This is a genomic window from Bacillus sp. 196mf (assembly GCF_003217275.1).
Classification (GTDB): Bacteria; Bacillota; Bacilli; order Bacillales; family Bacillaceae_G; genus Bacillus_A; species Bacillus_A thuringiensis_S.
On the sequence record NZ_QJTG01000001.1, the window covers coordinates 227,525 to 342,867 of the forward strand.

Genomic DNA, 115,343 nt, shown 5'->3' on the forward strand with positions numbered 1-115,343 from the left:
TAGCCGTTATTGGGAAGACATGATAAATGAAAAAGGTCTAAAAAATGTTTCAGAAAAGGTTGCAAAGCTTCAAAAGAGCAGAGAAAAAACGCTTAGAAATAAAATAAGAGACGATTTATATGAACAACTTGGCACAAACGGTATCATACACGCTCATTTTATGGATTTAGTAGAAGACTATATGTCATTTTGGGATATAAAAAATAAATTGATAGCTGATGTGAAAGATCGAGGTGTTTCAGTTTTAGGTGCTAATGGATTTATGAAGAAAAACGATAGTATTAACGAGTTGAATAAGACTAATACGCAAATGCTAAAGATTCTTAACGAGTTAGGCCTTAAAGCGGTAAGTGAAGAGGTGGATGACGATGACATCGATTTGTAACGTCTATAGATACCATCCTTATATCAATGAGTATATGGAACTTGTGGAAAGCGGAAAAATACGATCATGTAAAGAACAGAAACAATTAATGAAGCTCGTTAGGGAAACTTTAGATGACCCAAATGTTTATTTAGATGTACAAGCAATTGAGGATAGTGTAAACGTTCCGGCTCCTTACTTTCCATTTGAATTATTTACATGGCAAAAATTTGTTAATGCTTGTGTATTTGGTGTCAGATTTAAAGATACTGATAGGTTAGTGTGGAATCAAATATTAATCCTTATGGGACGTGGTGGCGGTAAAAATGGTTTTGCTGGTTATCAAAACTTCTATATGGAATCTAAACCGTTCGGTGTTAATAACTACAATATAGAATGGGTTGCGACATCGGAAAAACAGGCTAAAATAACATTTGAAGATGTAAAAAATGTATTGGAAGACCCGAAACATGAAAAGAAACTGAGAAAAGCCTTCTATAAACCCACTAAGATTTTAATACAAAACAAAAGCACAAAGTCGAAGATTCAATACCACACCTCGAATGCTCGTACAAAGGATGGTTTAAGACCAGGAGCTGTATGTTTCGATGAAATACACGAATACGAAGACTACGCTTCTATCAAGGTTTTTCGTTCTGCTCTTGGTAAGGTAAAAGACGGTCGCACATTCTATTTAACTACTGACGGTTATGTTCGTGGCGGTGTTTTGGACGATATGAAAGAGAAAGCTCGAATGGTTTTGAGTGGCGAAGTTGAGAAAAGTAAATTATTCCCCTTCATCTGCAAATTAGATTCTGAAGATGAAGTTGAAGATATTGCAAACTGGGAAAAAGCTAATCCTTCTATTCGAGATAACACGGAATTATTCGAAACGATGAAAGAAGAATGGGCGGAATGTCAAACTAACATTCCGATGCATGTTGAATTCATGACAAAGCGTATGAACATTCCCAAACAACTGTTTCAACATAAAATCGCTACTTATGAGGATATTCTTGCAACAGATCAACCTTTACCTGATGATTTACACAAATATGAATGTATTGGTGGTGTGGACTACGCAGAATTACGCGACTTTTGCAGCGTCGGTTTGTTATTCAAACGACAAGGCAAGCGCTATTGGATTCATCACACTTTTATATGGCATCAGGCGTTGAAAATGCAGGATATTAATCAAGATATTATTGATATTGGTGTGGAAAAAGGACTCTTCACCATCGTCCGCGATAAAGAAATCGAGCCCAAACGTGTTATCAATTGGTTTTTAGAAAAAGCGAAAACATACGACATTAAGCGTATCGCGATTGATAAATTCCGTTCAGTAGTCTTGAAACCTTTATTAGAAGAAGCTGGTTTTAATGAAAGAGTTGAGATAGTGCGGCGCGGTCCGTATATTCACGCTATGTTAGATCCGTTAATCCAACATCTATTCATCAATCATAATATTGTTTTCCACGATGATCCTGTTATGCGGTGGTATTGTGGGAATATCTATGTGGACGAATTAGGAAATGGCTCAAAAGAATATAAAAAAATCGACCCTGTCAAAAGAAAAACTGACGGGTTTTTTGCATTCACACACGCCCTCAATTTCGATGGTGATCTTGAAGACTATGCAGTCGATTTAAACGATATGCAAGTATGGTCATTCTAAGGAAGGGGGTGAAAAAATGGGGATTCGTAATGTTTTTAAAACTTTTTTAGGTAAAAGTGATAATGGAACGACTCCGGATGTTGATTGTAGCGTAATGACACTTAAAGCTGAAATTGCTTATAAGAAATTGTATGTGAACGCTGCTATTAATTTAATTGCTCGTAGTTTAGCGGCTTGTGATTTTGAATCTTATCGAAGCGGTAAGTTAAAAAGAAGTCTGAACTACTATCAATTGAATGTAGCGCCTAATAAAAATGAAAATGCGCATGAGTTTTGGTGTAAGATTGTCCATCAATTAATTTATAACAATGAAGCGTTAATTTTACCTATAGGAGAAGAACTGTGGGTAGCCGAATCGTTTTATCGTGAAACTACGAATGGTTTTCATGAGTACGTTTACAAAAGTGTTTCGGTTAACAACGAATTATTAACTAAAACATTTAGAGAGCAAGACGTTCTATACCTGAGGCTTTCCGAAGAATCCATAAACAGTGTTATTGACAGTCTTTATAACTCGTATGGGCTATTGCTTGCAAAAGCGATGAAAGATTACAAAGGTAACGGAAGAATACGTTATTTGTTCAGAGGTCGTTTCATGAGTTCATTAACTGATGAAGACGGAAAGGCTGCACAAAAGCTTTTTGAAGAGAAAGCAAAAGATTATATGAATCTTGAACAGTTAGTGTCCATTATGTTCTTACCTGAAAACGTACAAATGGAAGATCAAAGTAAAGAACCTCGTAATCTAGATACTAGAGACATTAAAAATCTCGCTAAAGATATGCTTGATTTCGTCGCTACTGCTTTTCACATACCACCTTCATTATTAAGTGGAATAAGTGAGGGGGGTATTTCAACTACAGCCAATCCTACTGGAGATTTAGATAACTTTATCGTATTTGCAGTAAGACCGATAGGAGAAATGATTGCTAACGAATATAACAAAAAAATGTTCTCTAGAAATCAATTTTTAAGTAAAACGTACATTAAATTCAACATGGACAACTTCAAATTGTTCGATCTTACTAAGTTTGCTAATGCGGTTGACAAGCTATTCGCAGTCGGTGGCATGAGCATAAATGATGTACTAGAACGATTAGGAAAAGAACAAATAGAAGAAGAGTGGGCTGATGAACGTTATGTCACTAAGAACTACGAGAGAGCAAGGATAAGTGGAACGATGGAAGGAGGTGACGAAATTGGAAATGGAAAAGATTCAACCAAAGTTCCTAATGATGGAGAACAACGATAGTAATAACGAAAGTAAAAAAGTTACCGCTTATATGCATGGAACAGTTGGTTCTGGTTGGTGGGGCGATATTACCGCAAAGAAAACTCGTGAAATGTTTGACAAAATCGATGCAGATGAAATCGAATTACACATTCATTCTGGAGGCGGTGATGCGTTTGAAGGAGTTGCTATTTGTAACTATTTACGTAATCACTCGTCGAAGATTACGGTTGTTGTTGATGGGTTGTGTGCGAGTGCCGCTTCCGTAATCGCGATGGGAGCGGATACAGTTATCATGCCTTCTAACACTACAATGATGGTTCATCGTGCTGCAACTTACGCGTTTGGAAATGCTGATTCTTTAGAAAAACAAGCAAAAATGTTACGAGATGTTGATGCGTCTTTAATTCAATCATATAAAAACCGTTTTAATGGTGAATTCTTTGAATTAGAAGAACTATTAGACAATGAAACGTATATGTCTGCGGAAGTTGCTAAATCTTACGGTTTCTGCGACGAAATTATTGATGCAGTAGCAAACCGTGTGGACGTCGAGTCTAATGAAGATGTGATGGAAGAACCTGAACAAACTGATTCTGCTGACGTAGTTGTCGAAAACGAAGCTAACAAACGAGCACAAAACGCAGAACGTTCCATGCAATTTATGAATTCCTTATTAAAATCTATCAAAAAATCGGAGGTAATACAAAATGGGTAAAGATTTAGAAACACAAATTGAAAATCGTCAACATTTAAGTGCAGTTTTAGCAAGCGGAACACCTGAACAGGTAGATGACGCTTTAGTACAATTCGCGCAAGGTATTCAAAATGAAATTTTAGCACAAGCATCTGTTCAATCTAGCGACCAAGCTATTTTAGCAGCACGAGGTGGACGTGCTTTAACTAGCCAAGAAACAAAATATTACAACCAAGTAATTGCTGGTAATTCATTTGCTGGTACAGAAGCATTAGTACCGCCAACAGTTATCGAACGAGTATTCGAAGACTTAGTTCAAAATCATGAATTATTATCACAAATCAACTTTGTGAACGTTGGTGCTCTAACAGAATGGATTCTTAAAAAGGGAGATATTCAAACGGCGTTCTGGGGGAAATTATGCGCAGCTCATAAGGAACTCTTAGATGAAGGTTTTGAAACGATTAAAATTGAGCAATACAAATTATCAGCATTCATGCCAGTATGTAAAGCAATGCTTGATCTTGGTCCGGTTTGGTTAGATCGTTATGTTCGTACCGTGTTAGTTGAATCTTTAAAAATTGCTTTGGAGCTAGCTATTGTCGCTGGTACTGGTAAGGACCAACCAATTGGTATGATGAAAGATCTCGATACGGTTTCTGGTGGCGTACACGCTGATAAAGCTGTAACTGGAAGCCTTGAAAATCTTTCTCCTTACACTTTAGGGAATATCATGGCTTCCCTTACTCGTGATGGGAAACGCAATCCAGATAACGTAATGTTGGTCGTAAATCCTGTGGATTATTGGGCTAAAATTTACGGTTACACGACTCGTCCAAACGCTGATGGAACATATGCGTATAATGTTCTTCCGATTCCAGGTAAAATCGTTAAGTCTAACGCTGTTCCGAAAGGTAAATTAATTGCAGGTATGGCAAAAGATTATTTCCTTGGATTAGGTGGGGCGCAACGTTTAGATGTTTATGATCAAACACGTGCTATCGAAGATGAAGATTTATACATTGCTAAAATGTATGCGAATGGCCGAGCGGATCGTAACGATTCATTCTTAGTTTATGACATCAGTAAAATGAAAGAACCAACAGGTTGCTGTCCTCCTGTTGAAACTACACCACCTGCCGGAAAATAAGGGGTGATTTTTTTATGAGCGATAATCAATTAAAGGCGACGTTACAGTCGCCTTTTGATTTGTTAGAAGATGTAAAACATGCACTAGCAATCACCTGGGACGAAGAAGACAAGGACATCGTAAAGCTTATAGATCGTTCCGTTTACTTTATGAATGATTTAGTAGGTGCTGAACTTGATCTAGCCGTCAATTTATCCGCAAGGGAGCTAGTTATTAATCGTATTCGTTATGAATACAACAATGCGTTAGACAGTTTCGAAAGCAACTTCAGACAACCACTTTCAAGATTGATATTACACGTCGCAATCGATGAAAGGAAAAAGAACAATGGCGATTGAACAACATAGAAAAACATTTAATGACGGATTTATTCGTGTTAAGGAGAGCAAAACGATTCGAAATAGTACCAAAAAAGTAATCGGACGTGAAAATGTCGAGATTATCAAACTTAGATTTTCGGAACTTTCGTGTCGTGAAGCTGACATTCAATTTGCTGAAAGTATTGATAAAAAGTTAGATATGAAGATTGAAACGTTAAACGCTCCTATGTTCAAGAATAAGGATGTGGACAGCTTAACTATTGAATTGCGGGGGCATTCTTATAGCATCATTAAAGCAGATCGTTTTAAAAATAGTATGTTTTTATACTTGCAAAAGGTAGGTGGTCTAGATGACACTGAATGATCTAATTGAAAAGTTTAATAGTAAGCTAGTCCAACATTTAGAGTCTTTCTTCCACACTGAAGAAGTATACCAGGATTCTGTTCAGGAAGATGAAGCGAATCTATCTACGATCAACCATGTTGTATTTGAAACAGGTGGGTTTGTTAGGGCTGGGGCAAGTGCATTTACACAAGATGTAACAGTTTATTATTTTTCGGAAAATCGTGAGGACTTAGATGTATTGCAAGTGGAGTTTATGAATTCATTACGTAAAACTGGTCACACATGCAATAAATCGCTCAAAGACAAAATGAGAAAGAAAGATACTGAATTTTTCGTTGATGTATTAACATTTGAACTCACAAGGAATGTAAAACATGGCTGCTAATTTTAGCGTCGATACTTCACATTTTGAATCTTTGCAAAGGAATATTGAGGGATTACCAAATGTTGCTGAAACGATAATAAACGAAGATTTAAGGTCTAAAATTGCACCAGCAATGAAAAAGTCTGTTCTTGGTTTAATACCTATATCGAATAGAAAAAAAGCCCACGCCAAACTATATCAAGCTATTAAAGACGACACCAAAGAAAATTTAACATTAACATTAAAACCAAAACCAAAATATAGATATTTGGTCTTCCCTGATTTGGGATTAGGTACAAGTCAGAAGAAAATGGCTCAAAAGTTCATGGAACGTGGCGTTGAACAAAAAGTAGATTACTCTATCGAGGAATTAAATAAATCCTTAATAGAACAAATAAATAAAACATTAGGAGGTCGTTAAATATGCCAGTTACAACAATTGAAACGTTTGACGCGGTAGATATCAAAGATGCAAGTGTGCTTTTTAAAGGAGAAACTGTCACAGAACCCTTTGGGTGTGTCGGCTCGTTGGATGCTGAAACCGAAATTAAAACCGTTAAAAAAACATGTGGAGGGACGACCCTGAAACAAAAATCAAAGCCGATTCAAGTGAATGTAAAAATAAGCGCACATCTACAGATAAAGGTACTTCGTGAGATGTTTGGTATCACGAACAAGAATTTAAAAGAAGGCGTATTTTCGTATGGAGTAGATAGTCTCGGAAAAGACTTCACTTTTGTAGCACGGGAGGTAGATATATTTGATGAGGTATCTCGCTTAATTGCTTTTCCGAACTGTACATCGGCATCAGGGTTTATTAAGTCCGTTGAAAGTGGAGCGGAGGAAGTAGCAGAAACAGAACTGGAAATAACATGTTTACCAGATGAATTCAACCAATTCTATTATGAAGCGATTCAATCTGATTTATCAGCAGAAGATGCAAAAATGTGGATGACAGCATTTAATCCTGCAAAAGTGCAGAGAACAGCGGGAAGTTCAAAATAAAATCATAAATACGTGAAAGGCGGCGCTCATGATTGAGTGCCGTTTTTATATAAAAAGGAGATTGGACAATATGAAAAAACAAATACGATTAAAGAATGGAAAAATAGTAAACATCAATCCGAATTTAACGGGTTATATACTTTTTCAGTTAGAGAAAGAAGGTGTAATCACAAAGTCATTTATGACTTCTCTGTTGTCGACAGGTGATATCCAAAACATAGACATATTTGACAGTATGCGAACGGTTTATGCGGCATACCGACAAGCGACGCCGACAGATTTTATGGATTTTGATAGCTTTATGAAAATATACGAAGTAGATGTAGTGGAGGCGTTACACGTATTCACTGCCATTATGCAAAAGGAAACAAGAAAGAATAAGATGGCCCAAGGATTTAAAGCGAAACAGCGTGGAAAAAAGGCATAAGTCTTCCGAAATTTGAGATAGAGTGTGTAGAAGATTTGTATTCTTTGTATGTATTTCTATTTGGCATTTCGGCAGACGATTTTTGGACATTACCTTTACGTTCCGTTCAGCGCATTGCGGAAAATAAAGATGCCTATGAGAGTTGGAAACAATATATACAAGAAAAGGAGGCGGAAAAGTAATGTCTAAGCCTTCACAAGAGACAATTATAAAGTTCAAAGCAGATACAAAAGATTATGAAGCACGCGTTAAGGCACTGAACGAATCGACGAAAAAAATCAAGCAAGAATTAAAACTGACACAAACGGAAATGAAACTGTCCGGTTCAGCCACAGATAAGCTACAAGCATCTTTATCCAGCTTAGAAAAACAGTACCAGCTTGCGAAACAGAAAACAAAAGAATGTGCTGACCAACTACAGCGAGCGAAAATGGTGTGGGGAGAAAATTCAACGGAAGTAGCGAAGTTAGAAAGTGAGCTTAGAAGAAATCAAATCGCCGAGAAACAACTATCGAATAGCATCAAGCAAACATCCGAAAGTTTGAAACAAGCGAAACTTGCAGAACAACAACGGACGAGTGAAACAGCTAAGGCAGCTCAGAAGCTTCAGGACTTAAAAGGGAAAGAAGAACAATTGCAAGCATCTACCGCAAAGATGAACTCGCAATATGAATTGCAAAAAGCGAAGCTTGGTGCAAATGCCTCTGAAACGGAAAAACTTCGTTTAAAAATCGACCATTTAGGGAATCAACATACGATAGCGGCTGAAAAGGTACGAAATTATCAACAGCAACTTGATCAAGCTAAAAAGAAGTATGGTGAAAACTCGAATGAGGTCAAGCGATATGAAACAAAATTACTCGAAGCTAGGACTGCAGAACAGCAACTTAAGAATCAAATTGATGTGACAAACAAAAGTTTGAAAGAACAAGAGAGTGTGACACGTAGAGCGGGGCAAGCATTAGATGCAGCCGGAAACAAGATGAAGAGTGCTGGAAGGACTATGACAGCGGCCGTGACCTTACCGGTAGCGGGTCTAGGAACAGCCATTGTGAGAACAGGTATGGATTTTGAAGCCTCTATGTCAGAAGTGAAAGCGATATCTGGAGCAACAGGGAAAGACTTTCAAGATTTAGGAAAAAAGGCGGAAGAGTTGGGAGCGAGAACTTCCAAATCTGCCTCAGAATCGGCACAAGCGATGAAGTTCCAAGCCTTAGCAGGTTGGAATGTACAACAAATGTTAAAAGGGACCGAACCTATACTAAAATTATCGGAAGCCGGCAATCTGGATTTAGCACGGGCAAGTGATTTGGTAACGGACTCGATGAGTGCGTTAGGGATTACCGTTGATGATTTACCGCGATATTTGGATGTGATGGCGCAAACATCAAGGAAATCCAATACGGACATTGATGCGCTTGGGGAAGCATTCTTACGTGTAGGTGGTACGTTTAACGGATTGAAAGTCCCAGTAGAAGAAGGTGCGGCAGTTTTAGGGTTACTTGCGAACCGTGGTTTAAAAGCTGGAGAGGCTGGGCAAGCATTGTCTTCGACACTGGTCAATTTAACCGCACCTACAGGGCAAGCTAAAGAGGCGCTGGATAAGTTAAAGTTTAGTGCGTTTGATAAGCAAGGAAACTTCAAAGGGCTCGCCAATATTTTGTATGAATTAAAGGACAAAATGGCTGGTATGACACAAGAGGAGAAGAACCAAATCATTGCAATGGTGGCAGGTAAAGAGCAAATTAAAACATTTAATGGCTTATTAAATGGTATGGGTGATGAATATGAACAGCTAAAGAAAAATATTGATCATTCAAATGGCGCACTAGATGAGATGTCAAAGGTAATGAATGATAATTTGCGAGGTAAAGTAAAAGCGATGAAATCGGCCTTAGAAGGCATGGCCATTAGCTTGTATAAGAACTTACAACCCGCTCTAACCGAGATTGTGGAGGCATTGACGGGTGTGTTCCAATGGGTTCAAAATCTATCACCAACTACGCAAAAAGTGATTGTCACGATTGGCGCAATCGTCGCAGTAGTGGGACCATTACTCATTGTGTTGGGGTTACTGGTATCATCCATTGGTAGCATTGCGACCGCAGTTGGTGGTGTCATTTCATTTTTTGCTAGCTTTGGTGCGGCAACCGCAGCGGTAGGGACGGCCTCAGGTGTAGCCGCAGTTGGAGTAGGTGGATTAGGAACGGCACTTGGAGGCTTGTTGGTAGCGGCTGCTCCTTGGATAGCAGCGGCTGCGCTTGTTGGTGTAGCAGCATATGGGATATATAAGGCATTTACACAAGAAGCTACGCCAGCGGTGGACTTATTTAAAGAACGGGTGAATTATGCAGCAGATGGTACGTTCCAAAGTGTCGATAAAATCAGTGAAAGTACTAAAAAGGCTGTAGGTTCCTTTATGGATATGGCACAACAAGCAAACAGTACAACGGTTACCATGTTTGCTGAGCAAACACAAATTACAGATGAAAACTTACCCCAGATCACAGCGAAATACGAAGATATGAAAAATCAAGTTGTGAATGCGTTTGAACAGAAAAAACAGAATGCAGTGACGAAAACACAGGAGGCGTTCCAAGGCGTTCAAACGGTAACGGCAGAAGAGCAAGCTAATATTCTTACGATGTATGATCAGCATTTTGAAGCAGAAAAAGCGAAAACACAGGCTGCAAAAGATAAAATCGTAGAGATATGGAACAAGGCGAAAGAAGAAAAACGAGCTTTAACAGCTGATGAAAACAAACAGATTCAAAACTTACAAGATGTTTTTAATCAACAAGCTATACGTGCAATGGCGGAAAATAAAGCGGAACAAGAAGTCATCTTAAACAATTTAAAAAACAGTAAGGAACGCATGAATGCAGAAATGTTAAGTGATGCGGTAAAAAAAATCAATCAAACCCACGATAAAACAGTAGAGAAAGCACGGGAAGAACGTGATAAACGTGTCAAACAGGCGGAAATGATGAAGGCAGAACTCGGAAGTGAAGCGGAAGGGACCGCCAAGAAATTAATCGATGAAGCTAATAAACAGTATGAAAAGGTAAAAGGCAGTGCAGATAAAACAAAAAAAGAAGGTATCGACAAACTAAAAGGTTCGTATAAAGACTTGGAAGACCAAGTGAACACAAGTACGGGTAATATCTTAACATATTGGGATAAAATCAAAAGATGGTGGAACAATTGGACCCCTGTAAAAAAGGTGATGGAAGTGTTTTCGACAGGGGGGCAAGAAGCGCAGCGATCTGCAAAAGCATTTAGTGCACCCCAATCTTTTGCGCCCGCTAGAGAGATGGCACCACCTCAAGCATTCCGAGCATTTCAATCACCTATTCCACCAGAAATACCAGAACAAATGAATAAAATCAGAAGAGTAAGGGCTGTATCTTCAGCAAGAGAAAATGGAGTGCTGAGTCAGGCATTATTTGGTCAAGGGATACTCTCCAACCTTCCGCATATAGCAAATTCCGCTATGGCGATGGCGACAGGGAAACACAAATCGTTTAGCCAACCTACACAACCAGCGGTTGAAGGTAGTCCGGTTGAAATGAATTTCTACACAACGGTTAGAAATGACCGTGATCTAGACCGTATGTTTGAAAAAGCAGATGATTGGATGGCGCAAAAGGGACGGAATATAAACATAGCAAGGGGAAGGAATGGATAAGATGGACATTGGAATTGATACAGCACTTGGTAGTGATTATGGATTAGCGATGGTAGAGCGTCCTGTGATTCCGACCGCAAAACAAAAAGTAGAACAAATAGAAGTACCTGGACGACATGGTTCCCTCACCAAAAAGGGGGCATTTGAAGACGTCCCTTTGAAAATCAAGTTTAACTTGTTGGAAGAGGAAAATATCAAGCCCTTAATCCGTAGGATAAAGGCATGGTTTATGAATGGGAAAAAACTCTATTTTACGGATGATGACGTGTACCGAAAAATCAAACATGTGGAAATGGGAGATATCGCAAATGAAATAGAAGAGTACGGAGAATTCGAAGTGGAATTTACGCTCGATCCGTTTGAATATGTCACAACTGTCCCGCTGATATTGACAAAACCAGAAACCATTTTAAATCATGGAACAATCGAATCTTCCCCGAAAGTAGAGATTTATGGGAATGGGGATGTCAGGATGATGGTGAATGATGTTGCCTTCCAAATAAAGGGTGTAAAAAACGCTGTCATTGTGGATTCCGAATTATTAGAAGCATATGCAGGGACTACACCCATGAATCCCAACATGATAGGGGAATTTCCTCTTTTCAAAGTTGGAGAAAATACCATTACCTGGACGGGAAATGTGACAAAACTCGTGATTGAACCGAGGTGGCGTTATGTATGATTACACTGTATAAACCAGATGAAACCGATTTTACCCACAATGGTATCGGTATACTGGATTCACATATTTACAATGCAACTGTTGAGGAAGAGCTCAACGGTTTATTTTTGTTTACGTTTAACTATCCATTATTCGCTCCTCATGGAGTGAATATAGATGGCATGAGTATCATTAAAGCGCCCACACCGGATGGAGACCAACTCTTTCGTGTGGTGACTCCGAAACCAAGTATGGGGGAGTTAAGGGTGCAGTGTTACCATATCTTCTATGATTTAACGGAAAACTTAATCGAGGATATCTTTATTGAAACGACAAATGGAAATGGAGCCATGAACCGTATATCAGCTGGATGCCAATATAAACACCCGTTTACTTTGTCCAGTGATATACCTAAGATTGCGAGCTCGAGGCTTGTTCGGAAAAATCCAGTAGAAATCTTGCAAGATGCCAGTCAAGATAACTCGTTCCTCAACCGTTGGGGCGGCGAATTAAAGCGTGATAATTTTGATATCAAAATGTTGAAAAATCGAGGGAGAAATCGAGGCGTCGTCATTCAGCATAAAAAGGACTTACTGGGTTATGAAGGTCATGTGGATTGGAAAAGTCCTGTTACACGAATGATGCCGAAAGGCTTCGATGGTCTGTTGCTTCCTGAAAAGTATGTGGACAGTCCTTTGATTCGTAAATACCCACACCCTAAAATTCGTGTTGTTACGTTTGAGCATATTAAAGCGGCAATTGGTGACCATGAGAAGGATGAGGATGCGGTGTCACTGGAAGAGGCTTATAAACTCTTACGCCAAGCGGCAAAGGATATGTATGCAAATCAAAAGGTAGATCAACCGAGGGCTACCTATAAAGTGGAATTCCAAGAGTTATCCCAAACGGAAGAATATAAGGAGTATGCCATTTTACAACGGGTTTATATGGGGGATACAGTGACCATTCAACACCTAGAGGATGGCATAGACATTCAAGCAAAAGTAACCGCGTATCGATATGATCCCATCAAAAAAGAGTATATTCACTTGACCATTGGCAATTGTAAAGAATCTTTTACGGATATGGCAGGTAAAGTCGATCGTATGCAAGATGAGTTAACAGATATGCCGGTTTCTATATTGGAAGCGGCGAAAGAAAATGCAACCAATCTCATTAATTCAGGTTTTGGAGGGCATGTACGTATTTACCCAGACAGAATTTTTATTATGGATACAAAAGATGAAATGACGGCCAAAAAGGTTTGGCAATGGAATATGAATGGATTTGGTTATTCTTCTACAGGAGTAAATGGCCCGTACGGAACAGCAATCACAAATGATGGAAGGATTGTTGCGGATTTTATTACGGCGGGAACGCTCAGTGGAAATCTAGTGCAAGGTGGAGAAATAACAGGATCAACTTTGAAAACATCTAATTCGGCTAATTTTGTAAATATCTCTAAACAATTTATTCGTCTCTATGAGTCCTCGAAAGTAAGAGCCTTTATTGGGTATTACAAAAATAGCAGAAATGAAATACAGCCTACTTTTATTCTAGGTGGTGACTCAGATCAAACAGGTGCAAACGGTGCTATTATGTTGTATCAATTCTCAGATGCAAGTGTGAAGTCTGGTGGAATTGGAATTACAAAAGGACTCGATGGCAATGGATACTTGAATGCAGCTTCTTTATACTTTTCACAAACAGGGAATGCAATGCTTGACGCTGATAAAATGATTGTCTTAGGTGCTCAAAGTGAAATGAGGTTTAAAGTCAAAGATCAGTTCCGCTTTTATCGGAATAATAATTGGATTGCAAGTATTGGGACTTCATCTGGAGGAGATACAGACATTATGCTCCCAAGTGCGATGATACGGAATTCGAGTTGGGAAAATGGCTATATTCAAGTGAAAACCGCTCTTGGGACATATTATCAAGGCGTAATTGCTTCGGACTTCAAAGTTTCTTCTAAAGAAACCTATAAAACCAATATTAGATCAATTACACGTAGTGTATTGGAAACTGTAATGGCTTGGGATATTAAACAGTATAATCTGAAAACGGATATTCCGAAACTGTATGAGATGCGTATGAATCGTAAAGAAGGAGAGCCGACAATTACTACAGATGCAATTCCTACACATTATGGTTTAGTTATTCCAAAAGAATCAGAGGAAAATGGTGTGGGTTTATATGGGATGCTTTCACAATTGACAAGCGCATTTCAAGAATATGTGACAAAAACCGATGCTAGAGTGGAAGAATTAGAGCCATTAAAACCTAAAGGGAATATAAAGCATAGGAACAAAGTAAAACGTCAAAGAAGACCGCCTAGACGCGTGAAAAGGAATAGTTAGAGAGGTGTAGTCATGCGAAATGAGGAAATTATGATAGATTTAGCAGATCCTGTGTTTACAAAAACAATTCGTTCGAGACAAAATGATAAGAATGGATTGAAGCTTACTGTGTACGTAAGAGAAAAAGGTCAGAATGTAGATTTAACAGGATATGTAGTTAAATATGAAGCGATTAATCAAATCGGTCAGTTCGTTCGAGATGATGCCCAAATTGTTGATGCAAAGAATGGCGTCTTTTCCTACACATTGTCCTCGCAAGCTGTTTCCACATCGGATGATTGGACGGCTTATTTTGTTATGGAAAAAAGTAATGAGCGAATGAGTACACCAGACATTCGAATTGTCTTAAGAAGAGATGTAAAAGAAGGTAATATCAAAATAGAAAACTACATTTCAGAGTTTGATAAAGCTCTCGAAATGGTAGCAGGACATCAAAAGCAAATCGATGAAGCTAATAAACGTATTAATGAATTAACAGCAGCAGTTACAGGGCAAAAATATCAATTGTGGAAGGTTACGGACGACGATGGAACTTCTATTGATTTGGTTGTGGGTACAGATTTAAATACAATCGTAAAATCTGGTTCTTATGTCGGAAATCAACTTAAAAATACGCCTGACAATTCTATTTATACATGGTTTGTTTCTGTAGAGACGGCAACAAGTGTAGCACTTGTTCAAAAAGCTACGTTATTAGGTAACTGGAATGAAACCTATATTCGAGTGAATAACAGTGGTAAGTGGTCTGATTGGTCTCGATTAGGATTAGCGTCGGAAATTGTCCCTAAGACTGGAGGAACCTTCATAGGAAAAGTCACATTTAATGGTGGCCTTAAACAAGCAACAGATACAGATTGGATTCAGATGTCAATCAACACAGCAAATGCGTCCAATGTTGAAGGAAGACAAGTTACTAGAGCGAAACGAAATGGTGACCAAGTTTCTGTTATAGGCTCTTTAAAGAATGTAAAAGAAGGACAAGTTGTATTCAATGTTCCAGTTGCAATGCGACCAGCCCAACAAATAACAGATGTTGTGATTATCGCCGGCCCACCGTATTCTATCTGTGAATTCAACATAGAAACTGGCGGGAATGTAAGAATATACAACATCACTACTGATAAAATTATTCATTTTTCAATTAACTATTTAGTGTAAAGAAGGAGCCGAGAATCACTTTTTTTGACAAAATAGGGCTTTTAATAAATTCAATTCATAGATCAAGAGGAGCGATTTCGCTTCTCTTTTATTTTTGAGGAGATGATTAGTGTGAAACGAATAGTAGACCAAGCAATTTATGAAAAGCATGTTAGCCAAGAAAACAAAAACCTAGTCAAAGATTTTCTAATCGAAAAGAAAGCACAAGGAAAAGCGGCAAGCACTTTACAGCAATACAATTGGGATTTGCGAATTATTTTGTTTCTAATACATCAACACTTTGAAAATAAAAATCTGGTTGAATTAACACGTAAAGACATTCGAAACTTATCTATTATTTTTCAAGAGATGGGAATGTCTAATGCACGTGTAAATGGATTGATGAGCGCTTTACGTTCAACACTTGAGTTTTGTGCAGATGATGATGACTATGATTATGAATTTAATGTAGGTTCACGGGTACGTGGTTTACCTAAGAACCCGATTAGAGAAATTACATTTATTACTGAGGATCAGATTAATTGGTTAATCGATGAGTTACTTGAGCAAGAAAAATATATGTTAGCGACGTACTTGGCGCTTTCTTATTACAGTGCAGCTAGAAAGAATGAGGTTTACCAGGTTCAAAAAGAGGGACTGACAGAACAATATTATACAAATGTGGTCCGAGGGAAACGTGGTAAGAAGTTTAGATTATATTACAATCACCGAGTGCAGAAATGCATTCGTTTATATATAAATCAGAGAGGTAAGGATACTATTCCAGATTTGTTTGTGCGTGTTTATAAGAATGGTGAGAGAAAAAGATTGAACAAGAGTGTATTTAATTATTGGTGCGACATATTTGCTAAGATGCTGAACAAAAAGGAAGGGAAGGAATTTAAAATGAATCCTCACTGTTTCCGCCATAGCAGATTAGATAATTTAAAAGTTCAAGGAGTACCGCTTGAAAAATTAAAATCACTCGCTAATCATTCTGATATTTCCACAACTGAATCTTATTTGAAAGATAGAAGTGAGGAAGATATTGCAGAAATATTTGGAATGGACCCAAGTTATTTTGCAGCTTAAAAAGGAGAGGAAAAGATGGATCGTATTGATGTATTACTGAAAGCATTTATAGCTACGTTTGGTGGCTTCTGTGGGTATTTCTTGGGAGGATGGGATGCAACATTGAAAATCTTAGTGACGATGGCAGTTATTGATTATTTAACTGGCATGATTGCAGCAGGATATAACGGAGAATTAAAAAGTAAAGTTGGTTTCAAAGGCATCGCCAAAAAGGTGGTGCTTTTTCTTTTGGTCGGAGCGGCCGCTCAACTAGATTCAGCACTGGGAAGTAACAGTGCTATTCGTGAAGCGACTATTTTCTTCTTCATGGGCAATGAGTTGCTTTCACTTTTAGAAAACGCTGGTCGTATGGGAATCCCCTTACCTTCAGCATTAACAAATGCAGTTGAAATTTTAGGTGGCAAACAAAAACAAGAAGAGAAAAAGGGAGATGTTCAATAATGGAAATCAGAAAAAAATTAGTTGACCCAAGTAAATATGGTACAAAGTGTCCGTATACAATGAATCCAGAATTCATTACTGTACACAATACTTATAACGATGCTACGGCAGAAAACGAAGTAGCTTATATGATTCGTAATGACAACCAAGTTTCGTTTCATATTGCGGTAGATGATAAGGAAGCTGTACAAGGAATTCCTTTAGAGCGTAACGCTTGGCATTGTGGTGATGGTGGTGGAAATGGCAATAGAAAGTCTATCGGAGTTGAGATTTGCTATTCTTTAAACGGTGGAGATCGATATTATAAAGCAGAAGATAATGCAGCTATCGTTGTAGCTGGGCTCATGAAACAGTACAATATTCCAATTAGTAAAGTTCGCACACACCAATCATGGAGTGGAAAGTACTGTCCTCATCGTATGTTAGCAGAAGGACGTTGGAATAGTTTTATTGAAAGAGTCCAAAATGCATATAACGGTGGAGGTAGTCCAGTAATGCCAACTCCTATTCAACCTTCAAACGATGGTACAAAAGTTGCTTACATTAATGGCGATAACGTGAATTTACGAAAAGGACCTGGAACTGGATATGCAGTTATTCGTAAGTTAGGTAAAGGAGAATGCTACCAAGTATGGGGTGAGTCAAATGGGTGGTTAAACTTTGGTGGCGATCAGTGGGTATATAATGATTCATCATATATTCGTTATACAGGAGAAAATACACCAGCACCTTCTAAACCTTCAAATGATGGCATTGGGGTAGTGACTATTGCAGCTGATGTATTACGTGTTCGTACTGGTCCAGGAACTAACTATGGTGTTGTGAAAAATGTGTATCAAGGCGAAAAATATCAAACGTGGGGATATAGAGATGGTTGGTATAATGTTGGTGGGGATCAATGGGTTTCAGGTGAATATGTGAGATTTGAAAGGTAAAACATATTAATGTGTATGTGAAGTAAGGGGGGAAACTAAAAGAGGCTCCTCTTGTCTATATAAGGAGACCTCTTCTAGGGATGTCAGTAATTTGTAAAGCTTATTGTATTATATGCAATATTTGTAACGTATTATAACTTAGAAAACAAAATAGGAAGATGAAAACGGAGCACTCTGCTTTCCAACAAAAGAATAGTTTGATTAAATTTGAAAATAAAAACCAGGGCGCTCTTGAGGAGTGCTCTGGTTACATAGGATGCTTATTATAAAAGAGGAACGTGTTAATTTTATTTTATGTAGTAACATGCTGGAATATGAGAAAAAGACACTCTCCTTGTTGAAAGTGTCTTTTCCTTTGGGGATTCTCCGATGACATTCTTAATATATGCATGGGAAAATATTATATAACTGAAAAATAATAAGACACCTTCCCCAGTCGAAGATGTCTTATTCATGTTGTAGGTTCTTTAGATGTCAATTCTAGAGTATGCAGTTTACATATATTTTATACCATAATAAGTTATAAGCCCTACTTGCTTCATTATTACGAATCTGTAAACCTCTCCCGTGTATCTTGCTAAACACAACTAAGAATGTCATAAAAGTTGTTGGCAATAGCCCGATCTGTCACAACGTGTTGGGTTGTATAAACCAAGTTTTTTACACGGATAATCATTTTACATCTTCTTTTTTATCTCGTCAAGTTATTTAGAATAACGAGAGTTGTTCACCTTCTATTTGTTGGACGTCTATTTGCCATCGGTATAGGTTACCCATTCTTTTTTTAAATTCATTTTCCATCCCCCGCCGCGCATCTTCACTCGTAGGTGCGTAAATTTCAAGACATTCTTTTGTGTGCTGGTGCCCATTTGGAGATAATAAACGATAAACTACTCGATATTTGTTCATTCTTCATCACCTTGGTTGTTTTTGTAAACAGGTAAACACGCTAAGTGATAGTGCAGTTCAATATTAATTAGATATGAACAAGGAGTTTGTGTAGATAAAAATTTAATGCATTGTTAGAGATAAGGTTATTTTTAAGTACTAATTTGAGTGTATGCATCGTGACTAAAGATAGAACGTGTAGAATTAAAGGAAAAAAACACCTCATCATGAAGTGTTTTTTCTTGTGCTTTAATAGGAAAAGATAACAATACCATCGTTCTTGTAAGACACCAAAAGGGAACTACAGAGATGCGCTCTCAATAAGAGTATATAACAGCGCATAGAGTAGAGCAAGTATTACTACGATATTCCCCCACAATTCGCAGTTTTCATTGTATTAACCACCTTTATTTTTTATGAATATACTCTTTTTTAGTTATTCGTGAGAGAACCTTCTGTTATTACATCCTCATAATGGTTTTATAAAAAGCCTCTGTTTGTTCTTTTCCGTGATCTAATAAAGTTAAATACTCATCAAAAAAATCGAAGATTACAGAAACTTGATGATCTCGTAATTTCATATGATTGACAACGTACATCGTACCTTGAGCAGCAAGTTCATCCGTATAAGTCTTTTTTTTGCACATCCATTCTTTCCACATTGTTAATGCACGTTCGATACATTGCTTATCTGCTGCGAAACGTTCGTATTGCGATTTCGTTAACATATGTAGCCACTCTCCTCATTCTTCTAACATTTCCTCATAGGTACTCTTGTAAAAATCAAATAGTCCCTGATTATTTAATTCTTGAACAATATGATGTATTACCTTAGTTGACACCGGTTGTGAAAATCCAGCAGCAATGGCTGAAAACTCTATTCTCTCAGAATAGTAACAAATATATGCCAGGTCATATTCTTTGAGTTTACGCATCTGTTTTCCTTTCATAACTATTTTTTTCATTTTGGTTGCACTATTGTGTTAATTACGTCGAACAAGTTGGTGCAGGGCAAAAATGGGCGTTTTTTTTATTGCTATGATATTTAAAATTTACTTTTAGATAATGCCTTTAGTATTATTGGGCTAACTATTTTACTTAATAAACGGAAGCCCCTGAATATAGACCGAACCACCTTCATACAATCGCCCTCCTAAGATCAAAAAAATTATATCAATTATTAGAATGTTTTTTATTCAAGAAATAAAAAAGTGCTAACACGTTTGCAAACATACTTGCTAACACGTAGACGAAATAGACATAATACATCGCTGATATGCCATTCATAAAATAAGATTATCCAAGTAGATAATGCTAACTCGGAATACTTATAACCACAAGTCTGATACTATGAGTATCATTATACGAAAATAAAAGAGAGTTGTGGGAGACAATAAAACAGAATTTCTATGTATGATAATTATCGTACGCAGAAAGAATCGCGTGATAATACGGAGGTTATAATGCGAAAATTATTATATTTTATAGCATGTAGTAGTGTTATACTTTTTACCTCACCGAGTGTGTCAATAGCTCAATATGATGCACCTCTTATGGAAGATGCACTTTATTCTGTTTTATTTCCAAAAATAAATAAAGCAATTGAAAAACAATATGGAAGTTTGAAACCGTATCAATGTCCTAAAATTATTAGTTTAAAAAAAGTGTATAGCGGTACATATTTATTTCAAGCAAGTATTGAAGTGACAAAGTATGAACGTGTTGCTGGGAAAATTGCTCCCCCATTTGAGAAGGTAACGATTACATTTAATAACGAAGAAGGCGAATGGGAAGTGACAAAGATTTCAGTAAAGCGCTTACCAAATGATACAAAATTAAACTGTAAAAAAACAATATAAAAAATTGTTTGACAAATAAAATGGTCCTTTGGTATTGTTAATAGCAACAATTAGATGTTTGAAAATTAAATAGACTTACCTCATCTACTCTCAAAGGTAGAGGCCGCGATAGGAAAGAGTAAGCTATGGGAGATTTCATGGAATCTGTGATCATAGGCTGAAAGGGACTATTGCCGAAATATAAGAATAACCATCTTATTCATATATTGGGACTACATTGAATAAATGTAGTACTGTCATAAGATTTATTTTATGGAGAGCTATTTGGAGATGTTGATGCGGTTTCTTATTTTGAGGAGATAACAACTCGTTTATTTTTTCAATATATATTTTTCCTAATAAGAAACGCGTGTGAACATTGTTCCGCGCGTTTTTTGTCTATCTAAAAGCGTGCTGCAATGAATAGAAGATTGGGGTTATGAGTTTTAGAGGAAATAAGGGAGGAATTTAAATGTATTTACACGGCACAAGCCGAATTAATGGGCAAGGACACTTAGAAATTGGAGGGTGCGATACGACGCAGCTAGCAAAGCAATACGGAACACCACTTTATGTATACGATGAAGAGTCTATTCGAGGAAAATGCCGAGCATTTCATCGTGCTTTTAAAGAAAGTGGTTTCTCTTATCAAGTAGCATATGCAAGCAAGGCGTTCTTGTGCATGGAGATGTGCCGAGTAGCTCGTGAAGAGAATATGTCATTAGACGTTGTTTCTGGAGGAGAATTATATACTGCGCTCCAAGCAGGATTTCCAGCATCACGTATTCATTTTCATGGAAATAATAAAACAGAAGAAGAGATAGTGATGGCTCTTCAGGCGAATATCGGTTGTTTTGTCGTAGATAATTTCTTTGAATTAGAAGTTTTACACGATTTAGCGATGCAACATGGAAAGTTTGTGAACATATTAATTCGTGTAACGCCTGGAGTAGAGGCGCACACACATGAATATATTACAACAGGCCAAGATGATTCGAAATTTGGATTTGGCGTTTCAAACGGTCAAGCGATGCAGGCAATTGGATTTGCTTTACAAAAATCTAATTATAATGTGCTAGGGATTCATTCACATATCGGATCGCAAATATTTGAAACAGCTGGCTTTGTTCGAGCGATTGAAGTTCTTCGCCAATTTTTAGAAGAAGTGAGAGAGCAAACAAACTATGTAGTAAAAGTGTTAAATGTAGGCGGGGGATTTGGAATACGCTACACAGAGTCGGATACACCGTTAACTCTTGAGACATATGTGCGAGCTGTAACAAGTGCAGTGAGAGAACAATTTACTGTATGTGAATATCCATTGCCAGAAATATGGATTGAACCAGGCCGTAGCATTGTAGGTGATGCTGGGACAACAATTTATACAGTTGGATCTGTGAAAGATATTCCTGGTATTCGGAAATATGTATCAGTCGATGGTGGAATGACAGATAATTTAAGACCTGCTTTATATAGTGCGCGTTATGAAGCAATGTTAGCGAATCGAGGGAATGATGAGAATGAGGAACTCGTTTCGATTGCGGGGAAATGTTGTGAGAGCGGAGATATGTTGATTTGGGATATTCATTTACCGAAAGTCGCTTCTGCTGATTTACTAGCAGTTTCCTGTACAGGAGCCTACGGGTACTCGATGGCGAATAATTACAATCGGATTCGAAGACCAGCCGTTGTCTTTGCAAAAGGCGGAACATCGCAAGTAGTTGTGGAACGCGAAACATATGAAAATATTATTGGGAACGATCGCATACGTATTAAAGAGCTTGTTTAAATAGAAAAAGGAGTTGTTCGGATGGGCAATTCCTTTTTTGTAAAATAAAATAATTAAAATATATCGGAAAACTAGGATTGAAAAAAATCAGAATTGTGATAAAATACAAATACAAAGCTTATCAAGAGAAGCGGAGGGAACTGGCCCGAAGAAGCTCGGCAACCTGCTTATAGAAAGCAAGGTGCTAAATCCAGCAAAATGGAATCCATTTTGAAAGATAAGGTAAAATATATTACCGAACAGTCTTTTCGAAATGGGAAAGATTTTTTTTATGAATAAAAAGGGGGGCTGTTCGCGTGGGTGTACGGGAACATTTTGATGAAGTATCCGAGAAGATTGAAGCGATGCTTGCTGATATGAAATATGGCTCAATTACAATTGTTGTGCAAGATGGAAAAGTAATTCAGTTAGAGAAAAGTGAAAAAGTACGTTTAAAGTGAAAAGCGCTGACTAGAAAAACTAGAGGCGGTTTTAACCTATTTTCATTAGGTTAAAACCGTCTTTTTGCTTTTACAGGGGGAAAAAACATGTTGACGTATGAAATGTGGGAAGAAAATGTTGTTTCGTTTTCGGAAGAAGATGAAACAAAAGGCGCGTTATCAGTATTAAATTGGGCTTATGAAGAGTATAAAGATGAAATCGTCTACGCATGTAGCTTTGGGGTGGAAGGTATGGTATTGCTGCACCTTATAAACCAAGTAAATCCATCTGCTAAAGTTGTATTTTTGGATACAAATGTTCATTTTCAAGAAACATATGAATTAATTCAAAGAGTGAGGGAACGATTTCCTTCATTGAATATTATAGAAAAGCAGCCAGAACTTACACTTGATGAACAGGCGAAGTTGCATGGTGAAAAACTGTGGGAGAGCAATCCGAATCTTTGTTGTAAGATTAGAAAAATTTTACCTTTAGAAAAATCATTAGTCGTGGAAAAAGCATGGATATCGGGCTTAAGAAGGGAACAATCAGAAACACGTAAGCATACAAAGTTTATAAATCAAGATCATCGTTTTCAATCTATTAAAGTTTGTCCACTCATTCATTGGACGTGGAAAGAAGTTTGGCGATATGTATACAAACATAGCTTGCCGTATAACCCGTTGCATGATGTTGGCTATCCAAGTATTGGGTGTGAGAAATGTACTTTACCTGTAGGGAATGGTGGCGATTCAAGAGATGGTAGATGGGCTGGGAAAGTGAAAACCGAATGTGGTCTTCATTATCAATAAGATGAATCTTGAAATAAAGCTAAGAGGGGATATAGAAAATGAGCACAGTAAACGAATTAGTAAACCGTATAGATGAGACATATGATATATCACAAATTGAAAAAGAAATTAAATTAGACAACATTGCTTTAAGTGATTTAGAACTATTGGCGACAGGTGGATATAGCCCGCTTACTGGTTTTTTGGGGAAGGAAGATTATGATTCAGTCGTAGAAACGCTTCGTTTAGCAAATGGTAGTGTGTGGAGTATACCAATTACATTACCGGTAACAGAAGAAGTCGCAGAAAGCCTGAAGACCGGAGAGGAAGTAAAGCTTGTCAACAATGGAAATATATATGGTGCTATTCAAATAGAAGATATTTTCGTACCAGATAAAGAAAAAGAAGCGTTACTTGTATATAAAACAACGGATGAGGCTCATCCAGGAGTGAAAAAATTATATGAACGACCAAACGTTTACGTTGGAGGAACTATTATTCTAACAAAACGCTTTGAAAATAATCAATTTCCTTCTTATCATTTAGACCCAATTGAAACGAGAGAAGAATTTAAAAAACGTGGGTGGAAAACAGTAGTCGGATTTCAAACGAGAAACCCGGTACATCGTGCCCATGAGTATATTCAAAAATCTGCTCTTGAAATTGTAGATGGTCTCTTTTTAAATCCACTCGTTGGAGAAACGAAATCGGATGATATTCCTGCTGATGTAAGAATGGAAAGCTATGAAGTACTCCTTCAAAACTATTATCCGAAAAATCGTGTCTTTTTAAGTGTATTTCCTGCTGCAATGCGTTACGCAGGACCAAGAGAAGCGATATTTCATGCGTTAGTAAGAAAGAATTTTGGATGTACCCACTTTATTGTAGGACGTGATCATGCCGGAGTAGGAGATTATTACGGAACATACGAAGCGCAAGAAATCTTCACGGATTTTACGATAGAAGAGTTAGGCATTACACCACTATTCTTTGAACATAGTTTTTACTGCACGAAATGTGAAGCGATGGCTTCAACAAAAACATGTCCGCACGGAAAAGAAGATCATGTTATTTTATCAGGTACGAAAGTAAGAGAATTATTAAGAAACGGTGAGATTCCGCCAAGTACATTTAGTCGTAAGGAAGTAGTAGAAGTGCTAATTAAAGGTTTAAAAAAAGAAGTAGTAACAGAATAGGGAGAGAACGAGATGGATACGAATATTACTTGGCATACAGCTTCGGTTTCAAAAGATGAGAGAAGAGTGAAGAATGGACATCACAGTTTTGTAATTTGGTTTACTGGTTTATCAGCTTCGGGTAAATCTACAGTAGCGAATGCGGTCGCTCGTAAACTGTTTGAAAAGAATATTGGAAATTATGTGCTGGATGGGGATAACATTCGCCACGGTTTAAATAAAGACTTAGGATTTTCTGAAAGTGATCGCATGGAAAATATAAGACGTATTGGCGAAGTGGCAAAGTTATTTGTAGATCAAGGAACAGTTGTCCTTACAGCATTTATTTCACCATTTCGAGTAGACCGCAAACAGGTAAGAGATTTATTAGCGGCAGATGAATTTATTGAAATTTTTGTGAAGTGTCCGATTGAAGAGTGTGAGAAACGTGATCCGAAAGGGCTTTATAAAAAGGCAAGAAAAGGTGATATTAAGGATTTCACAGGTATTGATTCGCCTTATGAAGAGCCAGAGCAAGCAGAATTAATTGTAGAAACGCACAAATATTCTATTGAAGAATGTGCAGAACAAATCGTGCAGTACTTACAAGAGCGTAGTTTTATCCCGCTATTTGCCGGGAAGTAAAATTCCTACCTCAAAGTTCGGTTGGGGCAAGGAAGTTAGGTGGGGGTCGGGCTGCCCGTAAATACCCGATTGGTTAAGGCTAATAATCAGCGTGGGATGAACAAAACTCTACTGATTAAAGTTTCACTTTATATAGGGGGATTTAAAAATGAGTTATGAAAAAGTATGGGCTAACAATGAAAAACTAAATCAAACGGAGAAAAATAAATTAGAAAAAGATGGCTTAGAAATTTTTAATGATATTCCTTACTATGCGGAAAATGGATTTGAATCTATTCCGAAAGAAGAGTGGGATGCTTTTAAATGGGCGGGATTGTATTTACAACGTCCAAAAGAAGCTGGTTATTTTATGATGCGGGTAAATATTCCGTCAGGGATTATTACAAATGCGCAGGCAGAAGTACTTGCTTCTATCGCTGAGGATTATGGACGTGATGTAATAGATATTACTACGAGACAGGCGATTCAGTTTCACTGGTTAGAAATTCAGCAAATACCAGATATTTTTAAAAGATTAGCAAGAGTTGGATTATCTTCAGCGGGGGCTTGTGGTGATATAACGCGGAATATTACAGGTAATCCGCTTGCTGGAATTGATGCAAATGAACTATTTGATACGACACATATTGTGAAAGAGGTATATGACTATTTCCAACATAATGAAGAGTTTTCTAATTTGCCACGTAAATTTAAAATGTCTATTAGTTCTAATATTTATAACTCAGCAAACGCAGAGATTAACTGTGTTGCATTTACACCTGCTACGAAAGAAATAGATGGTGAGAAAAAAGTTGGTTTTCATATAAAAGTAGGCGGAGGATTATCAGCCCGTCCATATTTAGCTGATGAATTAGATGTGTTCGTTTTACCAGAAGAAGTGAAGGCAGTGGCAATTGCGATTGCTACTATATTCCGTGATTTTGGATATCGTGAGAAACGTCATTTAGCTCGTTTGAAATTTCTTGTTGCGGACTGGGGAGCAGAGAAATTTAAAGAGAAACTAATAGAGTATACAGGGCCTTTACAAAGTAAAGGGGAAAGTGCACTCAAAGGATGGAATGCAGGCTATTTTTATGGTGTTCAAGACCAAAAACAAGAGGGATTAAAATATGTAGGTTTTAATGTACCGGTAGGTCGTTTACATGCAGAAGAAATGTTTGAGATTGCAAGAATCGCAAAGCAATATGGAAATGGACAAATTCGTACATGTAATTCACAAAATTTCATTATTCCGAACGTTCCTCCGGAAAATGTAAAAGGATTACTTAGTGAACCGTTGTTTGAAGCGATATCTGCAAGCCCAAAATCATTTATTGGTCATGCGGTTTCATGTACCGGTATTGAATATTGTAATCTTGCACTAGTAGAAACGAAAGAAAGATTACGAAAAATTGCAGAATACTTAGATACACAAATTGCACTCGATGTTCCAGTTCGAATTCATATGGTAGGCTGCCCGAATTCATGTGGTCAACGTCAAATTGCTGACATTGGGTTACAAGGGGTGAAAATGAAAACGAAGGAAAAGGGAATTGTTGAAGCATTTGAGATATATGTAGGTGGAACGTTGTTAGATGGCGGTGCCTACAATCAAAAGTTAAAAGGAAAAATAGATGGCGAGGATTTACCTGATGTACTCGCATCATTTATAAGTTATTTCAAAGAGAATAAATTACCAGCCGAAACATTTTATGATTTTGTAGGTCGTGTTGGTGTAGACACATTACAAATAGCGTTAAATAATGTGTTAGAAGAAGTCATAGCGTCTTAGGGGGGACAATATGGATTTATATCGATTTGAAGCTGTATTAGTGAGTGATATTGTTCCGATTGTTGTTGTTGCTCAAAGTGAAGAACAGGCATTTAAGCTTGCGGAGATTGAGCTTGAAAAACATTTTTTACCGTTGCCAGAGGTAAAAGAGATTTCTTTGTTTGAAAAAAAGAAGATTCGAAAAGGTGCAGCATTTGTTATTCATGAGTAGAGATTAGTAATACGAAAAAATAAAAACTTCCATTCTTATATACGAATGGAAGTTTCATTTTAATAGTAGAAATGAGGAGAGATGATGGGGAAGGTTTATATTGTTGGAGCGGGTCCTGGCGATCCAGATTTAATTACTGTTAAAGGGTTGAAATGTATTGAGAAGGCAGATGTTATTTTATACGATCGCCTTGTGAATAAAGAGCTGCTTTCACACGCAAAGCCTGACGCGGATTTAATTTATTGCGGGAAACTCCCGAATTATCACACGATGAAGCAAGAAACAATTAATACATTTCTTATTAAGTATGCGAAAAAAGGGAAAGTTGTAACGAGGCTTAAGGGCGGCGATCCATTTGTATTTGGTAGAGGGGGAGAAGAAGCGGAAGCATTAGCAAAGCAAGGTGTACCATTTGAAATCGTCCCAGGTATTTCGTCTGGAATAGCTGCACCTGCTTATGCTGGTATTCCAGTGACGCACCGTGATGCAAGTGCAAGTTTTGCTATTGTGACTGGGCATAGGAAAGAAGGTGCTGAAGAAGAAGTGAAATGGGAAAGTTTAGCGAAAGGTGTAGAGACTTTAGCGATATATATGGGGGTTAGTAATTTGCCCTACATATGTGAGCAACTTATGAAGCATGGAAAAGATAAAAGTACGCCAGCTGCTATTATTGAGCAGGGGACGACGTCTATGCAACGTACAGTTGTTGGGACATTAGGAACAATTGTAGATGTTGCGAAAAAAGAGCAAATTCAAAATCCGAGCATGATTGTAATTGGAGAAGTTGTCCGTTTTAGAGAAAAAATCCATTGGTTTGAGAAGCAAACGGAAAATGCTTATCAAGTAAGTGGAGTGTTGTAAAATGAAAGCCGTCTTATATATATGTCATGGAAGTCGTTTGAAGACAGCGAAAGAAGAGGCGATTCAATTTATTACATCGTGTATGAGTCGTATAGAAGCGAATATTCAAGAAGTTTGTTTTTTAGAGTTAGCGAATCCTTCTATTGAAGATGGTTTTCGTACATGTGTGAAGCGTGGGGCCACGGAGATTATTGCCATCCCTGTTTTTTTATTAGCGGCAGGTCATGTGAAGAAAGATATTCCATTTGAATTGGTAAAGCTCAAGAATCAATATCCGAATGTTAAAGTGACTTATGGTAATCCGTTTGGTGTATCAGAAACACTGATCAAATCAGTATATAACGGAAGTGGTATTGAAAAGGAAGGGAAGGCTGAAGTGACCCTTCTGCTCGTTGCAAGAGGAAGTAGTGATCCTGAAGTATTACAAGATATAAAATGGATCGCCTCTTTATTTCAAGCTGAGGAGAAAATTAAAAAAGTTGAGGTTTGTTATTTAGCGGCTGCGGAGCCGAAATTTGAGAGGAAATTGAAGGAAGTTGTAGAACGGGAAGTGGAGAACATCGTTGTGCTACCTTATTTGTTATTTACAGGTTTACTTATGAAACATATTGAGAAAGAAGTGCGCCAATATGCATTGGAAGAGATAAAAATCAGTCCATATTTAGGGAAGAATGAAGCGTTACAAGATATGTTAATTCAGAAAACGACGGAGTTATTGAAAGGAGATCAGTATGTATCCACTTACAGTGCGAGTTAATGAGAAACGCGTTGTTGTTATTGGTGGGGGAAAAGTTGCAGGATTTAAAATTATTCCTTTACTCAAACAAGGTGCGGATATAGTTGTGATCAGTCCAGAATTAGATGCGAATTTAGTAAAACTTGTGGAAGAAAAGAAAATTCGTTGGTATCAAAGAGAATATGAAAAAAGTGATATTAAAAATGCTTTTTTAGTTGTTGCAGCGAGTAGTGATTCAATATTAAATGAACAAGTTGCTGAAGATGCCGCAGAGAATCAATTAGTAAATGTTATTACAAATCCGGAAAGTGGTAATGTTCACTTTCCAGCAGCGATTCATCGTGGTTTGCTTAATATAGCAGTTTCTACTGGGGGAGCGAGCCCAAAGCTCGCAAAAAAAATTCGAGATGAGATTGCAAATAAATATGATGAGACATATGAATCGTATTTAGATTTTTTATATGAAGTAAGGGTGAAGTTAAAAGATTTACAGTTAGAAAAGAGAGAACGAAATATATTACTCCAAGAAGTGTTGAAATCAGTATATGTGCAAAACGAGAGAGAAAGAGAAAGTTTTTTGCGAGAATTAGAGGGAAAGATTTTAAAATAATAAAAGATAAAGTGCGCTTTACAAATATAAAAATATAATTTATAATCACAAGTAACTTCAATAGATGAAATCGATGAGCAAGAAGAGTACGTATATTTGATGCGTTCAGAGAGCTGGGGTTAGGTGGGAGCCCGGTACGATAAATTATACAGAATGGGCTTGCGAGAGGTATGTTGAACATTGTAGTAGGCAACCCGGGTTCCGCCGTTAAAAGGATAGAGTATCGGAATTATTCCTGTACTTGAACAAGTGGGATTTATCAATCCAATTGAGGTGGTACCACGGTATTTACATTACATATATCGTCCTCTACATGCATATTTGCGTGTAGGGGACTTTTTTATTTTCTAAAGGAGGTGTGCGAGTATGAAATGAAAGTGTATAATTAACAAAAGTTTAAATATTCAGAAAAGGAGAATTTATGATGAAAGAAACACAGCAATGGACGTCGAAAATAGGCTTTGTACTCGCAGCAGCCGGAGCCGCAGTAGGTCTTGGTGCGATATGGAAATTTCCATATGTTGCAGGTAATGGCGGGGGAGGCGCATTCTTCCTTGTATTTTTACTGCTAACTTTATTTATAGGTATGCCTCTTCTAATAGCGGAGTTTGTTATTGGACGTAGCACGCAAAAAGAGGCGGTTACAGCTTATAAAGTACTAGTGCCAAATAGCAAATTATATCCTTGGATTGGTCGTATGGGAGTTGTTACTTGTTTTAGTGTACTATCTTTTTATAGTGTTGTAGGTGGATGGATTTTACTTTATTTATATTATAGTGTGACAGGAAGTTTCTGGAATGGAGTAGCTGATTATGGACAATTGTTCGGTGAAACGATTTCAAATCCGTTAAGTGCGATTGGAGCGCAATTTATCTTTATGCTTTGTACGATTTTTGTTGTAAGTAAAGGTGTAGAGAAAGGTATAGAAAAGGCAAGTAAGTACATGATGCCGCTATTATTTATTTTATTTATTGCGATTATTGTTCGTGCGTTAACACTCGATGGTGCTTTTGCTGGAGTAGAGTTCTTCTTAAAACCAGATTTTTCAAAGCTTACAGCAGATACAATTTTATATGCGATGGGACAATCTTTCTTCTCGCTAACTGTAGGTGCCTCGGTAATGGTAACGTATAGTTCGTATTTAAAGAAAGAGGAACATTTAGCGAAATCGGCAACATCTATTGTAAGTTTAACTGTTTTTGTTACAGTACTTGCAGGATTAGCAATTTTCCCAGCGATTTTCGCATTAGGAGTTAAACCGACTGAAGGACCGGGATTACTGTTTATCGTCCTTCCAGCAGTATTTGCAAAAATACCATTTGGTCAATTTTTCTTTATTATGTTTTTAATTTTATTCTTCTTTGCGACTTTAACATCAGCAATTTCAATGCTTGAAATTGTAGTAGCATCTGTTGCGAAAGGTAATGAGAAGAAGCGTCCGTCAGCATCATTATTAATTGGTATTCTTATTTTTGCAGTCGGTATTCCATCAGCGTTATCATTTGGGATTATGAGTGACGTGAAAATATTTGGGAAAACATTCTTTGATTTAGTCGACTTTTCGGTAAGTAACGTATTGCTGCCGTTAGGAGTACTAGCTATTTCATTATTTGTACCAAATAAAATGAGTAAAGAGTTGTTGATGAAAGAATTAGAAGTGACGGAAACGAAGGGGAAAACGTTATTTAACATTTGGTTCTTCTTACTTCGTTATGTCATTCCGATAACTGTAATAATTGTATTTTTAAATGTGATAGGTGTATTTAAAATGTTTGCATAAAAAAAGGCGGGGATCTCCCGTCTTTTTTTATGTTGTTGAATGTAATAGACGATTATACGCTTTATAGGCTGTGGTGACTGCGAGGAATGAACCGATTAAAAATAAAACTGATCCGCCAAATGTAAATATCCGGCCGATAAATGTCGCTCTAGCTTCTTCTATTTTTTGTTGTAATTGCGTATTCATATTGATCACCTCGTAAACTATAGGCATTTAGTTATAGTCTATGTAGAATGCCTATATTGTGTGAAGTGTAAATAAAAAACCTCGGTAGGTACCGAGGTTTTTTATAATCCGATATAAGGAGATGGGTCGACTGCGTTTGTCTTGCCGACATTCCATTCTCCAAGATGAAGTTCGAAGTGTAAATGTTGTCCGTATGATTGGCCCGTGTTCCCCATAAATCCAAGCTGATCGCCTTGTTTTACAGTTTGTCCATTCGATACAGAACGGCTATTCATATGAGCATATACTGTCGTATATGTTTTTCCGTTTATACGGTGAGATAAATACACTACGTTTCCGTAACTAGATGATAATTCTGAGCGAATAACAACGCCATCTGCAGCAGCGATAATTGGAACCGTTCCCGAAGCGGCGATGTCAATTCCTTTATGGTTATCTAAAGAACGTACACCAAATCCGGAAGTTTTTGATCCAGCTGCTGGTTTGATAAAGCCACTGATGTTTGTATCATGTGGTGTTGGAGCTGCTTGAGTTGCTTGAGCAGATTTAGTAGCTTGTTGTTTGCGAGCCTCTTCTGCCTGGCGAGCTTCTTCCGCTTTACGAGCTTCTTCGGCCCGTTTTTCTTCTTCAATTGCTTTTTGCACAGCTTGACGTTGATTTTCTAAAATGCCTTTAGATTCTTCTAATCCTTCAATCTCTGAATCTACTTTTGCGACTTTCGTATGTAGATCGTTAATAAGAGTCTGTTGCTGCTGTTGGTTATTTTGTAATTCTTGTTGTTTTTGTTCTAGTTTTTGCTCAGATTCTTTCAGTTGTTGTTCTTTTTTCTCAACAGCTTCTTTTTCTGTAGTTACAGCATTTTGATCAGATGTTTGTTTTTTTACAATATCTGTATCGTTGTTTAATATTAAACTTACGGAGTACATATTATCAACAAGATCAGCAATGTTTGTAGAGTTTGTTAATACTTCTGTAATGATATTTGTACGCGGTTTTTCTTGCATAGATTGTAATCGTTGTTTAATAACTTCCTGACGTGTATCTATGTTTGTTTGTAATTGTTCTATATGTTTCTTTTTGTCAGTAATTACTTGTTGTGTTTTGCTAATTTCTTTTTTTGTATCGTTTAATTCAGCCTCGTTTTTATTAATAGAAGTAGTTAATTCATCGATTTTCTTCTGTAATTCTTGAATTTCTTTTTCTATTTGTTCTTTCTCGACTGATTTATTTTGTAAGTCACTTTGTTTGCCTTCTAATTCAGATTGAATGTTAGATAATTTATCTTGATTTGTTTCAGCGTATACGGGTGAAAGTAACGGGGAAGCAAAAATCGTTCCTGCTGCTAAAACACTAAACGCTGCAAATTTCTTTTTCATAGTTGTCTGACTCCTTTCCCTATGAATGTTATATATCATAAGAAGAAGAGTGTCTATCGTTGTAATCATAATGTAAAGAAAACTTTATAAAATTGCTAAGTTTTGTCGGAATTTATCATTTTTCAACTTTAATTGTCATAGTACTTACATTTTATTTATGGCTGTAATAAAGGTATATTTTGGGATTTATATGTAAAATACAGGAGGAAAGTAATAGTTTTTATGGGGTGAAATAGTACTTAGAAAGCTAATAAAATACTAGTAAGGAATCGTTCTCATGTGAGGTTTTCTAACATGGGTTTATTTTTTGTCAAGAAAATTATTTGCATTCGGGGAAAGTTATTTTGTTGTCAGATTTTAAATTTTGATTTATGATTTTTAACAGGGACAAAATGTAGTGAATTGTCGAATAATATGTAATACTCTTAATTTCTTAGTTTTATAGAGATAGAATGAGAGATAGAGTGACACATCGAAGAGGGGGTTACAACAAATATGAAAAGAATAGGACTTGCATGGCAAATATTAATAGGGCTTGCGCTTGGTATTGCGGTTGGGGCGATTTTCTTTGATAATCCAGCTGTTGTGAAGTACTTACAACCAATTGGTGATATTTTCATCCGATTAATTAAAATGATCGTTGTACCGATTGTTGTAGCAAGTATTGTTGTTGGGGTTGCTGGTGTTGGCGATGTTAAAAAACTAGGTCGACTAGGCGGAAAAACAATTATTTACTTTGAAATTATTACAACAATTGCAATTATTGTTGGTCTATTAATAGCGAATATTTTCCAACCAGGAAAAGGCGTAAATATGGAGCAGTTAACAAAGACAGATATTTCGAAATATACACATACGACAGAGCAAGTACAAAGTCATTCATTTGCAGATACGTTTGTAAATATTGTTCCAACGAACATTATGAAGTCATTGGCTGACGGAGATATGCTTGCTATTATCTTCTTCTCTGTACTATTTGGTTTAGGTGTAGCAGCAATTGGTGAAAGAGGAAGACCAGTTCTTCAATTTTTCCAAGGTGTAGCTGACGCAATGTTTTATGTAACAAACCAAGTTATGAAATTTGCACCATTTGGTGTGTTTGCATTAATTGGTGTTACAGTTTCTACATTTGGTCTTGCTTCATTAATTCCATTAGGGAAATTGCTAATTGTCGTATATGGGGCAATGATCTTCTTCGTCGTAGTTGTCTTAGGACTTACAGCGAAAATATTTGGAATTAACATTTTCCAATTCTTTAAGATTTTAAAAGACGAGCTGATCTTAGCGTATTCTACAGCAAGCTCAGAAACAGTTTTACCAAAAATCATGGAGAAAATGGAGAAATTCGGTTGTCCGAAAGCAATTACATCTTTCGTTATTCCGACAGGTTATTCATTTAACTTAGATGGATCAACTTTATATCAAGCAATTGCGGCTATTTTCTTGGCGCAAATGTACGGTATTGATTTATCTATTACACAACAAATTACATTATTACTTGTATTAATGGTTACATCAAAAGGTATCGCAGGTGTACCGGGCGTATCATTCGTTGTATTATTAGCGACACTTGGTACAGTAGGTATTCCACCTGAAGGTTTAGCGTTCATTGCTGGTATTGACCGTATTTTAGATATGGCTCGTACAGCAGTTAACGTTGTAGGAAACTCTTTAGCAGCTGTAGTTATGTCTAAGTGGGAAGGTCAATATGACGCTGAAAAAGGACAAGCTTATTTAAAAGAGATTTCTGAAAAGGGTCAAGCTGCTTAATTATAATATGAACAAGCTCTCACATAATATGTGGGAGCTTTTCTGTATATAGAAGAGGAGTATACATAATGAAACGTAAATATGGTGACGGTTCTTCGTGGAAAAGACTAATAGAAAAGAGTTATAGGCTTAAGCAAGTGGAAGAGGGAATGCTCGGAATACTGGATATAAAAAAGGTGAGAGAGCCTAGTTGTAAAGAATATGATGGTAAAGAAATTTGTATTGCAAGTGATGGGTATACGTGGGTTCAATATTTCATTAATGGAAAGAACTTTGCGATTACAGTTATGTTAGATGATAGGCACAATTTAGTGCAATATTATATTGATGTGACGAAAGAATATGAAATAGACGATCGTGGTTTACCGTATTTTGATGATTTATATTTAGATGTAGTATTATTACCTAGCGGTAAGGTGTATGTATTAGATGAAGAGGAGCTAGAGGATGCTTATAAAAGTGGCGATGTCACGAAGGAAGAGTATGAGTTAGCTTGGTACACTACGAAATGGATATTAGCAGCAATAAAAAATAGTGAATTTTATTGGATTTCAATATTGGAAGAAGAAATCGAAAAGTTAAAATGATTATTGTATTCAAATTTTTGTATAATTACCAAAAAAATCTATACAAAAAATAATTGACTTTTGTTTGGTAAGCGAGTAAAGTTAGGGAAGAAATTATTATTAAAAAATAAATATGAAACCTTCTTATAAAGAGAGGCGGAGGGACTGGCCCTACGATGCCTCGGCAGCGGACTCGATTTCAGAGTGCTGTGCCAAATCCAGCAAGCATGTGCTTGAAAGATGAGAAGAGCGTTTCTTATAGATGTATAAGACCTCTTCTCACCGGAAGAGGTCTTTTGTTATTCATTAGAAAAAGGTTGAAACTAGGGAGAGATGGTACTTTGAAAGAAACGAGAGGAAATGGTTTAGCTTTATTACCACTTGGGATATTTTTGGCGCTATTTATTGGTTCTGGAATTATTACAGGTGATTTCTATAAATTGCCGATACTTGTAGCGATTTCAATTGCTGTAGGAGTCGCTTTAGTGATGAATCGTAAAGAAAGTTTTAATGTGAAGGTAGAGCGGTTCGCTAAAGGTGCAGGAAATCCGGATATTATGATTATGGTATTAATTTTTGTGCTTGCAGGTGCATTTTCTGAAACTGCTAAAGGAATGGGTGGAGTAGACTCAACTGTTAATTTAGCGTTAACTATTTTACCGCCAGGATTTATCGTAGCTGGAATCTTTGTTATTGGTGCATTTATTTCATTAGCAATGGGAACTTCAATGGGAACAATTGCAGCATTAGCGCCGATTGCTGTAGGTATTAGTGGTCAAACTGATATCTCAATTGCGCTTGCGATGGCTACTGTTGTTGGGGGAGCGATGTTTGGTGATAATTTATCATTTATTTCAGATACAACAATCGCAGCTGTTCGTTCACAAGGAACAGAAATGAAAGATAAGTTTAAAACGAATTTTTTAATTGTATTACCAGCGGCTATTATTACAATTGTACTATTAGTAATAGTTACTTCAGGAAGTGACACGCAAATTAAAGCACATAGCTTTGATTGGATAAAGATTTTACCGTACGCAGGAGTACTTATTACAGCGCTACTTGGCTGGAATGTACTTATTGTATTAACTGGTGGAACTGTATTATCTGGTGTTATCGGTCTTATAGATGGAAGTTACACGTTAGAAAGTTTCTTTAAAAGTGTAACGACTGGAATGGGCGGTATGATGGAGTTAGTATTACTTGCTATATTAATTGGCGGTATGGTTGAATTAATCCAATATAATGGTGGTATTCAATATTTAATGAATGTATTAACACGTAATATTCGTTCGAAAAAAGGTGCAGAATTTGGTATTGCTGGTTTAGTAAGTATGACTAATATGTGTACAGCGAATAATACGATTTCGATTATCTTTACAGGCCCGCTTGCAAAAAATATTGCAGATCAATATGAAATAGACCCTCGTAAATCAGCGAGTGTATTAGATCTTTTCTCATGTTGTGTACAAGGATTAATTCCGTACGGTGCCCAAATGTTAACGGCAGCAGGATTTGCAGCGTTATCTCCGGTTGAATTGTTGCCATATGCATTTTATCCAATCTTAGTTGGAGTATGTGGGATTGTTTCTATTTTAATTGGATTTCCAAGATTTTCGAAAGTAGCTGAGAAAAAAGAGTATCATAAAACAGCTTAATTTAATATGAATGTTAGTAATTAAAAAAACGTGCAGAGAATAAACTCTGCACGTTTTTTTGCGTAAAGGGCTGAATATGACTCGGTCTTAAGTCTGAGTTAAAAACGGTTCTTAAGCTCGTTATGGAAAGATGAAAAAATAGTTAAGATAAGAGTATCAAATCGAAGGGAGGCAAGCACAAGATGAAACAATTTCTAGCGTTTATCGCAGCCGGTATTTTGGCTTTAATTGCTCTTGGTAGTCTTGCTGGTATTGTAGGATTCGCAATCGGAGCAGGAGTTGTATATTGGAGCTATAAATCATTTGTGCGAGCTAAGTCATTTTTTGGAAAGTTAGCTTGGGGTATTGTTGGTTTAATCGGTTTATCCATTGCGCTTTCTCATTCACCAGCATTAATCGGTATCGCTGCTTTAGTGGTTTTATACTACGGATACCGTGAGTGGAAAAAAGAAAAAGATGTAGTTGTTGAATCTGCTCCAGAAAGTTCTAAACCATATAGCAACTTTGAAGATGAGTGGAACAAATTAATGAAAAACTAAAACAATAAATCAAATTATAAATAAAGTAGAAGAGAGGAAGATTTATAATGAAACAATCTTTATTCGGACGTGTACGCGATGCAATTTTAGCTGATTTTCATAACGTGTTAGATGAGAAGGAAAGAAAAAATCCAATTGCGATGTTAAACCAATATTTACGTGATAGTGAGCGTGAAATAACAAAAATTGAGAAGTTAATTGAACGTCATAAAACATTAAAATCTAACTTTGCTCGTGAGCTTGAGCAAGCACGTTATTTCGTTAACAAAAGATCAAAGCAAGCTATCATTGCTCAAGAAGCAGGCGAATTACAATTGCACGAACGTGCGTTAGAAGAGGTAGCTTATTATGAAGGGCAAGTAACTCGATTAGAAGAAATGTATGCAGGTGTTGTAGAGCAAATTGATGAGTTAGAGCGTCGTCTTTCTGAAATGAAAAATAAATTAAAAGAAATGCACGCAAAGCGTATGGAACTAATGGCACGTGAAAATATGGCACATGCAAATCGTCGTATGAATACTGCGATGCATAAAATGGATGAAAATAATCCGTTCTTACGATTTGAAGAAATTGAAGATCACATTCGTGACTTAGAAACTCGTATGAATGAAGAACATGAGCGTGACACATTTGATATGAAAATTGCAAAACTTGAGCGTGAAATGAAAGAAAAGAATGATGTATCGTTAACGAAAGAGTTAACAAAATAATAGTAGTATATTATAAAACAGGCTTATGATATAGTGATAGGAGAAAAGGTGTTGGAAAGCAATGCCTTTTCTTCTATGTATATGTGACAAGAAGGGGGGAGCTGAAATGAAGAAACATTTTTCAAAGACACAATTAATGGGGATGCTCCTCATCATATTTGGATTCGGTCTTTTTCTTGATATGATACTTGGACATTTTGAACCAGGTGGTCTCATTTTTGCATTTATTATGCTTATGTTTGGAAGGCATTATCGTAAAAAGAATCGTTATGTACGGGGAAATGTATTTTTATTTGTTGGTGGTATCGTATTTTTATTCTTCTTATTTTCATCAGCAGCATTTGTTCTTGTCGTATTTGCTTGTTTAGCTTTAATTGGTTATCAATTGATTCAACAAGGGCATCAGCAAAAAGCAATGAAGGTTGAAATTAAAGAAAAAGGGATTATAGACGAAGAGAAGCAAATATATCGTACAGAACCATATTTGAAAAATATGTTTGTAGGCAATGTACGAATGATGGATCATATTTATGAACTTGAGGATATTAATGTTCAATACGGTGCTTGTGATGTGGAAATAGATTTAACTACTGCTATGATTCCAGAAGGGGAAACGATAATTGTTATTCGGGGTGTCGTTGGTAATATTCGTTTATATGTGCCATATGATATTGAACTTTCTTTAAATCATTCTGTTATTGTCGGACGTGTGCTCTTGCCAGGTCATGAAGAGACAGGGTTTAACCGCAATGTTACATTTAGAACAGAGCAGTATAAAGAGGCTCCTCGTCGTATTAAAATTATTTCTTCGCTTGTCGTAGGCGACACGGAAGTGAGGAAAGTATAATGAAGAAACAAAAAAATATTTCGTGGATGTATATTCGTTATTCTATGTTGTCCTCAGTTAGTATCGCACTCATTTGTACAATTGTATATGTATGGAAAAGCGAGCAACAAGTGTATGATTTATTATGGAAGGAATCCATCGCTTCTGTTCCAATTGGCTTGTTTATTATGACTACAAGTTTACTTATCGGGGGAATTGTAGGATATGCAATCGGTTACTATATAGAGCAGCGTATACAAGGATTAAATACGTTTCTATTTGAAGTAGAGCGAGGGAATTTTCCGAGCGATGTTTCGTTTACTGCAGATGATGAATTTCATGAAGTGGAACGAAAAGTAATCGTTTTGGCTCGTCGATTAGAGGAGCAAGCTGGACTCTTTCAAAAAGTAACGAATGAACGAGCTCATTGGAATGAAGAGATGAGACAAGAAGCGATTTCTCAAGAAAGGCATCGTTTAGCAAGGGAGTTGCATGATTCAGTAAGTCAGCAGCTTTTCGCAATGTCGATGATGATGTCAGCGATTAATGAACAAATAACTGAATTTCCAGATGTGACAAAAAAACAATTACAACTTGTTGAAAATATGGTTGTAAATGCTCAATCAGAAATGAGAGCATTGCTCCTTCATTTACGTCCTGTACAATTGGAAGGTAAGAAACTGACAGAAGGTATAGAGGAATTATTAACGGAATTATCGCGAAAACAACATATGAAAATTGAATGGCTTATTGAGCCAATAGAATTAAAAAAAGGTGTAGAAGATCATTTATTCCGTATTGTGCAAGAAGCGCTATCAAATACGTTGCGACACGCAAAGGCAAAGAAAACAGAAGTGCGCCTTCGAAAAATTGATCAATATGCGATTTTAAAAATTATTGATGACGGCGTTGGGTTTGAAGTAGGCGTTAATAAGGCAGGTTCATATGGCCTAAGATCGATGCAAGAGCGTGTTCATGAAATTGGTGGGACACTCAAGGTGCTTAGTTTCCCGGCCAAAGGTACACAAATAGAAGTAAAAGTACCGATTATGATTGAGAGAGGGGGAGAAGTATGATAAAAGTATTGCTTGTCGATGATCATGAAATGGTTCGTATGGGTGTATCGGCATATTTATCTACACAGCCAGATATTGAAGTAGTAGGGGAAGCTGAGAATGGACGAAAAGGATCAGAATTAGCATTGCAATTAAGACCGGATATTATTTTAATGGACCTTGTTATGGATGAGATGGATGGTGTCGAAGCAACACGTGCTATTATTCAAGAATGGCCAGAAGCAAAAATTGTAGTTGTAACAAGCTTTTTAGATGACGAAAAATTGTACCCTGTTATTGAGGCTGGTGCGACCAGTTACTTATTAAAAACATCAAGAGCAAGTGATATTGCTGATGCTGTACGAGCTACTTATGATGGAGAAACAGTATTAGAGCCGAAAGTTACCGGGAAAATGATGTCCCGTATGCGTCAAAAGAAAGAGCAACCTTTGCATGATGACTTAACGGAAAGAGAGTTTGAGATTTTGTTATTAATTGCAGAGGGAAAAAGTAATCAAGAGATTGCGGACGAGTTATTTATTGCACTGAAAACGGTAAAGACACATGTGAGTAACATATTAAATAAATTGAATGTAAGTGATCGTACTCAGGCAGTTATTTATGCATTTAGGCATCAATTAACGAAGTGATAAAGTGAAGCTTTAATTGGCGGGGAATTCCTCGCTGATTATTGGCTCGCTACAATATAGATTTGGCGTTAAAACCATCGAATGTTTTTATTGACGATAAACAATGTAAGCGTTATCATTAAGGTGTTAACAGTACATATAAAGGGGAGAATGTATATGTTAGTTCAAACTATATTCGGAATGGATAAGTCTAAAAAATTAGGGGAGTATGTGAACGCATTACAAGCGCTTTGTGAACAATATAATGTTGAAACAGATAAAATTGCGATTATTGAGGCAACAGAGGAATACTATTTATTTTTAGTAAAGCAAGAAGAGCGCTATGATGTTGTCAAGGTAGAAACAGTTGATACAAATATTGAATATTATACGAAAGCTTATAAAATAAGCAGTTTTAATCATACTGCTTATCAAATGTAAAAAAACTCCCTTTTGGGAGTTTTTTTAGGAGGCTTTTACTTCGTTAGATTCGATTAGTAATGGAACTTTTTTCGTACCGCTTAACTTAGCGATTGTAAGGCCAAGAAGAGCTCCTGCTAATGCTGGTATTAGCCAACCGATTCCTTCATTATATAAAGGGATAAATTCAAAATATGGTGTGATGAATGAAACTGAAATACCACCTTGTTTTAATCCATCAAATACGCTCACTACAGCTGCTCCGATTAAAGCACCTACATAAACAGAGCGATATCCACCGAAGTATTTATGAAGTAATGATAGTAGTACGAGTACAATCGCAATTGGATACACAACAAGTAGAATTGGAACAGAGATTGCGATAATTTTTGTTAAACCTAAGTTGGCAACTAATAATCCTAATGCGCAAATGATACTCGCGAATGTTTTGTATGAAAATGTAGTCAATAATGTTGAAAAATATTGGCTGCACGCAGATACGAGTCCAACGCATGTCGTTAAACAAGCGAGTGTAACGATAAGAGATAATAGGAGCAAACCGTACGGACCGAATAATTGTTGTACGATAACAGTAAGTAGCTGTCCGCCATTTTTTGCATATCCGAGAGAGACACTAGTTGCCCCAAGCCAGCCTAGTGCACCATATACAAGTACGAGTCCTGTAGCGGCAATAAGCCCTGCTTTTGCTGTGGCGATGGCAATGGACTTACGATCATTCACACCTTTAGAACGAATTGCATTTACAACGATAATTCCGAATGCAAGTGCTGAAATAGTGTCCATTGTTAAGTAGCCTTCCATAAAGCCTTTGAAGATTGGAGAAGTTTGATACTCTTGCATTGCTGGTCCTGATTGCCCAAGTGGTGTAAATACACTTTTAACAAACAATAAGAAAATAGAGAGTAATAAAATAGGTGTTAATACATTTCCAATACGATCAACAAGTTTAGATGGATTCAAACTCAGCCAAAATACGATAGTAAAGAAGATGATTGTATATACAAATAGCACTAGGCTGCTAGAGCGGATTGTTTCTGGTAAGAAAGAACTAACACCCATTTCATAAGCGACATTTGCAACACGTGGGATGCCCATAGATGGACCGATAGCAATGTATACAATTACTGTAAAGAAAATTCCGAATAATGGATGAACATGACTTGCAAGTTGCTGCATCCCATTTCCAGATAGAGAAATTGCGATAACAGTTAGTAGTGGTAAGCCAACTCCTGTTAGTAAAAATCCAATCATTGCTGGCCAAAAGTTTTCACCTGCATTTTGGCCAAGCATGGGAGGGAAAATTAAATTACCTGCCCCAAAAAATAAAGAAAATAGCATAAGACCCGTGAAAAAAATATGTTTTTTTGATACAGTGTTCATTGTTTTTCCTCCTTTTTTAAATTCATTTGTAAGAACACAAAAAACTCGTCCCTAAAGAAAGGGACGAGTTATATTTACCCGCGATACCACCCTAATTTACACATGTAGAAATAAATCTATATGTATACGGCTTTGCAACGTACAACATGATACGTGTTCCTTGTAACGGGGGACGGCCGGTAAGAACTTACTGTAACATTCGGTTCTACTTCTCGGAGATGATTTTCGGTTACGCACTGAACGTTGGCTTTCAGCAAATCGCCAACTCTCTGGGGAACAGTTCTATAACGTACTCGTTCTCGTCAATGAATTTTTATTCAAGTATTCTGACAGTATTGTTGCATGTTTTTTTTAGAAAGTCAATATGTTTTTTTGAAAGATATATTTATATACGGAAATATCGAAAGTAATATTCGTTGTTGCAAAAGGAATAATGAATTGTAAAATGGGAGTAAAAATTTGTGGAGAATTGTAAAATTTATAGAGAAAGTTGATATTTATAGGAGTAAAGAAGGGATTATTTGAATTTACAGAGAATATTACAACAATCCACTTGCTGGAAAGAACAAACCAAAAGAGGTGACTGAAATGCTTGCGATGGGAGTATTATTTGGCATTATTGCTATAATTGGTTTTATGTGGTTATATTATTCGCGTTCGTTTAAACAAGCAGAAGTTTTACTCTTTCAAAAAGGTAGTTTGTTGACAAATCAGTCTAGATATTTAGTATGTCCGAAGTGTGGAAGTGCACAGGCCAGAAGTGGAGGATATCAAGAGTGTTGCAAAATTAGATTATGAAAGAAAGGAAGCCTCACATTATTTTGTGAGGCTTCCTTTCTTACAACTTCATGGCGCTCCAAATTGTCCATCGATCTCTTTCAATAATAGGAGAGACGTTTTGTAATGCGGTCTGTATATGTTGTAGAAGTTGAGAAAGTTCATCATCTGTTAACTCATATAGAATGGATCGACCTGTTCGAGGAGATAAATCTTGTAGCAATGCTTCTACAGAATCATGTATTTTTCGTACTTCCCATTGTGTTTGTGTGGGAAGCACGTGAAGAGAATGTTTTTGTAATTCTTTCTGTATCGTGTTGGTTTTTGGGCGTCTTTTTGACTCTATTTCAATGAGTTTTGGAAATATAGAGAAAAAATATCCACGAATGTGTTCGGGACTTCCTGGAACTGTACAATCTTCAATCGTTCGATCTTGTAAAATAAGTACACCGTTTTTATTTAATATACGAGAAGCTTCACATAAAAATGTAGGAATGTCTTGTAAATGATGAATAACTGCACGAGAAATAACTATGTCGAATGTTTCATTAGGGTATGGGATATTATGTGCATCACCGTGGATGAAAGAAATATTTGGAATGTTGCCGCAATTTTCTTTTGCAGCTTGTAATATTTCTTTTGAAAAATCAAGTCCCACAACATTTTTGGCTCCCATAAGAGCAAGTTCTTTCGTATAAATCCCGCCACCGCAGCCAATATCAATTATTTGCTTGTTTTGTATGTCTGTAATGTTTTTTACCATTTCAGCCCAAGAAATATGAGCGTTTCTTGTTGCGTATGTGTATTTATTATTTGGATCATGAAAATTAATGGACATGATAAAGACCTCCTTTCAATGATTAGTATAACTTATTTAATAGGATGTCACGTTTTTGTTTTATGTATGAAGGTTATAAGAATTTCTTATCGTAAAAGGAGGATTAATTTGAAAGGGAAATATGTATTGTTGTTATTTGTTATGTTACTAGCAGCTTGTGGTCAAGCTGAGCAAAAAAAAGAAACAAAAAAAGTAGAAGAGACGGTGAATGAAGTGAAAGAAACAATAGAGGTAACCGTTATACAAAAAAAACATAAAGAGAAAAAGTTGCAGGAATCAGAAGCGAAGTTAGTAATAGACATTTTGGATAAAGCTGAGAAACAAGAAATAACCGGAAGCTTCGGTGAACCTGAATATGAAATACAAATTAGTAGAGATGGGAAAAAAGAAACTTATTATGCATGGTTAAGGGGAGAAGATAGACGAGGATGGGTGCAATATAAGAAAGCTATGTATATGTTGAATGAAAAAGATACGGAAAAGCTTTTGGCTATATTTCCAAATGTTTCAGAACAAAAAGAAGATGAGATGCAGGTAGGTCCTTTAACGGAAGTAACAAAAAAAGATTTGCAGATTACTACGTTTCATATTAAAGCGGGCGATCAAAACGTGAATTATATGGTACGGTATACGATTTCACAATCACTATACAACAAGTTAGTGAAGGAACGAGAGTATTATTTGCAACTCACTTTCCCAGAAAAAGTTCAAAAATTAATTGGAGCAAAAGAGAGTGAAATGATTTTAGGTGAAAAAGTAAAGGAAGGGTATAAGCAATATGAATTGAAGGCTACTGTTCCGATAAAAGGTGCTTCAGAATCACAATTAAAATCATTAGAAACATATTACGAAAAGTATGATTTGAAAATATTAAACAGTGAAAAAGAAAAAATAGGCGTGTTTCAAAATATAATTCAAATCGTTAAAGAGTATGGTGAAAAAATGAATTTTCAAAGATAAAGTGAGACTTTAATCGGCAGAGGATGCTCATTTTTCGTTGATTAATAGTCTTTGCCAATTCGGCGTTGATTCCCGCTTAACTTCTTTGTTCCAACTGAATTTTGAGATAAGATCCTTATTGGCTGTAACTGAATTGAAATTCTATATAGCCTTTCCTAGGAAATGATAATAGAGAGGGGAGAAGAACACCCTCTCTATTATTTTGCTTTTGCAGATGGCTCATTCATTGATTTTCGTGTAATAAGAAATGAAATCATAAGAGCGGAAAGAATGATAAGAGTGATAAGTAAGTGATTTGGCAACCAATCTAATAATAATACATAGCTCACTGTATAAAAAATAAGAGTTGAAGCTAAAAATGATAAAACACTTATTATGAGAGATTGTAAATTCATTCGTATATACCTCCTTTATTTATATTTTTGGCTAAAAATGGATTAAATAAACATTATTTCTAACAATAGAAAAAAATATGTCATAATAGAGAAAAGAACAAGCTTTGATGAATGAATAGGATTCATTAATGAGAGATAAAGGAGAGGAATATGAAAAATAATAAAAAAGGATTATGGGGAATTATTGTTGCGATAGGTCTATTTTTACTGTCTAAGTTAAAGTGGGTATTTGCAATTTTTAAATTAGCAAAGTTTTCAACGGTATTTAGTATGTTTCTATCGCTTGGCGCATACGCAGTTCTATATGGTTGGAAATTTGGAGTGGCGCTCATTTATTTGTTGTTTGTTCATGAAATGGGCCATTTATGGGCTGCGAAAAGAAAGGGGATCCCAACATCGCCAGCAATCTTTATTCCGTTTATGGGGGCCCTTATTGGAATGAAAGAGATGCCGAAAAATGCGAAAGATGAAGCTTACATCGCCTATATGGGGCCGCTTTTCGGACTTCTTTCATTTTTACCCGCGATTCCACTTTATATAATGACGCAAGAGCCGTTTTGGGCGCTTGTTATTTTGCTTGGAAGTATGATTAATTTCTTTAATTTAATTCCTGTTTCGCCGCTAGATGGTGGGCGAATTATTTCAGTTGTCAGTACTAAAATTTGGGGAGCAGGCCTTATTTTATTACTTGGCTATTCAATTTACTTTAAAAGTATTTTGGGAGGATTTATTGTTATTATCGGTTGTATGGAATTATACAGAGTGATAAAGAGAGATGAGCCGATTAAGGAATTAGGGCATAAAATTGATGGAATGAAAGAATATGTTGCTAGGCTTGAAGAGGAATTAAAAGAAACTGGAGCTGTACATCGGACTATATACATGATGCATCATGAGATGAATGCATTAAGACAAAGAGAACGGGAAAAAGAGTTACAAATAGGTGAACTTCAAAAAATGGAAGTGTTAGAGTATCTTTTACCGAAGTTTGAACCGTTAGATTATGTTCCATATGAAGATGAAAAAGATGAGTATACTATTCACATAAGAGAAGTATTTGAAGCGTCAGAAAGAAAATTAAATGAATGGAAAACAGAAAAGGAACAACAAGAAAACTATTATAAAGTGGATACGAAAACGAAATGGACAGTATTTGCTTGTTATATCGGATTAATAGCTATACTTGGTTATACAGCTTATGAAGGTTATATTGTTTTACAGGAGCATTTGCCAAGACGAAATGTGTAGAAATATATTGTCGAAATGATAGGAAGAATTAATACAGGAATTATATTTCTACGAGAGAATGTTACAAGTATAGTCATACATTGTAATATCTTTAGTAGAGAAGGAGTTCTGTATATGAAGAAATTGTTAAGTGTATTCGGGATTATTATCGTAATGATCATTGCGAGTTATAGTCTTATGAAAGTGCTGTTACATTATGCGAATAAGCCTGCTGAGGTAAATACAATAGCTCAAGTAGAAGATGTGCAAGAAGAGACAAACGTGCTAGATTTTATTCGAATGACACATGAAAGCTATAATAATTTCTTAAATTACGGTAAAGCAGAGAATTATACAGACGGGGATTGGAAGCAATTTAAGCAATGGTTTCAACAACAAGAACCATCTTTAAAAAATATACATACGGAAATAAAGAATGAAAAAATAAAACGCGATGTAAATAGAAGCTATGAAATTGTAAAAAAAGGTGTGGAACTTCAAAATATTGAGTATGTAGTGTATGCCCACCGTGTATATCATGACTTGGATATTATCGTAAATAAATATAGAGGTGAAACGAATATCTGGGGGTATACGGAGTTTGGCGATGGGAAAGATAGAAAGGTAATTGAACAAGCTATACAAACAAAATAATAAGCTAGCTAGAATTCTAGTTAGCTTATTTTCTTTTGTAAATGCAATGTTCATATATTATTCACAAAAACAACGTGTTAATAGTGATTAAAATCACAATCTGCATTATAAGATTCAGTTAAACTAAAAACAGTTAAGGAAATAGAGGAGTGGGATACAATGTTAAGTGCAAAAACAATTGAAATCGTAAAGTCAACAGTACCATTATTACAAGAAAAAGGCGTTGAAATTACAACGAGATTTTATCAAATTTTATTTTCAGAACATCCGGAGTTATTGAATATTTTTAACCATACGAATCAAAAAAAGGGAAGACAACAACAAGCGTTAGCGAATGCTGTTTATGCAGCTGCAACGTACATTGATAATTTAGAAGCAATTATTCCGGTTGTAAAACAAATTGGTCATAAGCATAGAAGTTTAGGTATTAAAGCTGAGCATTATCCGATTGTAGGTACATGTTTACTACGTGCCATTAAAGAGGTCGCAGGTGCACCTGATGAAGTTTTAAATGCATGGGGAGAAGCATATGGTGTCATTGCTGATGCATTTATTAGCATTGAAGCAGAGATGTATGAAGAAGCTGCACATAAAGAAGGTGGATGGAAAGACTTCCGCAACTTTGTGATTGTTAAAAAAGTGAAGGAAAGCGATGTTATTACGTCATTTTATTTGAAGCCTGAAGATGGAGGGAAAGTTTCTTCATTCATCCCAGGTCAATATGTAACGGTTCAAATCAATATTGAAGGTGAGACATATACACATAATCGTCAATACAGTTTATCCGATGCACCTGGGAAAGAATATTATCGTATTAGTGTAAAGAAAGAAAAAGGTGTAGATACACCAGACGGTAAAGTATCTAATTACTTACATGAACATGTAAAAGAAGGAGATGTTTTACCAGTAAGTGCACCAGCGGGAGATTTCGTGTTAAATATGGATTCAACGTTACCAGTTGTACTAATTAGTGGTGGAGTAGGGATTACACCGATGATGAGTATGTTAAATACGTTAATTGAACAAGATTCAAAACGTAATGTATATTTTGTTCATGCAGCAATAAATAGTAATACACATGCAATGAAAGAACACGTTAAGGCAGTAGAAAATGAATATGAAAAAGTTAAAGCATATACTTGTTATTCTGCACCGACTGAAAAAGATTTAGAAATGAAGAACTTTGATAAAGAAGGTTTCGTTGAAAGCGAGTGGTTAAAAACTATTATTCCGACAACTGAAGCAGAATTTTATTTTTGTGGTCCAGTAGCATTTATGAAGCATATAAATGCTGCACTAACTGATTTAGGTGTGAAACAAGAGCATATTCATTATGAATTTTTCGGCCCAGCAACAAGCTTACAATAAGACGAATGAGAATAAACAAAAAAACGAGGTATTTATTTTACCTCGTTTTTTATTTGTTCTCGTAATAAACGGTTAACTGTTTCACGGCGTATGCCTATCAGTTGACCAATTTCAATTTGTGTTAATATTTCATATATAGGAATGTCACCTAAATATAATGTGAACCATTCTTGTAAACGATGAAGACGTTCTTTCGGAGAGACGGTTGTCAATTGATCAATTCGTTGTTGCATCATTCTTAATTTAGATTGCAATTGCATAGCGATGTTGGCATATGATTCGGGATTTGCTTGAAGTCTCTCATACCATTCACTACTAGTGATCGGTTCAACTTCTGTTTTTATTAAAGCGATAGCTGTACCGTGATATTCTTTCGGTGAAATTAAAGAATGATGAGGTATTGTTTCACCTGGAACGATAATGTTGAATAAAAATGGTGTTCCGTCTTCCTCTAGCCGAACTACTTTTAATAAGCCTGTTTTTATAAAGTATAAAGGACCGTCCTCGCCTTGACGGAATAGTACATCTCCTTTGTGTAGAATCAATGTTAGCCCCCCATTAATATGTTTCTATTTCTTCTATTTTAGCGTATATGTATATAGACAATATGCTATTTCAACAGCAATTTCATTGACGAAATGTATGCTATTACAGTAGTATACTATTTAGTGTGTAATAGTACTAGCAATGAATACGCTGTAGGGGGTTTAGTATATTGTTAGATGCGATGAGAATGACGGATATGAGAATTCCGGCGAATGCTATCATTCATGTAGAAGAGATGAAAGGTGGAGTCGTTTTATCCGTTGAAGTAGACGGCCAAATTATTTATACGATGGCTTATGATGAAGAAACAGATAGTTATGCTGAATTATATGATCGAAATGATAAGAGGGCGTGCCAAGTACATGAAGACTTTATGGGATGGTCACTTCTTCACTAAAAAAGATGTCAATATGACATCTTTTTTTATTAAATCGATAGAATATACAAAGAAATGAAATATAAGGATAAAATTTGTAATAATTGATTTTGCATTGTTAGCACTCTGTAACTGCAAGTGAACTATTTTTTCGCTATCATAAAGATAACAGTCGCAGTTATAGGAGTGGTCAACTTGAAGAAAGTACATATTTCAAATTATATGTTATTATGTGTTTGTTTAATTTTATTTGTTCTCCTCGGAGGATTTTTATATTCATGTGTATAAGAAAAACGCATTCTAAAAAGAATACGTTATAAAAGGGAAATAATGATTAATCTAGTTCCAAGAATAATTAACGTAATACGTAATAAATTAATTACGGCGTTACCACTTAGTTTTGTATTAATATAAGCCCCGATTTTTCCGCCGATCCATGCACCAGGAATAAGGATTAATGCATAAATCCAGCTGACATTTCCAAGTGAGATGTGAGTTGCAGAACTTACAATTGCTGATAGAAATACGATGAACATTGAAGTTGCTACTGCAATATGTGCTGGGAATGCAAAAAGAAGCATCATTGCTGGAACAAGTAAGGCACCGCCACCAATTCCAAATAACCCAGATATAAACCCAACTATAAAGGCAATAAAGATAGCAAGAAACGGTGGGAATTGATAGTGTACAGTATTTCCATCATTATCTGTAAAAGAACGCTTAATTACAGACGTATTTGAGAGGGAAAGAGGTTTTAATTTGTCTCGAAGCATAAGTAGAATTGAGACGAATATAAGGAAAATCCCAAAGTATAAAGAAAATGTGTCTTGGTTTAAAAATTTATTTGCCCATGATCCGATAATACCACCAGGGCCGCTTCCGATAAATAAAATAAGTCCACTTTTATAATCTACTCGTTTATGCTTCATGTAAGTAAGGGTGGAAGATAGCCCTGTAAAAACGACTGTTACCATAGAAGTCCCTACTGCAAGTTGTGGTGATAAACTGTGTAATCCAATTAATAACGGAACAATAATAATTCCGCCTCCAAGCCCAACTAGGCTGCCGACTGTCCCGGCGATTAGTCCGATGAAAAGTAACATGATGTATTCCAAAATTGCCAACTCCTCTAAATAACTTATCCACCAATTATTATACACGCTTTTTAATGAGAAATAGGCTTGTTCACAAAAAAGTCGTCTTCCTAGAAAAATAAGGAAGACGACTTTTGATTAGAAAACAAAATGTAATAGATAGTAAAACAGAGCAGCTAAAGAAGCTGAAATAGGAAGTGTAATAACCCATGTAATTAACATACGTTTTGCAGTTCCCCATTTTACCCCTTTCACACGGTGAGAAGCACCAACCCCTAAAATAGAAGAAGAGATAACGTGCGTCGTACTAACTGGTAAGTGAATGAATGTTGCACCGAAAATAACAAGTGATGATGATAAATCGGCAGCTACACCATTTACAGGACGAATTTTCATAATTTGTCCACCGACAGTTTTAATAATTTTCCATCCACCGACAGAAGTACCAAGCCCCATTGCGATAGCACAAGATAATTGTACCCAGAACGGAATATCGCTAGAAGTATGATAGTTATTAGCCATAAGAGCCATCGTAATGATTCCCATTGCTTTTTGTGCATCATTCGTACCGTGTGTATAGGCTTGTAATGCTGCAGTGAAAATCTGGAATATACGGAAGTTTTTGTTCGTTTTCGTTAAGTTAAAGTTTTTAAAGACCACTTTAAAAATACTGTATACGATATAACCAATAACGAAAGCGATAATTGGTGAAATGATTAAAGCTTCAAGAATTTTAATGAATCCTTTAAGGTTTAATGAGCTAATACCAGCAGCAGCAATGGCTGCACCTGCGATTGAGCCAATAATTGCATGCGAAGAACTACTTGGGATACCGTAGTACCAAGTAATTAAGTTCCATGCTATCGCCGCAAGTAAAGCAGCTAAAATTACAAGAGAACCATTTTGTAAAGCAAATGGGTCAACGATATCTTTTGTAATCGTTTTTGCTACACCTGTAAATGTCATTGCACCTAAAAAGTTCATAATAGCTGCCATAATAATTGCATGTCTAGGCTTTAGAGCTTTCGTTGAAACAGCCGTGGCAATAGCGTTTGCTGTATCGTGAAATCCATTGATAAAGTCAAAAGCTAAAGCGCAAATGACTACTAAAACGGTCAGTATCAAGAGTGTATCCATGATCAAACTCCTTACGCATTCTTCATAATAATTGTTTCTAATACGTTTGCAACGCTTTGACAGCTATCAGCTACTTCTTCAAGCTCTTCGTAAATCTCTTTAAATTGAATAATCTTAATCGGATCTTTCTCACGAGAGAATAAGTGCTTAATCGCATGACGACGAATATCATCGCATTGTGATTCGTAATCCTTAATCTTAATCGCGTTCGTACGAATGTCGACTAACTTCTTTTTAGACAGTAGTTCAACAGAATTTGCAATTTCAATTGCACATTGATTAATTGCTTCTACGAATTTAATCATGTATTCATCAGCTTCTGTAATAGAATACATTTCGAACAGACCAGCACTGTGATCTAATCCGTCTAATACATCATCCATACTCATTGCAAGTTGTAGGATGTCCTCACGTTCAATCGGAGTAATAAACGCTTTGTTTAGCTCCATAATGATTTCGTGAATAAATGAGTCACCTTTTGACTCATACTCTTTCATGCGCATAGAAAACTCTTTTAAATCGCTAGCATTTTTAATTTTATACTCCACGAAAAATTGCGCGCCTTCTTTTAAATTTTCGGAAACATTCATTAACATTTCAGAAAATTTATCTTTTTTTGATTTAAAGACCATTATTGTTACCCCCACAAAAGTAATATATGTAAAATATATTGGCTAATCAATTCTAACAAAAAACTGTCGTTTTTTAAAACATTTTATCGAAAAGTTTACAAAAACTTAACATAACTCTCGTTGTTCTATTAATAATATTAATATCCAATAGTGAATATCTTACTTGTAGAATGTCCTTTTCTTGCAAAAAGTATGAATGTAAAAGAAAAGCTTTACACTATAGGAATGACTACGTTATTATAATAAATTTAAAAGGCGGTATATTCTTCCTTTTAAAAAGAAGAGTGTAAATAAATGAAGGAAGTGAACGAATGAAATTGAAGAACACTCATTTTAAAAAAATGCTTGAGTGGTTCAATAAGAGGAAGAAACTTCGTAATTCATTAATTGTATTGGGAAGTGTACTCGTTACTCTATTTATTGCTGTAAATATAATAATTTCCATTCAAGACATATCTGAATTAAAACAAGCTGTTCCACAACCGACTTTAATTTATGATGCAAATAATGAGGTCGCAACTAAATTAGCTTCTTCGAAAACAGAAGGCGTTAAAAGAAAAGATATTCCTGATATTATGGTTCAGGCAATTGTTGCAGTAGAAGATAAGGGATTTTTTAACCATCATGGTATTTATTATAGTGGAATTATAAGTGCAGTTTTTAAAAATATTACAGCAGGAGAAGTTGTAGCAGGGGGAAGTACAATTACACAGCAGCTCGCGAAGAATGTATTTCTGACACAAGATCGTACATTTTCTCGTAAAATAAAGGAATACTTTTTAACGAAAAAAATAGAACGTACTTATACAAAAGATGAAATTATTGAAATGTATATGAATCAAATTTATTTTGGGGAAGGTGCTTGGGGGATAAAGAGGGCAGCTAAATCTTATTTTGATAAAGAGGTAAAAGATTTATCAATTTCAGAAGCTGCAACGATCGCGGGCTTAATTAAAGCGCCGTCTGCGTATTCGCCTTATAAAAACTTTAATAAATCAATTGAACGACGTAATGTCGTATTAAGTTTAATGAAGGAACAAGGATATATTTCTGAAGAGCAATACAATAAAGAAAAAGAGTCAGGCCTTGTATTAAAACGTGGGGTTGATGATAAATATAAAGGTAAATACTCCCAATATGTAGACTATATAGTTAGAGAAGCGATGGATAAGTATGAATTAACACAAAATGAAATTTTAGCAGGTGGTTATCGTATTTATACTGAGCTGGATCCGAAAAAACAACAAGCTGTAGAAGATGTTGTGAATAATGATAGTTATTTCAAAGATAGTGGCTCAGATCAACTTATGCAAACGGGTGTAGTCCTTATAAATCCCAAAACAGGCGGTGTTCCAGCTTTAGTTGGGGGGAGAGGACCATATCAGTTTTTACAATTTAATCATGCTACGCAATTAAAAAGACAGCCAGGTTCAACATTAAAGCCTCTAGCTGTATATGTACCCGCTTTAGAACAAGGGTATGAGGTATACGATATATTAAAGGATGAACCATTTCATATTAAAGAATATGAACCTAAAAATAGTGATCAGGCTTTTCATGGTAATGTGACAATGTACGAAGCGGTAGCAAAGTCGTATAATGTTTCTGCTGTGTGGTTATTAGAACAAATAGGATTAGATAAAGGATTGAAATCTTTAGAGCGATTTGGTATTCCATTAGTACCAGAAGACCGTACGTATCCAATTGCTTTAGGTGGGATGCATGTAGGGACATCTCCATTTGTAATGGCCCAAGCATATAGTACATTCGCTAATGATGGGGTTCAAGTAGAGGCTCATGCAATTAGAGAAGTTCAAAATGCTGAAGGGGAAATAATAGGGAAATGGTATAAGAAAGAGACACGAGTGACGAGTGAGAAAATCGCTCAAAAGATGACGTATTTATTAAAAGGTGTTGTAGAAAAGGGAACAGGTGGAAAAGCGAAAGTTAATAATGTTGATACAGCAGGAAAGACAGGGACGACTCAACTTGTAAATGGTCCGAGCGTAGGAGCGAAGGACTCGTGGTTTGTAGGATACACACCAGATTTAGTAGGTGCGATTTGGGTGGGATATGACAAAACAGATAGCGAGCATTATGTGCCAGGTGGTAGTCAAATTACGACGACGATGTTCCGGGACATCATGAAAAAAGCAAATGCAAACCCAGCCCAAAAAGCGTTCCAATTGTCGTTAATATCTGAGGCTGACTATAAAAAACAATTGCAAACAATTGAAGAAGAAAAGAGAAGAAAAGAAGAAGAAAAGAGAAGGCAAGAAGAGGAACAACAAAGGAAAAAAGAACAGCAAGAGTGGTTTGATAAAGTGAAAGAGTGGATTCCATCATTATGGTAAAAAAAGAGGCGAATTTCATTATTCGCCTCTTTCTCATGTGAAAAATAAAGTGAGCTCATAATGAGTGAGATAAATGCTACTATTCATTAAGAGTAATGTTCGTAATGCCAAAAGATTGAGAATCGTATGTGACGATTATTGTTCCTTTACTAATCGGTTCGTAAGGTAATTCTTCTTCATAACTACCATTATTTTCATTATGGATAGACAGCGTGATTTCATCAATTCCTTTATTTGTATACTGATCTTTAATCGTTTCAGCAATTTGAAGTAGAGTTTCGTAGTTAGAAGCTTTCGTAATAAGCATTCCTTTTATAACTTTTTTTTCATTATTTGTGGAATTGGAATAAGGGATGTCGTTTTGTTTTGTATACAAAAGTTTGTATGGAACTGTTTTTCTCTCCGCTTTTGAAATAGTGGAATATTTTAGAGTTAAAAAAAATCCTACACATAAAATAATGCATACCATAAGAGCAATCCAAATGCGTATCAGTGACATAACTCTCATTTTTCATCCCTCTTTCATATCTTTGACTTCATTATTTATCATACAAAATGAGGATTAAGATAGAGTAAATTTGAGGTAAAGAAACGTAAAGAAGGAGCACTTATCCTCCCAAATAAGTGATCCTTTTTATTAAAAGAGAGATTTAATAGACAATCAAAATCACATCTATTACTTATAAATGTGCTTAGTTCTCCCAAAATATTTTCGGAAATTGTGGTTAGTAAATTCGGAAGACAGATAGTGTCGCAGTTGTATCGCCCGCAGGTCCTTGAGCGCCTTGAGGCCCTTGAGCACCAGTAGTCCCCGTAGTTCCTCCACCTAGGCAACCAGATCCATATTGAACTAGAATAGCTTGACCAAGAGCTTGAAGAAGTCTAACAAATTCTGTAAGTTCTGACTTAGGGATGTTAATATGGCTACATGCTCTTACTTCTCAACAATCATTACCATAAAATACTTTTCCTTTATTTTTATTGTTCATCTTTTCATTCTTTTCTTTCATAGAATCATTAGTCATTACTATATATTAAAATGAAATTTATACTAAATTCGTGATGGACAAACTACCATTTCTAAAAAAATAAGAAATTGGCCCACCTAGAAAGAAATAAGTAAGATATAGAGAAAGGTTTATATAATGTAAAGAAGAAAAGTGCAACATAAAAAACTACATGCTAATTGTTGGGAGTGTTTAACAATTGGCATGTAGTTCGTGGATTAGTCCTTTATTTACATTGATTTAATTTTTCAAGGGTTGTTTTAGGTAAGATTGGAATTGAAATAGTGAAAGTTGTACCATCTTCATTACTAGTCATTTTTAATGTGCCGTTATGATTTTGGATGATTTTTTTTGTTACTGACAAGCCTAGTCCTGTTCCCGAATCCTTCGTTGAGAAGAATGGATCAAAGATATATTCTTGAATAGCTGGAGGAATACCAATTCCATTATCTGTGAAAGTAATCCGAACGAAGTTATCAAGGCGATAACTAGTGATTTGAATAGAAAGAGGTTTGTCGCCTTGAGCATCGACGGCATTTTGAAATAGATTTAAAAACACTTGAACAAGTTCATGTCGATCAATATTGACTAAAATATCATCTAATTCATTAGAGAAGTTATAATCAATTGAAATGTTATGCAAGGAGACTTCACTAGCTAGTAACTGTTGAATATAGTCACGTAAAAATGTATTGATCGGAAACGGTTCTCTTGTAAATTCCCGTGTTTTTGAAACAGCTAAAAATTTTGTAATAATATTATTTGCACGATCTAATTCAGGGATAAGCAAGTTTTTAAATAACTCTTGATTTGATGTAGAAACGCTTTCTTGTAAAAATTGTAAGTATCCTCGTACTGTTGTAAGAGGATTTCGTACTTCGTGTGCAATTCCAGCTGCGATTCGCCCTGCTAACGAAAACTTCTCTGCATCACGTTCTGTATTTAAATAATGAAAGACACTAATAACTCTAAAAATCTCACCGTTATAATCACGAATAATTCGGTTATTTATAATACCGTAATTTTTGTCTAAAACTTCTTCATTATATATTTCTGTTCCCGTTCTTAATGTTTCAATTGCTTTAATTTTTTCTTCCGGCAAGTTTAGTAATTGTTGAATTGGTTTTCCAATAATATCATTGCGTATTACACCGAAATCATCTGAGGCAACTTGATTACATAAAGTAATATTCCCTTTACTATCGACAAAGGTTACATGATGTGAAAAGGCATCAAAAATATGAACAAAGTGTTTTTCAAGTTGTTCAAATAAAAATAATGAATCACAAGTAAGTTGAAAATTAGCTTCTTTATTTTCTTTTGGTATTTCTTGAATGGAATGAGTTGTTCTGGTTTTCTTTATTCGTAAACCAATATGTGGATTTTTGTATGTGAAATGATGTGGTAATTGATTCACAAGTTCTTCATAAAAACGCACTTTATTTTCTAGTTCTTCAATTCGTTTTTCATGAGATACAGTAGCATCGTTTGGAAGCATAAATAAATAACCCCTCATTTTAAAAATTCTTCCATATAGTATATCATATTTTTATAAGGATACTCTTAAAGAAAAGGCTACATAATGCAAAGTGTTTGGAAAGTGAATAGAAGATGAAGTTAAAAAGGGAGGGATATATGTGCTGTTCATTGGAGTGACAGGATGGGGAGATCATAATTCTTTATACATAGATTCCTATGAAAATAGAAATAAATTACGAACATATAGCGAGTATTTTCCTATTGTGGAAGTGGATAGTTCATTTTACGCGATGCAACCTGCACGAAATTATATAAAATGGGCAATGGAAACGCCGAAAGATTTTTCTTTTGTCGTAAAAGCGTATCAAGGAATGACAGGACATATGAAAGGTGAAATTCCTTTTTCTACGTTCGATGAGATGTTTGATTTGTATAAACAGTCTATTCTTCCTTTATTAGAAGCTGATAAATTAAAAACAATTTTATTTCAATATCCACCATGGTTTGATTGCAAAAAGAAAAATGTAGATTTTCTTCGATATACGAAAGAAAAAATGGAAGGTTTACCATGTGCAATAGAATTTCGAAATCAAACATGGTTTTATCCAGAAATGAGAGATAAGACGTTACAGTTTCTAGAACAGGAGAAATGGGTTCATACAATTTGTGATGAACCACAGGCTGGGATAGGTTCTGTGCCACTCGTGTTAGAGGTTACGAATTCAGACATGGCATTAATACGTTTTCACGGTCGAAATGTTCATGGTTGGCTTGATAAAGGGGAAAATTGGAGAGCGGTTCGCTGTTTATATCGCTACAACAATAAAGAACTGGAAGAATGGGTTGAACGACTAGAGCAATTAAAAAAGAAAACAAAGGATATATACGTACTGTTTAACAACAATTCAGGTGGGGATGCAGCAGATAATGCGAAACAGCTTATGAAAATGATGAACATTACATATGGTGAGCCGAAGCCGGAGCAATTAAATTTTTTTGAATGATAATAAACAAGAAAGGCACTGTACAAACAGGGGGAATGTACATTGCCTTTCTATATGAAAAAGAGGGGTAACAATGTTACTGAGCGTTTGGTTGATTCATCAATTGTTGGCTTCATAATAAATGATAATGGTTATCATTATCATTGTCAATGGTTTTTCTAAAAATATATAAAAAACTTTGTATATTTTAAATAGAGATAAAAAAAGAACAGCGATTAATGCTGTTCTTTTCCGTTGACAAATTGTTGTAAATCAAAAGGAGTTATCGCCTGGATAAATTCTTTTGAGATAAGTGTTTGAACGAGAGTGCTCTCAGAGATAGAAGCACCTGTTTTCTTTTCATAAGCTTGTTTTAATAAATCAAGTTTTTCAGCCGTTTCTTTTGGTAATTCAATTGTAAGTGTGTTCATAATTTCTCCCCCTTAGTATTAGAGTACCACTACAGTATAGGAGAGACAAGAAAAGAGAATATGAAATATAAAAAAGGTTACCAAATTTTCAAATGGTAACCTTTTTTATGTATAAGAGTTATTAAGCAATACCGATATACTTTAAAGTTTTTGATGGAGTACTGTGATCAAAGAAGTGTTGTAAAAATGCAATATCAACACCTGATTTGTATGCACAATAACCCCAAGTTTTTCGAAGTGTATGTGAGCTAATCCCTTCTAATCCAACTTCTTTTGCAGCTTTGTTTAAAATGTACCATGCATGTTGTCTCGTAATAGATTTTGTTCCTTTTTGAGATTTTAGCAATGGTTCATTACGTTTCCAAGTTTTACGTTCTTTCATGTAGTCTTCGATTGCGTGCTGTAAGTCTTCATTTACAGCAAACCATTTATGTTTCTTCACTTTTTCATTGTAAAATAAAATGGAATGGCGAACATTTTCATTTTCATCGATTACATCACTAACTTTTAATTGTAAGATTTCACTTACTTTTAAGCCAGAATTTACAGCTAATACGAATAATAAGCCATCACGTTTCGAAGATTGTAAAAGTATATTTTTGATAGTTTCTAATTGTTTTTCATTTTGAATAGGTTGTCCTGCTTGTTTCATTTCACGCACTCTCCTCTTTTATATGTGTAAAGGAAAGGATTAACTTGTTTCTTACTATAAAGGGAGAGTGTGAATTTCATGTGAACTCCTAGTGAAATTAAGACAAATTATTTGACTTCTTTTACTTTTTGTAAATTGAAATAGAATACAACACTGTTAGTCGTATTATACACACCGTATTCGGCATGATGGAGGTCTAAAATGTTTTTTACAATAGATAATCCGAGACCAGTACCTCCAGTGTGACGGCTACGTGATGCATCTAGACGATAGAAGCGATCCCAAATTTTTTCAAGACTTTCTTCAGGGATAGGGTTTCCTGTATTTTCGATTTCGACTTTTACGGTATCTTCTGCCTCTATAATAGAGACTTGTATTTTTTCTCCATCTGGCGTATAACGGATTGCATTACTTAGTAAGTTCACAACTACTTGCTCAATACGGCTACGATTTGCTTTAACAAGTATAGAAGGGTCTGCATCGATGTTCACTTGTAAATGTTTTTCTTCCATGCTAAATAATAATTTTGTGTAGACTTGTTGCGTTAATTCACCGATTGAGAACGTCGTCATATCTAGTTTGTAAGTACCAGATTCCAACTTTGCTAATTCTAACATTTCAACAATCAGCCTGTTCATATTTTCTGTTTCTTCTAAAATAACATCAGTATAATACGAAGTATCCTTACTAACACCATCTTTAATTCCTTCTGCAAAACTTCTAATTACGCTCAGTGGTGTTTTTAATTCGTGTGACACGCCAGAAATGAATTCTTTTCTTGTTTTTTCCAATTGACGTTCACGTTCAATATCTTGTTGTAACTTTGTATTAGCGACATTTAATCGATCGATTCGATCTTTTAAATTTACAGATAATGTATTGATACTGCCAGAAAGCCCGCCAATTTCATCGTCAGCTGTAACAGGTAATTTCTCGCTGAAATCAAAATTAGCCATTTTTTTTGTAACACGATTTATTTTAATTAATGGCTTAACAATGATTTTTGAGTAGTAGAAGGATAACAAAATAATAACGAGAAACACGATAATTAAGGCATAAACATAATAATCTTTTAAAACGAGCATCGCTTCATTAACAGGCTGCAAAGATGCTATCGCAAAAGCGTATTCTGTAATCTTTCCGTTTTCTATAATCGGTTTTACAAAGATACTATTTTTTATATTTTCTCCACCATCTAATATAAAAGTACTTAATTGGTTCGAGTTAGAAGTGCCCTCTCTAATCATATCTGCGAAATATTGAACGGCTTGTAATGTTTCAATATCATTTGCAAGACGAACCTCAGCTTTGGATGGGAGCTGTAACTTAGTTATAACACCTGTAAAGACGATTCGAGTTGTAGATTTGTATCGGCTTGCAAGTCTGTTCTTAGAAGGGTTACCATTAATTGACTGAAAATCCGAATAGAAATGTTCGTTCTGCCATTGATTATAATTCGTTCCTAATTTTTGTGGTGTGATTATATTATTCTCTTGTACGACTCCATCAACATTGATTATTACATCTTTTTTTAAACCTAAATTTTCGAATTTATTATATTCTTCTGGTGTTAAAAGATTATTGAGTGGAATGGAATACTGTTTATTATTGTTGGGATTAAATACATCGATATAGTAATTGTTATCACTTTTAATAATACCGTTAGAATCCAAAAACTGCATATCTGCATTTGTTTTATCATGAAATTCTTGTTTTAGTTTTCTAACCTGCTCATAACTTTTATCACTTTTATCATAATTATCTACGAATTTTTCAAAAGCAGTTTGGACTGTTTTTACTTTCTTATTAATATAAAATTTCTCTAAAAATAGAGATTGTCCTAGGAAAAAAAGTAGGAATATGATTGTAAATAAAGTGGATGTTAATAAAAATAGTTTAAAGACGATACTTCTGTTTTTCACTGCGTCACCTCTTATGAGAAATACTGTAAATGATTTCTTTATCCCGCCTTAACAGGTAATAAGACTCCTACTTCAAAATTCGGCAAATACAAGGGAGTTAGGCGGGAGATCAACTGCCCGTAAAATCCTGATTGGTTCAACTAATAATCAATGGAGAATGGGAAAAATCCCCACTGATTAAAGTTTCACTTTATTATAACAAACGTTACAAGAAAGTAGAGGGGAGAAATCTGTCTCTTTATAAAATAGTTATTTATAAAAAGTCACATAAAAAGAACTCGTCAGACGTATGACAAGTTCTTTAGTGTATTATTGTTGAATTGCTGCATCTAAAGCGATTTCAATCATTTCGTTAAATGTAGTTTGACGCTCTTCAGATGTTGTTTCTTCGCCAGTGAAGATGTGATCGCTAACTGTTAATACAGATAATGCATTTACACCGTATTTCGCTGCTAATGTGTAAAGAGCAGTTGTTTCCATTTCTACTGCTAATACACCGTAATCTCCAAGTTTTTTAACCATGTCCATGCTTTCACGATAAAACACATCTGCTGTTAAAACGTTACCGACACGAACGTGTAATCCTTTTTCAGTTCCAGCATCGTAAGCTTTCTTTAAAAGATCAAAGTTTGCAGCTGGTGCAAAATCAAATCCTGGGAATGTTAAACGGTTCATATTAGAATCAGTACAAGCCGTCATTGCGATAATAACATCACGAACTTTTACATCTTTTTGAATTGCACCGCAAGTTCCAACGCGAATTAAATTTTTAACTCCGTAGCTTTGGATTAATTCGTTTACATAAATAGAAATAGAAGGAACACCCATACCTGTACCTTGAACAGATACACGTTTTCCTTTATAAGTTCCAGTGAAACCTAACATACCACGTACGTTATTATAGCAAGTAACATCCTCTAGAAATGTTTCAGCGATATATTTTGCACGTAATGGATCACCAGGTAATAGAATAGATTCAGCGATTTCGCCTTGTTTTGCTTCGATATGTACACTCATGAAAAGTCCTCCTTATAATGTATTGATAGAAATCAATATCATTTGCATTATACACTACGAATCCTTTCAATTAAAATCTTTTTATTATTTGTAATATGTGCAAAATAGGAGGATTTCATAAATCATAATCTAGAATATATACCTTAAGAAGTTTTGTATGAACAGAGACAATAAAAATGGTAGGTGATGTTTTGAAAAATCTTGTCATTGGACTTATTGCGTTAGTACTTATTGTGGCAGGAGGATTTTACATAAAAAAATATCAAGAAAACGAAGAGACTGTAGGAGATGTTCAGGAAGTAAAGTGGGATGTGTCAAATGGAAAGGGAAATGAGAAAGTAGATATTTTATTTCAGTTGTTAAACAAAAAGAATAATGAAATTCGTGGTGTAAATGATCAAATTCGGGCAGTGATTGTAGATGGACAGTTAAAACACATACAACAAATTAAACCTACATTTGCAGGGAACGGGTCATATAAGTTATCTTCCAAAATAGCGAAAGACGAAGAATATACAATATTTTTATACGAAGATAAAAATAAGTCCGTAGAGTCATTCGCTAGGAAAGATTTTGGTAGAACGAAAGAGGAGAACAATAAGAAAAAAGTGAAATTTCCAATCGACAGTGTACTTACAAAAAAAATAGGAGAGTATGAAGTTTCTCTTTTATTTGGCGCATTACATCCGAATGAACCAGTTACGTTAACATTTCAGTTTCAAGCGAAAAAGGGTGAAAAATTGAAATTACATTCAGAGAGAGGAGAAGTAGAGTCACTCTATATCGTGGATGAAACGAAGGAGAACTTTTTATACGCTATGCCTGTAGATACGGATGAGCAATTACAATACCGGATTACATTTCCTGCCGAGGGCACGTATAAAATGTGGGGGAATTTCTATATAAATGGTAAGAAGTATGAAAAAGAATTTATTGTACAAGTTCAAAAAAGAAAAAACAGCTAAGAATTTAGCTGTTTTTTCTTTTTCCTATTAATTTTGTTACAGAGAGCATTGTAATTGGTAAAGAATGATTCTTCCTAAATGCTAAATATTTACCGCTCCATGCTGGTTTATATTTTTCTTTAAAATGTCGTAATCCGCTGAAACTATACGTATAACGAACGTTATTAAAGATTGCAGCAGCCACTCGTTCAGACCAGAAAGACTGTGTGGATAAACCAACATTTGAAAGTGGTGCCATACCAATATTAAAGGAGTGGTACTCATTTTCTTTTGCCCATTGGAATAAGTGGATGAAAATTGCGTCCATAATGCCGCTAGGCGCATCTGGATAATATCGCATTAAATCGACAGATAATGATCCGTTTTGATATACGGGCATGAATGTTGTGAATGCAATAATTTTTCCATCCGCATCAGATAATGTTGCGATAGGAGCGCGACTAATATATTCACGATCGAAGTATCCGAGTGAAAAACCTTTCTCTTTTTTTCCGCCAAGCCATGCATCTGAAACTTTTCTTAACTCTTCATATAATTCGTCGGAGAAAGGTGGCTCATGAATAGAGAATGTATAGCCTTCTCTTTCAAAACGGTTGAAAGTAGCTCGCATGCCAGCACGTTTCTTTCCTGTTATTGTAAAGGTATTTAAATCAACAACAGCTTCTTCACCGAGCTTAAAGAAGTTATAACCAAAATCGTGATATAAACTCATCCATTTACTTTCAATTTGGTAGAATACACAAATGTATCCAAATCGATCAGCCTCAGCTAAAAACTCTTGCAATACAGTACGATAGGAGGAAGGGTCACCAATTGGATCACCTAGTACAATAAGTCGTTTTCCAGTTATTGAGAAGAGAATGAGTGCTTTTCCATCACTACTGAAAAAGAACTGCTTATCTCCTAAAAAACCTAAATGACTAAGTACATTTCCACCATGTTCATCTAAGAAGTTTTGTAATCTTTTATCATTAGCTGGTTGCCCGGGAAATTCATTTCGATAACGATTTGCAATGAGTGAACCAATTAGTAAAAAAGTAGGAACAAAAAAGGCAGCTGCTAATGCACTTCGTTTCACTTGTGTAATATTACGAACGACAAAATCAGGTTTGAAAGCTTCCTTTGCACCTGCAAATAAAATACCTAAGTTTTTATATAAATATAACGTTACAAGTAGGAATATAAAAACTTTTACGATATCGGAAAGTGAGACTTCCATTTTCTCACGTACAAACCTTTTACGAAGCATATACAATACAGCGAGTACGATTAATAAAATAAACGTTTCTTCAACATCAATTCCTTTTAGTGTATTAAAAATAGCCGCTCCAATTAAAGAAACAATCGTCATATAATAAGAACGTTTTGTTCCGTAATATATCCCCCGTGAAAGAATGAGTAGGAGAATACCGAATGTTAGTGATAAGCTAAAAGAAAATTGAATAAGGTGTTTTGGAGCTAGAATATGTAAGGCGTGTGCCCGATTTATACTTGTCGGTAGAATGGTTGATAAAATAACCATTAAGCCAGCAAATACTGTTAAAGCAGCAGATGCCCAAGAACCTAACTTTCCTAGAAAGTCACGCTGCAAGGTCCATATAACACCAGTTGTCTCTAATGCAGGCGCAATAAAAGGTTTATCTTCAAACTTTTTAATGGCTACTCCTGTCATTTCAAAAGCTGCAAAAATGAGACCAAGGCAGAATGGTAAGATGTAATAGACGAGACGATATAATAACATAGCAGGGAGTAAAACACCTGTATCGATGCCGTATTGCCCAAGCCCAGTTAAGAAGACAAGGTCAAATGATCCAAGGCCACCAGGAACAAGACTAACGACACCAGCTAAAGCAGCAATGACATATACGCCTAAAAACTTTTGGAATTCGATTTCAATGCCAAATAATAATAATATGACGTACATAACAATACCAGCAGATACCCATTCGACTAATGAAACTAATGAGTATAAAACGGTTGGGTTCTTCTCCTCTTCTTCTTGTCCCTCTGTTTGCGTCGCTTTTCTATTTTTTAATTTAGAAAACCCGATATATATAGGAACGAAAAGAGCAAAGAAGATAAGAACAGGCCATAGCCATGGTTTTTCATGCAAAATAAATCTCGTGTCTAATATTCCGATAAGACCAAGAAATGAAAGAATGGCTAATCCATTAATAAAGGCAGTTGTCATCCAAGCGATACTTTTAATAAGTTTTCCATTTTCTTTTATGTATGGACGATAAAGCATTGTGCGTACGCCGGCTCCAACGAGACCACCAAACCCGATAAATCCATTTAAAGTATTAGCAATCCACGAGATACGGAAAATCTTTTGGACAGGAATATCAGCTTTTAAGTAACGAAGCATAACATAGTCATAAAAGAACATTGTTGATACAGCGAATGCACCAAGTGTAATTGCTAAAAAGACTCCTCCAGTTGGAATGTTTTTAATTGTATCAATCGCTTCTAAAAAAGAAATGCCCGCTAATTCTTTTTTTGCTTGAAAGAATACAATTGTTAATACAACAAATGGGAAGATAATTTTCCCGATTTGTAAGAAACGTTTCCATGAAAACGACATAAATACAACTCTCCTTGTGTAAGAAAACTGAGACAATAATATTATTATGACAAACTTCAAGAAAAATAAAAAGGTAAATTCCTGTATAGGGGAGCTATTTTTTATATAGGTATATTTAAAAGAATATTTTGTTTATCAGAAAATTAAGTTAGAATAAGATAAAAAAAGGAGGAGAGGGGAGTATATGATTATAAAAGGTTATGTAGGATATGAGTTAGAAAAAGCGAAACCTAATACATCAGAGGATTTTTTTAACAGATCTGAAGTGACATATATATTAAATGATAAAGAGAAAACTTTTTCGGTTTTATACGTTCGATATTTTGAAGAAGTTTTACAAGAAATTACTCCTTTTGAAGGAAATCCAGTGTATAAAGTAGAAGAACAAAACATATATTTACGCGATATTGTAGCGATATGTTGTTTAGTGAAAGATAGGGAGCTTCGTGCGCAAAAACGTTTGTATTTAAATAATATGGAAGAATTTCAACAATATTTTGATGAAGGAACGGTGTTGAAAGTACAAGAAATATTGGCTGAATTACATAAAAATAAAAGAGTAGAAATAGTGTGAAATGGCAAAGGAGAGAGAAAAATGTCTAATTTGATGGTTGAAAATCAAACAGAACAAGTTTCTATATTTTTAGAAGATGCTATTCATTTAATAACCAATTATGTAAATTATCATACGTTGCCTTCTTTATTAGAGGAGACACCGGCAGGGAACGAGCAATATTATAAAGGGTTATTAGCATCAATGAGACGACTTCTCGTTTTTTGCGAAGAAGGACATGATGCATGTTTTGTTTTGTTGAATAGTCAGCCATTTCGAAAAACAGCAGCTGAAAAAATTTTATATAAGATTTACCATCAAGTAATTGCAGAGTTTTTTTCACCGAAGAGTGATTATTGGTATGAAAATAGTCGGTCTGCATATACAGGAAAAAATTCTATCGTTTTTCAACAAACACCACCTGCATCTTTGGGGCAAGTGATGAAGAGTTTAGAAGGTAAATTTCAATTGATGCGTGAAGAACTAGAATATTATGAGACGGATTATCAGACAAAGATGTTACACAAATATTGATTGCGGAAAAGAAGCTAAGGTGACTTAGCTTCTTTTCCTTTTGTACAGTTATATAAGGGATTTTCATTGAATATAGTTAAGTGGATAGCATTAGGGAGGTGCAACATGAATCAGCAAGGTGTATTTACAGATTACTTTCATGAAGTAGAAAATTGGTGTGAAAGTGTTCTTCACGTATTAGATAGCCGCGCAATGGAAGTGTATGATGTCCATATGCTTGCTTATAAAATTCAGACGTTGTTAGAGCGTATGAAAGAGCATGAGTATGAAACAGATGCAGAGTTTATGTATGAAATAAGTGATGATGTAGAACATATTCAGCATCACTTGCAGGAAGTATTTATGCAAGAAGAAGAGGAATATGAATTATATGAAAGAGGGGATAGCGAACGAGCTGTTCCAATTGGAGGACATACACTACCGCCATTACCTTATCCGTATAATGCGTTAGAACCGTATATTTCTAAAGAAATTATGATGTTACACCATGATAAACATCATCGGAGTTACGTGGAAGGGTTAAATAAAGCAGAGAAGATGATGGAAGAAGCGAGAAAAACAAATCAATTTGATTTAATTAAGCATTGGGAAAGAGAAGCGGCTTTTCATGGGTCAGGTCATTACTTACACACGATATTTTGGAATAACATGAAAAAAGACGGTGGTGGAAGTCCAAGAGGTGCTTTTTCACAACAAATCGAGCAAGATTTTGGGAGCTTTTTACGTTTCCAAAAACATTTTACAGAAGCGGCCTCTAAAGTAGAAGGTTCAGGCTGGGCAATTCTCGTTTGGGTGCCCCGGTCTGGAAGGTTAGAAATTTTGCAAAGTACACTTCATCAATTATTTACACAATGGGATACGATACCACTCCTTGTACTAGATGTCTGGGAACATGCGTATTATTTACAATACCAAAATCGAAAAGATGAATATATTAAAAACTGGTGGAATGTTGTAAATTGGCCTGATGTAGAAAAAAGGTTTGAAACTGCGAAACAAATTGAATGGACACCATATTAGACGCAAATTCTCTGCGTCTTTTTTAATGAAAGCAGAAGGAAGATTTCGTTCATATTTTAAAAGGCCAAGCATACACTTGTACAAAAAGTGCCAAAAGGACGTGGGGGGAAATATGAGACGAATTTGTGTAATCATTACGCTTCTTATTATGTACGCAAGCGTTATGCCAATTCCTACATATGCAAAGATGAACAGCAATGTCAGTGCTCGAAATGCTGTATTAATGGAGCAACAGTCTGGTCGTGTATTATACGGAAAAGCAGAACATGAACCTCAAAAAATTGCTAGTATAACAAAAATTATGACTGCCTTGTTAGCTGCTGAATCAGGGAAGATGAAAGAAATGGTGTCAGTTAGCAATGAAGCGGTGAGGGTGGAAGGATCAGCAATCTATTTAAAGCCTGGACAAAAAGTGAAGTTAGAAGATTTAGTATACGGACTCATGCTTAGATCTGGTAATGACGCAGCGCAAGTAATTGCTGAAAGTGTGGGTGGGAGTATAGATGGATTCGTATATTTAATGAATGAAAAGGCGAAAGAAATTGGAATGAAAGATACTCACTTCTCAAACCCTCATGGTTTAGATGGAGATGGATCACATTATTCGTCGGCTTACGATATGGCGTTATTAACGAAGTATGCAATGGGAAACGAGTCATTTAAAAAAATCTTTGGAACAAAAACGTATAAATCCGATTCTTGGGATTACCCGTGGAAAAATAAACATAAGTTGGTAACGTCTTATTATGAATTTGCAACAGGAGGAAAAACAGGCTTTACGAAGAAAGCAGGAAGAACGCTTGTTACAACGGCATCAAAAGATGGACTAGATTTAATTGTCGTAACTTTGAGTGCTTCTAGTGATTGGGATGATCATATGAATCTATTTGACAAAGGATTCGAACGTTTCAAGCAAACGAAAGTTTTAGGACAAGGAGCAATTGCTGAAATAAATGAAAAGAAGTATGCCAACCATGTTTATACGAAAAATAGTTTTTCTGTGCCGTTAACTGAAGAGGAAAGAAAGAACGTGTTATTAAAAGTTGAACTGGATAAAAGTATAACGCTTGAGGATGGAGTAAAGGTTGGAAAGACAGATGTTTATGTTGGCAATGAGAAAGTTGGAGAACGGAATTTATTTTATAGTAAACGGAAGTTAGTAGCTACAACGGGACTTTACTGGAATAATGTGAAAGAAATTTTTTCTTACATGATAGGTGTTGGGAACGATGGTTAATCTCGTATGGGTAGCGATGGCTGTCATTGGGATTGTATACGCCATGATAAATGGAACGATGGAAGAAGTGAATAAGGCTGTATTTGACGGAGCAAAAGATGCAGTAACGATTTGTATAGGACTTATTAGTGTTTTAGTATTTTGGCTTGGTTTAATGAAAATTGCAGAGGAAGCCGGATTGTTAAAAAAATTAGTTTCGCTTTTTATGCCGATAGTAAAAAGGTTGTTTCCAGAAATACCAAAGGACCATCCGTCCATGGGATTTATTCTATCAAATATGATGGCAAACTTTTTTGGTCTAGGTAATGCAGCAACCCCTCTTGGTATTAAAGCGATGGAACAACTAAAAGAGTTAAATGGAGGAAAGGATTCGGCGAGCCGTTCTATGGTGACGTTTCTAGCATTAAATACATCAGCTATTACATTAATTCCTACGACAGTCATTTCAATTCGAATGACGTATGAATCAGCCAATCCTACTGAAATTGTTGGGGTAACATTTATTGCACAAGTACTTTCTATGATTGGAGCGATTTGGATTGACCGCTATTTTTACCGAAGAAGGAGTAGAAAGGGGCGGAAAAAATGAGTATTGTAAATACAATTTCCTTATGGGTAATCCCTTGTGTAATTGGTTTTATCCTTTTATATGGCACGATAAAGAAAGTGCCGACGTATGAATCGTTCGTTGAGGGAGGAAAAGAAGGGATTCAAATTGCAATTTCCATTTTACCGTTTATGGTTGGAATGCTTGTTTCTATTTCTATATTCCGATCTTCAGGTGCGCTAGATGCAATGATATCAGTAATGAAGCCAATGCTAGATTTAATTCATGTTCCAGCAGAAATCGTTCCATTAGCACTAATACGCCCTATTTCAGGTTCTGCTGGTCTAAGTATTACGACTGATTTAATTGCCACATATGGGCCAGACTCATTCATTGGGAGATTAGCTTCTACGATGCAAGGGAGTACAGATACGACTTTTTATATTTTAACAGTATACTTCGGAGCTGTTGGTATTAGAAAAATGGGAGATGCATTAAAAGTAGGTCTTTTTGCAGATTTAATCGGAATTATTTGCTCGATTGTCTTTGTTTCCCTATTGTTTCAGTAAAGCTATTCATTTTTTATGCTATTTCGCGTATAATACGTATACGACCACTATTAAGGTGTAGCTTAATAGTGGTTTTTTTATGTGGTATTTTTGACAAAATGATGAACTTTTATTGTGAGAAATATGAAAAATATGGACAATAATAAAGGATAAAAACATGATTTGACCTTTATATGTTTAATATCATCGCTATGTTGTTTAAGTGAGATGGAGCGAATAACCGTAAAGCGTATGCGGTTGCCAAGTCTTTCTAATGTAAGGTAAGATAAATTCGAGGTGAAAAAAAGAAATGGAACGATTACAAAAAGTGATTGCGCAAGCAGGTATTGCATCGAGAAGAAAGGCTGAGGAATTAATTCAGCAAGGAAAAGTGAAAGTTAACGGAAAAATAGTGAAAGAGTTAGGAACAAAAGTAACTCCTCAAGATAAAGTAGAAGTAAATAACATCCCTCTTGAAAAAGAAGAACCTGTTTATTTTTTACTATATAAACCAACTGGTGTAATTTCAAGTGTATCAGATGATAAAGGTAGAAGTGTTGTAACAGACTTTTTCCCTGAAATTACACAACGTTTATTCCCAATCGGACGTCTAGATTATGATACGTCAGGAGTATTATTAATGACAAACGACGGGGACTTCGCAAATATATTAATGCATCCTAAATATAAAGTTGAAAAAACGTATGTTGCAAAAATAAAAGGCCCATTAACAGGTGAGAAAATTCGCATGTTAGAACGCGGTGTTGCACTAGAAGACGGTAAAACAGCACCAGCACATGTGAAAATTATTTCTTGGGACAAGCGTAAAGAAATGGCTATTGTACAATTAACAATTCATGAAGGACGTAACCGTCAAGTACGTCGTATGTTTGAAGCGTTAGACTGTAAAGTAGTGAAATTAAAACGTGAACGTTATGCTTTCTTAGAAGTAGGAAGCCTGCGACCTGGTGATGCGAGAGAATTGACACCACATGAGGTGAAACAATTACGCGCGCTTGCTTCTACAAAGCCAAGATAAGCTATAGAGTTAAAAATTCACCAGTGGAGTGCTCTGCTGGTGATTTATTCAATACAACATTTACAGAAGATAATACATAACATTTACCGAGGAGAGGAGAGGTAATATGAAGAAAAATCGCTTATTATTTCGCGTTATTATTCTACTCATTTTATGTGGTGCTGTAGGATTTACCCTTTATCAAGGATTCTTTGCTAATAAAGAGAAAATGCAAATCGGAAAAGAAGCACCTAACTTTGTTGTGACGGATTTAGAAGGGAAGAAAATTGAACTAAAAGATTTAAAGGGAAAAGGTGTATTTTTAAACTTTTGGGGTACGTGGTGTAAACCTTGTGAAAAAGAAATGCCTTATATGAATGAATTATATCCAAAGTATAAAGAAAAAGGCGTTGAAATCATAGCGTTAGATGCGGATGAAACGGATATTGCAGTAAAGAACTTTGTGAACCAATATGGTTTGAAATTCCCAGTTGCTATTGATAAAGGACAAAAGATTATAGGAACATATGGAGTAGGTCCATTACCGACAAGCTTTTTGATTGATAAAGATGGAAAAGTAGTGGAGCAAATTATAGGTGAACAAACGAAAGAACAGTTAGAAGGGTATTTAAAGAAAATTACTCCGTAATAAAGAAAGCCTTTACATAAGAGGTGCGTGTCTATAGTGCCTCTGGTTTAAAAATTCTGAGTATTGCGGTAACTTGAGGTTAGAATATACAATAGTACATATAGAGACAGGGGCGGTGAGAGTGTTGAAAGAAATTAAATGTGAATGTGGACATGTTAATCCGATAGGAACCGTTTTTTGTGAAGCTTGCGGGAAACCATTTGAAAGCAATGAAAATGCAAAACTATTGGATATGCGCTATGAGGGGAGTGCACGGAGATCTCTCACGCAAACAAAAACGATAGTCGATAAAATTTGGAGCTTTTTCTCTTCTGTAAAAGTGGGTGTATGGCTAATCGTAATAACTTTAGCTGCATCAGCGATAGGAACTATTTTTCCGCAAGAAATGTACATAACTCCAGGGATTGCACCAGCTGAATATTATAAACAAGAATACGGATTTTTAGGGCAATTATACTATCAATTAGGATTTAATAATTTATACGGTTCATGGTGGTATATGATTTTGATTGCTTCTATCGGTATTTCACTTGTGATATGTAGTTTAGACCGCGTTATTCCACTTTATAAAGCTTTAAAAAAGCAAGGCGTAAAAAGACATCCTAGCTTTTTAAAGAGACAGAGATTATATGGGACTGGTACACCGAAAGATGGTGACCTGGAAAGAGTGCAAAAGAATTTAAAGAAAAGAAACTATAACGTGAAAGTGGAAGACGGAAACGTTTTAGCAGAAAAGGGACGCTTCTCGCGTTGGGGTCCATATGTAAATCATATCGGTCTTATTATCTTTTTATTCGGTGCGATGCTTCGTTTTTTACCGAGTATGTACGTAGACGAAGCACTTTGGTTACGTGATGGTGAAACGAAAGAAATACCAGGGACGGATGGACAATACTACTTAAAAAACGAGAAATTTATAAAAGAAGTTTATGATAAAAGTAAGGACAAGGAAGTTTTTGAGGAAGCGATTGATCGTGTAGGCGATAAAATGATTGCGAAAAACTTCCAAACGAATGCTGTATTATATAAAGCTGTGGGCGAAAATATAGCAGGGCAAAAACCAAAGTTGGAAAAAGTAAAAGAAGCGGAAATTCGAGTAAATGAACCACTGAAATTTGATCAATTTGCAGTGTATCAAGTGGATTATAAAGAAAGTGAATTTAAAAGTATGTCCTTCAACTTGCAAAATAAAGAAAATAATCAAAAATGGGGACCGATTAAAGTAGATTTAACGAATCCTAAGGAAAAATATGATTTAGGAAATGGTTATTCTCTAGAACTATTAAGCTATTTTCCTGATTTTTATTTCGATGAGAATGGAAAACCAAATACAAAAACGAAATTACCGAACAATCCTGCATTTGTATTTAAAATGTTTACACCTGAAACACCAGATGGTGAAGTGAGTTTTGTTGGTATTCAGCAAAATATAGAACCTGATGGAAACAACAAATATAAAATGTCGTTTGCAGGTGTTGAAATGCAAAATGCAACAGCACTTACTGTAAGAAAAGATTTAACGCTTTGGATTCTCGGTATTGGAGGGTTTATATTTATGGTTGGTGTCATTCAAGGTATGTATTGGAATCATCGCCGTATTTGGATACAACGTGTTAATGATGAATGGTGGATTGCAGGGCATACGAATAAAAATTGGTTCGGTTTAAAGAAAGATATTGAAAGAGTAATAGAAGGTACAGCAATTCCACAGCCAAATGATAAAGTAATCGATAAAAAAATTAGTTAAGGTGGGGAAACGATATGGTGCAAATAAGTAGTAACTTTCTCTTTACCGCATTTATTTTATATTTAATTGCGACTCTATTTTTTGGTGGAGCCATTAAAGAAAAGGGTCATAAATGGGCAAATGTAGGAATAACAATTACAATTTTAGGGTTTATAGCACAAACAGTATATTTTGTTACAAGGTGGATCGCATCAGGGCATGCACCAGTTAGTAACTTTTTTGAATTCGGTACATTTTTCGGCATGATGCTTGTAGGAGCATTTATTGTAATGTATTTTATGTACCGTGTAAGTATAATTGGACTATTTGCATTACCAGTTGCGCTTTTATTAATTGCCTATGCAAGTATGTTTCCGAGGGAAATATCTCCGCTTATTCCATCTTTAAAAAGTAATTGGTTACATATTCACGTGACGACTGCAGCAGCAGGACAAGCAATTTTAGCGATTAGTTTTATTACGGGCGTTATGTATTTATTAAAAAATGTAGATCAATCAACGAGAAGTAAACGGACATTTTGGCTAGAGACGGTAGTATTTACACTTGTTTGTACAGTTGGATTTATTGGAGTAACAACGGTATTTTCTAGTATGAAATATGAAGCGAAGTTTCAATGGGTTGATAAAAATGAACAGCAACTGGAAATGAAGTACAATCTTCCGGCTTTAGTTGGACCGCATGAAGGGAAGTTACTGACAGAAAATAAATTAGAACCGGCAGTTGAAGTTCCAGCGATTGTAAATGCGAAGAAATTAAATACTGTTATTTGGTCAGTGTTAGTTGGAACATTACTTTATATTGTATTAAGACTTGTTTTACGGAAGCGAGTATCGGCAGCACTTCAGCCGTTAGTAAAGAATACGAATAGTGATTTACTAGATGAAATCGGATATCGATCTATTGCAATTGGATTCCCAGTTTTCACATTAGGAGCGTTAATTTTTGCAATGATTTGGGCTCAAATAGCGTGGACGCGTTTTTGGGGCTGGGATCCGAAAGAGGTTTGGGCACTTATAACGTGGCTCTTTTATGCTGCAGTACTACATTTACGATTATCTAAAGGGTGGCATGGAGAGAAATCAGCTTGGCTTGCAGTAATTGGTTTTGCAATTATTATGTTTAACTTTATTGTAGTAAACTTAATTATTGCCGGTTTACATTCATATGCATAGAGAAATAAAATAGGAGAGTGCATGTCACTTTCCTATTTTATTTTTGTCAACTTTTCTTCTTTTTTGAGAAAAACATGACAAAGTAGCGGTTGATTTTGTAAAATGATGTCGAGGACATTATATACTGTTCAAAAAAAATACATAGTTTTGGAAAAAAATTGAACAAAATTTATTATTCTTGTGAAGCATAATATGGGAAGTGAAACATTTAGAAGATTGCTTAAATAAACGAGAATAGCGCAACATAATAGTAAAGAAGGGTAGGTGTGAACCGCTGAAGTGAGAGTACGCAGCGGGTAGAGATGGAAAATGAATCAAGAATTTTAATTGTAGATGATGAGGATCGTATTCGTCGTTTATTGAAAATGTACTTAGAAAGAGAACAATACACAATTGAAGAAGCAGATAATGGTGATACAGCTTTAGAAATGGCGTTACAAAATGATTACGATTTAATCTTATTAGATCTTATGATGCCTGGTAAAGATGGCATTGAAGTATGTAAAGGGGTTCGTGAGAAGAAAGCGACACCAATTATTATGCTGACAGCAAAAGGTGAAGAAGTAAATAGAGTACAAGGATTTGAAGTTGGAACAGATGATTATATTGTAAAGCCATTTAGTCCACGTGAGGTCGTGCTACGTGTGAAAGCGGTATTACGTCGTGCTGTACCAACAACATTCTTTACACAAGATACAACGACAAAAGATGTTACTGTATTCCCGCACTTAACAATTGACAACGATGCACACCGTGTTACTGCAGATGGTAATGAAGTAAACTTAACGCCGAAAGAATATGAGTTACTATTATTTTTAGCGAAAGCTCCTGATAAAGTATTCGATCGTGAGCAACTGTTAAAAGAAGTATGGCAATATGAATTCTTCGGAGATTTACGTACAGTTGATACACATGTAAAGCGTTTACGTGAGAAGTTAAGCAAAAAATCACCAGATGCAGCGAAAATGATTGTTACTGTTTGGGGTGTAGGTTACAAATTTGAGGTTGTGAACGACTGATGCTTTGGAGAAGTGTAGTAGGGAAGTTATGGATGACCATATTACTTCTCGTTTCGTTTGTTCTTGGATTTGTTGCGATTTTACTTTCACAGTTTTTTAGAACGTATTATGTTGATATGAGTGAAGCTAGGCTTCAAAAAGTCGCAACAAGTGTTTCAGAGTTAATTGAAGAAGGTGCCGATGTAAAAACGATTGAGAATATCGCTTACAAATTCTCTGATCCACTTTCAAGGATTATTATTGTAGAAGATGGTAAAGAAATCTCTTCTTCACCGAAACAAGAAGGCTTAGTCACTCTTACAATGGATGACTTAAAAGAAGATAAAGAATTAGCGGCTGTGTTTACAGACAAAAAAGAAATTAAGAATAACATTAGAAAAGCCTCTAATAGTAGAAAAAATAAAAATACTGAAAATGATATTATGATTGTCGGAAAACCAGTGCAATCAAAAAATCAAAGTGCAGTGTTTGTATACGAATCTTTACAAGTGCCGATACAAGGTATGGAAAGAACGACTGATTTTATATTCTTATCAGCAGGGATTGCGATTATATTAACAACTTTCTTTGCATTCTTCTTATCTACTCGAATTACAGCACCACTTCGTAAAATGCGTGAGGTTGCTTTTGAAGTGTCGCGTGGGAAGTTTGATGCGAAAGCCCCTATGGTATCTCAGGACGAGATTGGTGAGCTTGCAACGGCCTTAAATCAAATGGGGAAACAGTTGAAGTTTAATATGAATGCCCTGCAGCAAGAGAAAGAACAGTTAGCAAGTATTTTGAGTAGTATGGCAGATGGGGTTATTACATTAAATCAAGAAGGTGAAGTTGTAGTAATCAATCCGCCGGCTGAACATTTCTTACAAGTTTGGCAAGAAGAAAAAGAGATAGAGCTCAGTAAAAAACTGCCTTCTGAACTTGTTGAACTATTCCATCTCGTTGTAGAAAGCGAACAACAACAAGTTGTTGAAATTAATTTACAAAAAGGGAACTATGTAGTTCTTATGACGCCGCTCTACAATCAAACGAAAATTCGCGGGGCTGTAGCAGTACTGCGAGATATGACGGAAGAACGTCGTCTTGAAAAGATGCGTCAAGACTTTATTGCGAATGTATCGCATGAACTTCGTACACCGATGGTCATGCTGCAAGGGTATAGTGAAGCAATTTTAGATGATATTGTGCAAACGAAAGAAGAAATTAATGAGTTTGTTCAAATCATTTATGATGAATCCGTTCGTTTAGGTAAACTTGTAAATGAATTATTAGATTTAGCACGCATGGAAAGTGGTAATGTAGAGTTACATATAGGTGAAGTGGACATACATCCGTTTGTTGAAAAAATTGGTCGTAAATTCCAAGGGATTGCAAAGGATAAAGAAGTTGAACTAACAGTTGATTTCAAAAATCCAATTGAACAATACCCGTTTGATGCAGATCGTATGGAACAAGTATTGACGAATTTAATTGATAACGCAATACGTCATACGAACGCAGGCGGACATGTAACACTTGTAATTGATACGAAAAATAATGGTCTCATTTTTGAAGTACAAGATTCGGGCGTTGGTATTCCAGAAGAAGATATTCCATTTTTATTTGATCGTTTCTATAAAGCTGATAAAGCAAGAACACGTGGAAAAAAAGGTGGAACAGGACTCGGGCTTGCGATTGCGAAAAATATTGTTCAAGGCCATGATGGTAAAATTTCTGTATCAAGTGTTGTTGGAGAAGGAACTATATTCTCTGTCTATTTACCGAATCGTATAATTTAGATATACGTTTTTAAAGTTGATAATGAATAAAGTTCTGCTGTTTTTTATTTTTTTGTAAACTCAATTAAATAAAGAATGGTAGAACTTTTTTCTATGTTGCTCGAATAAAGAATAACAAGAGAGGTGCTGTGAAGAAATGAAATTATATACAAAAACAGGAGATAAAGGAACGACAAGTGTAATAGGTGGTAGGGTTGATAAAGATGATATCCGTGTGGAAGCGTATGGAACAATAGACGAGGCGAATTCTCATATCGGATATGCAATGACTAAACTACAAGGCGGGCCTTTCGGAGATATTTACAATGAACTTGAAACGATTCAACATGAACTATTTGATTGCGGGGGAGACTTGGCGATAGTAGGTGAGAAGATACCTTATAAAGTAAAAATTGAAATGGTCGAAAACTTAGAAAGTAGGATTGATTCGTATATAGAAGAAGCACCGCCGCTAGAGCGCTTTATTTTACCAGGTGGAAGCGAGTCGGCAGCTGCTATTCATATTGCACGTACAGTTGTAAGGCGAGCAGAACGATGTATCGTGTCCTTACAAAAAGAAGGAAAAATAAATGAAGTTGTTCTAAAGTATGTAAATAGATTATCTGACTATTTATTTGCAGTAGCTAGAGTAATAAACGCTCGATTACAAGTAAAAGATGTAGAGTATAATCGCAGTGCAATCGTTTTTCGTGATAAGAAAGAGAAGGAAGTGGAGTGATTCACTTTCTTTTTTGTATACTTTTTTCTGTAATATACCAAAATAGAGAAGGTATGGTGGTAATTAGAAAACGGAGGATGTATATGAAAGTTTTAAAATACGGCATTATGTTATTGACAGTACTGTTTTTATCTCAATTACATGTGTACGCAGAGGGAAATCAATGGGCATGGCCTGTTGAAGGACAGATAAGTGATTATTTTGGGACAAGACACGGAAAACACTACGGTATAGATATAGCGGCACCGATCGGCACGCCTGTGTCAGCTATTCAAGAAGGGAAGGTAACAAAGTCTTATTATTCAAGTAGTTATGGAAACGTTATATTTATTAAACATGGAGAATATGAGGCTGTGTATGCACATTTAAATAAGAGATATGTAGTTCAAGGGGATTATATTTCAAAAGGAGAAAAAATTGGAGAAGTAGGGAACACGGGAGAATCGCGAGGTGCACACTTACATCTAGAACTTCATCAAGGAAGATGGACGATGGCGAAAAAGAATGCGATGAACCCATTGCTTGTTTTAAGTGAACAAAGAAATGAAGTTGTTTCTTCATCATTATATGTCGTACAAAAAGGGGATACTTTAGTTAGTATTGCACGGAAATTTAGTATGACACTTAAGGAAATTAAAGAAAAAAATGGATTGCAGCAAGAGCTAATTTATCCTAATCAACAATTATATGTTAAGTAAAGGCAACGTCTCAAAAATTAAACTTTGAATATTCTTAAATAAGGTTCAATGTAAATGAAATTATATGGGCGCTTCTCCTAGAAGTATTGAGTGAATTAGAGTATCTATATTTAACAGAAAACCGTCCCAAAATTTATTTTGGGACGGTTTCTTTTACCAAAAAATAAAGACACATATAAATCCAGAAATAGCTAAATAGCTATATAAGTAAAAAACTTTTGTTCTTGTTTTCTCTTTTGTTCGAAACAGTACGATAGTCGGTTCAATTAAACCGATTGTCAAACAAAGTAGGCCAAGAAGCATACAACCAATCGAAATAGAATACAGGGCGATTTGTGGTGCTTGAAATGGAATCATCCATTTTAATAAAAATGCAATAAGTGCAGTGTAACAAATGCTACCGATGTATTTATTCAGTGGTGTATTAGAACGAAAGCCAGGAAGTTTTTTTAAGAAAGAGCGGGAAACAACTTCTGTTTGTAAAGATGTATGCTCTTCAATAATTTTTTGAGCTTCTTTTCCTTTTTGAAAAAGAGATAAGATCCAATTTCGCTCACCCTGAAAAATAAATTGAGAAGTTGTCAAATAGTGATCAATCTTCACTTTACTCCAACTCTTCCACGGATGACGCTCACACAATTTTAATTTACTTTCTGTTTTCTTATCATACTGATAAATACTGATGCCATCTTCATCGAAAGTAGCATAGTATGTCTCGTTTGAGAATGTGCCTAAATCAATTGGGCAGTAGAAAAGTAATTCTTTTTTTAAGTAAAAGTATTCTTTTCTTAAGTTTTTTTTCATTGCTTCTCGAATAGAATGTCTCTTTTCTTTTTTCATGACATTTCCTCCATAACTCAGAAAATGTTCTTATCTTAACAATTCAATATCTTATCACTTTTAATTATATATGACTAGGTAATTCAAAAGAGAAATGCCGAATAATAAAAAATATGGATTGTATTGTAAAATATTTCGCAATTCATTTGTTGTTACGAAAAATAAATAACTAATTTTAAATAAGTTACAATTTTTTAGTTCACAATGTTATAAGGTTGTTGTATAATGAAGGGGAAAATAGAATATCGGTCTATCTTCGGGGCAGGGTGAAAATCCCGACCGGCGGTGATGAACTATTTATGATTTTGTTCTAAGCCCGCGAGCCGTTAAGGCAGGATTTGGTGTGATTCCAAAGCCGACAGTATAGTCTGGATGGGAGAAGATGGAGGTTCAAGCGTTCAAAAAAGATATGGATTTGAACGTCTGTTTGATGTGCCTTAAATTCTCCCTTTGTGTAAAACACAAAGGGTTTTTTCGTTCTATGAAAAAATAGGCATAGCAGAACCTTTCCACTTTCCATGAGATGATCGATGGAAAAGGAGAGAGAAAGATGAAACAAAAAAACAGTGTAGTGCAGATGGTGAGTGTAGCGATGCTAAGTAGTATTGCATATTTACTAATGATGTTGGATTTCCCGTTCCCAGGGCTTCCGCCATTTTTGAAAATTGATTTTAGTGATGTACCAGCTCTAATTGCAGCAATTATCTTTGGACCAGTAGCAGGAGTGATTGTAGAGGCGATAAAGAACATTTTACATTACGGGATTCAAGGAAGTTTAACAGGAGTACCAGTTGGAGAAATTGCAAACTTTATTGCAGGATGTTTATTTATTGGACCAGCAGCTTTCTTATTTAGAAAGTATCGTACTGTGAAGAGTTTAACGACAGGATTAATGCTAGGGACAATTACAATGGCACTTATTATGAGTGTATTAAACTACATCATCATATTCCCGGCTTACACTTGGTTTTTAAATTCACCGGCTATGTCTAGCGAAGCTATCAGAACAACGGTTGTAACGGCAATCTTACCATTTAATTTAATTAAAGGAATTGTTGTAACAATTGTATTTGTAGCATTATTCTCACGCCTGAAAGTATGGGTGTTTGCAAAAATGAAAAATGCATAATATATATTAAAACCATTAGTAGTGTGGAACTACTAATGGTTTTTTATTAAGGAAAATAAAATTAGATACAAAAAACGCCCCTCATCCATATGAGGGGCGTTTTTTGAAGTTAATAAAAGACTATTCGAATTTTAAAGCGTCTCCGTCGAATGATTCGTCAGCAACTTTAATTGAGTCAGTTGGACAGCCTTCGAATGCATCCATCATATCTTCAATTAATACATCTGGAATTTCAACGATACCTTGGTTATCGTCTAATGTTACAAATGCAATACCTTCATCATCATAGTCATAAATGTCTGGTGCAGCAGCGCCACAAGCACCACATGCAATACAAGTATCTTTATCAACGATTGTATATTTTGCCATCTTTTTTCCCTCCTGATAATATGTATGTGAAAAGCTCGCCATAAAAATTATAACCTTATTGTAAAACGGTTTGTGAAACTTTTCAACATAAAATTATAATGATAATGCTTATCAATTAGAGTGTCAACTTATTTTTGAATTATGTCATAAGATTTTCAAAATACGTAAATGTGATTTCGTTTGATACAATAGAATATATACAAGTATATAGTCCTTATATGATAAGTTTAATGAGCGACAGTAGATAGTGTAATTGTACTGAAAAGAATGAAGTTAAGATTGGAAGGTGGAAGCGGTCATGCAAATACAATATACTTTGTTGCATTGTTTAAAACAATTGAATGGTGAAAGAACCGTTTCTTCTATTTATTATTTACTAAAGGGCAAACGTTCTTCGCAAACTTTACAAGATGGAAATATGTTCCGGATTTCTTTTTTATTCGGAATATATAAATCATTAAATAGAAATGACTATGATGGTGAAGTTGTAAAGTTGTTGCAAGCGGATTTTATTCAAGAAATACATGAAAATACATATGTGTTAACACCTACGGGTAAAATGCAGTTACATAAATGGGAGGAAGTTTATGCTTTTCCAGCACATTTGCATGGTTTACATTATGGTGAATTAGGTGAAACATTTTGGAAAAGATTATCATTGATTATTCAAACCATATCAAATTTACAACAGAATAATACGAAGTTTATCCCAATTCAACAAGATACAGAAATAATGATGTGGGTAAAACGTTTTCTAACAGGAAGGCCATATAAAAGAAGTGAGTTGGCGAGGAAACTATGGACGGAAGTACATAATCTTTTGGAAAAGAGTAATGCGATAGAAGCGACGATTGTAACATATCGACTAACGGGCTATGAACGTATTGGTTGTACATTGCAACAATTAGCAGAAATTACAAAACAAGATATATTCAGGGTGTATTTTTTATTTTGGGGTACAATGCATTTCTTTATACAAGAAGTTCGTGATAAAGAAAATGAATTTCCACTATTAGCTGAAATTATATCTTATCCAAATGAGAGAGCTGAATTATTTAGTTTATCCACGAAAAAAACATATAATTTTTGGAGACAAGGGCGTTCTTTAGAAGAAATAGCGACGATTCGGAATTTAAAGGTTGCAACGATAGAAGATCATTTTGTTGAAATTGCTTTGCGAGAAAAAGATTTTTCTATTGAAATGTTTATGGAAAAAGAAAAGATAGACAAAGTAATAAAAGTAATTGAAGCATTACAAACGCGGAAGTTACGTGTTTTGAAACAAGCTGTTGGAGAAGATATCTCTTATTTTGAAGTTCGTCTTGTATTAGCGCGGATGGAGGGTGTAAATGAAACTTGAAGAATATTTATATAAGTGGTTTGGATATTCTGAATTTCGTCCAGGTCAAAAAGGAGTTATTACAGATTTATTAGAAGGAAAAGATGTGATAGCAATGCTTCCGACTGGAAGAGGGAAATCTATGTGCTATCAGTTTCCGGGGCTTATGCGAGAAGGAACAGTGCTTGTTGTATCACCGTTATTATCTTTAATGGAAGATCAAGTGACACAATTAAAGTATGTTGTGAAAAACCGAGTGATAGCATTTAATAGTTTTCGGACATTAAATGAAAAAAGAGAAGCGATGAAAAAATTATCTTCATATAAATTTATTTTTGTTTCACCAGAGATGTTACAGTCGGAGTTATTAATTAGGGAATTGAAGAAAATTCATATTTCATTATTTGTTGTTGATGAGGCTCATTGTATTTCTCAATGGGGTTATGATTTTAGACCGGACTATAAGAAACTAAATGTAGTTATTGAAAATATTGGTTCTCCTACAGTATTAGCATTGACAGCCACAGCGACAAAAGGGGTACTACAAGATATCGCAGACAGTTTAAATTTAAAGGGTGCCGCGGAACATGTATACTCTATTGACCGTCCTAATATTGCAATGGAGGTGCAATTTGTAGAGACGATAGAAGAAAAGAAAGAGGCGCTTTTGGAGCAGGTGATGTATTTACAAGGGCCGGGAATTGTATATTGTTCAAGTAGAGCGTGGACAGAAAGGTTAACGGAATACTTGAGAGGAAAAGGTGTTACTGGTGTAGCTTTTTATCATGGTGGTATGGAACATGAAGAGCGTATGTTAATTCAACAACAGTTTATGAACGATCAATTGCAGCTTGTAATATGTACAAGTGCATTTGGTATGGGGGTAAATAAGGCGAATACGCAATATATTATTCATTTTCATTATCCAACTAATATAGCTTCTTACTTACAAGAAATCGGAAGAGCTGGAAGAGATGGCGAACCGAGTATAGCTATTTTATTGTGTAGTCCGTTGGATCATGATTTACCAATTTCAATCATTGAGGATGAATTGCCAAGTAAGTCGCAAATACAATTTTTATTTTCTTTACTACAAGAAAGAATGTTTCAAACGAAAGAATTACCAATAGAAGATGTAGAAGAAATTTGTTATAATGCAGCAAGATTTAATGAGCAATATTGGCGTTTCGTTCGTTATCATCTCGAACAGGTTGGAATTATACAACAACGAAGATTATTATTAGAGGGTTTGTCAGATGAAATTATGAACCGATTAATAGCTGAAGTAGAAATAAGGTTGCGTAATAAATATAGTGAGCTAGAAAATATGAAGTCATGGATACGAGTTAAAGGATGTAGACGTGAATATGTGTTGCAACAGTTCGGTTATAGGAAAGAGAAAGAGTTAAATAATTGCTGTGATTATTGTGGTATTACAAAAGAAGATTATAAAAAAAGACGAGCGCAACAATCGGATTTCGACTATAATTGGGAAACAGAGTTACAAAAGCTTTTCGGCCTAGAAAAGATGGGGGAATGATGAACATTCAAAGGCATAATGTTGAAGATATGAGTCCGCAGGAAATAAGGCTGAATCTATATATAACACAGTTAATTATTATCGGTATTGGCTGTTTACTAGCATATATATTATTTCAAGATGTAAAAGAAGTGTTTAATTTATGGAGATGGGAACCAGTATCTATACTTATTATAGGTGGTTTGTTAGCGATTGGTATTGTGTTATTAGATTATGTTGCAATGCGAGTGTTTCCAGAGTCTTGGTTTGATGATGGTGGTATTAACGATAAGATGTTTCGAGGAATGTCGGTTCTGCATTTACTCATTATTACGTTCGTAATCGGTTTTGCAGAAGAATTTTTATTTAGAGGTGTAGTGCAGACTCATTTTGGAATTGTAATTGCGAGTTTCGTATTTGCAGTGTTACATATTCGTTATATAACAAAGCCATTTTTGTTTTGTTTCGTCTGTTTCATTAGTTTTGTCTTTGGTTATGTATTTGAATGGACAGGGAATTTGTTTATAACAATCTTTGCACACTTTCTTGTTGATTTTATAATGGGACTCCAATTAAGAAAATAAATGGAAGGTGGTGGTGAACAACATGAGGAAACGAATTCCTGATTTTGAAGAGGAATTAGAAGTTGAGCGAGTAGAAGAAAAAGAAAGTTTACCGCCGCGTAGTGAAATTCATAGAAATAAAGAGAAAAAACAAAAGTTTAAAATAAATCATATTTTCGTCCGGGTTTTAACATTTCTATTCATTCTGCTGCCGATTAGTATTTTGTGGTATACGGATAAATATATTCAGGTGAAGGGCGATAGTAATAATGCCGGGAAAAGTGCGTTTGAAGTAATCTTCTTTGATTCAGCTAAATCTGAGTCGCAGAAACAGTCTGAAAAAGCGATAACGCATACTGTGAAAGAGGGAGAAACTTTAGAAAGTATAGCGAAGCAATATTTTTCAGATGAAAATGGGGTTGAAGTAATTAAAAAGTATAATAACTTGCAAGAAGATGAAGTGAGTGCAGGTCAAGAATTAAAAATTCCGATAAAAGATAAGTCCATAAAGCAAGAGAGCTAGTGAATTAGGCGAACGCAGTTTGTTATAAAAGCCTAGGGTTATCTTTATGATGAGGGGAGTAAAAAATATGATATGGATTATATTATTCAGTACTCTCATAGGAATGGGGATTTTATTACTTCTTGTGATGTATAAAGAAGCGATGCGTAATACAGTGTTGGAACATACTTTAGTATTTAAAGAATTTCCGAAAAGTTTTCAAAAAGTAAATGTGTTTTTTATTTCTGATGTTCATAGAAGAGTCATTTCGAATTTGTTAATTGAACAAGTAAAAGGAAAAGTAGATCTCGTAATTATCGGAGGAGATTTAGCAGAGAAAGGAGTCTCGTTATCAAAAATCTCTGCCAATATTCAAAAGTTAAGAGAGATAGCTCCTGTATATTTTGTGTGGGGAAACAATGATTATGAGATAGAATATCATGAATTAGATGCTTTATTATTAGAAAATAACGTAAAAGTTTTAGATAATACAAGAGTGGTATTTGAGTCTGAATTAGGCGAGAAAATTTGTTTGCTCGGTATAGATGATGTTGGATTGCACCGTGATCGTTTAGATTTGGCATTGGCGGATTGTAAAGAAGATGGTTTTCGTATCTTAGTTAGTCACAACCCTGATATAATAAAAAAGATGTCTGGAAATGAACAGATTTCACTTGTATTAAGTGGACATACGCATGGAGGACAAATCCGATTATTCCCATCTAAAAAATATTTAAAAGGTGGCGTATATAACCATTTGAATACGATTCTCTTTGTTAGTAATGGGTACGGAACAACATTGATACCACTTCGTTTCCGAGCGCCTGCTCAAACACATATTATTACATTGTGCGGAGGGAAATGATGCCAACTCTTAGTGGAAAATATAATATAAAAGCTGTTTCAAATATAATTGGAGTTCAGCCGAGTACGCTTCGCGCATGGGAAAGACGATATCAAATTATTGCCCCAAAGCGGAATCAAGCTGGGCATCGTTTATATACAGAAGAGCATATTCAAATTTTAAAATGGTTAATGGAAAAAGTTTCTTCCGGTATGATGATTGGACAAGCAGTTCAGTTATTAGAAGAGAATCGTTTGCAGAGTACAGTTCAAAAAGAGATACATTTCGATAAAGAAGTTGTTTTAGTGGACGATTTGCTACAAGCTTTGTTAAAATTTGATGAAATTACAATTGCTGCATTATTAAACGAAGCTTTTAGTATATATTCAACAGAAAAGGTTGTTGCCAGTATCGTTCTTCGAGTGACAGACAAATTATTAACGTCAAAAAATAATAATGAGATTTCAATGGTGCAATTTCAATATGCACTATCATTTTTACAAACGCGTCTAGGGATGGTGTATCACAATGCCTCAATGTTTTCTTCTTTACACAAAGTTATTGTGTTAGAAAAGAATGCATTGAAAGGATTTATTTTTTCAACTTATTTACGCTTAAAAGGATATGAGGCGATATATATTAGGACAAGCTTAGCTGAAGATGGTATGTTGTCAGCGGTAGAGGAAATACAGCCGAAATATGTATTTGTATCTTTTGCTGACGAACTAGAAATGAAAAAGACGATGAACTTTATAAATGTATTACAAGAAAAAAGGGAATCTCTTTCTGTTGGATTTATCGGAAAGCTAGGCGTTCTAAACCAGTTGGACATTGAAACAATCTTAATTGGTGATACGAAAGAAGAATGGGATGAATGGTTAAAAATGTCGGAATAGTTGTTCGAAAAGAACCATCTATTTTCTATTTCATATAATAAAAATTAGATGCATTGGTTACGTAGGGAGGGTATGAGATGAGGCTGGAACGATTAAATTACAATAAGATAAAAATTTTTCTAACATTTGATGATTTATCTGAACGAGGATTAACGAAAGAAGATTTATGGAGAAATGCGCCGAAAGTACAGCAATTATTTCGTGATATGATGCAAGAAGCAAATAAGGAATTAGGATTTGAAGCAGATGGTCCGATTGCAGTTGAAGTGTTTTCTCTACAAGCACAAGGGATGGTTGTAATTGTAACGAAAGAAAATCAAGAAATGGATACGGATGATGAGTTCCGTGACGAGTTTATTGAAATGCAAGTGACTCTAGATGAAAGTGAACATATATTATATGAGTTTGCTACGCTAGATGACATAATTAACCTGTCGAATCGCTTATATAACCTTGGTGTAACTGGCGGAAAGCTATATACGTGGGATGAGCGCTTCTATCTTTGGGTGGAAGAAGAGGAACAAATTCAATTGTTAAAAGCGGATTTTATAGCTATTTTAGCGGAATACGGCAATCCGTCTACAGCAACTATTTATCGCATCATGGAGTACGGTAAAGAATTAATGGATTTTAACGCGATAGAACAAATACACAATTACTTTGTGAAAAAACAAAACCTCAGCTAATACAACATAGCTGAGGTTTTGTTTTTATTTGGATAAGGGAAGGGATGATAGTAAATACGCGAACATACTTTTTGAAAATAAAATATGCAGTTTTATGGGAGCGTCGCTGAGGAAAATAAAAAATATTTAAATATTTAAGTATTTTACTTTTCTAAAAGTAATAAAAGGACTATAATAATAGTGAAAACGCTTGCAACAGAAAATAGTTTGTATATATTTGTTAGCGTTTTCTATTGCATTCCAAATTTAAGGGTGTATACTAGGCAATGAAGGTTTACTAAACAAGTGAAATTACAGGGGGTTTACTTACTATGGTAGCCGAAAAGGGAATTCAAACAAAAACACAACAACAAAGGGAACAACATTTTGAACTATTGAATTCAACACAAATTGTTATTAGTGAAGCGTTAGAAAAATTGGGTTATCCAAACGAAGTATATGAATTATTAAAAGAACCAATTCGTATGATGACAGTGAAAATACCAGTTCGTATGGATGACGGGACTGTTAAAATATTTACAGGATATCGTGCACAACATAATGATGCTGTTGGTCCAACGAAAGGTGGAATTCGCTTCCATCCGAATGTAACAGAAAATGAAGTGAAAGCACTTTCAATCTGGATGAGTTTAAAATGTGGTATTGTTGATTTACCATATGGTGGAGGTAAGGGTGGAATTATCTGTGATCCACGTGAAATGTCATTCCGTGAGTTAGAAAGATTAAGCCGCGGTTATGTACGAGCAATTAGCCAAATCGTAGGTCCGACGAAAGATATTCCAGCTCCAGATGTATTCACAAACTCTCAAATTATGGCATGGATGATGGATGAGTATAGCCGTATTGATGAATTTAATTCACCAGGATTTATTACAGGTAAACCGCTTGTATTAGGTGGATCACATGGACGTGAAACAGCAACTGCGAAAGGTGTAACAATTTGTATTCGCGAAGCTGCGAAAAAACGTGGCATTGATATTAAGGGTGCACGCGTTGTTGTTCAAGGGTTCGGTAATGCTGGTAGCTTCTTAGCTAAATTTATGCATGATGCAGGTGCGAAAGTTATTGCAATCTCAGATGCTTACGGCGCTTTACATGATCCAAACGGATTAGATATTGATTATTTATTAGACCGTCGTGATAGCTTCGGTACAGTAACAAAGCTATTTAACAATACAATTTCAAACAAAGAATTGTTAGAGCTTGATTGCGATATTTTAGTTCCAGCTGCAATTGAGAACCAAATTACAGAAGAAAATGCTAATGATATTAAAGCGAAAATCGTTGTTGAAGCTGCAAATGGTCCAACAACATTAGAAGCGACTAAAATTTTAACAGATCGCGGAATTTTACTTGTTCCAGACGTATTAGCAAGTGCTGGTGGTGTAACGGTATCTTACTTTGAGTGGGTACAAAATAACCAAGGTTACTACTGGACTGAAGAAGAAGTAGAACAACGTTTAGAAAAAGTAATGGTAAAATCATTTGATTCTATTTATGAAACAGCACAAGTTCGTAAAGTGAACATGCGCTTAGCGGCGTACATGATTGGTGTTCGTAAAATGGCTGAAGCAAGCCGCTTTAGAGGTTGGGTATAAAATATTATATCTTGAGAAAACGTGATTTCCTTTCGAGGGAATCACGTTTTTTTGTTGAAGTATTAAATGAGGTGTTGTATATGGAGAATGAAATGCTGGAACGAGTAGAACAATTAGAAGAAAAGGTTAAGAGGTTAGAGGGAGAACTTGCAAGAACGGTGAAAGCTCGAAAAATAAGTACTGTTCGGATATTCGGGGAAGGGCTACTGTTTTTGATATTTGGTATGGTTGTAGTAGGGCCGATTATTGCCGTTGTAATCTCAATTTTTACTTGGCTTGCTGAAAAATAAAATAAAAATAAAAATTAAAAACAAAAAGAACGCTTGTTCTATGCGAACAAACGTGCTATACTCTCCTTAGATAAACAAAACGGAAATGATTTTAAGGAGAGATAAATGATGAAAATGACAGTAGACCAAAGATTTATGATGCCAGCAGATGTTGTAGAGCGAGTGGAAGTATTACGAAACAAACAAAGCAAGCGTGGCACATTATTACAATCGGTAAACAATTTTTTCGGTTTAGATACGAAAGAAGATTGTGTTTGGTTTTACGGTTTTTATGGAGTGGCTGTAAGTATCTTGTTGTTTATGGTGTTCACTTCAAATATTTTCGATTTTCTCTTCGCGTAAGAAATATGCGATAAGGACATTGCTACCGAATACATATATAAGGAAGTAAGGTAATCTTCTAGAGCGGGAGTTGGTAGCAATGGCGATGTTTCCTATAGAGCGCAACTATATAGGATATGGAAGTTCACGACCGGGGATTCCTCTAACTAAAGTGAGATTTATTGTAAGTCATGATACGGGGAATCCTGGAAGCAATGCGATAGGAAATCGAGATTACTTTAATGAATTACAACCGAAAGCTTCGGCGCATACATTTATAGATGATAAAACAATATTGGAGATTATTCCTATAAATGAAGTTGCATATCATGTTCGATATGGTGTGCCGACGGATAATGACTTATACGGCTATGACGCGAATAAGGCGGCCATTGGAGTGGAACTTTGTTATGGCGGTGATGTTAACTTTTGGGAAGCATATAATCGTTTTACATGGTATCATGCGTATTTATGCCAAAATTTTGGCTTAAATCCGAAAAAAGATATCGTGTCACATAAAACGCTTGATCCAGCTAGAAAGATTGATCCTGAGAATGTATTAGGGAAACAAGGTATTAAATTTCAGCAGTTTTTAGCAGATGTCTATCGGATGTACGTTTCGTTTAGATGACAAATATATGAAAAATGAATACAATAAAGATAGGTGCCTACTGCTGTAAGTAGGTTTTTTCTTGTTTTTATAAATAGTGTATTGGTAGAAGACTAGGAGTGGACGAGTATGCAGAAAGAAACAGTTATTATAATCGGAGGCGGTCCGTGCGGATTAGCGGCAGCGATTTCGTTGCAAAAGGTAGGGATAAATCCGTTAGTAATTGAAAAAGGAAACATTGTAAATGCCATTTATAATTATCCAACTCATCAAACATTTTTCTCTTCTAGTGAAAAATTAGAAATTGGTGATGTAGCTTTTATTACAGAAAATCGTAAGCCAGTTCGAAATCAAGCGCTTGCGTATTATCGTGAAGTAGTAAAACGTAAATCTGTACGTGTAAATGCTTTTGAGCGAGTGGAGAAAGTTCAAAACGATGGAGAAGTTTTTCAGGTTGAGACGACAAAGCGTGACGGAAGTAAAGAAATATATATAGCGAAATATATTGTTGTAGCAACTGGATATTATGATAATCCAAATTATATGAATGTTCCAGGTGAGGAATTGAAGAAAGTAGCTCACTATTTTAAAGAGGGGCATCCTTATTTTGATCGAGATGTAGTAGTTATAGGTGGGAAAAACTCGAGTGTAGATGCCGCGTTAGAACTTGTTAAAGCTGGTGCGCGTGTAACGGTACTGTATCGTGGAAGTGAGTATTCACCAAGCATAAAGCCTTGGATTTTGCCAGAATTTGAGGCGTTAGTACGAAACGACACAATTCAAATGCATTTCGGGGCTCATGTGAAAGAAATTACTGAGCATACATTAACGTTTACAGTTGATGGTGAAGATTTTACAATCCAAAATGATTTTGTATTTGCGATGACTGGTTATCATCCTGATCATAGCTTCTTAACAAAGATGGGTGTTAAGATTGATGAAGAAACAGGACGTCCAATTTATACAGAGGATAGAATGGAAACGAATGCTGAAAATATTTTCATTGCAGGTGTCATAGCTGCTGGAAATAATGCAAATGAAATATTTATCGAGAACGGTAGATTTCATGGAGATGCGATTGCACAAACTATTGCATCAAGAGAAAAATAAAAAGGAGCTGTCGGGAAAACCTCGACAGCTCCTTTTTATTCGTGCATAAACATATTTTGAATGGATTCATGAGAATTTGTATTCTCTAATGCGACAAGTAATTTAATGCGTGCTTTTTGTGCATTTAAGCCGTATGTGAATACAATGCCCATATCTTTTAAGTGTTTACCGCCACCTTCATACGAATATACGTCTTGAACGATACCGTTGAAACAGCGAGAAACTAATACGACAGGAATACCTTTATTTAATAATCGTTCTAGACTAGGAAGTGTTCTTGGAGGTAGATTACCTTGTCCAAGCGCTTCGATAACAATACCGTCTACAGGAAGATTTTCGATTGCTGCTAATAATGTATCATCCATGCCGGCATATGCTTTTAGAACAACTACATTTTTAGATACTTTGTTTATCGTATATGTTTCGTGATGTACTAAAGCGTGATGGAAGACAACACCGCGTTTTGTTACCATTCCAATTGGTCCATATTGTGGGCTTTGGAATGTTGCGACATTACTTGTATGTGTTTTCGTTACATTTGTAGCGCAATGAATTTCGTCGTTTAATACGACTAAAACACCTTTTTCTGCAGCTTCATCACAACTAGCAACTTTTACAGCTGATAAGAAGTTATATAGACCATCAGCACCTAACTCATTGCTAGAGCGCATTGCACCTGTCACAACAATCGGAATGGTTGCTTGTACTGTTAAATCTAAGAAATAAGCTGTTTCTTCTAATGTATCCGTACCATGCGTAATGACTACGCCATGAATGTTGTCTTGTTTTACTCTTTCATCAATGATGACTTGTAATTGTAACATTTCGCTCGGTGTCATATGAGGAGATGGTAGATGGAACACATCTTCAACGATTAAATCAACATCGCCTTCTAAATCAGGAATGAATTTTAAAAGAGGATTTTTTTCACCTGGTTGTACGACCCCAGTTTCTTTATCTTCCTCCATTGCAATTGTTCCACCTGTGTGTAAAACTAGGATTCTTTTCAATGCTTATACCCCTTTCAAGTAAAAAAATACATTTAGAACATAACATGTTTTGAGTAAATTCGACAATGGAAATGTATAAAAGTATGCCTCGAAAATGACAATAAAATTAACTGCTATATGTACGATGTATAAAATCACGAAACGAAATGTGCAAATATAGTATAGGAGGGGGCAATTATGTTGAAAAAGATGGAGAGAATTTTTATTCGTATATTAATAATACAATTCATTTGTCTTTCTGTTGTACAATTGTTATTTATACATAAGTCATCAGTGAAATATTTATCTAAAATTGTTTATTACGAAGGTGTCATGGTAAAAAATAAAGCAGAAATCTTGCAGGTGAATAGGTAGTTTTCATTTTCTTCTATGAAGGATTATGCTACAATAATTGAGGATTTAATGACGTGAAGCAAATGAGAAGAAGCAGGGTGAACACCTGCTTTTCGTTTTGTTTTATAAGTGAAAAAATGAGGTGTTACAATGGATAAACGAATTTCAATTGCTATAGATGGTCCAGCAGCTGCTGGGAAAAGTACAGTGGCAAAAGTTGTTGCGAAGGAACTTTCTTACGTTTATATTGATACAGGCGCGATGTACCGTACACTTACATATGCAGCCCTTGAACAAAAAGTAGATATTGAGAATGAAGAACAGTTAATGGAAGTTGTAAAGAATGTAAATATTGAATTTCAGCAAGGAGAAAATACGCAGCTTGTATTTTTGAATGGACAAGATGTTTCTGAAGTAATCCGTACACCTGATGTGACGAATCGAGTATCTATTGTAGCGAAGCATCGCCTTGTTCGTGAAGAAATGGTACGTCGTCAGCAAGAGTTAGCGAAAAAAGGCGGCGTTGTAATGGACGGCCGTGATATTGGTACACATGTATTACCGGATGCTGAAGTGAAAATCTTTATGCTTGCTTCTGTTGAAGAAAGAGCGGAAAGAAGGCATTTAGAAAATTTAAATAAAGGTTTCGATTCTAATTTAGAGCAGCTAAAAGAAGAAATTGCTCAGCGTGATAAATTAGATTCAGAACGCGAAGTTTCTCCACTAAAAAAGGCTGATGATGCATTGGAATTAGATACGACTTCTTTATCAATTGAAGAAGTTGTCCAAAAAATTATGAGTATTGTTTCAGGAGTGTTTGCGAAATAAAGAAAGGGGATAATCCTCTTTCTTTTTTTGTTGAAATAGAAATGTAAAGGATACGTGAATTGTGAGTCTCTTTCCTTGACAAATGAGCTGATTTGTAAGAAGTTAGTTAAAGAGGAATAAAACTGTCAGAATATATTCGCTATTATATTTCAAAACATACTTTTTTCAAGCTGGTTTTGCTGTATACTATTTATATAGGTTTAATATATTTTCTTGTGAATGGTATTGAAAAAGAGTATGTGATGAGAAATTCTTAAACATGCAAATGAAAACTTTGTTTTCATTTCGTATATACATAAAAAAATGCTTTGTCAATTCTGTAGGGAGGTATTTCCATGGTAGAGAAAATGAATGAAGAAGTTATGGATTCAAAAGAATTACAAGTTGGTGACGTTGTTACAGGTTCTGTAACGAAAGTTGAAGAGAAACAAGTGCTTGTAAATGTTGGATACAAAACAGATGGCGTAATTCCAATTAGTGAATTAGCTAACGTTCATATTGAAAAAGCAAGCGATGTTGTAGAATTAGATCAAACACTAGAGTTGAAAATTATTAAATTAGAAGAAGATGATCTTGTCTTATCTAAACGTGCTGTTGATGCAGAAAAAGCATGGGTAGAATTACAAGAGAAATTTACTTCTGGTCATGTATTTGATGTTACTGTAAAAGATATTGTGAATGGCGGATTAGTTGTGGACCTTGGTGTTCGCGGTTTTATTCCAGCTTCACTTGTAGAAGTACATTATGTAGAAGACTTTACTGACTATAAAGGTAAAACATTAGCGGTGAAAATTGTTGAATTAGACCGTGAAAAAAATCGTGTAATCCTTTCGCATAAAGCGGTAGTAGAATTAGAACTAGATTCTAAGAAAAAAGAAGCAATTTCTTCATTAAAAGAAGGTGACGTTGTTGAAGGAACAGTGCAACGATTAACTGACTTTGGTGCTTTCGTTAACGTTGGTGGCGTGGACGGTTTAGTTCACATTTCACAAATTTCACACGAACGTGTAGAGCAACCTTCTGAAGTATTAGAGCAAGGTCAAAAGGTTAAGGTAAAGGTGTTATCTGTTGATGCTGATACACAACGTATTTCTTTATCAATTAAAGCGGCTCAACCAGGACCTTGGGAAAACGTTGCTGGCGAAATAAAAGCTGGAGATATTCGTGAGGGAGTAGTAAAACGCCTTGTTACATTTGGTGCATTCGTTGAGATTTTACCTGGCGTTGAAGGACTTGTACACGTATCTCAAATTGCAAATCGTCACGTGAAAAACCCGAATGAAGTATTGGAAATGGGACAAGAAGTAAAAGTGAAAGTACTTGAAGTTCACGTAGCAGAGAAACGTATTTCTTTAAGTATAAAAGAAGCGCTTGAGGAAAATAATGTAATTGAAGATTATAGTCAGTATGAGCCAAATGCTGATTCTGCTACTTTCCAATTAAGTGATATTATTGGTGAACAACTGAAAAAATTAAAGAAATAATGAGGGGTACAAGTGGTAAGGGCAAAACGTAAATTAGATCATATTGAATACGCTCTTTCTACTGGTCAGTCTCGTACGCATGGCTTTCATGATATTGATTTTGTGCATCAAAGCTTGCCAAATTCAAATTATGACACAATAACATGTGAAACAAAAATCGGCGAACTTTCACTAAGTTCGCCGATTTTTATCAATGCGATGACTGGTGGTGGAGGAGAGAAAACGTTACATATTAATGAGCAATTAGCATATGTAGCGAAACAGCATAACCTTGCTATGGCTGTAGGGTCGCAAATGGCGGCGTTAAAAGATGAAAGTGAGGCTGCTTCTTATAAGGTGATTAGAAAGGTAAACCCGAATGGTATTTTCTTTGCTAATTTAGGTAGTGAGGCAACTATCGAGCAGGCAGAGCGTGCCGTTGATATGATTGAAGCGAATGCATTGCAAATTCATTTAAATGTCATACAAGAGTTAACGATGCCAGAAGGAGACCGTGACTTTACTGGTGTACTTCAGCGCATAGAGAAAATTGTTTTAAATAGTAAAGTTCCTGTCATTGTAAAAGAAGTTGGATTTGGGATGAGCAAGGAAACAATGCAACAGTTAGCGAACGTAGGTGTAACGGCAATTGATATTGGTGGGCAAGGTGGTACGAATTTTGCTGCTGTTGAAAATGAAAGAAGACAGCGAATGCTTTCTTATTTTAATAACTGGGGCATACAAACAGCAACCTCGATTATTGAAGCAACCTCTACAAATAATAACCTCTCTTTTATTGCATCAGGGGGTATACAGACAGCGCTTGACGTAGCGAAAGTAATCGCATTAGGGGCGAATACAACTGCGTTTGCTGGTTACTTTTTACGTATTTTAATGCAAGATGGTATCGAGAAATTAGTGGATGAAATTGAGCTTCTACATACAGATTTGAAATTTATTATGACAGCTCTTGGTGCGAAGACGATAGAAGAGTTGCAATCTGTACCTCTTGTTGTAAAAGGTGAAACATATCATTGGTTAATGCAGCGTGGTATTGATACTGCGCATTATAGTAGGAGATAAAAAATCAACCGTTCGGTTGATTTTTTTGTTTTGTTTTCTTTCTCGTAATATAAAATGGAATTGGTATTTTATAAAAATTGTAATTGAAAAAAGGTTAAAAAATGAATATGATTAGTTACTAGATTTTTGGAGAGGGCTTGATTTTCTAAAGGAAATAGGTGGAGGTAAAAAAAGTGATAGGAGGATATAGTACACAAAATATTATTTCGATATAAATAAAAATCATTAAAATGATTATGTAAAAGACGGTTTCGTACAATATCGAAACCGTCTTTTTGTATTCATTAGTGCTGGTTTTGTTTTCGAGCCTGCTCTGGTGTATCAAGTCCAGTTGCACCTGGATATTGTAGTGATTGATCACGATCAGATTCAACGCGGCGTGATTCTCGTAGTTTTCGTTCTTGGCGATCTTTACCCATAATGAATAACACCTCCTTGTTAAAAGTGTTGCTGTTATAAGAAAAAACTATGCGTAAATAAAGTGGATTAACTTTCATAAAAAATTCCCATAATGGAAAACATAGGAGGTGAAGTAGATGGATGGAAGTACTTTTTATTTTATAGCTTGGATAGGGTGGGTTGTCGTAACCTTTTTTATGAAAAAGGACCATATTCGGTGGAAGTTAGGCGCTTGTATATTGATTTTTATAATTTGCTCTCCGTTACATGTAACGATCGCCTCATTCATGGTATCAGTAAATGCTCTTTTACTTTGTATTATTTCTTTTATAGGGATCGCGCTGTATTCTGTTTGGAAAAAATTATATAGCTTACTTTCGGCACTTATTATTGCGATGTTATATACAAGTTTTCATCTGTTAGAGATATATGATCCGATTTGGATTGTGGTGGATAGAGTGTTTCTGCTAAGTAGTGCTCTTGTGTATGCATCGGTGTTATTGCATGGGGATCGCATATTACGATTATGTTCCCTATATGTAGGGATGTTACAAGGAGAGTTGCTAGTGACATTTATTTTTCGGAAATTGAATTTTCCATATGATTACGGTAGTTTAGCATTTTTTGATATCGTCGCCGTTTCTACATTATTCATGGCAGTATTGTTTTGGATTGCAAAAGCATCAGTATACATGGAACAGTTTAAGAGAAAAACACGTAAAAGAAAGGCGAGGGTAATACATGACTGAATATACACCAGCCATTTTATGCGGCGTAATAGCGGGGACAGTTACAAGGGTGTTAATGCTTCGGACGGATACACGGCAATATCCGACGAGGCTACATGGAAAGATTATTCATATTGCAATGGGGTTAATTGCAGCAGCTTTAGGAGCGATTGCAATCCCATCTATTTTGAAAAAAGATTTTTCTGCCATTACATTTCTTACGTTAGCAGCGACACAATTTCGTGATGTACGTAATATGGAAAGAAATACACTTCAACAATTAGATGGATATGAGCTCGTACCGCGTGGAAATACGTACATTGAAGGGATTGCATTGGTTTTTGAAAGTCGCAACTATTTGGCGATGTTAACGTCGTTTGCAACGACGTTTGCGTATATAGGGTTCCGTTCATGGATTGCTGGAGTAATTATGGCTATAATCGCATTTTTTATTGCGAAAAAATTAATGTCTGGTAGAAGACTCCATGACCTTGTAGATATTGAGCATGTTCCGCTGCGTTTTGAAGGAGCAGGGCTTTATATCGATAATATTTATATTATGAATATTGGATTGCCAGTGAGGCAAGAAGAGATTATGAAATATGGCATGGGGTTTATATTAAAACCGAAATCAATTGATGCGATGGTGACAATCTCAAATTTAGGGCAACGGCAAGCTATTTTACACGATGTTTCGGTGGCGTTAGGCATTTATAGAGATTCTGGTACACCAGCGCTTGTACCGTTAGCAAAGCGTGATTTAGAGGATGGCAGGGTTGGGATTTTTGTCTTACCGCAAGATCAAGATGCAGAGAAAGCGATAAGTGTCATAGGAAATGTACCAACGTTAGAAAGTGCTGTCCATATGTCATCGGAAGCCCCGAAAGGAAGGGGAGATAAGAGATGATGTTAGAAAGCGTTATCCTGGCAGTTATTACAACAGCGCCAGAAAAATTTGCAGGTGGTGCTCCTTTATTTGTTTGTGAGTCGATGGAGGAACTAGAATTTGTTGCAAATAATTTAGAGGCAATTTTAGATGGTATTGCGCATCGCTTACAAGAGAATGTATATATTATTGTGAAACATTAGGAACGTGTGTTATAATGTGAGGTGTTTTGATACGTTGAGAAATATTCTGGAATGCAAATCCCTTCTTGCACAAAGAAGGGTTTTTTACATAATAAACAGAAGCAAGTTGAAAGGATGAAAGTATATGCCGAAACCAGTAATAGCAATAGTAGGCCGCCCGAACGTAGGAAAATCTACTATTTTCAATAGAATAGTTGGAGAAAGAGTTTCAATCGTAGAAGATATCCCAGGTATAACTCGAGACCGTATTTATAGTGCGGGAGAATGGTTAAATCATGAGTTTAACATTATTGATACAGGTGGAATTGATATTGGAGACGAGCCGTTCTTGACACAAATTCGTCAACAGGCGGAAGTTGCGATTGATGAAGCAGATGTTATCATTTTTATGACGAATGGTCGCGATGGTGTAACTGCAGCGGATGAAGAAGTTGCTAAAATTTTGTATCGTTCTAAAAAACCAATTGTACTTGCGGTAAATAAAGTTGATAATCCAGAAATGCGTAGTGATATTTATGATTTTTATTCATTAGGATTTGGCGAGCCATTCCCGATTTCAGGTACACACGGTTTAGGACTTGGTGATTTGTTAGATGAAGCTGCAAATCATTTTCCAAAGATTGAAGAAGAAGCGTATGACGATGAAACAATCCGTTTCTCTTTAATTGGACGTCCAAACGTAGGGAAATCATCGCTTGTAAATGCACTTCTTGGTCAAGAACGTGTAATTGTAAGTAATATCGCAGGAACGACGCGTGATGCTGTCGATACACCATATAGTAAAGATGATCAAGATTATGTAATCATCGATACAGCTGGTATGCGTAAAAAAGGAAAAGTATATGAAAGTACAGAAAAGTATAGTGTACTTCGTGCACTTAGAGCGATTGAACGTTCTGACGTTGTTTTAGTTGTTTTAGACGGAGAAGAAGGAATTATTGAGCAAGATAAAAAAATCGCTGGATATGCTCATGATTCAGGACGAGCTGTTATTATCGTTGTAAACAAATGGGATGCAGTGAAAAAAGATGAAAAAACAATGAAAGCATTTGAAGAAAACATTCGTGCTCATTTCCAATTCTTGGATTATGCACCGATTGTATTCTTATCTGCAAAAACGAAAAAACGTACACAAACGTTATTACCGGTTATCAATGAGGTAAATGAAAGCCATAGTATCCGTGTACAAACAAACGTATTAAACGATGTAATTATGGATGCGGTAGCGATGAATCCAACACCGACTCATAATGGTAGCCGTCTGAAAATCTTCTATGCGACACAGGTTGCGGTAAAACCACCGACATTTGTTGTGTTTGTAAACGATACAGAATTAATGCACTTTTCATATGAGCGCTTCTTAAAGAATCGTTTACGTGAAGCGTTCGGTTTTGTAGGAACGCCGATTCACATTATTGCTCGAGCAAGAGACTAATGGAGAGGATGTGATTTTATGACAAAAATCACAGTAGTAGGAGCAGGTAGCTGGGGAACAGCGTTAGCGATGGTATTAGCTGACAATGGACATGATGTACGTATTTGGGGAAATCGCTCAGAACTTATGGATGAAATGAATACGAAACATGAGAATAGTCGATATCTCCCAGGCATTACATTGCCAAGCACAATCGTAGCCTACTCTTCTTTAGAAGAAGCATTAGTAGATGTAAATACAGTACTGCTAGTAGTACCGACGAAAGCGTACAGAGATGTATTACAAGAGATGAAAGAAATTGTTACAGAACCGATTACTTGGATTCATGCGAGTAAAGGGATTGAACCTGGTACGTCAAAACGTATTTCGGAAGTAATCGAGGAAGAAATTCCAGAGAACTTAATTAAAGATGTTGTTGTATTGTCTGGACCGAGTCATGCTGAAGAAGTTGGTTTACGACAAGCGACAACAGTTACGTCTGCAGCAAAGCGTATGGAAGCGGCTGAGGAAGTACAAGATTTATTCATGAATAGTTATTTCCGTGTATACACAAATCCAGATATTGTTGGAGTTGAACTTGGTGGTGCGTTAAAAAATATTATCGCATTAGCTGCTGGTATAACTGATGGTCTTGGATTAGGTGATAATGCAAAAGCGGCATTGATGACACGTGGTTTAACAGAGATTGCTCGTTTAGGAAGAAAAATGGGCGGGAATCCGTTAACGTTTGCTGGTCTAACTGGTATGGGAGACTTAATTGTAACTTGTACAAGTGTTCATAGCCGAAATTGGCGCGCTGGAAATATGCTTGGAAAAGGACATTCTTTAGAAGAAGTGTTAGAAAGCATGGGTATGGTTGTGGAAGGTGTAAGAACAACGAAAGCTGCTCATGAATTGGCAGAGAAAATGGAAGTTGAAATGCCGATTACAGCTGCTTTATATGACGTGCTGTTCAATGGGAATAACGTAAAAGATGCGGTAGGCTCATTAATGGGACGTGTTCGAAAACATGAAGTGGAAGCTATACCTGACTTACTGTAAAGAAAAGCGACAGAAGTACATTTGTACTTCTGTCGCTTTTTTATTTTATGGGTCTTTTCACCATTTATTTATTTTTGCATAGGATGAAGAGTAACTTGAGGAGAGGGTGAAAAGAATGGATAATAACATTTTTAATAATATTGAGAAGGAAGCGAAAGTAAATAAAGAGGATATTTTTAAATTAGCATCATCCGTGCAAAATGCGAATTTACGTGATGAAACTGTACTTCGTCAATTGATTCATCAAGTGGCTCTTATGGCGGGACGTGAAGTGCCGAAAGAGCAAGAGGATCAAATTGTAAAAGCGATTATTAATAATAATATGCCAGCGGATTTTGGCTCGTTAAGCAAAATGTTTAAAAAATAAATTATGAGAAACAAAGAGTTTGTAGATTGCATATGATAGCCATGAAAGAATGGGAATAGAGCTGTTTTTGGGCATATTTGGTCAACCGAAGCGAGAGATATAATCGCTTCGGTTTTATTTTTATCTAGATTGGTGGAAGATGCTGAAAAACCTATTGATTAAAGTTACATATTTGCGATTTGTAGTAAAATGTTCTTTTTGTATTTGTTTAAAGATTTTAATTTGTTAAAATAGTATAAAAATAGATTAATAAAAAGGGGTGTGTATATGTCAGAAGGGCTTATGAAAATGTGGTTGGCTTTAGGGGCAATTGGATTTATGTTTTTTGCAGTAAGTTTTATTTTATTAAGTAGACATAAAATAAAGAATAAATTTTTGAAAGGGATTACAGCGTTAGTAGCGTACACCCTTATGGTTGTGTCAGGAATTGTTATTTTTCTTGTTGTATTTAGTGGACCTGTACAGCAGTAAATGGAATGGTCTCGAAAATACTACATACGGAGCAAGTTATATTAGTATGAAAAGGTGATGCTAGTGAAAAAAGTCCATATTATTTTAATATTTTGTTGTATGAGCCTTTTAACGGGGTGTCTGTATCCGAAAGAAAATATGAAGCAAAATGCGGTTCCTTATGAAGATCAGCTACAGGTTGTTCAAAAAGCTGTTGTCACATTTAAGGAGCAAAATGATGGGATATTGCCAATTAAGACGAGGGATATGAGTACACCTATTTATCAAAAGTATCCAATCGATTTTCAACAGATTGCTCCGCGTTACATACAAGAAGCGCCAGGGAATGCATATGAAAGTGGAGGAGTATATCAATACGTATTAATAGACGTTGAAACAAATCCAACAGTAAAGTTAATTGATGTTAGGATGGCTGAACAAATTCAGGAATTATCTTTAAAACTTAGGATGTATCGTGATGAACATCAATATCCACCTTTTAAAAAAGTAATTTCAGATGGTGTATATGAATTGGATTTCAAAAAACTAGGATATAAAGATGTGCCACAAGTGACAAGTCCATATTCTGGTAAAGGGCTTCCTTTTGTAATTAATGAAAAAGGAGAAGTTTTTGTTGATTATAGAATCGACTTATATGACGCTTTGAAAAAAAATGAAGGGCAGTTTACGGAGGGAGAAGATATTCGAAATATACTTTCGAAAGGTTCCCCGTTTGTACCAGCTTATTCTTTACCGTACACAGTAAAGAACGGAGAACCAATTTTTTTAAAATCATAAGTCATGAACCTTTCTTTTAGTGAATAAGTTCTAGAAGAAAGGTTTTTTATGTTATACAACTTACGATGCAAACAAAAGATATTTTTTAATAGTCATATGAAATTGGACAAAATTATATGATATATTGTCCGAACTTCTAGAATACCATTATATTATATCAGATATTATAGGCAACGTTAGAGAAGGTATTAGTTGACTATAAACGCGGAATTATTCCCAAAAATTTTGAGGGAGGGAATCACTTGGAAAAGGTAGATATTTTTAAAGATATTGCAGAACGAACAGGCGGTGATATTTATTTTGGAGTTGTAGGAGCTGTTCGAACAGGGAAATCAACATTCATTAAAAAATTTATGGAACTTGTAGTTATTCCAAATATTGAGAATGAGTCTGACCGTCAAAGAGCGCAGGATGAATTGCCTCAAAGTGCTGCTGGTCGTACAATTATGACGACGGAACCGAAGTTTGTTCCAAACCAAGCGGTTTCTATCGAAGTAGATGAAGGACTTGAAGTGAACATTCGATTAGTAGATTGTGTTGGATATACGGTTCCAGGAGCGAAGGGCTATGAAGATGAGAATGGCCCGCGCATGATTAATACCCCTTGGTATGAAGAACCTATTCCATTCCATGAAGCTGCAGAAATCGGCACGCGTAAAGTAATTCAAGAACATTCAACAATTGGTGTTGTAATTACAACAGATGGAACAATTGGTGAAATTCCAAGAAGAGATTATATAGAGGCAGAAGAACGCGTTGTAAATGAGTTGAAAGAAGTAGGAAAACCTTTCATTATGATAATTAATACGGTACAGCCGTATCATCCAGATACAGAGCAATTACGCCAAAGTTTATCAGAAGAATATGATATCCCGGTTATTGCAATGAGTGTGGAGAGTTTAAGAGAAACAGATGTATATAATGTACTTCGTGAAGCACTATTTGAATTCCCTGTATTAGAAGTGAATGTGAACCTTCCGAGCTGGGTAATGGTGCTAAATGAAGGGCATTGGTTGCGTCAAAGTTATCAAGAAGCAGTTCAAGAAACTGTGAAGGATATAAAACGTCTTCGTGATGTGGATCGCGTTGTTTGGCAGTTTAGTCAATATGAATTTATTGATCGAGCGAGCCTAGCTGGCATTGATATGGGGCAAGGTGTGGCGGAGATTGATTTATATGCGCCAGATGAATTATATGATCAGATTTTAAAAGAAGTAGTAGGAGTAGAAATTCGAGGGAAAGATCATTTATTGAAGCTTATGCTCGATTTATCTCATGCGAAAATAGAATACGACCAAGTGGCAGATGCATTGCGTATGGTTAAGCAAACAGGATATGGTGTAGCAGCCCCTGCGCTAGCGGATATGAGCTTAGATGAGCCAGAAATTATTCGTCATGGTTCAAGGTTTGGTGTGAAGTTAAAAGCGGTAGCGCCATCTATTCATATGATTAAAGTAGATGTAGAGTCAACGTTTGAGCCGATCATTGGTACTGAAAAGCAAAGTGAAGAATTAGTTCGTTATTTAATGCAAGATTTTGAAGATGATCCGTTATCAATTTGGAATTCTGATATATTTGGACGTTCGCTTAGCTCGATTGTTCGAGAAGGAATTCAGGCGAAATTATCTTTAATGCCAGAAAATGCTAGATATAAATTAAAAGAAACGCTAGAAAGAATTATTAATGAAGGATCTGGCGGATTAATTGCGATTATACTATAAGAAAAATCCCTCTCACTGTAGAGGGGTTTTTTGTTTTTCCGATTATAAAATAGAAAAATAAACAGTCATTATCTAATACATTGTTGTAAATTGTCAAGTTTCATCAGATTTTCACATTTTCAGAGTAACAATTTCCTTAAAAATATTGAATTATAAAGGAGAATCGTATAATATAGGCGTTGATAATGATTTATCTACATCTTTGTAGTATAGAATTTGTAAAAATTGCCTACAAATGAAAGTAAGACTCATTTTATGATCATTATACAGTCTTATCTTTGGGAGGAGGTGAATGGCATGAACAAGACAGATTTAATCAATGCTGTTGCAGAAGCAAGTTCCCTTTCTAAAAAGGACGCAACAAAAGCAGTAGACGCTGTTTTTGATTCTATCTTAGAAGCTTTAAAACAAGGTGATAAAGTACAACTGATCGGATTCGGTAACTTCGAAGTTCGTGAGCGTGCGGCTCGTAAAGGTCGTAACCCACAAACAGGTGAGGAGATTGAAATCGCTGCAAGTAAAGTACCTGCATTCAAACCTGGTAAAGCGTTAAAAGATGCGGTTAAATAATCCTTACATATTAACAGGGAAGAAGAGTTTCCTTTTTGGGAACTCTTCTTTTTGCTTTTAAAAACATAAATATGCTAGAATGTGTTCGTATCACTTTTAGGTTTTCGGGAGGGCTAGCGGATGGCAAAAGTTAATTTAGAACAAATTGAACATGCAGTACGCCTTATTTTAGAGGCGATTGGGGATGATCCAAATCGTGAGGGAGTACTTGATACGCCAAAGCGTGTTGCAAAAATGTACGCAGAAGTGTTCTCAGGTATGCATGAAGATCCGAAAGAGCATTTGCATAAAGTATTCGGAGAAGATCACGAAGAGCTTGTACTAGTAAAAGATATCCCATTTTATTCGATGTGTGAGCATCATTTAGTTCCATTCTATGGAGTTGCTCACGTTGCATATATTCCGCAAGGTGGAAAGGTGACAGGGTTAAGTAAATTAGCTCGTACTGTAGATACAATTGCACGTCGTCCACAACTGCAAGAACGTATTACATCAACAGTAGCGAACTCTATTATGGAAGTACTAGAGCCTCATGGTGTAATGGTAGTAGTAGAAGCAGAACATATGTGTATGACGATGCGTGGTGTGAAAAAACCAGGTGCGAAAACAGTAACGACAGCAGTGCGTGGTGTGCTTGAAAATGATGCTGCAGCGCGCAGTGAAATTTTATCGTTTATTAAAGCGAAGTAAAGAAAAGCGGGAAACTGCTTTTCTTTTTTTTAGTAAATAAATGATATAGTTTTAGCTAGACAGAGTGAGATTAGAAAGATTGCTTACATGAATGGTAGGTGTAACCAAGTTTTGGTTATAGAAAATAGAGTGTATGTGTTATAATAAGTTTTATGAATTAGAAAACAAGGGTGATTTTTTGTGTGTGACATCTACGGAGGGTATGCGGGTATAAAAGAGAAATTGATGGAGAAATTACGCCATCCTTATTTTATAAACTATATTGAAGAACCATTTATTGATGAAGAAAAGATAGCATTGTTATATGGTGCTTTAAAGAGTGCAAACTTACATATAGAACAAATTGAGCATTACGTAGTAACAATTATGCTTGTACAAATTGCGCTTGATACGCATGAAAGGGTATCAAATAAAGCAGGCGAGGAAGAGATTGAATTCCATAAATGTCGTCAATTAACAGTACTTGCAGGCGATTACTATAGTGGACTATATTATTATTTATTGTCTATGAATCGTGATATTGTTTTAATTCGTGCACTTGCTGAAGGAATTAAAGAGATAAATGAACACAAAATTATGTTATACCAAAAAGCGCATGAAACGACGGATGACATAATGAAAAGCGTAGTAACGATTGAGTCTGCGCTCCTTCAAAAAACATGTGATCATTTTCATTTATCACATTGGAAGCCATTTATTACATACGTATTAGGTGGAAATCGCCTTCAAAAAGAAATTCAATTGTATGCTGATAAACAACATTCACCTGTTTTTCAAGCGGTGCAAGATGCTTTAGGGGATAAAGCAGAAGTAGTGATTAATGGTTGGATGATGGAATTGAGAAAGAAAGAAAAACAATTTTTAGAAAATCACACAGACGTAAATGAAATAAATTCTGTGTTAAGGGATAAATAGAAGACATAAGCAATTTTACATTGGAAGAAGGTACGAGCATGCAACAATCAAAAGAAGAAAGAGTACATGACGTATTTGAAAAGATTTCTGATAAATACGATGTGATGAATTCTGTAATTAGTTTTCAAAGACATAAAGCGTGGCGTAAAGAAACGATGCGAATTATGGATGTACAACCTGGCAGTAAAGCGCTTGATGTATGCTGCGGAACCGCAGATTGGACAATTGCGCTAGCTGGAGCGGTAGGTGAGCAAGGAAAGGTTGTTGGCTTAGACTTCAGTGAAAATATGTTATCTGTCGGTAAGCAAAAGGTAGAGGCGTTACAATTAAAACAAGTAGAACTTCTACATGGGAATGCAATGGAGCTTCCATTTGAAGATAATACGTTTGATTATGTAACAATTGGGTTTGGTTTACGTAACGTACCGGATTATATGCACGTATTAAAAGAAATGACGCGTGTAGTAAAACCAGGTGGAAAAGTAATCTGTTTAGAAACATCTCAACCAACAATGATTGGTTTTCGACAAGGGTATATTTTATACTTTAAATATATCATGCCGTTATTTGGAAAGATGTTTGCGAAAAGTTATAAAGAATATTCATGGCTTCAAGAATCTGCTAGTGCATTCCCAGGGATGAAAGAATTGGCCCAAATGTTTGAGCAAGCTGGACTTGAACGTGTGCAAGTGAAACCATTTACTTTTGGGGTAGCAGCGATGCATTTAGGTATTAAACCAGAATCAAAATAGAAAAAAGAAAAAAGAAGTTTTAGGTTAAGGTGAACAATATGAAGTTACAACTTATGTACTCTTTTTTACGATCGGATATTAATGTGATAGAAAAAGAATTAAAAAAGACAGTTGCTTCTGAACAGCCATTAGTAGAAGAAGCAGCATTACAACTTATTGAAGCTGGTGGGAAGCGAATTCGTCCTGTATTTGTGTTGCTTGCAGGGAAATTTGGAGATTATAAGTTAGATGCGATTAAGCATGTTGCTGTTGCGTTAGAGCTTATTCATATGGCTTCTCTTGTTCACGATGATGTTATTGATGCTGCATTTTTACGACGCGGCAGTGCGACTGTGAATGCGAAATGGGGAGATCGTATTGCGATGTATACAGGGGACTATTTGTTCGCTAAGTCTCTTGAATGTATAACAAATATCGAAATCCCAGAGGCGCATCAAGCGTTATCACATACTATTTTAGAAGTCTGTAAAGGTGAAATTGAACAAATTAAAGATAAATACAATTATGACCAAAATTTAAGAACGTATTTAAGAAGAATAAAGCGAAAAACAGCATTATTAATTGCCGCGAGTTGTCAATTGGGAGCGATTGCTGCTGGTGCTAATCGTGATACAGTAAATCGTCTATTTTGGTATGGGTATTTTGTAGGAATGTCTTATCAAATTATTGATGACATTTTAGACTTCGTTTCCACAGAAGAGAAACTTGGAAAACCTGCTGGTGGAGATTTATTACAAGGAAACATAACGCTCCCTGCTTTATATGCGATGGAAGATCCAGTACTTCGTCAAAAAATCACATCTGTACATGAAAATACAACAGCAAGTGAAATGCAAGAAATTATTGATGCTGTAAAAAATAGTCCAGCAATTGATCAAGCATTTGCGTTTAGTGAACGTTATTTACATAAAGCTTTAGAAATAATAAAACCACTCCCACGTGGAAAAGCAAAGTATGCATTACAAAATGTTGCAAAGTATATTGGAAAACGAAAATTTTAATGTTTATTCTAAAAAATAAAATAATCTCTCTATTTCAAAACTATTGCACAATTGTGATAAGGGTGATAATATGTGTGTGGGGATATACAATTACATACATAATTCAGAAGTGGAGAGATTTTTTATGGAAAAAACATTTCTAATGGTAAAACCAGACGGTGTACAACGTGCCTTCATTGGGGAAATTGTAGCTCGTTTTGAGAAAAAAGGATTTCAATTAGTTGGTGCAAAATTAATGCAAGTCACTCCGGAAATTGCTGGACAACACTACGCTGAGCATAAGGAAAAACCTTTCTTTGGTGAGTTAGTAGACTTTATTACATCTGGACCTGTATTCGCAATGGTATGGCAAGGTGAAGGTGTAGTAGATACAGCGCGTAACATGATGGGGAAAACAAGACCACATGAAGCAGCTCCTGGAACAATTCGTGGAGATTTCGGTGTAACTGTTGCGAAAAATATTATTCATGGTTCTGATTCTTTAGAAAGCGCAGAGCGCGAGATTGCTATTTTCTTTAAAGAAGAAGAATTAGTTGACTACTCAAAATTAATGAATGAATGGATTTACTAATTATTTTGAAATAATTTGTAAACGCTTTAATCACTGTGATAATAGTAAAAAGTGCAAGGAGAATAGGGGTATTCTTCTTGCACTTTTTTTATTTTCAATTAGTTACGAAGTTTGAGCTGTTATGATATATTGATATTTAAATTAGGCCTATCGGAAATATAGAATAAGAAAATGGTCGATTTATGATATAATTTCTTTAATATTTTTAGAATGATAAAAGTTAATATAGTGAGATAAATACATATACGAAAAGAGGAATAACGTATGCGATATATTACGGCTGGTGAATCTCATGGTCCGCAACTTACAACGATTATAGAAGGTGTTCCAGCAGGATTGTCTTTAGTAGCGGATGATATAAACGAAGAGTTAGCTAGAAGGCAAAAGGGATATGGGCGTGGTAGACGCATGCAAATTGAAACGGATCAAGTGCAAATTTTAAGTGGTGTTAGACATGGAGAAACATTAGGTTCCCCTATTGCACTCGTTGTTGAAAATCGTGATTTTGCCCATTGGACAAAAATTATGGGGGCAGAGCCTTTAACTGAGCAGGAAGAAAAAGAGATAAAAAGGAAAGTGACAAAACCAAGGCCTGGGCATGCTGATTTAAATGGTGCAATTAAATATGGTCATAGAGATATGAGGAATGTACTGGAACGTTCGTCAGCGCGCGAAACGACGGTGCGTGTTGCTGCTGGTGCGGTTGCTAAAAAGGTGTTAGCAGAACTTGGTATTAAAGTGGCGGGCCATGTAATTGAAATTGGCGGTGTACAAGCTAAGGAGGTTACGTATAGTTCAATTGAAGAATTAAAGAGTATTACAGAAGCATCTCCTGTACGTTGCTTAGATGACGAAGCTGGTAACCAAATGATGAAAGCGATTGATGATGCGAAAGCAAATGGTGATTCAATTGGTGGAATCGTTGAAGTAATTGTGGAAGGAATGCCAATTGGAGTAGGTAGCTACGTGCATTATGATCGAAAACTGGATGCGAAATTAGCAGCTGCAATTATGAGTATTAATGCTTTTAAAGGTGTCGAGATTGGAATTGGTTTTGAAGCAGCGCATAGACCGGGAAGTGAAGTTCATGATGAAATTCTATGGAATGAGGAGCATGGATATACAAGAAGAACAAATAATGCAGGTGGATTAGAAGGCGGTATGACGACTGGAATGCCAATTGTTGTGCGCGGTGTGATGAAACCGATACCTACACTTTATAAACCTCTTCAAAGTGTAGATATTGATACGAAAGAGCCTTTTACAGCGAGCATTGAACGTTCAGATAGTTGTGCAGTGCCAGCAGCTAGTGTCGTTGCAGAAGCGGTTGTGGCTTGGGAATTAGCAACAGCTTTAATAGAACAATTCGGATTAGATCGTATGGAACTAATTCGTGAAAATATTGAGAAACATAATGAATATGCGAGGGGATTTTAATGGGAAACATACATATTCAAACGAAATCAAAAGAATATGATGTACATGTTGGTAAAGAAGCGTTGTCAAACTTAACAATGATCGTTCAAAATATGCAGCCAGCTGTATCTAACGTAATGATCATTTCAGATGAAGCTGTTGCATCACTACATTTACAGACAGTTATCGATGCATTACAAGTGGAGCAGGACGTGTTTTCGTTTGTTGTACCAAGTGGCGAAAAAGAGAAGTCTTTCGAAAATTTCTATGCGGCTCATACGTCAGCTCTTGAAAATAAATTAGATAGAAATTCTTTAATTCTTGCACTTGGAGGCGGAATGATTGGAGATTTAGCTGGTTTTGTTGCCGCATCTTTTATGCGGGGTATTCGCTTTGTGCAGGTTCCGACGACTTTATTAGCGCACGATAGCGCAGTAGGTGGGAAAGTAGCGATTAATCATCCGTTAGGTAAAAATATGATTGGTGCATTCCATCAGCCAGAAGCGGTTGTATATCATACACCGTTTTTACAGTCTCTTCCTGAAAAAGAGTGGCGTTCAGGTTATGCAGAGGTGATAAAGCATGCTCTTATTGGTGATGTGGAGCTATATCATTGGTTAAAAGAAGAAGTGCAAACATTAGCGGATCTTCGTGATGAGAAGTTAATCCATATATTAACGAAGGCGATTCCTATAAAGGCAAATGTTGTGTCACAAGATGAAACAGAGAAGGGTGTACGTGCCCATTTGAACTTTGGACATACGTTAGGACATGCTCTTGAAAAAGAGCTAGGGTATGGGAATATTACTCACGGTGACGGCGTAGCGGTTGGAATGTTATTCGCCATATTTTTAAGTGAGCAAGTGTACAAGGTTGATCTTGCTTATGAAGATATGAAGCAGTGGTTCTTGAAATACGGCTATCCAAAAATGCCAAGAGATTTGAATGTAGAGCGCCTCGTTCAATTGATGAAACAAGATAAGAAAGCAAATGCAGGAGCAATTCATATGGTGCTTATGCAGGAATATGGGGTAGTGAATGTCGTATCTATTTCAGATGAGACTGTTCATATTGCGTTAGAGGCATTTCAAAAAGATATGGTTTAAAATGATAGCGAAGTGTTGTGAAGTGCTCATTTAGAGGTATTCTCGTAATAGTGACGGTTATGATAAAAGATTACAGTAAGGGGCTATAACTGTATTGTAATCAAATTGAATGAAATGACTGGGGGAAGAAAAATGAGAGTGAAAGAGCAATTGTTAACTTTGAGAGCGTATGTGCCTGGGAAAAACATTGAAGAAGTAAAAAGGGAATATGGATTATCGAAAATTGTGAAATTAGCATCGAACGAAAATCCATTCGGTTGCTCAGCGCGTGTGACAGAAGCATTAACTTCTTTAGCGAGCCAATATGCCCTTTATCCAGATGGATATGCCTTTGAACTTCGGACAAAAGTAGCGGAACATTTAGGTGTAAAAGCAGAACAACTACTATTTGGTAGTGGATTAGATGAAGTCATTCAAATGATTAGCCGAGCGTTACTACATGAAGGAACAAACGTTGTAATGGCGAATCCTACGTTTTCACAATATCATCACCATGCTGTTATTGAAGGAGCAGAAGTTCGTGAAGTATCACTTAAAGACGGTATTCACGATTTAGATGCAATGCTAGAGCAAGTAGATGATAAAACGAAAATTGTATGGATTTGTAATCCGAATAATCCGACAGGTACATATGTTGAGAAACAAAAATTACTTTCATTTTTAGAATCAGTTCCTAAGTCGGCTCTCGTTATTATGGACGAAGCATATTATGAATACGCGGAAGCAGAAGACTATCCGCAAACATTGCCACTTCTTGAAAAGTATGAAAATCTTATGGTTTTACGCACGTTTTCAAAAGCATATGGTTTAGCTGCTTTTCGTATCGGATATGCGATTGGGGATGCGAAGTTAATCGGACAGCTAGAAGTAGCGAGGTTACCATTCAATACATCAACTGTAGCGCAATCTGTAGCACTCGCTGCATTAGAAGATCAAGCCTTTTTACAAGATTGTGTGAAAAAGAATGCTGAAGGTCTAAATCAGTATTATGCATTTTGTAAAGAATATAACGTATTCTATTATCCATCTCAAACAAATTTCATTTTCTTAAAACTTGGTATACCAGGTAATGAAGCTTTCGAACGATTAATGAAAAAAGGATATATCGTTCGTTCTGGTGCTGCATTTGGTATCGATGATGGTATTCGTATTACTGTCGGTTTGAAAGAAGAAAATGATGAAATTATAGAGTTGCTGAAAGAGCTTGTAAATGAGCAAGTACAGAAAGAAGAAACATATTCTTAAGAGATTGTGAAGGCTCCTATTATAGGAGCCTTTTTTATCGTATTAAAAATAAAGGTTGAAGACTGGTAATTAAGTTGTTCTGTAAATCACGGTTTGTATGGCTTGATAATTAGTGAGAGAAGTTATTTGCACGGTCATAAAAGAAAGCGGTACAATAGAAGATGATGATAAGGTATCGGTGTCATATCCGAACCTTTTGAACAATTACCTACTCTGTAAGAAGAAGTATAAGAAGAAGCATGCTCATTCTAAAGGTTGCGTTCTAACAGTGAGTTGCTTATGATAAATGAACAGAAGAGAATATTTTTTAGAATTAAAGGAGACGTTTATGCAAAAGTTTGAACAAGCTGTTTCATATATTGAAAATGGTGAAGCGGAAAAAGGATTACAATTATTAAAAGAACAATTAAAAATTGCAAATGATGAAGAGAAGTATGATATCGCTCGTTACTATCATACACTTGGATTTACAGATGAGGCATTAGCGATTACTGAAGACTTACGTTTACTGTATCCGGAAGAAAGTGAATTCACTGTATTTTTAGCAGAATTATATATTGATCTAGATAAAGAAGATGAAGCGATTGAAGTACTTCATGATATTCCAGAAAATGACGATTTATATGTTCAATCGTTATTACTTGTTGCAGATTTATTCCAAATGCAAGGTTTTGATGATGTAGCAGAGCAAAAACTATTAAAGGCGAAAGAAATGATGCCTGATGAACCTGTTATTACGTTTGGGTTAGCAGAATTATATAGTAGTAAAGGTGAAGAACAAAAGGCAATTACTTATTATGAATCGCTATTAGCTGAACATAAAGTAATGGGTGGTGTTGTGATCGCACTTCGCCTTGCAGAAACGTTAAGTGCGATTGGAAACTGGGAAGAGGCGATTTCTTATTATGAAGCAGGCCTAGAGGAACAAAAAGATATTCACTCATTATTTGGATATGCCTTCACATTATACCAAGGTGAAGAATATCAGAGAGCAATCGGTGCTTGGCAAGAACTAAAAGAATTAGACCCTGAGTACGCATCACTGTACATGTATTTAGCGAAAAGCTATGAAAAAGAAGGAATGCTTCAAGAAAGCTATGAAACGCTTCATGAAGGAATTAAAGTAGATGAGCTTTCAGTTCCGTTTTATGTAGAGTTAGCGAACATTGCGGCGAAATTAGGAAAAATAGTAGAAGCAGAGGAAGTTCTTCAAAAAGCACTTGAGTTAGACCCAGGGCATTTAGGCGCAACATTAAAATATGCGTATATCTTAAAAGGACAAGAAAAGTACGAAGAGTTAATTGCAATTGTAGAGCGTGCTATTGATAGTGGAGAACCAGATACACAACTACTTTGGGACCTTGCGTATGCAAAAAAACAATTAGAAATGTATTCGGATGCATTAAAACACTATGAAAGTGCATATACTTCTTTTAAGAATCATCCAGACTTCTTAGAAGAATACGGTTATTTCTTATTGGAAGAAGGAAAGCGAAAAGAGGCGAAAGAAGTATTTACCCAGTTATTACAACTAGACCCGACACAAATTCATATTGAAGAGTTGTTATATAATTTAGAGGATTTTTCATAAGTTGGAAGGAAACTGAATGCCGCTTCTTGAATCTAAAAAGAAAAGAGAAAGACAGAGGAGGGACTTAATTGCTATGAATACCCCTGTTTCTGTAAACGAGAAGAAGGATTTTGTAAAATGGTTTTTGAATAATTACCAACTGAAACAGCGTGAATGTGTATGGATTCTGAATTATTTAATGAGTCACGACCAATTGATGCATAAAGTCCACTTCGTAGAGCATGCAAAATATTGTCCGCGTGGCTTAGTGATGTCAGCGAATTGTGTGAAAGACACACCGTTTCACTTTTTTAAACAAAATGTTATGACAACAGATGCTGAAAAATCGTTTCATGATATTCGTTTAAATCGAGATGAAGATATTTATATTCAACTCAACTTTAAATCATCGTTTCAAAATGCGAATTATGTAGCTGTATTAGAAGAAAACCCATATCTACCAAAGCATATTGAAGTAAATGAAAAAGATCGTTTACTTGCAGAAAGGTTTTTGGAAGAAAGTGTATTTTCATTTAGGAGAGAACGCCTTTTGAAACAAATTGATGAAGCGTTAGATAAGCAAGATAAGGAAGCGTTTCATAGATTAACGGCCGAGTTAAAGACTTTATAGAATTTATTTGGATTAATAAATTTTTACAAATTTCAGACTTTCACCAAGAAAAACTACCTATATTGGGTAGTTTTTCTTTTTTTACCTCTTTTAGTATGGTTTAATATATATAAAGTGAAAGTTCTGTCATTTGTAAGTGAAGGAGGGAAGGAATTTGAAGTGGAGTGTAAAAGATGTGGAACAGTTTGAACAAGCAAGAGAGTATGTTGATACAGGAGTAATACCGCTTTTATCAATTTCGGCAGCACAAGAAATGAAAATGGTTGTAGAACAAGGTGAATTTATCGAATTGTTGAGCACGGAATTGGAAAGAGAGTATAAAGGAAGAGTGCTTTTAC

Annotated in this window: 124 protein-coding genes, 1 pseudogene, 4 riboswitches and 2 other annotated features (2 of these 131 running past the window's edge); of the genes and pseudogenes, 101 read left to right on the top strand and 24 right to left on the bottom strand. The window is 35.7% G+C overall.

Features of this window, described 5'->3' with window-relative positions; genetic code table 11:
- The 19 genes from ATL10_RS01350 to ATL10_RS01435 all read left to right on the top strand — a co-directional run.
- On the top strand, nucleotides 1–385 hold the 3' portion of the coding sequence (locus ATL10_RS01350) for a P27 family phage terminase small subunit (RefSeq protein WP_060851594.1). It extends 116 nt beyond the left edge of the window; the window shows 385 of its 501 coding nt (coding positions 117–501); its start codon lies off the left edge, out of view; it ends in the stop codon at nucleotides 383–385.
- Nucleotides 369–2,039, top strand: coding sequence for a terminase large subunit domain-containing protein (locus ATL10_RS01355; RefSeq protein ID WP_110496299.1), 1,671 nt, complete (start codon nucleotides 369–371; stop codon nucleotides 2,037–2,039). The genes ATL10_RS01350 and ATL10_RS01355 overlap by 17 nt, the downstream gene beginning before the upstream one ends.
- Before the next feature lie 16 nt (nucleotides 2,040–2,055).
- Complete coding sequence (locus ATL10_RS01360; protein ID WP_110496300.1) at nucleotides 2,056–3,291, top strand: phage portal protein; 1,236 nt, start codon at nucleotides 2,056–2,058, stop codon at nucleotides 3,289–3,291.
- Nucleotides 3,239–3,988 (top strand): head maturation protease, ClpP-related, encoded by a 750-nt coding sequence (locus ATL10_RS01365; protein ID WP_110496302.1) that lies wholly within the window; start codon nucleotides 3,239–3,241, stop codon nucleotides 3,986–3,988. Before ATL10_RS01360 ends, ATL10_RS01365 begins: the two co-directional genes overlap by 53 nt.
- Nucleotides 3,981–5,117, top strand: coding sequence for a phage major capsid protein (locus ATL10_RS01370; protein ID WP_110496304.1), 1,137 nt, complete (start codon nucleotides 3,981–3,983; stop codon nucleotides 5,115–5,117). Before ATL10_RS01365 ends, ATL10_RS01370 begins: the two co-directional genes overlap by 8 nt.
- Nucleotides 5,118–5,131: 14 nt before the next feature.
- Nucleotides 5,132–5,455: a hypothetical protein gene (locus ATL10_RS01375; RefSeq protein ID WP_110496306.1), complete on the top strand. Its 324-nt coding sequence runs from the start codon at nucleotides 5,132–5,134 to the stop codon at nucleotides 5,453–5,455.
- The gene (locus ATL10_RS01380; RefSeq protein ID WP_110496308.1) at nucleotides 5,445–5,801 is read left to right on the top strand and encodes a phage head-tail adapter protein; all 357 of its coding nucleotides are present in this window, start codon (nucleotides 5,445–5,447) and stop codon (nucleotides 5,799–5,801) included. Before ATL10_RS01375 ends, ATL10_RS01380 begins: the two co-directional genes overlap by 11 nt.
- Nucleotides 5,788–6,168, top strand: coding sequence for a hypothetical protein (locus ATL10_RS01385; RefSeq protein ID WP_110496310.1), 381 nt, complete (start codon nucleotides 5,788–5,790; stop codon nucleotides 6,166–6,168). The genes ATL10_RS01380 and ATL10_RS01385 overlap by 14 nt, the downstream gene beginning before the upstream one ends.
- Nucleotides 6,158–6,568 (top strand): hypothetical protein, encoded by a 411-nt coding sequence (locus ATL10_RS01390; protein WP_110496312.1) that lies wholly within the window; start codon nucleotides 6,158–6,160, stop codon nucleotides 6,566–6,568. Before ATL10_RS01385 ends, ATL10_RS01390 begins: the two co-directional genes overlap by 11 nt.
- A gap of 2 nt (nucleotides 6,569–6,570) precedes the next feature.
- Nucleotides 6,571–7,152, top strand: a complete 582-nt coding sequence (locus tag ATL10_RS01395; RefSeq protein ID WP_110496314.1) for a phage tail protein — start codon at nucleotides 6,571–6,573, stop codon at nucleotides 7,150–7,152.
- Nucleotides 7,153–7,222: 70 nt separating this feature from the next.
- The gene (locus tag ATL10_RS01400) at nucleotides 7,223–7,579 is read left to right on the top strand and encodes a hypothetical protein (protein ID WP_060851604.1); all 357 of its coding nucleotides are present in this window, start codon (nucleotides 7,223–7,225) and stop codon (nucleotides 7,577–7,579) included.
- Between the two features lie 44 nt (nucleotides 7,580–7,623).
- Nucleotides 7,624–7,761 (top strand): hypothetical protein, encoded by a 138-nt coding sequence (locus ATL10_RS31590; protein ID WP_171840935.1) that lies wholly within the window; start codon nucleotides 7,624–7,626, stop codon nucleotides 7,759–7,761.
- A complete protein-coding gene (locus ATL10_RS01405; RefSeq protein ID WP_110496316.1) occupies nucleotides 7,761–11,267 on the top strand; it encodes a phage tail tape measure protein in 3,507 nt (1,168 codons plus the stop codon). Before ATL10_RS31590 ends, ATL10_RS01405 begins: the two co-directional genes overlap by 1 nt.
- Nucleotides 11,260–11,949: a phage tail domain-containing protein gene (locus tag ATL10_RS01410; RefSeq protein WP_110496318.1), complete on the top strand. Its 690-nt coding sequence runs from the start codon at nucleotides 11,260–11,262 to the stop codon at nucleotides 11,947–11,949. The genes ATL10_RS01405 and ATL10_RS01410 overlap by 8 nt, the downstream gene beginning before the upstream one ends.
- Nucleotides 11,946–14,288 carry a phage tail spike protein gene (locus ATL10_RS01415; RefSeq protein ID WP_110496320.1) on the top strand — a complete coding sequence of 781 codons (2,343 nt, stop codon included), beginning with the start codon at nucleotides 11,946–11,948 and terminating at the stop codon, nucleotides 14,286–14,288. The genes ATL10_RS01410 and ATL10_RS01415 overlap by 4 nt, the downstream gene beginning before the upstream one ends.
- 12 nt (nucleotides 14,289–14,300) lie before the next feature.
- Nucleotides 14,301–15,446 (top strand): BppU family phage baseplate upper protein, encoded by a 1,146-nt coding sequence (locus ATL10_RS01420; protein WP_110496322.1) that lies wholly within the window; start codon nucleotides 14,301–14,303, stop codon nucleotides 15,444–15,446.
- Nucleotides 15,447–15,557: 111 nt separating this feature from the next.
- The gene (locus ATL10_RS01425) at nucleotides 15,558–16,517 is read left to right on the top strand and encodes a tyrosine-type recombinase/integrase (RefSeq protein WP_142669922.1); all 960 of its coding nucleotides are present in this window, start codon (nucleotides 15,558–15,560) and stop codon (nucleotides 16,515–16,517) included.
- A gap of 15 nt (nucleotides 16,518–16,532) precedes the next feature.
- Nucleotides 16,533–16,958: a phage holin family protein gene (locus tag ATL10_RS01430; RefSeq protein WP_000373869.1), complete on the top strand. Its 426-nt coding sequence runs from the start codon at nucleotides 16,533–16,535 to the stop codon at nucleotides 16,956–16,958.
- Nucleotides 16,958–17,893 (top strand): N-acetylmuramoyl-L-alanine amidase, encoded by a 936-nt coding sequence (locus ATL10_RS01435; protein WP_110496327.1) that lies wholly within the window; start codon nucleotides 16,958–16,960, stop codon nucleotides 17,891–17,893. The genes ATL10_RS01430 and ATL10_RS01435 overlap by 1 nt, the downstream gene beginning before the upstream one ends.
- 708 nt (nucleotides 17,894–18,601) lie before the next feature.
- On the opposite strand, the gene ATL10_RS01440 is transcribed toward ATL10_RS01435, so the two are convergent.
- The 3 genes from ATL10_RS01440 to ATL10_RS01450 all read right to left on the bottom strand — a co-directional run bounded on the left by ATL10_RS01440 (nucleotide 18,602) and on the right by ATL10_RS01450 (nucleotide 19,716).
- Nucleotides 18,602–18,802 (bottom strand): hypothetical protein, encoded by a 201-nt coding sequence (locus tag ATL10_RS01440; protein WP_110496329.1) that lies wholly within the window; start codon nucleotides 18,800–18,802, stop codon nucleotides 18,602–18,604.
- Nucleotides 18,803–19,242: 440 nt separating this feature from the next.
- The gene (locus ATL10_RS01445; protein ID WP_110496331.1) at nucleotides 19,243–19,509 is read right to left on the bottom strand and encodes a hypothetical protein; all 267 of its coding nucleotides are present in this window, start codon (nucleotides 19,507–19,509) and stop codon (nucleotides 19,243–19,245) included.
- Between the two features lie 15 nt (nucleotides 19,510–19,524).
- Nucleotides 19,525–19,716, bottom strand: coding sequence for a hypothetical protein (locus ATL10_RS01450; RefSeq protein WP_031310119.1), 192 nt, complete (start codon nucleotides 19,714–19,716; stop codon nucleotides 19,525–19,527).
- Between the two features lie 528 nt (nucleotides 19,717–20,244).
- Between ATL10_RS01450 and ATL10_RS01455 the strand changes: the two genes are divergently transcribed.
- The 12 genes from ATL10_RS01455 to ATL10_RS01515 all read left to right on the top strand — a co-directional run bounded on the left by ATL10_RS01455 (nucleotide 20,245) and on the right by ATL10_RS01515 (nucleotide 31,408).
- Nucleotides 20,245–20,640: a DUF3888 domain-containing protein gene (locus ATL10_RS01455; RefSeq protein WP_001228820.1), complete on the top strand. Its 396-nt coding sequence runs from the start codon at nucleotides 20,245–20,247 to the stop codon at nucleotides 20,638–20,640.
- Nucleotides 20,641–20,729: 89 nt separating this feature from the next.
- A riboswitch (Lysine riboswitch) is annotated at nucleotides 20,730–20,911 on the top strand.
- A gap of 180 nt (nucleotides 20,912–21,091) precedes the next feature.
- Nucleotides 21,092–22,408 (top strand): diaminopimelate decarboxylase, encoded by a 1,317-nt coding sequence (gene lysA, locus ATL10_RS01460; RefSeq protein ID WP_000280643.1) that lies wholly within the window; start codon nucleotides 21,092–21,094, stop codon nucleotides 22,406–22,408.
- A 115-nt stretch (nucleotides 22,409–22,523) separates the two neighbouring features.
- Nucleotides 22,524–22,632, top strand: a riboswitch (SAM riboswitch).
- Nucleotides 22,633–22,704: 72 nt separating this feature from the next.
- Nucleotides 22,705–22,848, top strand: a complete 144-nt coding sequence (locus tag ATL10_RS01465) for a YezD family protein (RefSeq protein ID WP_000538896.1) — start codon at nucleotides 22,705–22,707, stop codon at nucleotides 22,846–22,848.
- An 87-nt stretch (nucleotides 22,849–22,935) separates the two neighbouring features.
- A complete protein-coding gene (locus ATL10_RS01470) occupies nucleotides 22,936–23,640 on the top strand; it encodes a phosphoadenylyl-sulfate reductase (protein WP_110496333.1) in 705 nt (234 codons plus the stop codon).
- Between the two features lie 38 nt (nucleotides 23,641–23,678).
- Nucleotides 23,679–24,815, top strand: coding sequence for a sulfate adenylyltransferase (gene sat / locus ATL10_RS01475; protein ID WP_097924960.1), 1,137 nt, complete (start codon nucleotides 23,679–23,681; stop codon nucleotides 24,813–24,815).
- A 12-nt stretch (nucleotides 24,816–24,827) separates the two neighbouring features.
- On the top strand, nucleotides 24,828–25,439 hold the full coding sequence (cysC, locus tag ATL10_RS01480; RefSeq protein WP_000380507.1) for an adenylyl-sulfate kinase: 612 nt from the start codon (nucleotides 24,828–24,830) through the stop codon (nucleotides 25,437–25,439).
- A gap of 148 nt (nucleotides 25,440–25,587) precedes the next feature.
- The gene (locus ATL10_RS01485) at nucleotides 25,588–27,210 is read left to right on the top strand and encodes a nitrite/sulfite reductase (RefSeq protein WP_000119611.1); all 1,623 of its coding nucleotides are present in this window, start codon (nucleotides 25,588–25,590) and stop codon (nucleotides 27,208–27,210) included.
- Nucleotides 27,211–27,220: 10 nt separating this feature from the next.
- Nucleotides 27,221–27,421: a DUF3906 family protein gene (locus ATL10_RS01490; RefSeq protein ID WP_000366918.1), complete on the top strand. Its 201-nt coding sequence runs from the start codon at nucleotides 27,221–27,223 to the stop codon at nucleotides 27,419–27,421.
- An 84-nt stretch (nucleotides 27,422–27,505) separates the two neighbouring features.
- Entirely contained in the window at nucleotides 27,506–28,282 is a 777-nt protein-coding gene (cobA, locus tag ATL10_RS01495) for a uroporphyrinogen-III C-methyltransferase (protein WP_000521256.1), read from the top strand.
- 1 nt (nucleotide 28,283) lies between these two features.
- On the top strand, nucleotides 28,284–29,039 hold the full coding sequence (locus ATL10_RS01500; RefSeq protein WP_000648881.1) for a sirohydrochlorin chelatase: 756 nt from the start codon (nucleotides 28,284–28,286) through the stop codon (nucleotides 29,037–29,039).
- Nucleotides 29,014–29,628, top strand: coding sequence for an NAD(P)-binding protein (locus ATL10_RS01505; RefSeq protein ID WP_071714670.1), 615 nt, complete (start codon nucleotides 29,014–29,016; stop codon nucleotides 29,626–29,628). The genes ATL10_RS01500 and ATL10_RS01505 overlap by 26 nt, the downstream gene beginning before the upstream one ends.
- Before the next feature lie 64 nt (nucleotides 29,629–29,692).
- Nucleotides 29,693–29,941 (top strand) — a binding site (T-box leader).
- Between the two features lie 111 nt (nucleotides 29,942–30,052).
- A complete protein-coding gene (locus tag ATL10_RS01515; protein ID WP_000665433.1) occupies nucleotides 30,053–31,408 on the top strand; it encodes a sodium-dependent transporter in 1,356 nt (451 codons plus the stop codon).
- A 27-nt stretch (nucleotides 31,409–31,435) separates the two neighbouring features.
- On the opposite strand, the gene ATL10_RS31070 is transcribed toward ATL10_RS01515, so the two are convergent.
- On the bottom strand, nucleotides 31,436–31,594 hold the full coding sequence (locus tag ATL10_RS31070; protein WP_001095997.1) for a hypothetical protein: 159 nt from the start codon (nucleotides 31,592–31,594) through the stop codon (nucleotides 31,436–31,438).
- A gap of 101 nt (nucleotides 31,595–31,695) precedes the next feature.
- Nucleotides 31,696–32,970 carry a murein hydrolase activator EnvC family protein gene (locus ATL10_RS01520; protein WP_110496335.1) on the bottom strand — a complete coding sequence of 425 codons (1,275 nt, stop codon included), beginning with the start codon at nucleotides 32,968–32,970 and terminating at the stop codon, nucleotides 31,696–31,698.
- A 495-nt stretch (nucleotides 32,971–33,465) separates the two neighbouring features.
- Here ATL10_RS01520 and gltP point away from each other — a divergent pair, with 495 nt between their 5' ends.
- The 9 genes from gltP (at nucleotide 33,466) to ATL10_RS01565 (ending at nucleotide 41,164) form a co-directional block, all read left to right on the top strand.
- Nucleotides 33,466–34,740, top strand: a complete 1,275-nt coding sequence (gene gltP / locus ATL10_RS01525; RefSeq protein WP_000821126.1) for a glutamate/aspartate:proton symporter GltP — start codon at nucleotides 33,466–33,468, stop codon at nucleotides 34,738–34,740.
- A gap of 68 nt (nucleotides 34,741–34,808) precedes the next feature.
- Entirely contained in the window at nucleotides 34,809–35,327 is a 519-nt protein-coding gene (locus tag ATL10_RS01530) for a ribonuclease FAU-1 family protein (protein ID WP_063546925.1), read from the top strand.
- Nucleotides 35,328–35,447: 120 nt separating this feature from the next.
- A riboswitch (SAM riboswitch) is annotated at nucleotides 35,448–35,553 on the top strand.
- Nucleotides 35,554–35,647: 94 nt separating this feature from the next.
- The gene (locus ATL10_RS01535) at nucleotides 35,648–36,964 is read left to right on the top strand and encodes a Na+/H+ antiporter NhaC family protein (RefSeq protein WP_000665496.1); all 1,317 of its coding nucleotides are present in this window, start codon (nucleotides 35,648–35,650) and stop codon (nucleotides 36,962–36,964) included.
- 182 nt (nucleotides 36,965–37,146) lie between these two features.
- Nucleotides 37,147–37,503 (top strand): lmo0954 family membrane protein, encoded by a 357-nt coding sequence (locus tag ATL10_RS01540; RefSeq protein WP_000808640.1) that lies wholly within the window; start codon nucleotides 37,147–37,149, stop codon nucleotides 37,501–37,503.
- 47 nt (nucleotides 37,504–37,550) lie between these two features.
- A complete protein-coding gene (locus ATL10_RS01545; RefSeq protein WP_000814127.1) occupies nucleotides 37,551–38,213 on the top strand; it encodes a PspA/IM30 family protein in 663 nt (220 codons plus the stop codon).
- 106 nt (nucleotides 38,214–38,319) lie between these two features.
- Complete coding sequence (gene liaF / locus ATL10_RS01550; RefSeq protein WP_000716093.1) at nucleotides 38,320–39,060, top strand: cell wall-active antibiotics response protein LiaF; 741 nt, start codon at nucleotides 38,320–38,322, stop codon at nucleotides 39,058–39,060.
- Nucleotides 39,060–40,115, top strand: coding sequence for a sensor histidine kinase (locus tag ATL10_RS01555; RefSeq protein WP_000744326.1), 1,056 nt, complete (start codon nucleotides 39,060–39,062; stop codon nucleotides 40,113–40,115). Before liaF ends, ATL10_RS01555 begins: the two co-directional genes overlap by 1 nt.
- Nucleotides 40,112–40,744, top strand: a complete 633-nt coding sequence (locus tag ATL10_RS01560) for a response regulator (protein ID WP_000598707.1) — start codon at nucleotides 40,112–40,114, stop codon at nucleotides 40,742–40,744. The genes ATL10_RS01555 and ATL10_RS01560 overlap by 4 nt, the downstream gene beginning before the upstream one ends.
- 81 nt (nucleotides 40,745–40,825) lie before the next feature.
- On the top strand, nucleotides 40,826–41,164 hold the full coding sequence (locus ATL10_RS01565) for a DUF3922 domain-containing protein (RefSeq protein WP_072939635.1): 339 nt from the start codon (nucleotides 40,826–40,828) through the stop codon (nucleotides 41,162–41,164).
- Between the two features lie 24 nt (nucleotides 41,165–41,188).
- On the opposite strand, the gene brnQ3 is transcribed toward ATL10_RS01565, so the two are convergent.
- Nucleotides 41,189–42,544 (bottom strand): branched-chain amino acid transport system II carrier protein BrnQ3, encoded by a 1,356-nt coding sequence (gene brnQ3, locus ATL10_RS01570; protein WP_001099141.1) that lies wholly within the window; start codon nucleotides 42,542–42,544, stop codon nucleotides 41,189–41,191.
- 56 nt (nucleotides 42,545–42,600) lie between these two features.
- Nucleotides 42,601–42,859 (bottom strand) — a binding site (T-box leader).
- Between the two features lie 273 nt (nucleotides 42,860–43,132).
- On the opposite strand from brnQ3, the gene ATL10_RS01575 reads away from it, so the two are divergent.
- Nucleotides 43,133–43,342 carry a hypothetical protein gene (locus ATL10_RS01575; RefSeq protein ID WP_000880630.1) on the top strand — a complete coding sequence of 70 codons (210 nt, stop codon included), beginning with the start codon at nucleotides 43,133–43,135 and terminating at the stop codon, nucleotides 43,340–43,342.
- A 40-nt stretch (nucleotides 43,343–43,382) separates the two neighbouring features.
- On the opposite strand, the gene ATL10_RS01580 is transcribed toward ATL10_RS01575, so the two are convergent.
- Nucleotides 43,383–44,159: a class I SAM-dependent methyltransferase gene (locus ATL10_RS01580; protein ID WP_000026288.1), complete on the bottom strand. Its 777-nt coding sequence runs from the start codon at nucleotides 44,157–44,159 to the stop codon at nucleotides 43,383–43,385.
- Between the two features lie 108 nt (nucleotides 44,160–44,267).
- On the opposite strand from ATL10_RS01580, the gene ATL10_RS01585 reads away from it, so the two are divergent.
- On the top strand, nucleotides 44,268–45,119 hold the full coding sequence (locus ATL10_RS01585; protein ID WP_000677052.1) for a YhfM domain-containing protein: 852 nt from the start codon (nucleotides 44,268–44,270) through the stop codon (nucleotides 45,117–45,119).
- Between the two features lie 197 nt (nucleotides 45,120–45,316).
- Here the strand turns inward: ATL10_RS01585 and ATL10_RS01590 are convergent, their stop codons facing one another.
- Nucleotides 45,317–45,514, bottom strand: coding sequence for a hypothetical protein (locus ATL10_RS01590; RefSeq protein ID WP_001053359.1), 198 nt, complete (start codon nucleotides 45,512–45,514; stop codon nucleotides 45,317–45,319).
- A 150-nt stretch (nucleotides 45,515–45,664) separates the two neighbouring features.
- Here ATL10_RS01590 and ATL10_RS01595 point away from each other — a divergent pair, with 150 nt between their 5' ends.
- The 3 genes from ATL10_RS01595 to hmpA all read left to right on the top strand — a co-directional run bounded on the left by ATL10_RS01595 (nucleotide 45,665) and on the right by hmpA (nucleotide 48,763).
- Nucleotides 45,665–46,762, top strand: coding sequence for a site-2 protease family protein (locus ATL10_RS01595; protein WP_000794493.1), 1,098 nt, complete (start codon nucleotides 45,665–45,667; stop codon nucleotides 46,760–46,762).
- 114 nt (nucleotides 46,763–46,876) lie between these two features.
- A complete protein-coding gene (locus ATL10_RS01600) occupies nucleotides 46,877–47,395 on the top strand; it encodes a hypothetical protein (RefSeq protein WP_000735528.1) in 519 nt (172 codons plus the stop codon).
- A 159-nt stretch (nucleotides 47,396–47,554) separates the two neighbouring features.
- Nucleotides 47,555–48,763 (top strand): NO-inducible flavohemoprotein, encoded by a 1,209-nt coding sequence (gene hmpA / locus ATL10_RS01605; protein WP_065228520.1) that lies wholly within the window; start codon nucleotides 47,555–47,557, stop codon nucleotides 48,761–48,763.
- Between the two features lie 32 nt (nucleotides 48,764–48,795).
- On the opposite strand, the gene ATL10_RS01610 is transcribed toward hmpA, so the two are convergent.
- Entirely contained in the window at nucleotides 48,796–49,308 is a 513-nt protein-coding gene (locus ATL10_RS01610; protein ID WP_110496337.1) for a Crp/Fnr family transcriptional regulator, read from the bottom strand.
- A 170-nt stretch (nucleotides 49,309–49,478) separates the two neighbouring features.
- Here ATL10_RS01610 and ATL10_RS01615 point away from each other — a divergent pair, with 170 nt between their 5' ends.
- On the top strand, nucleotides 49,479–49,706 hold the full coding sequence (locus tag ATL10_RS01615; protein WP_000883009.1) for a hypothetical protein: 228 nt from the start codon (nucleotides 49,479–49,481) through the stop codon (nucleotides 49,704–49,706).
- 293 nt (nucleotides 49,707–49,999) lie between these two features.
- Here ATL10_RS01615 and ATL10_RS01625 read toward each other — a convergent pair whose 3' ends face one another.
- From ATL10_RS01625 to ATL10_RS01635, 3 genes are all read right to left on the bottom strand, one after another.
- Nucleotides 50,000–50,800: a sulfite exporter TauE/SafE family protein gene (locus ATL10_RS01625; RefSeq protein WP_000455762.1), complete on the bottom strand. Its 801-nt coding sequence runs from the start codon at nucleotides 50,798–50,800 to the stop codon at nucleotides 50,000–50,002.
- A gap of 117 nt (nucleotides 50,801–50,917) precedes the next feature.
- On the bottom strand, nucleotides 50,918–51,916 hold the full coding sequence (locus ATL10_RS01630) for an inorganic phosphate transporter (protein WP_000380276.1): 999 nt from the start codon (nucleotides 51,914–51,916) through the stop codon (nucleotides 50,918–50,920).
- A gap of 11 nt (nucleotides 51,917–51,927) precedes the next feature.
- Nucleotides 51,928–52,548 (bottom strand): DUF47 domain-containing protein, encoded by a 621-nt coding sequence (locus ATL10_RS01635; RefSeq protein WP_000231445.1) that lies wholly within the window; start codon nucleotides 52,546–52,548, stop codon nucleotides 51,928–51,930.
- 311 nt (nucleotides 52,549–52,859) lie between these two features.
- On the opposite strand from ATL10_RS01635, the gene ATL10_RS01640 reads away from it, so the two are divergent.
- A complete protein-coding gene (locus ATL10_RS01640) occupies nucleotides 52,860–54,902 on the top strand; it encodes a transglycosylase domain-containing protein (protein ID WP_000769253.1) in 2,043 nt (680 codons plus the stop codon).
- 79 nt (nucleotides 54,903–54,981) lie between these two features.
- On the opposite strand, the gene ATL10_RS01645 is transcribed toward ATL10_RS01640, so the two are convergent.
- The 3 genes and pseudogenes from ATL10_RS01645 to ATL10_RS01655 all read right to left on the bottom strand — a co-directional run bounded on the left by ATL10_RS01645 (nucleotide 54,982) and on the right by ATL10_RS01655 (nucleotide 57,407).
- Nucleotides 54,982–55,410 (bottom strand): hypothetical protein, encoded by a 429-nt coding sequence (locus ATL10_RS01645; protein ID WP_065228522.1) that lies wholly within the window; start codon nucleotides 55,408–55,410, stop codon nucleotides 54,982–54,984.
- Nucleotides 55,411–55,627: 217 nt separating this feature from the next.
- Nucleotides 55,628–55,912 (bottom strand): annotated as a pseudogene (locus tag ATL10_RS01650) (hypothetical protein).
- Nucleotides 55,913–56,135: 223 nt separating this feature from the next.
- Entirely contained in the window at nucleotides 56,136–57,407 is a 1,272-nt protein-coding gene (locus ATL10_RS01655) for an ATP-binding protein (protein ID WP_110496339.1), read from the bottom strand.
- Nucleotides 57,408–57,546: 139 nt separating this feature from the next.
- Between ATL10_RS01655 and ATL10_RS01660 the strand changes: the two genes are divergently transcribed.
- A complete protein-coding gene (locus tag ATL10_RS01660; protein WP_000897363.1) occupies nucleotides 57,547–58,392 on the top strand; it encodes a DUF72 domain-containing protein in 846 nt (281 codons plus the stop codon).
- A gap of 215 nt (nucleotides 58,393–58,607) precedes the next feature.
- Here the strand turns inward: ATL10_RS01660 and ATL10_RS01665 are convergent, their stop codons facing one another.
- From ATL10_RS01665 to deoD, 4 genes are all read right to left on the bottom strand, one after another.
- Nucleotides 58,608–58,802, bottom strand: a complete 195-nt coding sequence (locus ATL10_RS01665) for a DUF3924 domain-containing protein (protein WP_001094860.1) — start codon at nucleotides 58,800–58,802, stop codon at nucleotides 58,608–58,610.
- A 121-nt stretch (nucleotides 58,803–58,923) separates the two neighbouring features.
- Nucleotides 58,924–59,454, bottom strand: coding sequence for a tyrosine-type recombinase/integrase (locus tag ATL10_RS01670; protein WP_000806236.1), 531 nt, complete (start codon nucleotides 59,452–59,454; stop codon nucleotides 58,924–58,926).
- Nucleotides 59,455–59,561: 107 nt separating this feature from the next.
- Nucleotides 59,562–61,376 carry a sensor histidine kinase gene (locus ATL10_RS01675; protein ID WP_090975937.1) on the bottom strand — a complete coding sequence of 605 codons (1,815 nt, stop codon included), beginning with the start codon at nucleotides 61,374–61,376 and terminating at the stop codon, nucleotides 59,562–59,564.
- A gap of 309 nt (nucleotides 61,377–61,685) precedes the next feature.
- On the bottom strand, nucleotides 61,686–62,393 hold the full coding sequence (gene deoD, locus ATL10_RS01685) for a purine-nucleoside phosphorylase (protein ID WP_000110707.1): 708 nt from the start codon (nucleotides 62,391–62,393) through the stop codon (nucleotides 61,686–61,688).
- Between the two features lie 176 nt (nucleotides 62,394–62,569).
- Here deoD and ATL10_RS01690 point away from each other — a divergent pair, with 176 nt between their 5' ends.
- Nucleotides 62,570–63,358: a hypothetical protein gene (locus tag ATL10_RS01690; protein ID WP_000232599.1), complete on the top strand. Its 789-nt coding sequence runs from the start codon at nucleotides 62,570–62,572 to the stop codon at nucleotides 63,356–63,358.
- Between the two features lie 4 nt (nucleotides 63,359–63,362).
- On the opposite strand, the gene mprF is transcribed toward ATL10_RS01690, so the two are convergent.
- A complete protein-coding gene (gene mprF, locus ATL10_RS01695) occupies nucleotides 63,363–65,942 on the bottom strand; it encodes a bifunctional lysylphosphatidylglycerol flippase/synthetase MprF (RefSeq protein ID WP_000010853.1) in 2,580 nt (859 codons plus the stop codon).
- Nucleotides 65,943–66,126: 184 nt separating this feature from the next.
- Between mprF and ATL10_RS01700 the strand changes: the two genes are divergently transcribed.
- The 14 genes from ATL10_RS01700 (at nucleotide 66,127) to ATL10_RS01765 (ending at nucleotide 79,177) form a co-directional block, all read left to right on the top strand.
- Complete coding sequence (locus ATL10_RS01700; protein ID WP_000584360.1) at nucleotides 66,127–66,516, top strand: hypothetical protein; 390 nt, start codon at nucleotides 66,127–66,129, stop codon at nucleotides 66,514–66,516.
- A gap of 21 nt (nucleotides 66,517–66,537) precedes the next feature.
- Nucleotides 66,538–67,029: a YpuI family protein gene (locus ATL10_RS01705; protein WP_000067551.1), complete on the top strand. Its 492-nt coding sequence runs from the start codon at nucleotides 66,538–66,540 to the stop codon at nucleotides 67,027–67,029.
- A gap of 105 nt (nucleotides 67,030–67,134) precedes the next feature.
- Complete coding sequence (locus tag ATL10_RS01710; protein ID WP_001075742.1) at nucleotides 67,135–68,049, top strand: superoxide dismutase; 915 nt, start codon at nucleotides 67,135–67,137, stop codon at nucleotides 68,047–68,049.
- 112 nt (nucleotides 68,050–68,161) lie between these two features.
- Complete coding sequence (locus tag ATL10_RS01715; RefSeq protein ID WP_001252626.1) at nucleotides 68,162–69,286, top strand: D-alanyl-D-alanine carboxypeptidase family protein; 1,125 nt, start codon at nucleotides 68,162–68,164, stop codon at nucleotides 69,284–69,286.
- Entirely contained in the window at nucleotides 69,279–69,875 is a 597-nt protein-coding gene (gene spmA, locus ATL10_RS01720; protein WP_000247810.1) for a spore maturation protein SpmA, read from the top strand. Before ATL10_RS01715 ends, spmA begins: the two co-directional genes overlap by 8 nt.
- Nucleotides 69,872–70,402: a spore maturation protein SpmB gene (gene spmB, locus ATL10_RS01725; protein ID WP_000029514.1), complete on the top strand. Its 531-nt coding sequence runs from the start codon at nucleotides 69,872–69,874 to the stop codon at nucleotides 70,400–70,402. The genes spmA and spmB overlap by 4 nt, the downstream gene beginning before the upstream one ends.
- Before the next feature lie 289 nt (nucleotides 70,403–70,691).
- Nucleotides 70,692–71,420, top strand: coding sequence for a 23S rRNA pseudouridine(2605) synthase RluB (rluB, locus tag ATL10_RS01730; RefSeq protein WP_000440553.1), 729 nt, complete (start codon nucleotides 70,692–70,694; stop codon nucleotides 71,418–71,420).
- Between the two features lie 106 nt (nucleotides 71,421–71,526).
- Complete coding sequence (resA, locus tag ATL10_RS01735) at nucleotides 71,527–72,048, top strand: thiol-disulfide oxidoreductase ResA (RefSeq protein ID WP_000742194.1); 522 nt, start codon at nucleotides 71,527–71,529, stop codon at nucleotides 72,046–72,048.
- Between the two features lie 121 nt (nucleotides 72,049–72,169).
- Entirely contained in the window at nucleotides 72,170–73,795 is a 1,626-nt protein-coding gene (gene resB, locus ATL10_RS01740) for a cytochrome c biogenesis protein ResB (RefSeq protein ID WP_000910517.1), read from the top strand.
- A gap of 14 nt (nucleotides 73,796–73,809) precedes the next feature.
- Nucleotides 73,810–74,967 carry a cytochrome c biogenesis protein ResC gene (resC, locus tag ATL10_RS01745; protein ID WP_000250087.1) on the top strand — a complete coding sequence of 386 codons (1,158 nt, stop codon included), beginning with the start codon at nucleotides 73,810–73,812 and terminating at the stop codon, nucleotides 74,965–74,967.
- 302 nt (nucleotides 74,968–75,269) lie between these two features.
- Nucleotides 75,270–75,986 (top strand): DNA-binding response regulator ResD, encoded by a 717-nt coding sequence (resD, locus tag ATL10_RS01750; protein ID WP_000426861.1) that lies wholly within the window; start codon nucleotides 75,270–75,272, stop codon nucleotides 75,984–75,986.
- Nucleotides 75,986–77,761 (top strand): sensor histidine kinase ResE, encoded by a 1,776-nt coding sequence (resE, locus tag ATL10_RS01755; RefSeq protein ID WP_110496342.1) that lies wholly within the window; start codon nucleotides 75,986–75,988, stop codon nucleotides 77,759–77,761. Before resD ends, resE begins: the two co-directional genes overlap by 1 nt.
- Nucleotides 77,762–77,897: 136 nt before the next feature.
- Nucleotides 77,898–78,479, top strand: coding sequence for a cob(I)yrinic acid a,c-diamide adenosyltransferase (locus ATL10_RS01760; protein ID WP_000781271.1), 582 nt, complete (start codon nucleotides 77,898–77,900; stop codon nucleotides 78,477–78,479).
- 83 nt (nucleotides 78,480–78,562) lie between these two features.
- Nucleotides 78,563–79,177, top strand: a complete 615-nt coding sequence (locus tag ATL10_RS01765; protein WP_000866227.1) for a peptidoglycan DD-metalloendopeptidase family protein — start codon at nucleotides 78,563–78,565, stop codon at nucleotides 79,175–79,177.
- Between the two features lie 153 nt (nucleotides 79,178–79,330).
- Here the strand turns inward: ATL10_RS01765 and ATL10_RS01770 are convergent, their stop codons facing one another.
- Nucleotides 79,331–80,017: a hypothetical protein gene (locus ATL10_RS01770; protein ID WP_000711798.1), complete on the bottom strand. Its 687-nt coding sequence runs from the start codon at nucleotides 80,015–80,017 to the stop codon at nucleotides 79,331–79,333.
- Between the two features lie 248 nt (nucleotides 80,018–80,265).
- Nucleotides 80,266–80,405, top strand: a riboswitch (FMN riboswitch).
- A gap of 162 nt (nucleotides 80,406–80,567) precedes the next feature.
- Between ATL10_RS01770 and ATL10_RS01775 the strand changes: the two genes are divergently transcribed.
- On the top strand, nucleotides 80,568–81,146 hold the full coding sequence (locus ATL10_RS01775; protein ID WP_000810856.1) for an ECF transporter S component: 579 nt from the start codon (nucleotides 80,568–80,570) through the stop codon (nucleotides 81,144–81,146).
- A gap of 120 nt (nucleotides 81,147–81,266) precedes the next feature.
- Here ATL10_RS01775 and ATL10_RS01780 read toward each other — a convergent pair whose 3' ends face one another.
- A complete protein-coding gene (locus ATL10_RS01780) occupies nucleotides 81,267–81,515 on the bottom strand; it encodes a ferredoxin (RefSeq protein ID WP_001151993.1) in 249 nt (82 codons plus the stop codon).
- A 298-nt stretch (nucleotides 81,516–81,813) separates the two neighbouring features.
- On the opposite strand from ATL10_RS01780, the gene ATL10_RS01785 reads away from it, so the two are divergent.
- The 12 genes from ATL10_RS01785 to ATL10_RS01840 all read left to right on the top strand — a co-directional run bounded on the left by ATL10_RS01785 (nucleotide 81,814) and on the right by ATL10_RS01840 (nucleotide 91,793).
- A complete protein-coding gene (locus ATL10_RS01785; RefSeq protein ID WP_001167017.1) occupies nucleotides 81,814–82,875 on the top strand; it encodes a YpbB family protein in 1,062 nt (353 codons plus the stop codon).
- On the top strand, nucleotides 82,865–84,394 hold the full coding sequence (gene recQ, locus ATL10_RS01790; RefSeq protein WP_016082279.1) for an ATP-dependent DNA helicase RecQ: 1,530 nt from the start codon (nucleotides 82,865–82,867) through the stop codon (nucleotides 84,392–84,394). Before ATL10_RS01785 ends, recQ begins: the two co-directional genes overlap by 11 nt.
- Nucleotides 84,394–84,957 (top strand): CPBP family intramembrane glutamic endopeptidase, encoded by a 564-nt coding sequence (locus ATL10_RS01795; RefSeq protein WP_001025783.1) that lies wholly within the window; start codon nucleotides 84,394–84,396, stop codon nucleotides 84,955–84,957. Before recQ ends, ATL10_RS01795 begins: the two co-directional genes overlap by 1 nt.
- 22 nt (nucleotides 84,958–84,979) lie before the next feature.
- Nucleotides 84,980–85,459 carry a LysM peptidoglycan-binding domain-containing protein gene (locus ATL10_RS01800; protein ID WP_110496343.1) on the top strand — a complete coding sequence of 160 codons (480 nt, stop codon included), beginning with the start codon at nucleotides 84,980–84,982 and terminating at the stop codon, nucleotides 85,457–85,459.
- Between the two features lie 67 nt (nucleotides 85,460–85,526).
- Nucleotides 85,527–86,303, top strand: coding sequence for a metallophosphoesterase (locus ATL10_RS01805; protein ID WP_110496346.1), 777 nt, complete (start codon nucleotides 85,527–85,529; stop codon nucleotides 86,301–86,303).
- Complete coding sequence (locus ATL10_RS01810) at nucleotides 86,303–87,178, top strand: MerR family transcriptional regulator (protein ID WP_065228528.1); 876 nt, start codon at nucleotides 86,303–86,305, stop codon at nucleotides 87,176–87,178. The genes ATL10_RS01805 and ATL10_RS01810 overlap by 1 nt, the downstream gene beginning before the upstream one ends.
- 77 nt (nucleotides 87,179–87,255) lie before the next feature.
- Complete coding sequence (locus tag ATL10_RS01815; RefSeq protein WP_001235398.1) at nucleotides 87,256–87,864, top strand: genetic competence negative regulator; 609 nt, start codon at nucleotides 87,256–87,258, stop codon at nucleotides 87,862–87,864.
- A gap of 311 nt (nucleotides 87,865–88,175) precedes the next feature.
- Nucleotides 88,176–89,462, top strand: coding sequence for an NAD-specific glutamate dehydrogenase (gene gudB / locus ATL10_RS01820; RefSeq protein WP_110496348.1), 1,287 nt, complete (start codon nucleotides 88,176–88,178; stop codon nucleotides 89,460–89,462).
- An 80-nt stretch (nucleotides 89,463–89,542) separates the two neighbouring features.
- Nucleotides 89,543–89,752 (top strand): hypothetical protein, encoded by a 210-nt coding sequence (locus tag ATL10_RS01825; RefSeq protein WP_000426766.1) that lies wholly within the window; start codon nucleotides 89,543–89,545, stop codon nucleotides 89,750–89,752.
- 105 nt (nucleotides 89,753–89,857) lie between these two features.
- On the top strand, nucleotides 89,858–90,094 hold the full coding sequence (locus tag ATL10_RS01830) for a DUF3961 domain-containing protein (RefSeq protein WP_097949100.1): 237 nt from the start codon (nucleotides 89,858–89,860) through the stop codon (nucleotides 90,092–90,094).
- A gap of 79 nt (nucleotides 90,095–90,173) precedes the next feature.
- Entirely contained in the window at nucleotides 90,174–90,704 is a 531-nt protein-coding gene (locus ATL10_RS01835; RefSeq protein ID WP_001240655.1) for a peptidoglycan recognition protein family protein, read from the top strand.
- A gap of 108 nt (nucleotides 90,705–90,812) precedes the next feature.
- The gene (locus ATL10_RS01840; protein ID WP_001168518.1) at nucleotides 90,813–91,793 is read left to right on the top strand and encodes a YpdA family putative bacillithiol disulfide reductase; all 981 of its coding nucleotides are present in this window, start codon (nucleotides 90,813–90,815) and stop codon (nucleotides 91,791–91,793) included.
- Between the two features lie 35 nt (nucleotides 91,794–91,828).
- Here the strand turns inward: ATL10_RS01840 and ansA are convergent, their stop codons facing one another.
- On the bottom strand, nucleotides 91,829–92,803 hold the full coding sequence (gene ansA, locus ATL10_RS01845; RefSeq protein WP_000822009.1) for an asparaginase: 975 nt from the start codon (nucleotides 92,801–92,803) through the stop codon (nucleotides 91,829–91,831).
- A 180-nt stretch (nucleotides 92,804–92,983) separates the two neighbouring features.
- On the opposite strand from ansA, the gene ATL10_RS31075 reads away from it, so the two are divergent.
- The 4 genes from ATL10_RS31075 to ATL10_RS01865 all read left to right on the top strand — a co-directional run bounded on the left by ATL10_RS31075 (nucleotide 92,984) and on the right by ATL10_RS01865 (nucleotide 96,510).
- Nucleotides 92,984–93,157 (top strand): YpfB family protein, encoded by a 174-nt coding sequence (locus tag ATL10_RS31075; RefSeq protein ID WP_023521499.1) that lies wholly within the window; start codon nucleotides 92,984–92,986, stop codon nucleotides 93,155–93,157.
- Nucleotides 93,158–93,286: 129 nt separating this feature from the next.
- A complete protein-coding gene (cmk, locus tag ATL10_RS01855) occupies nucleotides 93,287–93,964 on the top strand; it encodes a (d)CMP kinase (protein WP_000361252.1) in 678 nt (225 codons plus the stop codon).
- Nucleotides 93,965–94,299: 335 nt separating this feature from the next.
- Entirely contained in the window at nucleotides 94,300–95,448 is a 1,149-nt protein-coding gene (gene rpsA, locus ATL10_RS01860; protein ID WP_000229558.1) for a 30S ribosomal protein S1, read from the top strand.
- A gap of 12 nt (nucleotides 95,449–95,460) precedes the next feature.
- On the top strand, nucleotides 95,461–96,510 hold the full coding sequence (locus tag ATL10_RS01865) for a type 2 isopentenyl-diphosphate Delta-isomerase (RefSeq protein ID WP_110496350.1): 1,050 nt from the start codon (nucleotides 95,461–95,463) through the stop codon (nucleotides 96,508–96,510).
- Between the two features lie 284 nt (nucleotides 96,511–96,794).
- Here ATL10_RS01865 and ATL10_RS30895 read toward each other — a convergent pair whose 3' ends face one another.
- Nucleotides 96,795–96,929: a YpzI family protein gene (locus tag ATL10_RS30895; protein ID WP_000513900.1), complete on the bottom strand. Its 135-nt coding sequence runs from the start codon at nucleotides 96,927–96,929 to the stop codon at nucleotides 96,795–96,797.
- Nucleotides 96,930–97,046: 117 nt separating this feature from the next.
- Here ATL10_RS30895 and ATL10_RS01875 point away from each other — a divergent pair, with 117 nt between their 5' ends.
- From ATL10_RS01875 to ATL10_RS01975, 21 genes are all read left to right on the top strand, one after another.
- Entirely contained in the window at nucleotides 97,047–97,658 is a 612-nt protein-coding gene (locus ATL10_RS01875; RefSeq protein ID WP_002093921.1) for a YphA family membrane protein, read from the top strand.
- Nucleotides 97,651–98,544 (top strand): YIEGIA family protein, encoded by an 894-nt coding sequence (locus tag ATL10_RS01880; RefSeq protein ID WP_000141599.1) that lies wholly within the window; start codon nucleotides 97,651–97,653, stop codon nucleotides 98,542–98,544. The genes ATL10_RS01875 and ATL10_RS01880 overlap by 8 nt, the downstream gene beginning before the upstream one ends.
- Nucleotides 98,541–98,726, top strand: coding sequence for a capping complex subunit for YIEGIA (locus ATL10_RS01885; protein WP_000979048.1), 186 nt, complete (start codon nucleotides 98,541–98,543; stop codon nucleotides 98,724–98,726). Before ATL10_RS01880 ends, ATL10_RS01885 begins: the two co-directional genes overlap by 4 nt.
- 124 nt (nucleotides 98,727–98,850) lie before the next feature.
- On the top strand, nucleotides 98,851–100,161 hold the full coding sequence (der, locus tag ATL10_RS01890; RefSeq protein WP_001125890.1) for a ribosome biogenesis GTPase Der: 1,311 nt from the start codon (nucleotides 98,851–98,853) through the stop codon (nucleotides 100,159–100,161).
- 18 nt (nucleotides 100,162–100,179) lie between these two features.
- The gene (locus tag ATL10_RS01895) at nucleotides 100,180–101,202 is read left to right on the top strand and encodes an NAD(P)H-dependent glycerol-3-phosphate dehydrogenase (protein ID WP_000161783.1); all 1,023 of its coding nucleotides are present in this window, start codon (nucleotides 100,180–100,182) and stop codon (nucleotides 101,200–101,202) included.
- 115 nt (nucleotides 101,203–101,317) lie between these two features.
- Nucleotides 101,318–101,569 (top strand): stage VI sporulation protein F, encoded by a 252-nt coding sequence (locus ATL10_RS01900; RefSeq protein ID WP_000369753.1) that lies wholly within the window; start codon nucleotides 101,318–101,320, stop codon nucleotides 101,567–101,569.
- A 267-nt stretch (nucleotides 101,570–101,836) separates the two neighbouring features.
- Complete coding sequence (locus ATL10_RS01905; protein ID WP_001289005.1) at nucleotides 101,837–102,040, top strand: DUF2768 domain-containing protein; 204 nt, start codon at nucleotides 101,837–101,839, stop codon at nucleotides 102,038–102,040.
- 63 nt (nucleotides 102,041–102,103) lie between these two features.
- Nucleotides 102,104–102,817, top strand: coding sequence for a hypothetical protein (locus ATL10_RS01910; RefSeq protein WP_000755480.1), 714 nt, complete (start codon nucleotides 102,104–102,106; stop codon nucleotides 102,815–102,817).
- A gap of 242 nt (nucleotides 102,818–103,059) precedes the next feature.
- On the top strand, nucleotides 103,060–104,538 hold the full coding sequence (gene spoIVA / locus ATL10_RS01915; protein ID WP_000416519.1) for a stage IV sporulation protein A: 1,479 nt from the start codon (nucleotides 103,060–103,062) through the stop codon (nucleotides 104,536–104,538).
- Between the two features lie 297 nt (nucleotides 104,539–104,835).
- Nucleotides 104,836–105,108 (top strand): HU family DNA-binding protein, encoded by a 273-nt coding sequence (locus ATL10_RS01920; protein WP_001043860.1) that lies wholly within the window; start codon nucleotides 104,836–104,838, stop codon nucleotides 105,106–105,108.
- 120 nt (nucleotides 105,109–105,228) lie between these two features.
- Complete coding sequence (gene folE, locus ATL10_RS01925; protein WP_001151481.1) at nucleotides 105,229–105,798, top strand: GTP cyclohydrolase I FolE; 570 nt, start codon at nucleotides 105,229–105,231, stop codon at nucleotides 105,796–105,798.
- A gap of 180 nt (nucleotides 105,799–105,978) precedes the next feature.
- Nucleotides 105,979–106,713: a heptaprenyl diphosphate synthase component 1 gene (locus ATL10_RS01930; RefSeq protein ID WP_053564889.1), complete on the top strand. Its 735-nt coding sequence runs from the start codon at nucleotides 105,979–105,981 to the stop codon at nucleotides 106,711–106,713.
- Between the two features lie 38 nt (nucleotides 106,714–106,751).
- On the top strand, nucleotides 106,752–107,465 hold the full coding sequence (gene menG / locus ATL10_RS01935; RefSeq protein WP_001187668.1) for a 2-heptaprenyl-1,4-naphthoquinone methyltransferase: 714 nt from the start codon (nucleotides 106,752–106,754) through the stop codon (nucleotides 107,463–107,465).
- Nucleotides 107,466–107,503: 38 nt separating this feature from the next.
- A complete protein-coding gene (gene hepT / locus ATL10_RS01940; protein WP_000776079.1) occupies nucleotides 107,504–108,466 on the top strand; it encodes a heptaprenyl diphosphate synthase component II in 963 nt (320 codons plus the stop codon).
- 124 nt (nucleotides 108,467–108,590) lie between these two features.
- Nucleotides 108,591–109,037 carry a nucleoside-diphosphate kinase gene (gene ndk / locus ATL10_RS01945; protein ID WP_000415883.1) on the top strand — a complete coding sequence of 149 codons (447 nt, stop codon included), beginning with the start codon at nucleotides 108,591–108,593 and terminating at the stop codon, nucleotides 109,035–109,037.
- A 264-nt stretch (nucleotides 109,038–109,301) separates the two neighbouring features.
- Nucleotides 109,302–110,474 (top strand): chorismate synthase, encoded by a 1,173-nt coding sequence (aroC, locus tag ATL10_RS01950; RefSeq protein WP_001269379.1) that lies wholly within the window; start codon nucleotides 109,302–109,304, stop codon nucleotides 110,472–110,474.
- Nucleotides 110,474–111,559 (top strand): 3-dehydroquinate synthase, encoded by a 1,086-nt coding sequence (aroB, locus tag ATL10_RS01955; RefSeq protein WP_098509110.1) that lies wholly within the window; start codon nucleotides 110,474–110,476, stop codon nucleotides 111,557–111,559. Before aroC ends, aroB begins: the two co-directional genes overlap by 1 nt.
- A 132-nt stretch (nucleotides 111,560–111,691) precedes the next feature.
- Complete coding sequence (hisC, locus tag ATL10_RS01960) at nucleotides 111,692–112,804, top strand: histidinol-phosphate transaminase (RefSeq protein WP_001264022.1); 1,113 nt, start codon at nucleotides 111,692–111,694, stop codon at nucleotides 112,802–112,804.
- Nucleotides 112,805–113,132: 328 nt separating this feature from the next.
- On the top strand, nucleotides 113,133–114,395 hold the full coding sequence (locus ATL10_RS01965; protein ID WP_001168673.1) for a tetratricopeptide repeat protein: 1,263 nt from the start codon (nucleotides 113,133–113,135) through the stop codon (nucleotides 114,393–114,395).
- 73 nt (nucleotides 114,396–114,468) lie between these two features.
- The gene (locus ATL10_RS01970; protein ID WP_001095925.1) at nucleotides 114,469–115,005 is read left to right on the top strand and encodes a ReoY family proteolytic degradation factor; all 537 of its coding nucleotides are present in this window, start codon (nucleotides 114,469–114,471) and stop codon (nucleotides 115,003–115,005) included.
- Nucleotides 115,006–115,159: 154 nt separating this feature from the next.
- On the top strand, nucleotides 115,160–115,343 hold the start of the coding sequence (locus ATL10_RS01975) for a YpiF family protein (protein ID WP_000872171.1). Its footprint extends 278 nt past the window's final position; only the first 184 of its 462 coding nucleotides appear in the window; its start codon is at nucleotides 115,160–115,162; its stop codon lies beyond the right edge, outside the window.

Bases quoted from the DNA above. Each gene is read 5' to 3' on its own strand.
- ATL10_RS01355 (WP_110496299.1), top strand. From the start codon at position 369: ATGACATCGATTTGTAACGTCTATAGATACCATCCTTATATCAATGAG.
- ATL10_RS01360 (WP_110496300.1), top strand. From the start codon at position 2,056: ATGGGGATTCGTAATGTTTTTAAAACTTTTTTAGGTAAAAGTGATAAT.
- ATL10_RS01370 (WP_110496304.1), top strand. From the start codon at position 3,981: ATGGGTAAAGATTTAGAAACACAAATTGAAAATCGTCAACATTTAAGT.
- ATL10_RS01375 (WP_110496306.1), top strand. From the start codon at position 5,132: ATGAGCGATAATCAATTAAAGGCGACGTTACAGTCGCCTTTTGATTTG.
- ATL10_RS01380 (WP_110496308.1), top strand. From the start codon at position 5,445: ATGGCGATTGAACAACATAGAAAAACATTTAATGACGGATTTATTCGT.
- ATL10_RS01385 (WP_110496310.1), top strand. From the start codon at position 5,788: ATGACACTGAATGATCTAATTGAAAAGTTTAATAGTAAGCTAGTCCAA.
- ATL10_RS01390 (WP_110496312.1), top strand. From the start codon at position 6,158: ATGGCTGCTAATTTTAGCGTCGATACTTCACATTTTGAATCTTTGCAA.
- ATL10_RS01395 (WP_110496314.1), top strand. From the start codon at position 6,571: ATGCCAGTTACAACAATTGAAACGTTTGACGCGGTAGATATCAAAGAT.
- ATL10_RS01400 (WP_060851604.1), top strand. From the start codon at position 7,223: ATGAAAAAACAAATACGATTAAAGAATGGAAAAATAGTAAACATCAAT.
- ATL10_RS01405 (WP_110496316.1), top strand. From the start codon at position 7,761: ATGTCTAAGCCTTCACAAGAGACAATTATAAAGTTCAAAGCAGATACA.
- ATL10_RS01410 (WP_110496318.1), top strand. From the start codon at position 11,260: ATGGATAAGATGGACATTGGAATTGATACAGCACTTGGTAGTGATTAT.
- ATL10_RS01415 (WP_110496320.1), top strand. From the start codon at position 11,946: ATGATTACACTGTATAAACCAGATGAAACCGATTTTACCCACAATGGT.
- ATL10_RS01420 (WP_110496322.1), top strand. From the start codon at position 14,301: ATGCGAAATGAGGAAATTATGATAGATTTAGCAGATCCTGTGTTTACA.
- ATL10_RS01430 (WP_000373869.1), top strand. From the start codon at position 16,533: ATGGATCGTATTGATGTATTACTGAAAGCATTTATAGCTACGTTTGGT.
- ATL10_RS01435 (WP_110496327.1), top strand. From the start codon at position 16,958: ATGGAAATCAGAAAAAAATTAGTTGACCCAAGTAAATATGGTACAAAG.
- ATL10_RS01440 (WP_110496329.1), bottom strand. From the start codon at position 18,802: ATGAACAAATATCGAGTAGTTTATCGTTTATTATCTCCAAATGGGCAC.
- ATL10_RS01445 (WP_110496331.1), bottom strand. From the start codon at position 19,509: ATGTTAACGAAATCGCAATACGAACGTTTCGCAGCAGATAAGCAATGT.
- ATL10_RS01450 (WP_031310119.1), bottom strand. From the start codon at position 19,716: ATGCGTAAACTCAAAGAATATGACCTGGCATATATTTGTTACTATTCT.
- ATL10_RS01455 (WP_001228820.1), top strand. From the start codon at position 20,245: ATGCGAAAATTATTATATTTTATAGCATGTAGTAGTGTTATACTTTTT.
- lysA (WP_000280643.1), top strand. From the start codon at position 21,092: ATGTATTTACACGGCACAAGCCGAATTAATGGGCAAGGACACTTAGAA.
- ATL10_RS01470 (WP_110496333.1), top strand. From the start codon at position 22,936: ATGTTGACGTATGAAATGTGGGAAGAAAATGTTGTTTCGTTTTCGGAA.
- sat (WP_097924960.1), top strand. From the start codon at position 23,679: ATGAGCACAGTAAACGAATTAGTAAACCGTATAGATGAGACATATGAT.
- cysC (WP_000380507.1), top strand. From the start codon at position 24,828: ATGGATACGAATATTACTTGGCATACAGCTTCGGTTTCAAAAGATGAG.
- ATL10_RS01485 (WP_000119611.1), top strand. From the start codon at position 25,588: ATGAGTTATGAAAAAGTATGGGCTAACAATGAAAAACTAAATCAAACG.
- ATL10_RS01490 (WP_000366918.1), top strand. From the start codon at position 27,221: ATGGATTTATATCGATTTGAAGCTGTATTAGTGAGTGATATTGTTCCG.
- cobA (WP_000521256.1), top strand. From the start codon at position 27,506: ATGGGGAAGGTTTATATTGTTGGAGCGGGTCCTGGCGATCCAGATTTA.
- ATL10_RS01500 (WP_000648881.1), top strand. From the start codon at position 28,284: ATGAAAGCCGTCTTATATATATGTCATGGAAGTCGTTTGAAGACAGCG.
- ATL10_RS01505 (WP_071714670.1), top strand. From the start codon at position 29,014: ATGTATCCACTTACAGTGCGAGTTAATGAGAAACGCGTTGTTGTTATT.
- ATL10_RS01515 (WP_000665433.1), top strand. From the start codon at position 30,053: ATGAAAGAAACACAGCAATGGACGTCGAAAATAGGCTTTGTACTCGCA.
- ATL10_RS31070 (WP_001095997.1), bottom strand. From the start codon at position 31,594: ATGAATACGCAATTACAACAAAAAATAGAAGAAGCTAGAGCGACATTT.
- ATL10_RS01520 (WP_110496335.1), bottom strand. From the start codon at position 32,970: ATGAAAAAGAAATTTGCAGCGTTTAGTGTTTTAGCAGCAGGAACGATT.
- gltP (WP_000821126.1), top strand. From the start codon at position 33,466: ATGAAAAGAATAGGACTTGCATGGCAAATATTAATAGGGCTTGCGCTT.
- ATL10_RS01530 (WP_063546925.1), top strand. From the start codon at position 34,809: ATGAAACGTAAATATGGTGACGGTTCTTCGTGGAAAAGACTAATAGAA.
- ATL10_RS01540 (WP_000808640.1), top strand. From the start codon at position 37,147: ATGAAACAATTTCTAGCGTTTATCGCAGCCGGTATTTTGGCTTTAATT.
- ATL10_RS01545 (WP_000814127.1), top strand. From the start codon at position 37,551: ATGAAACAATCTTTATTCGGACGTGTACGCGATGCAATTTTAGCTGAT.
- liaF (WP_000716093.1), top strand. From the start codon at position 38,320: ATGAAGAAACATTTTTCAAAGACACAATTAATGGGGATGCTCCTCATC.
- ATL10_RS01555 (WP_000744326.1), top strand. From the start codon at position 39,060: ATGAAGAAACAAAAAAATATTTCGTGGATGTATATTCGTTATTCTATG.
- ATL10_RS01560 (WP_000598707.1), top strand. From the start codon at position 40,112: ATGATAAAAGTATTGCTTGTCGATGATCATGAAATGGTTCGTATGGGT.
- ATL10_RS01565 (WP_072939635.1), top strand. From the start codon at position 40,826: ATGTTTTTATTGACGATAAACAATGTAAGCGTTATCATTAAGGTGTTA.
- brnQ3 (WP_001099141.1), bottom strand. From the start codon at position 42,544: ATGAACACTGTATCAAAAAAACATATTTTTTTCACGGGTCTTATGCTA.
- ATL10_RS01575 (WP_000880630.1), top strand. From the start codon at position 43,133: ATGCTTGCGATGGGAGTATTATTTGGCATTATTGCTATAATTGGTTTT.
- ATL10_RS01580 (WP_000026288.1), bottom strand. From the start codon at position 44,159: ATGTCCATTAATTTTCATGATCCAAATAATAAATACACATACGCAACA.
- ATL10_RS01590 (WP_001053359.1), bottom strand. From the start codon at position 45,514: ATGAATTTACAATCTCTCATAATAAGTGTTTTATCATTTTTAGCTTCA.
- ATL10_RS01595 (WP_000794493.1), top strand. From the start codon at position 45,665: ATGAAAAATAATAAAAAAGGATTATGGGGAATTATTGTTGCGATAGGT.
- ATL10_RS01600 (WP_000735528.1), top strand. From the start codon at position 46,877: ATGAAGAAATTGTTAAGTGTATTCGGGATTATTATCGTAATGATCATT.
- hmpA (WP_065228520.1), top strand. From the start codon at position 47,555: ATGTTAAGTGCAAAAACAATTGAAATCGTAAAGTCAACAGTACCATTA.
- ATL10_RS01630 (WP_000380276.1), bottom strand. From the start codon at position 51,916: ATGGATACACTCTTGATACTGACCGTTTTAGTAGTCATTTGCGCTTTA.
- ATL10_RS01635 (WP_000231445.1), bottom strand. From the start codon at position 52,548: ATGGTCTTTAAATCAAAAAAAGATAAATTTTCTGAAATGTTAATGAAT.
- ATL10_RS01640 (WP_000769253.1), top strand. From the start codon at position 52,860: ATGAAATTGAAGAACACTCATTTTAAAAAAATGCTTGAGTGGTTCAAT.
- ATL10_RS01645 (WP_065228522.1), bottom strand. From the start codon at position 55,410: ATGAGAGTTATGTCACTGATACGCATTTGGATTGCTCTTATGGTATGC.
- ATL10_RS01655 (WP_110496339.1), bottom strand. From the start codon at position 57,407: ATGCTTCCAAACGATGCTACTGTATCTCATGAAAAACGAATTGAAGAA.
- ATL10_RS01665 (WP_001094860.1), bottom strand. From the start codon at position 58,802: ATGAACACACTTACAATTGAATTACCAAAAGAAACGGCTGAAAAACTT.
- ATL10_RS01670 (WP_000806236.1), bottom strand. From the start codon at position 59,454: ATGAAACAAGCAGGACAACCTATTCAAAATGAAAAACAATTAGAAACT.
- deoD (WP_000110707.1), bottom strand. From the start codon at position 62,393: ATGAGTGTACATATCGAAGCAAAACAAGGCGAAATCGCTGAATCTATT.
- ATL10_RS01690 (WP_000232599.1), top strand. From the start codon at position 62,570: ATGGTAGGTGATGTTTTGAAAAATCTTGTCATTGGACTTATTGCGTTA.
- mprF (WP_000010853.1), bottom strand. From the start codon at position 65,942: ATGTCGTTTTCATGGAAACGTTTCTTACAAATCGGGAAAATTATCTTC.
- ATL10_RS01700 (WP_000584360.1), top strand. From the start codon at position 66,127: ATGATTATAAAAGGTTATGTAGGATATGAGTTAGAAAAAGCGAAACCT.
- ATL10_RS01705 (WP_000067551.1), top strand. From the start codon at position 66,538: ATGTCTAATTTGATGGTTGAAAATCAAACAGAACAAGTTTCTATATTT.
- ATL10_RS01710 (WP_001075742.1), top strand. From the start codon at position 67,135: ATGAATCAGCAAGGTGTATTTACAGATTACTTTCATGAAGTAGAAAAT.
- ATL10_RS01715 (WP_001252626.1), top strand. From the start codon at position 68,162: ATGAGACGAATTTGTGTAATCATTACGCTTCTTATTATGTACGCAAGC.
- spmA (WP_000247810.1), top strand. From the start codon at position 69,279: ATGGTTAATCTCGTATGGGTAGCGATGGCTGTCATTGGGATTGTATAC.
- spmB (WP_000029514.1), top strand. From the start codon at position 69,872: ATGAGTATTGTAAATACAATTTCCTTATGGGTAATCCCTTGTGTAATT.
- rluB (WP_000440553.1), top strand. From the start codon at position 70,692: ATGGAACGATTACAAAAAGTGATTGCGCAAGCAGGTATTGCATCGAGA.
- resA (WP_000742194.1), top strand. From the start codon at position 71,527: ATGAAGAAAAATCGCTTATTATTTCGCGTTATTATTCTACTCATTTTA.
- resC (WP_000250087.1), top strand. From the start codon at position 73,810: ATGGTGCAAATAAGTAGTAACTTTCTCTTTACCGCATTTATTTTATAT.
- resD (WP_000426861.1), top strand. From the start codon at position 75,270: ATGGAAAATGAATCAAGAATTTTAATTGTAGATGATGAGGATCGTATT.
- resE (WP_110496342.1), top strand. From the start codon at position 75,986: ATGCTTTGGAGAAGTGTAGTAGGGAAGTTATGGATGACCATATTACTT.
- ATL10_RS01760 (WP_000781271.1), top strand. From the start codon at position 77,898: ATGAAATTATATACAAAAACAGGAGATAAAGGAACGACAAGTGTAATA.
- ATL10_RS01765 (WP_000866227.1), top strand. From the start codon at position 78,563: ATGAAAGTTTTAAAATACGGCATTATGTTATTGACAGTACTGTTTTTA.
- ATL10_RS01770 (WP_000711798.1), bottom strand. From the start codon at position 80,017: ATGAAAAAAGAAAAGAGACATTCTATTCGAGAAGCAATGAAAAAAAAC.
- ATL10_RS01775 (WP_000810856.1), top strand. From the start codon at position 80,568: ATGAAACAAAAAAACAGTGTAGTGCAGATGGTGAGTGTAGCGATGCTA.
- ATL10_RS01780 (WP_001151993.1), bottom strand. From the start codon at position 81,515: ATGGCAAAATATACAATCGTTGATAAAGATACTTGTATTGCATGTGGT.
- ATL10_RS01785 (WP_001167017.1), top strand. From the start codon at position 81,814: ATGCAAATACAATATACTTTGTTGCATTGTTTAAAACAATTGAATGGT.
- recQ (WP_016082279.1), top strand. From the start codon at position 82,865: ATGAAACTTGAAGAATATTTATATAAGTGGTTTGGATATTCTGAATTT.
- ATL10_RS01795 (WP_001025783.1), top strand. From the start codon at position 84,394: ATGAACATTCAAAGGCATAATGTTGAAGATATGAGTCCGCAGGAAATA.
- ATL10_RS01800 (WP_110496343.1), top strand. From the start codon at position 84,980: ATGAGGAAACGAATTCCTGATTTTGAAGAGGAATTAGAAGTTGAGCGA.
- ATL10_RS01805 (WP_110496346.1), top strand. From the start codon at position 85,527: ATGATATGGATTATATTATTCAGTACTCTCATAGGAATGGGGATTTTA.
- ATL10_RS01810 (WP_065228528.1), top strand. From the start codon at position 86,303: ATGCCAACTCTTAGTGGAAAATATAATATAAAAGCTGTTTCAAATATA.
- ATL10_RS01815 (WP_001235398.1), top strand. From the start codon at position 87,256: ATGAGGCTGGAACGATTAAATTACAATAAGATAAAAATTTTTCTAACA.
- gudB (WP_110496348.1), top strand. From the start codon at position 88,176: ATGGTAGCCGAAAAGGGAATTCAAACAAAAACACAACAACAAAGGGAA.
- ATL10_RS01825 (WP_000426766.1), top strand. From the start codon at position 89,543: ATGGAGAATGAAATGCTGGAACGAGTAGAACAATTAGAAGAAAAGGTT.
- ATL10_RS01830 (WP_097949100.1), top strand. From the start codon at position 89,858: ATGATGAAAATGACAGTAGACCAAAGATTTATGATGCCAGCAGATGTT.
- ATL10_RS01835 (WP_001240655.1), top strand. From the start codon at position 90,174: ATGGCGATGTTTCCTATAGAGCGCAACTATATAGGATATGGAAGTTCA.
- ATL10_RS01840 (WP_001168518.1), top strand. From the start codon at position 90,813: ATGCAGAAAGAAACAGTTATTATAATCGGAGGCGGTCCGTGCGGATTA.
- cmk (WP_000361252.1), top strand. From the start codon at position 93,287: ATGGATAAACGAATTTCAATTGCTATAGATGGTCCAGCAGCTGCTGGG.
- rpsA (WP_000229558.1), top strand. From the start codon at position 94,300: ATGGTAGAGAAAATGAATGAAGAAGTTATGGATTCAAAAGAATTACAA.
- ATL10_RS30895 (WP_000513900.1), bottom strand. From the start codon at position 96,929: ATGGGTAAAGATCGCCAAGAACGAAAACTACGAGAATCACGCCGCGTT.
- ATL10_RS01875 (WP_002093921.1), top strand. From the start codon at position 97,047: ATGGATGGAAGTACTTTTTATTTTATAGCTTGGATAGGGTGGGTTGTC.
- ATL10_RS01880 (WP_000141599.1), top strand. From the start codon at position 97,651: ATGACTGAATATACACCAGCCATTTTATGCGGCGTAATAGCGGGGACA.
- ATL10_RS01885 (WP_000979048.1), top strand. From the start codon at position 98,541: ATGATGTTAGAAAGCGTTATCCTGGCAGTTATTACAACAGCGCCAGAA.
- der (WP_001125890.1), top strand. From the start codon at position 98,851: ATGCCGAAACCAGTAATAGCAATAGTAGGCCGCCCGAACGTAGGAAAA.
- ATL10_RS01895 (WP_000161783.1), top strand. From the start codon at position 100,180: ATGACAAAAATCACAGTAGTAGGAGCAGGTAGCTGGGGAACAGCGTTA.
- ATL10_RS01900 (WP_000369753.1), top strand. From the start codon at position 101,318: ATGGATAATAACATTTTTAATAATATTGAGAAGGAAGCGAAAGTAAAT.
- ATL10_RS01905 (WP_001289005.1), top strand. From the start codon at position 101,837: ATGTCAGAAGGGCTTATGAAAATGTGGTTGGCTTTAGGGGCAATTGGA.
- ATL10_RS01920 (WP_001043860.1), top strand. From the start codon at position 104,836: ATGAACAAGACAGATTTAATCAATGCTGTTGCAGAAGCAAGTTCCCTT.
- folE (WP_001151481.1), top strand. From the start codon at position 105,229: ATGGCAAAAGTTAATTTAGAACAAATTGAACATGCAGTACGCCTTATT.
- menG (WP_001187668.1), top strand. From the start codon at position 106,752: ATGCAACAATCAAAAGAAGAAAGAGTACATGACGTATTTGAAAAGATT.
- hepT (WP_000776079.1), top strand. From the start codon at position 107,504: ATGAAGTTACAACTTATGTACTCTTTTTTACGATCGGATATTAATGTG.
- ndk (WP_000415883.1), top strand. From the start codon at position 108,591: ATGGAAAAAACATTTCTAATGGTAAAACCAGACGGTGTACAACGTGCC.
- aroC (WP_001269379.1), top strand. From the start codon at position 109,302: ATGCGATATATTACGGCTGGTGAATCTCATGGTCCGCAACTTACAACG.
- aroB (WP_098509110.1), top strand. From the start codon at position 110,474: ATGGGAAACATACATATTCAAACGAAATCAAAAGAATATGATGTACAT.
- hisC (WP_001264022.1), top strand. From the start codon at position 111,692: ATGAGAGTGAAAGAGCAATTGTTAACTTTGAGAGCGTATGTGCCTGGG.
- ATL10_RS01965 (WP_001168673.1), top strand. From the start codon at position 113,133: ATGCAAAAGTTTGAACAAGCTGTTTCATATATTGAAAATGGTGAAGCG.
- ATL10_RS01970 (WP_001095925.1), top strand. From the start codon at position 114,469: ATGAATACCCCTGTTTCTGTAAACGAGAAGAAGGATTTTGTAAAATGG.